The sequence below is a fragment of the Citrobacter sp. Ce104 genome (assembly GCF_030334595.1).
Lineage (GTDB): Bacteria > Pseudomonadota > Gammaproteobacteria > Enterobacterales > Enterobacteriaceae > Citrobacter > Citrobacter europaeus.
Genome location: NZ_JAOWDP010000058.1, coordinates 57672 through 173014, shown reverse-complemented (window position 1 = coordinate 173014; position 115343 = coordinate 57672). Strand labels below are relative to the sequence as shown.

At 53.0% G+C, this 115343-nt stretch carries 106 protein-coding genes, 3 tRNA genes and 1 other annotated feature (2 of these 110 cut by a window edge); of the genes, 45 read left to right on the top strand and 64 right to left on the bottom strand.

Going from position 1 to position 115343, the window contains the following annotated elements; genetic code table 11:
• Positions 1-346 carry the 5' portion of a DUF4751 family protein gene (locus OGW16_RS07400; RefSeq protein WP_043018405.1) on the bottom strand. Its footprint begins 38 nt before the window's first position, so the window shows 346 of its 384 coding nt (coding positions 1-346); its start codon is at positions 344-346; the stop codon falls past the left edge of the window.
• A gap of 600 nt (positions 347-946) precedes the next feature.
• Between OGW16_RS07400 and polB the strand changes: the two genes are divergently transcribed.
• The 3 genes from polB to rluA all read left to right on the top strand — a co-directional run bounded on the left by polB (position 947) and on the right by rluA (position 7053).
• Positions 947-3298 (top strand): DNA polymerase II, encoded by a 2352-nt coding sequence (gene polB, locus OGW16_RS07395; RefSeq protein ID WP_043018403.1) that lies wholly within the window; start codon positions 947-949, stop codon positions 3296-3298.
• Positions 3299-3475: 177 nt separating this feature from the next.
• Positions 3476-6382 (top strand): RNA polymerase-associated protein RapA, encoded by a 2907-nt coding sequence (rapA, locus tag OGW16_RS07390; RefSeq protein ID WP_200008009.1) that lies wholly within the window; start codon positions 3476-3478, stop codon positions 6380-6382.
• An 11-nt stretch (positions 6383-6393) separates the two neighbouring features.
• On the top strand, positions 6394-7053 hold the full coding sequence (gene rluA, locus OGW16_RS07385) for a bifunctional tRNA pseudouridine(32) synthase/23S rRNA pseudouridine(746) synthase RluA (RefSeq protein ID WP_043018401.1): 660 nt from the start codon (positions 6394-6396) through the stop codon (positions 7051-7053).
• 95 nt (positions 7054-7148) lie between these two features.
• On the opposite strand, the gene djlA is transcribed toward rluA, so the two are convergent.
• The gene (gene djlA, locus OGW16_RS07380) at positions 7149-7964 is read right to left on the bottom strand and encodes a co-chaperone DjlA (RefSeq protein ID WP_043018400.1); all 816 of its coding nucleotides are present in this window, start codon (positions 7962-7964) and stop codon (positions 7149-7151) included.
• A 379-nt stretch (positions 7965-8343) separates the two neighbouring features.
• On the opposite strand from djlA, the gene lptD reads away from it, so the two are divergent.
• From lptD to apaH, 6 genes are read left to right on the top strand one after another with little or no spacing between them, the layout of a single operon-like run.
• Positions 8344-10704: an LPS assembly protein LptD gene (gene lptD / locus OGW16_RS07375; RefSeq protein ID WP_080625733.1), complete on the top strand. Its 2361-nt coding sequence runs from the start codon at positions 8344-8346 to the stop codon at positions 10702-10704.
• Between the two features lie 53 nt (positions 10705-10757).
• A complete protein-coding gene (gene surA / locus OGW16_RS07370; RefSeq protein WP_003829603.1) occupies positions 10758-12044 on the top strand; it encodes a peptidylprolyl isomerase SurA in 1287 nt (428 codons plus the stop codon).
• Positions 12044-13036: a 4-hydroxythreonine-4-phosphate dehydrogenase PdxA gene (gene pdxA, locus OGW16_RS07365; protein ID WP_080625734.1), complete on the top strand. Its 993-nt coding sequence runs from the start codon at positions 12044-12046 to the stop codon at positions 13034-13036. The genes surA and pdxA overlap by 1 nt, the downstream gene beginning before the upstream one ends.
• Positions 13029-13850 (top strand): 16S rRNA (adenine(1518)-N(6)/adenine(1519)-N(6))-dimethyltransferase RsmA, encoded by an 822-nt coding sequence (gene rsmA / locus OGW16_RS07360; protein WP_005124503.1) that lies wholly within the window; start codon positions 13029-13031, stop codon positions 13848-13850. Before pdxA ends, rsmA begins: the two co-directional genes overlap by 8 nt.
• Before the next feature lie 2 nt (positions 13851-13852).
• Positions 13853-14230 carry a Co2+/Mg2+ efflux facilitator ApaG/CorD gene (gene apaG / locus OGW16_RS07355; RefSeq protein WP_003018867.1) on the top strand — a complete coding sequence of 126 codons (378 nt, stop codon included), beginning with the start codon at positions 13853-13855 and terminating at the stop codon, positions 14228-14230.
• A gap of 10 nt (positions 14231-14240) precedes the next feature.
• Positions 14241-15089 (top strand): bis(5'-nucleosyl)-tetraphosphatase (symmetrical) ApaH, encoded by an 849-nt coding sequence (gene apaH / locus OGW16_RS07350; RefSeq protein WP_286518204.1) that lies wholly within the window; start codon positions 14241-14243, stop codon positions 15087-15089.
• A 66-nt stretch (positions 15090-15155) separates the two neighbouring features.
• Here the strand turns inward: apaH and folA are convergent, their stop codons facing one another.
• From folA to OGW16_RS07305, 9 genes are all read right to left on the bottom strand, one after another.
• On the bottom strand, positions 15156-15635 hold the full coding sequence (gene folA / locus OGW16_RS07345) for a type 3 dihydrofolate reductase (RefSeq protein WP_003018873.1): 480 nt from the start codon (positions 15633-15635) through the stop codon (positions 15156-15158).
• Between the two features lie 198 nt (positions 15636-15833).
• Positions 15834-17696 carry a glutathione-regulated potassium-efflux system protein KefC gene (gene kefC, locus OGW16_RS07340; RefSeq protein WP_043018396.1) on the bottom strand — a complete coding sequence of 621 codons (1863 nt, stop codon included), beginning with the start codon at positions 17694-17696 and terminating at the stop codon, positions 15834-15836.
• Complete coding sequence (gene kefF / locus OGW16_RS07335) at positions 17689-18219, bottom strand: glutathione-regulated potassium-efflux system oxidoreductase KefF (protein ID WP_043018395.1); 531 nt, start codon at positions 18217-18219, stop codon at positions 17689-17691. The genes kefC and kefF overlap by 8 nt, the downstream gene beginning before the upstream one ends.
• Before the next feature lie 103 nt (positions 18220-18322).
• Positions 18323-18556: a YgdI/YgdR family lipoprotein gene (locus tag OGW16_RS07330; protein WP_003018880.1), complete on the bottom strand. Its 234-nt coding sequence runs from the start codon at positions 18554-18556 to the stop codon at positions 18323-18325.
• A gap of 91 nt (positions 18557-18647) precedes the next feature.
• The gene (locus OGW16_RS07325) at positions 18648-19991 is read right to left on the bottom strand and encodes an MFS transporter (protein WP_043018394.1); all 1344 of its coding nucleotides are present in this window, start codon (positions 19989-19991) and stop codon (positions 18648-18650) included.
• A 147-nt stretch (positions 19992-20138) separates the two neighbouring features.
• Complete coding sequence (gene fixX, locus OGW16_RS07320; RefSeq protein ID WP_047406270.1) at positions 20139-20426, bottom strand: ferredoxin-like protein FixX; 288 nt, start codon at positions 20424-20426, stop codon at positions 20139-20141.
• Complete coding sequence (locus OGW16_RS07315) at positions 20423-21709, bottom strand: FAD-dependent oxidoreductase (RefSeq protein WP_043018393.1); 1287 nt, start codon at positions 21707-21709, stop codon at positions 20423-20425. The genes fixX and OGW16_RS07315 overlap by 4 nt, the downstream gene beginning before the upstream one ends.
• A 48-nt stretch (positions 21710-21757) precedes the next feature.
• Positions 21758-22699 (bottom strand): electron transfer flavoprotein subunit alpha/FixB family protein, encoded by a 942-nt coding sequence (locus OGW16_RS07310; protein ID WP_043018392.1) that lies wholly within the window; start codon positions 22697-22699, stop codon positions 21758-21760.
• 15 nt (positions 22700-22714) lie between these two features.
• Positions 22715-23485: an electron transfer flavoprotein FixA gene (locus tag OGW16_RS07305; RefSeq protein ID WP_286518203.1), complete on the bottom strand. Its 771-nt coding sequence runs from the start codon at positions 23483-23485 to the stop codon at positions 22715-22717.
• Between the two features lie 481 nt (positions 23486-23966).
• Between OGW16_RS07305 and caiT the strand changes: the two genes are divergently transcribed.
• The 6 genes from caiT to caiE all read left to right on the top strand — a co-directional run bounded on the left by caiT (position 23967) and on the right by caiE (position 31110).
• Positions 23967-25484 carry an L-carnitine/gamma-butyrobetaine antiporter gene (gene caiT, locus OGW16_RS07300; RefSeq protein ID WP_043018390.1) on the top strand — a complete coding sequence of 506 codons (1518 nt, stop codon included), beginning with the start codon at positions 23967-23969 and terminating at the stop codon, positions 25482-25484.
• A gap of 34 nt (positions 25485-25518) precedes the next feature.
• Positions 25519-26661, top strand: a complete 1143-nt coding sequence (caiA, locus tag OGW16_RS07295) for a crotonobetainyl-CoA dehydrogenase (RefSeq protein WP_003018898.1) — start codon at positions 25519-25521, stop codon at positions 26659-26661.
• A 123-nt stretch (positions 26662-26784) separates the two neighbouring features.
• Positions 26785-28002 (top strand): L-carnitine CoA-transferase, encoded by a 1218-nt coding sequence (gene caiB / locus OGW16_RS07290; protein WP_047406283.1) that lies wholly within the window; start codon positions 26785-26787, stop codon positions 28000-28002.
• 62 nt (positions 28003-28064) lie between these two features.
• Positions 28065-29618 carry a crotonobetaine/carnitine-CoA ligase gene (gene caiC / locus OGW16_RS07285; RefSeq protein WP_075145221.1) on the top strand — a complete coding sequence of 518 codons (1554 nt, stop codon included), beginning with the start codon at positions 28065-28067 and terminating at the stop codon, positions 29616-29618.
• 54 nt (positions 29619-29672) lie between these two features.
• Positions 29673-30458 (top strand): crotonobetainyl-CoA hydratase, encoded by a 786-nt coding sequence (gene caiD, locus OGW16_RS07280; protein ID WP_043018387.1) that lies wholly within the window; start codon positions 29673-29675, stop codon positions 30456-30458.
• A gap of 55 nt (positions 30459-30513) precedes the next feature.
• Positions 30514-31110 (top strand): carnitine operon protein CaiE, encoded by a 597-nt coding sequence (gene caiE / locus OGW16_RS07275; RefSeq protein WP_286518200.1) that lies wholly within the window; start codon positions 30514-30516, stop codon positions 31108-31110.
• A 76-nt stretch (positions 31111-31186) separates the two neighbouring features.
• On the opposite strand, the gene caiF is transcribed toward caiE, so the two are convergent.
• The 5 genes from caiF to OGW16_RS07250 all read right to left on the bottom strand — a co-directional run bounded on the left by caiF (position 31187) and on the right by OGW16_RS07250 (position 38669).
• Positions 31187-31582, bottom strand: coding sequence for a carnitine metabolism transcriptional regulator CaiF (gene caiF, locus OGW16_RS07270; protein ID WP_043018385.1), 396 nt, complete (start codon positions 31580-31582; stop codon positions 31187-31189).
• Positions 31583-31855: 273 nt separating this feature from the next.
• The gene (carB, locus tag OGW16_RS07265; RefSeq protein ID WP_047406289.1) at positions 31856-35083 is read right to left on the bottom strand and encodes a carbamoyl-phosphate synthase large subunit; all 3228 of its coding nucleotides are present in this window, start codon (positions 35081-35083) and stop codon (positions 31856-31858) included.
• Between the two features lie 18 nt (positions 35084-35101).
• A complete protein-coding gene (gene carA, locus OGW16_RS07260) occupies positions 35102-36250 on the bottom strand; it encodes a glutamine-hydrolyzing carbamoyl-phosphate synthase small subunit (protein WP_043018383.1) in 1149 nt (382 codons plus the stop codon).
• Between the two features lie 456 nt (positions 36251-36706).
• Positions 36707-37528 carry a 4-hydroxy-tetrahydrodipicolinate reductase gene (gene dapB / locus OGW16_RS07255; RefSeq protein ID WP_200008005.1) on the bottom strand — a complete coding sequence of 274 codons (822 nt, stop codon included), beginning with the start codon at positions 37526-37528 and terminating at the stop codon, positions 36707-36709.
• A gap of 133 nt (positions 37529-37661) precedes the next feature.
• Positions 37662-38669 (bottom strand): LacI family DNA-binding transcriptional regulator, encoded by a 1008-nt coding sequence (locus tag OGW16_RS07250; protein WP_047406294.1) that lies wholly within the window; start codon positions 38667-38669, stop codon positions 37662-37664.
• Positions 38670-38857: 188 nt separating this feature from the next.
• On the opposite strand from OGW16_RS07250, the gene OGW16_RS07245 reads away from it, so the two are divergent.
• Genes OGW16_RS07245 through OGW16_RS07225 form a run of 5 tightly spaced genes read left to right on the top strand, consistent with a single transcriptional unit; the run spans position 38858 to position 43171 of the window.
• The gene (locus tag OGW16_RS07245; protein ID WP_043018380.1) at positions 38858-40603 is read left to right on the top strand and encodes a class I mannose-6-phosphate isomerase; all 1746 of its coding nucleotides are present in this window, start codon (positions 38858-38860) and stop codon (positions 40601-40603) included.
• A 4-nt stretch (positions 40604-40607) separates the two neighbouring features.
• Positions 40608-41036 (top strand): PTS sugar transporter subunit IIA, encoded by a 429-nt coding sequence (locus OGW16_RS07240; RefSeq protein WP_075145223.1) that lies wholly within the window; start codon positions 40608-40610, stop codon positions 41034-41036.
• An 11-nt stretch (positions 41037-41047) separates the two neighbouring features.
• The gene (locus tag OGW16_RS07235) at positions 41048-41542 is read left to right on the top strand and encodes a PTS sugar transporter subunit IIB (protein ID WP_043018378.1); all 495 of its coding nucleotides are present in this window, start codon (positions 41048-41050) and stop codon (positions 41540-41542) included.
• Positions 41543-41552: 10 nt separating this feature from the next.
• Positions 41553-42353, top strand: coding sequence for a PTS mannose/fructose/sorbose/N-acetylgalactosamine transporter subunit IIC (locus tag OGW16_RS07230; protein WP_286518195.1), 801 nt, complete (start codon positions 41553-41555; stop codon positions 42351-42353).
• Positions 42353-43171 carry a PTS system mannose/fructose/sorbose family transporter subunit IID gene (locus OGW16_RS07225; protein WP_043018376.1) on the top strand — a complete coding sequence of 273 codons (819 nt, stop codon included), beginning with the start codon at positions 42353-42355 and terminating at the stop codon, positions 43169-43171. Before OGW16_RS07230 ends, OGW16_RS07225 begins: the two co-directional genes overlap by 1 nt.
• An 82-nt stretch (positions 43172-43253) precedes the next feature.
• On the opposite strand, the gene OGW16_RS07220 is transcribed toward OGW16_RS07225, so the two are convergent.
• The 9 genes from OGW16_RS07220 to OGW16_RS07180 form a co-directional block, all read right to left on the bottom strand.
• The gene (locus tag OGW16_RS07220) at positions 43254-44036 is read right to left on the bottom strand and encodes a glucose-6-phosphate isomerase family protein (protein ID WP_213731778.1); all 783 of its coding nucleotides are present in this window, start codon (positions 44034-44036) and stop codon (positions 43254-43256) included.
• On the bottom strand, positions 44029-44592 hold the full coding sequence (locus OGW16_RS07215; RefSeq protein WP_220771653.1) for a glucose-6-phosphate isomerase family protein: 564 nt from the start codon (positions 44590-44592) through the stop codon (positions 44029-44031). The genes OGW16_RS07220 and OGW16_RS07215 overlap by 8 nt, the downstream gene beginning before the upstream one ends.
• A gap of 97 nt (positions 44593-44689) precedes the next feature.
• Positions 44690-45604 (bottom strand): ribonucleoside hydrolase RihC, encoded by a 915-nt coding sequence (gene rihC / locus OGW16_RS07210; RefSeq protein WP_047406313.1) that lies wholly within the window; start codon positions 45602-45604, stop codon positions 44690-44692.
• Positions 45605-45670: 66 nt separating this feature from the next.
• Positions 45671-46621: a 4-hydroxy-3-methylbut-2-enyl diphosphate reductase gene (gene ispH, locus OGW16_RS07205; protein WP_043018372.1), complete on the bottom strand. Its 951-nt coding sequence runs from the start codon at positions 46619-46621 to the stop codon at positions 45671-45673.
• 1 nt (position 46622) lies between these two features.
• On the bottom strand, positions 46623-47072 hold the full coding sequence (gene fkpB / locus OGW16_RS07200) for an FKBP-type peptidyl-prolyl cis-trans isomerase (RefSeq protein WP_003018929.1): 450 nt from the start codon (positions 47070-47072) through the stop codon (positions 46623-46625).
• Positions 47073-47189: 117 nt separating this feature from the next.
• Positions 47190-47687 carry a signal peptidase II gene (gene lspA, locus OGW16_RS07195; RefSeq protein ID WP_003018932.1) on the bottom strand — a complete coding sequence of 166 codons (498 nt, stop codon included), beginning with the start codon at positions 47685-47687 and terminating at the stop codon, positions 47190-47192.
• The gene (gene ileS / locus OGW16_RS07190; protein ID WP_043018371.1) at positions 47687-50503 is read right to left on the bottom strand and encodes an isoleucine--tRNA ligase; all 2817 of its coding nucleotides are present in this window, start codon (positions 50501-50503) and stop codon (positions 47687-47689) included. The genes lspA and ileS overlap by 1 nt, the downstream gene beginning before the upstream one ends.
• Positions 50504-50540: 37 nt before the next feature.
• Positions 50541-51479, bottom strand: coding sequence for a bifunctional riboflavin kinase/FAD synthetase (ribF, locus tag OGW16_RS07185; protein WP_003829725.1), 939 nt, complete (start codon positions 51477-51479; stop codon positions 50541-50543).
• A 7-nt stretch (positions 51480-51486) separates the two neighbouring features.
• Positions 51487-51702: a DUF2575 family protein gene (locus tag OGW16_RS07180; RefSeq protein ID WP_080625742.1), complete on the bottom strand. Its 216-nt coding sequence runs from the start codon at positions 51700-51702 to the stop codon at positions 51487-51489.
• Between the two features lie 105 nt (positions 51703-51807).
• On the opposite strand from OGW16_RS07180, the gene rpsT reads away from it, so the two are divergent.
• From rpsT to OGW16_RS07165, 3 genes are all read left to right on the top strand, one after another.
• The gene (rpsT, locus tag OGW16_RS07175; protein WP_003018940.1) at positions 51808-52071 is read left to right on the top strand and encodes a 30S ribosomal protein S20; all 264 of its coding nucleotides are present in this window, start codon (positions 51808-51810) and stop codon (positions 52069-52071) included.
• Between the two features lie 448 nt (positions 52072-52519).
• The gene (locus OGW16_RS07170) at positions 52520-53893 is read left to right on the top strand and encodes an MFS transporter (protein WP_286518191.1); all 1374 of its coding nucleotides are present in this window, start codon (positions 52520-52522) and stop codon (positions 53891-53893) included.
• A 35-nt stretch (positions 53894-53928) separates the two neighbouring features.
• Positions 53929-55968 (top strand): glycoside hydrolase family 31 protein, encoded by a 2040-nt coding sequence (locus OGW16_RS07165; protein ID WP_080625743.1) that lies wholly within the window; start codon positions 53929-53931, stop codon positions 55966-55968.
• Between the two features lie 54 nt (positions 55969-56022).
• On the opposite strand, the gene nhaR is transcribed toward OGW16_RS07165, so the two are convergent.
• Together nhaR and nhaA are read right to left on the bottom strand one after the other, a co-directional pair.
• Positions 56023-56916 carry a transcriptional activator NhaR gene (gene nhaR, locus OGW16_RS07160; RefSeq protein WP_043018367.1) on the bottom strand — a complete coding sequence of 298 codons (894 nt, stop codon included), beginning with the start codon at positions 56914-56916 and terminating at the stop codon, positions 56023-56025.
• 38 nt (positions 56917-56954) lie between these two features.
• Positions 56955-58121, bottom strand: a complete 1167-nt coding sequence (gene nhaA / locus OGW16_RS07155) for a Na+/H+ antiporter NhaA (RefSeq protein WP_043018366.1) — start codon at positions 58119-58121, stop codon at positions 56955-56957.
• 510 nt (positions 58122-58631) lie between these two features.
• Here nhaA and OGW16_RS07150 point away from each other — a divergent pair.
• Positions 58632-59078, top strand: coding sequence for a winged helix-turn-helix domain-containing protein (locus OGW16_RS07150; RefSeq protein ID WP_309295032.1), 447 nt, complete (start codon positions 58632-58634; stop codon positions 59076-59078).
• A 58-nt stretch (positions 59079-59136) separates the two neighbouring features.
• On the opposite strand, the gene OGW16_RS07145 is transcribed toward OGW16_RS07150, so the two are convergent.
• A complete protein-coding gene (locus tag OGW16_RS07145) occupies positions 59137-60093 on the bottom strand; it encodes a LysR family transcriptional regulator (RefSeq protein ID WP_080625744.1) in 957 nt (318 codons plus the stop codon).
• Positions 60094-60471: 378 nt separating this feature from the next.
• On the opposite strand from OGW16_RS07145, the gene OGW16_RS07140 reads away from it, so the two are divergent.
• Positions 60472-60915: a winged helix-turn-helix domain-containing protein gene (locus OGW16_RS07140; RefSeq protein WP_286518187.1), complete on the top strand. Its 444-nt coding sequence runs from the start codon at positions 60472-60474 to the stop codon at positions 60913-60915.
• A gap of 21 nt (positions 60916-60936) precedes the next feature.
• Positions 60937-61470, top strand: a complete 534-nt coding sequence (locus OGW16_RS07135) for a glycoside hydrolase family 108 protein (RefSeq protein WP_043018364.1) — start codon at positions 60937-60939, stop codon at positions 61468-61470.
• Positions 61471-61531: 61 nt separating this feature from the next.
• Here OGW16_RS07135 and OGW16_RS07130 read toward each other — a convergent pair whose 3' ends face one another.
• From OGW16_RS07130 to dnaK, 3 genes are all read right to left on the bottom strand, one after another.
• On the bottom strand, positions 61532-61873 hold the full coding sequence (locus OGW16_RS07130) for a phage holin family protein (RefSeq protein WP_043018363.1): 342 nt from the start codon (positions 61871-61873) through the stop codon (positions 61532-61534).
• 233 nt (positions 61874-62106) lie between these two features.
• A complete protein-coding gene (dnaJ, locus tag OGW16_RS07125; RefSeq protein ID WP_008786151.1) occupies positions 62107-63240 on the bottom strand; it encodes a molecular chaperone DnaJ in 1134 nt (377 codons plus the stop codon).
• 85 nt (positions 63241-63325) lie between these two features.
• Entirely contained in the window at positions 63326-65248 is a 1923-nt protein-coding gene (gene dnaK, locus OGW16_RS07120) for a molecular chaperone DnaK (protein ID WP_047406333.1), read from the bottom strand.
• Between the two features lie 382 nt (positions 65249-65630).
• On the opposite strand from dnaK, the gene OGW16_RS07115 reads away from it, so the two are divergent.
• From OGW16_RS07115 to satP, 3 genes are all read left to right on the top strand, one after another.
• Positions 65631-66035: a DUF2541 family protein gene (locus OGW16_RS07115; protein WP_043018362.1), complete on the top strand. Its 405-nt coding sequence runs from the start codon at positions 65631-65633 to the stop codon at positions 66033-66035.
• A 34-nt stretch (positions 66036-66069) separates the two neighbouring features.
• Positions 66070-66783 (top strand): acidic protein MsyB, encoded by a 714-nt coding sequence (gene msyB / locus OGW16_RS07110; protein WP_043018361.1) that lies wholly within the window; start codon positions 66070-66072, stop codon positions 66781-66783.
• 148 nt (positions 66784-66931) lie between these two features.
• Entirely contained in the window at positions 66932-67498 is a 567-nt protein-coding gene (gene satP / locus OGW16_RS07105) for an acetate uptake transporter (protein WP_006686623.1), read from the top strand.
• A 34-nt stretch (positions 67499-67532) separates the two neighbouring features.
• Here the strand turns inward: satP and OGW16_RS07100 are convergent, their stop codons facing one another.
• The 3 genes from OGW16_RS07100 to tal all read right to left on the bottom strand — a co-directional run bounded on the left by OGW16_RS07100 (position 67533) and on the right by tal (position 70616).
• Positions 67533-68840 (bottom strand): MFS transporter, encoded by a 1308-nt coding sequence (locus OGW16_RS07100; RefSeq protein ID WP_286518184.1) that lies wholly within the window; start codon positions 68838-68840, stop codon positions 67533-67535.
• A 124-nt stretch (positions 68841-68964) separates the two neighbouring features.
• Entirely contained in the window at positions 68965-69552 is a 588-nt protein-coding gene (gene mog, locus OGW16_RS07095; RefSeq protein ID WP_043018359.1) for a molybdopterin adenylyltransferase, read from the bottom strand.
• Between the two features lie 110 nt (positions 69553-69662).
• Complete coding sequence (gene tal / locus OGW16_RS07090) at positions 69663-70616, bottom strand: transaldolase (RefSeq protein WP_016151631.1); 954 nt, start codon at positions 70614-70616, stop codon at positions 69663-69665.
• Positions 70617-70889: 273 nt separating this feature from the next.
• Between tal and OGW16_RS07085 the strand changes: the two genes are divergently transcribed.
• Both OGW16_RS07085 and yaaA read left to right on the top strand, forming a co-directional pair.
• Positions 70890-72320, top strand: a complete 1431-nt coding sequence (locus OGW16_RS07085; RefSeq protein WP_047406338.1) for an alanine/glycine:cation symporter family protein — start codon at positions 70890-70892, stop codon at positions 72318-72320.
• Between the two features lie 77 nt (positions 72321-72397).
• Entirely contained in the window at positions 72398-73171 is a 774-nt protein-coding gene (gene yaaA, locus OGW16_RS07080; protein WP_286518179.1) for a peroxide stress protein YaaA, read from the top strand.
• Between the two features lie 53 nt (positions 73172-73224).
• On the opposite strand, the gene thrC is transcribed toward yaaA, so the two are convergent.
• The 6 genes from thrC to yjjY form a co-directional block, all read right to left on the bottom strand.
• Entirely contained in the window at positions 73225-74511 is a 1287-nt protein-coding gene (thrC, locus tag OGW16_RS07075; protein WP_047406341.1) for a threonine synthase, read from the bottom strand.
• A 3-nt stretch (positions 74512-74514) separates the two neighbouring features.
• Positions 74515-75444, bottom strand: a complete 930-nt coding sequence (thrB, locus tag OGW16_RS07070; RefSeq protein WP_016155645.1) for a homoserine kinase — start codon at positions 75442-75444, stop codon at positions 74515-74517.
• Position 75445: 1 nt separating this feature from the next.
• A complete protein-coding gene (gene thrA / locus OGW16_RS07065; protein ID WP_043018355.1) occupies positions 75446-77908 on the bottom strand; it encodes a bifunctional aspartate kinase/homoserine dehydrogenase I in 2463 nt (820 codons plus the stop codon).
• A 23-nt stretch (positions 77909-77931) separates the two neighbouring features.
• Positions 77932-78058: a sequence feature (Thr leader region), on the bottom strand.
• The gene (thrL, locus tag OGW16_RS07060; protein WP_032337689.1) at positions 77988-78053 is read right to left on the bottom strand and encodes a thr operon leader peptide; all 66 of its coding nucleotides are present in this window, start codon (positions 78051-78053) and stop codon (positions 77988-77990) included. Its footprint overlaps the feature before it by 66 nt.
• A gap of 206 nt (positions 78059-78264) precedes the next feature.
• A complete protein-coding gene (locus OGW16_RS07055) occupies positions 78265-78951 on the bottom strand; it encodes a tRNA/rRNA methyltransferase (protein ID WP_043018354.1) in 687 nt (228 codons plus the stop codon).
• Between the two features lie 399 nt (positions 78952-79350).
• Positions 79351-79491 (bottom strand): YjjY family protein, encoded by a 141-nt coding sequence (yjjY, locus tag OGW16_RS07050; RefSeq protein ID WP_042998021.1) that lies wholly within the window; start codon positions 79489-79491, stop codon positions 79351-79353.
• A 95-nt stretch (positions 79492-79586) separates the two neighbouring features.
• Here yjjY and arcA point away from each other — a divergent pair, with 95 nt between their 5' ends.
• The gene (gene arcA / locus OGW16_RS07045; RefSeq protein WP_001194359.1) at positions 79587-80303 is read left to right on the top strand and encodes a two-component system response regulator ArcA; all 717 of its coding nucleotides are present in this window, start codon (positions 79587-79589) and stop codon (positions 80301-80303) included.
• 61 nt (positions 80304-80364) lie between these two features.
• Here the strand turns inward: arcA and creD are convergent, their stop codons facing one another.
• From creD to creA, 4 genes are read right to left on the bottom strand one after another with little or no spacing between them, the layout of a single operon-like run.
• The gene (creD, locus tag OGW16_RS07040) at positions 80365-81726 is read right to left on the bottom strand and encodes a cell envelope integrity protein CreD (protein WP_286518176.1); all 1362 of its coding nucleotides are present in this window, start codon (positions 81724-81726) and stop codon (positions 80365-80367) included.
• Positions 81727-81783: 57 nt separating this feature from the next.
• Positions 81784-83208 carry a two-component system sensor histidine kinase CreC gene (gene creC / locus OGW16_RS07035; RefSeq protein WP_286518174.1) on the bottom strand — a complete coding sequence of 475 codons (1425 nt, stop codon included), beginning with the start codon at positions 83206-83208 and terminating at the stop codon, positions 81784-81786.
• Positions 83208-83897, bottom strand: a complete 690-nt coding sequence (creB, locus tag OGW16_RS07030; protein WP_043018351.1) for a two-component system response regulator CreB — start codon at positions 83895-83897, stop codon at positions 83208-83210. The genes creC and creB overlap by 1 nt, the downstream gene beginning before the upstream one ends.
• A gap of 12 nt (positions 83898-83909) precedes the next feature.
• The gene (gene creA, locus OGW16_RS07025) at positions 83910-84383 is read right to left on the bottom strand and encodes a protein CreA (protein WP_043018350.1); all 474 of its coding nucleotides are present in this window, start codon (positions 84381-84383) and stop codon (positions 83910-83912) included.
• 211 nt (positions 84384-84594) lie between these two features.
• Here creA and robA point away from each other — a divergent pair, with 211 nt between their 5' ends.
• Positions 84595-85464, top strand: a complete 870-nt coding sequence (gene robA / locus OGW16_RS07020; protein ID WP_043018349.1) for an MDR efflux pump AcrAB transcriptional activator RobA — start codon at positions 84595-84597, stop codon at positions 85462-85464.
• Here robA and gpmB read toward each other — a convergent pair.
• On the bottom strand, positions 85461-86108 hold the full coding sequence (gene gpmB, locus OGW16_RS07015; protein WP_005123948.1) for a 2,3-diphosphoglycerate-dependent phosphoglycerate mutase GpmB: 648 nt from the start codon (positions 86106-86108) through the stop codon (positions 85461-85463). The two genes, robA and gpmB, sit on opposite strands and share 4 nt — an antisense overlap.
• 71 nt (positions 86109-86179) lie before the next feature.
• Here gpmB and yjjX point away from each other — a divergent pair, with 71 nt between their 5' ends.
• Positions 86180-86695, top strand: coding sequence for an inosine/xanthosine triphosphatase (gene yjjX / locus OGW16_RS07010; protein WP_047406353.1), 516 nt, complete (start codon positions 86180-86182; stop codon positions 86693-86695).
• A gap of 55 nt (positions 86696-86750) precedes the next feature.
• Here yjjX and trpR read toward each other — a convergent pair whose 3' ends face one another.
• Positions 86751-87077, bottom strand: a complete 327-nt coding sequence (gene trpR / locus OGW16_RS07005) for a trp operon repressor (RefSeq protein ID WP_005123945.1) — start codon at positions 87075-87077, stop codon at positions 86751-86753.
• A 90-nt stretch (positions 87078-87167) separates the two neighbouring features.
• Positions 87168-89105: a murein transglycosylase gene (gene sltY, locus OGW16_RS07000; RefSeq protein WP_047406357.1), complete on the bottom strand. Its 1938-nt coding sequence runs from the start codon at positions 89103-89105 to the stop codon at positions 87168-87170.
• A gap of 207 nt (positions 89106-89312) precedes the next feature.
• Between sltY and ettA the strand changes: the two genes are divergently transcribed.
• Positions 89313-90980 carry an energy-dependent translational throttle protein EttA gene (gene ettA, locus OGW16_RS06995; protein WP_043018346.1) on the top strand — a complete coding sequence of 556 codons (1668 nt, stop codon included), beginning with the start codon at positions 89313-89315 and terminating at the stop codon, positions 90978-90980.
• Positions 90981-91077: 97 nt separating this feature from the next.
• Here the strand turns inward: ettA and nadR are convergent, their stop codons facing one another.
• The 3 genes from nadR to serB all read right to left on the bottom strand — a co-directional run bounded on the left by nadR (position 91078) and on the right by serB (position 94813).
• Entirely contained in the window at positions 91078-92310 is a 1233-nt protein-coding gene (gene nadR / locus OGW16_RS06990) for a multifunctional transcriptional regulator/nicotinamide-nucleotide adenylyltransferase/ribosylnicotinamide kinase NadR (RefSeq protein ID WP_043018345.1), read from the bottom strand.
• 140 nt (positions 92311-92450) lie between these two features.
• Positions 92451-93833, bottom strand: coding sequence for a DNA repair protein RadA (gene radA, locus OGW16_RS06985; RefSeq protein ID WP_043018344.1), 1383 nt, complete (start codon positions 93831-93833; stop codon positions 92451-92453).
• Between the two features lie 11 nt (positions 93834-93844).
• Positions 93845-94813, bottom strand: coding sequence for a phosphoserine phosphatase (gene serB / locus OGW16_RS06980; RefSeq protein WP_043018343.1), 969 nt, complete (start codon positions 94811-94813; stop codon positions 93845-93847).
• A gap of 115 nt (positions 94814-94928) precedes the next feature.
• Here serB and OGW16_RS06975 point away from each other — a divergent pair, with 115 nt between their 5' ends.
• Positions 94929-95570 carry a YtjB family periplasmic protein gene (locus tag OGW16_RS06975; RefSeq protein ID WP_043018342.1) on the top strand — a complete coding sequence of 214 codons (642 nt, stop codon included), beginning with the start codon at positions 94929-94931 and terminating at the stop codon, positions 95568-95570.
• A 27-nt stretch (positions 95571-95597) separates the two neighbouring features.
• Entirely contained in the window at positions 95598-96614 is a 1017-nt protein-coding gene (lplA, locus tag OGW16_RS06970; protein ID WP_043018341.1) for a lipoate--protein ligase, read from the top strand.
• Between the two features lie 97 nt (positions 96615-96711).
• On the opposite strand, the gene deoD is transcribed toward lplA, so the two are convergent.
• The 4 genes from deoD to deoC all read right to left on the bottom strand — a co-directional run bounded on the left by deoD (position 96712) and on the right by deoC (position 101173).
• Positions 96712-97431 (bottom strand): purine-nucleoside phosphorylase, encoded by a 720-nt coding sequence (gene deoD, locus OGW16_RS06965; RefSeq protein ID WP_000224864.1) that lies wholly within the window; start codon positions 97429-97431, stop codon positions 96712-96714.
• Positions 97432-97626: 195 nt separating this feature from the next.
• The gene (deoB, locus tag OGW16_RS06960) at positions 97627-98850 is read right to left on the bottom strand and encodes a phosphopentomutase (protein ID WP_043018340.1); all 1224 of its coding nucleotides are present in this window, start codon (positions 98848-98850) and stop codon (positions 97627-97629) included.
• Positions 98851-98902: 52 nt separating this feature from the next.
• A complete protein-coding gene (gene deoA, locus OGW16_RS06955) occupies positions 98903-100225 on the bottom strand; it encodes a thymidine phosphorylase (protein WP_043018339.1) in 1323 nt (440 codons plus the stop codon).
• A gap of 168 nt (positions 100226-100393) precedes the next feature.
• Positions 100394-101173, bottom strand: a complete 780-nt coding sequence (deoC, locus tag OGW16_RS06950) for a deoxyribose-phosphate aldolase (protein WP_042312514.1) — start codon at positions 101171-101173, stop codon at positions 100394-100396.
• Positions 101174-101434: 261 nt separating this feature from the next.
• Between deoC and OGW16_RS06945 the strand changes: the two genes are divergently transcribed.
• Positions 101435-102985, top strand: coding sequence for a YjjI family glycine radical enzyme (locus tag OGW16_RS06945; RefSeq protein WP_181230797.1), 1551 nt, complete (start codon positions 101435-101437; stop codon positions 102983-102985).
• Positions 102957-103820 (top strand): YjjW family glycine radical enzyme activase, encoded by an 864-nt coding sequence (locus tag OGW16_RS06940; RefSeq protein WP_181230798.1) that lies wholly within the window; start codon positions 102957-102959, stop codon positions 103818-103820. Before OGW16_RS06945 ends, OGW16_RS06940 begins: the two co-directional genes overlap by 29 nt.
• 95 nt (positions 103821-103915) lie before the next feature.
• Here the strand turns inward: OGW16_RS06940 and OGW16_RS06935 are convergent, their stop codons facing one another.
• The 8 genes from OGW16_RS06935 to holD form a co-directional block, all read right to left on the bottom strand.
• A complete protein-coding gene (locus tag OGW16_RS06935; protein ID WP_075145241.1) occupies positions 103916-104692 on the bottom strand; it encodes a metal-dependent hydrolase in 777 nt (258 codons plus the stop codon).
• Positions 104689-105762 (bottom strand): patatin-like phospholipase family protein, encoded by a 1074-nt coding sequence (locus OGW16_RS06930; protein WP_043018334.1) that lies wholly within the window; start codon positions 105760-105762, stop codon positions 104689-104691. Before OGW16_RS06930 ends, OGW16_RS06935 begins: the two co-directional genes overlap by 4 nt.
• A 121-nt stretch (positions 105763-105883) precedes the next feature.
• Positions 105884-106045 carry a DUF1328 domain-containing protein gene (locus OGW16_RS06925; RefSeq protein WP_003019081.1) on the bottom strand — a complete coding sequence of 54 codons (162 nt, stop codon included), beginning with the start codon at positions 106043-106045 and terminating at the stop codon, positions 105884-105886.
• A 127-nt stretch (positions 106046-106172) separates the two neighbouring features.
• Entirely contained in the window at positions 106173-106790 is a 618-nt protein-coding gene (gene osmY, locus OGW16_RS06920) for a molecular chaperone OsmY (protein WP_043018333.1), read from the bottom strand.
• Between the two features lie 307 nt (positions 106791-107097).
• The gene (gene prfC, locus OGW16_RS06915; protein WP_016151601.1) at positions 107098-108687 is read right to left on the bottom strand and encodes a peptide chain release factor 3; all 1590 of its coding nucleotides are present in this window, start codon (positions 108685-108687) and stop codon (positions 107098-107100) included.
• 92 nt (positions 108688-108779) lie between these two features.
• Positions 108780-109460, bottom strand: a complete 681-nt coding sequence (gene yjjG / locus OGW16_RS06910) for a pyrimidine 5'-nucleotidase (protein WP_043018332.1) — start codon at positions 109458-109460, stop codon at positions 108780-108782.
• A 14-nt stretch (positions 109461-109474) separates the two neighbouring features.
• Positions 109475-109921, bottom strand: a complete 447-nt coding sequence (gene rimI, locus OGW16_RS06905; RefSeq protein ID WP_043018331.1) for a ribosomal protein S18-alanine N-acetyltransferase — start codon at positions 109919-109921, stop codon at positions 109475-109477.
• Positions 109890-110303, bottom strand: coding sequence for a DNA polymerase III subunit psi (gene holD, locus OGW16_RS06900; protein ID WP_047406371.1), 414 nt, complete (start codon positions 110301-110303; stop codon positions 109890-109892). Before holD ends, rimI begins: the two co-directional genes overlap by 32 nt.
• 102 nt (positions 110304-110405) lie before the next feature.
• Here holD and rsmC point away from each other — a divergent pair, with 102 nt between their 5' ends.
• From rsmC to OGW16_RS06880, 4 genes are all read left to right on the top strand, one after another.
• Positions 110406-111437 (top strand): 16S rRNA (guanine(1207)-N(2))-methyltransferase RsmC, encoded by a 1032-nt coding sequence (gene rsmC / locus OGW16_RS06895; protein ID WP_286518169.1) that lies wholly within the window; start codon positions 110406-110408, stop codon positions 111435-111437.
• A 223-nt stretch (positions 111438-111660) separates the two neighbouring features.
• Positions 111661-111747: transfer RNA gene (locus OGW16_RS06890), tRNA-Leu, on the top strand.
• A gap of 28 nt (positions 111748-111775) precedes the next feature.
• Positions 111776-111861, top strand: a tRNA-Leu gene (locus tag OGW16_RS06885).
• A gap of 32 nt (positions 111862-111893) precedes the next feature.
• Positions 111894-111979: transfer RNA gene (locus OGW16_RS06880), tRNA-Leu, on the top strand.
• 39 nt (positions 111980-112018) lie between these two features.
• Here the strand turns inward: OGW16_RS06880 and OGW16_RS06875 are convergent.
• Positions 112019-112294: a DUF1435 domain-containing protein gene (locus OGW16_RS06875; RefSeq protein ID WP_043018328.1), complete on the bottom strand. Its 276-nt coding sequence runs from the start codon at positions 112292-112294 to the stop codon at positions 112019-112021.
• Between the two features lie 216 nt (positions 112295-112510).
• Here OGW16_RS06875 and OGW16_RS06870 point away from each other — a divergent pair, with 216 nt between their 5' ends.
• Together OGW16_RS06870 and fhuF are read left to right on the top strand one after the other, a co-directional pair.
• The gene (locus tag OGW16_RS06870) at positions 112511-113587 is read left to right on the top strand and encodes a GGDEF domain-containing protein (protein ID WP_043018327.1); all 1077 of its coding nucleotides are present in this window, start codon (positions 112511-112513) and stop codon (positions 113585-113587) included.
• Positions 113588-113695: 108 nt separating this feature from the next.
• Positions 113696-114484: a siderophore-iron reductase FhuF gene (gene fhuF, locus OGW16_RS06865; RefSeq protein WP_047406377.1), complete on the top strand. Its 789-nt coding sequence runs from the start codon at positions 113696-113698 to the stop codon at positions 114482-114484.
• Between the two features lie 29 nt (positions 114485-114513).
• On the opposite strand, the gene OGW16_RS06860 is transcribed toward fhuF, so the two are convergent.
• On the bottom strand, positions 114514-115343 hold the 3' portion of the coding sequence (locus OGW16_RS06860) for a PTS sugar transporter subunit IIC (protein WP_043018325.1). It continues 514 nt past the right edge of the window; only the last 830 of its 1344 coding nucleotides appear in the window; the start codon falls outside the window, past its right edge; it ends in the stop codon at positions 114514-114516.

The window sequence follows — 115343 nt, the reverse complement described above, 5'->3', positions numbered from 1 at the left end:
TACAATTATTAGCACAAACGTATTTAATCACGTTATCATAATGTCCCAGAGTATCCTCCCCATCCAGTGAATGAAAGAAAATATAATCTGCAATTGTTGATTGCCAGCGTTGTCCGTTCAATAAGTAATTAATAACCGTATCACGATGCCCATTTATTCTGTCATGTCCTTGCCAGTGAAAAAAAGCATTCCCTCGTTCAATAACCTCAGTACGCCAGATTTGCCCTGACCACGTTCTATACTCAATGTATCGACTTACCGACTTAATTGTAGGATTAGATAACTGAGTATTCACGAAGAGATAGTGATCATATCCTACCTGTAACGCCTGAGTATAAACATTCATAATACCTCTCCATCATACAACACACCCAAGCTATTGATATAAAACACTCGAGCTATCAGATGAATAAAATTATATTAAGCGATAAAAATCAAATTATACAGAGAGATATTCCCGACGAAATCGAACTGAAAATCCGTTTTTATCCAGACAATAGCAAGCCATATAAATATATTATATTCAACCTGACAACCCGAATGTTTCGATTAAAATAGTTACACTAACCATGAATAAAAACAAATAAAAATAGGGACAATTTTCTCTGAACCGAGGGATAAGTAACAAAACTGGATGAGCACAATTCCGAAAATGACACAAAAATCCTGATGCGGACTTCCAACTTATGAAAAATACATAACCACAAAGAAATAGTAAATACAAATAGCCATGACAGGCCAATAAAATAATTCAAAGGAAAATATTCAAGAGCGGCATTCATTTATTCAATACCAAACCCGACCCTGTAACACTTTACTGCAGAGGGAGTTTTGCCTTTACTGTTGCGGCAACTTCCTGCAACGTTCATTTTTAACTGTACAAAATAACAGTACAATCATGTAAACCAGGCTATAATAATGCCTGGTTTTTTAATGGATACGCAGCGTGGCGCAGGCAGGCTTTATTTTAACCCGGCACTGGCGGGACACCCCGCAGGGAACTGAGGTCTCATTCTGGCTGGCTACAGACGACGGGCCGCTGCAAGTCACGCTCGCGCCTCAGGAGTCGGTGGCGTTTATTCCTGGCAGTCAGGTTCCTCGCGTAACATCATTATTACGCACTGAAAACGGCTATCGCCTGACGCCGCTTCAGTTGCAAGACTTCCACCGCCAGTCCGTTTCCGGCCTGTATTGCCGCTCACATCGCCAGCTTATGCGCCTGGAAAAACTGCTGCGCGAAAACGCGGTTACTGTCTATGAGGCTGACGTGCGCCCGCCGGAGCGGTATCTGATGGAGCGCTTTATCACGTCCCCTGTTTGGGTTGAAGGCGACAGACATAATGGCACGCTGGTTAATGCCCGGCTGAAGCCGAACCCGGATTATCGACCGCCGCTGAAATGGGTATCGCTGGATATCGAAACCACGCGCCACGGCGAACTCTACTGTATCGGTCTTGAAGGCTGTGGGCAGCGTATTGTCTACATGCTCGGCCCGGAAAACGGCGACGCCTCAGCGCTGGATTTTGAACTCGAGTACGTCGCAAGCCGCCCGCTGTTGCTGGAAAAACTTAACGACTGGATTGCCCGTCACGATCCCGATGTGATAATCGGCTGGAACGTCGTGCAATTCGATTTACGCGTCCTGCAAAAGCATGCCGAACGTTACCGTATTCCTCTGCGTTTTGGTCGTGATCATAGCGAGCTGGAGTGGCGCGAGCATGGCTTCAAAAACGGCGTGTTCTTCGCACAGGCTAAAGGTCGCCTGATTATCGACGGCATCGAGGCGCTCAAATCCGCATTCTGGAATTTCTCGTCATTTTCGCTGGAGACGGTGTCGCAGGAGCTGCTGGGCGAAGGGAAGTCAATTGATAATCCCTGGGACAGGATGGACGAAATCGATCGCCGGTTTGCCCAGGATAAGCCCGCGCTCGCCACCTACAACCTCAAAGACTGTGAGCTGGTCACGCGTATTTTTCATAAAACCGAGATCATGCCATTTCTACTGGAACGATCGACGGTCAATGGCCTGCCGGTCGACCGGCATGGCGGCTCCGTTGCCGCCTTCGGCCATCTCTACCTGCCGCGAATGCACCGGGCGGGTTACGTGGCGCCAAATCTGGGGGAGGTTCCCGCACACGCCAGCCCCGGCGGCTACGTAATGGACTCACGCCCGGGTTTGTACGACTCCGTGCTGGTACTGGATTACAAAAGTCTGTACCCGTCAATTATCCGTACATTTTTGATCGATCCGGTGGGACTTATTGAAGGGATGGCACATCCGGATCCGGAGCACAGCACCGAAGGATTCCTTGACGCCTGGTTCTCACGCGAAAAACATTGCCTGCCGGAAATCGTTACCCAGATCTGGCATGGGCGCGATGAAGCCAAACGCCATGGCAATAAGCCGCTCTCGCAGGCGCTGAAAATCATCATGAACGCATTTTACGGCGTGCTTGGCACCACCGCCTGCCGTTTTTTCGACCCGAGGCTGGCTTCGTCTATCACCATGCGCGGTCACGCGATCATGCGTCAGACCAAAGCGCTGATTGAAGCTCAGGGTTACGACGTTATCTATGGCGATACCGACTCGACCTTTGTCTGGCTTAAAAAGGCGCACTCAGAAGAGGATGCCGCCCGGATTGGCCGTGAGCTGGTGAGCTATGTCAACGACTGGTGGGCGCAGTCGCTAAAGCAACAAAACCTGACCAGCGCGCTGGAACTGGAATTTGAAACCCACTTTTGTCGCTTTCTGATGCCAACCATTCGCGGTGCAGATACCGGCAGCAAAAAACGCTACGCCGGGATGATTCAGGCGGGCGCTGAGCAGCGCATGGTGTTTAAGGGGCTGGAAACGGTACGAACCGACTGGACACCGCTGGCCCAGCAGTTTCAGCAGGAGTTGTACCTGCGAATTTTTCGTAACCAGCCCTATCAGGAGTTCGTTCGCGAGACTATCGACCGTCTGATGGCGGGTGAACTGGATGAACAACTGGTGTACCGTAAGCGTCTGCGCCGCCCGTTGAGCGAATACCAGCGCAATGTTCCGCCACACGTGCGCGCTGCGCGGCTAGCCGATGAGCAGAATGTCAAACTGGGGCGTCCACCGCAGTATCAGAATCGCGGTACGATTAAATATGTCTGGACGATTAATGGTCCAGAACCTGTTGATTATCAGCAGTCTGCTCTCGATTATGAGCATTATCTGACCCGTCAGATCCAGCCGGTCGCCGAGGGAATTCTTCCCTTTATTGACGATAATTTTGCTACACTACTCACAGGACAACTGGGGTTATTTTGACGCGTGACGAAACCGCCGCCATCCAGTACCATAGCGCCCTTTCCATTCCTGGACCCATTTAACACCACTACCACTGATTTATTAGCCTGGTAGCGGGGTCGTATGCTCTCAATAACGGGGATTAGCCCGGAAAATGACGAGTATTGCCTGCAATTAAAGATATAGAGCCGAACATATATGCCTTTTACACTTGGTCAACGCTGGATCAGCGATACAGAAAGCGAATTGGGACTTGGTACTGTTGTCGCCATGGATGCGCGAACCGTCACTTTACTTTTCTCATCGACGGGCGAAAACCGTCTGTATGCGCGCAGTGATTCCCCCGTGACCCGCGTGATGTTCAATCCTGGTGATACGATAACGAGCCATGAAGGCTGGCAACTGCATGTCGATGAAGTAAAAGAAGAAAACGGCCTGCTTGCCTATATCGGAACCCGCCTTGATACAGAAGAAACCGGTGTAACGCTGCGTGAAGTGCTGCTCGACAGCAAACTGGTATTCAGCAAACCACAGGATCGCCTGTTTGCCGGTCAGATTGACCGTATGGACCGCTTTGCGCTGCGCTATCGCGCGCGTAAATTTCAGAGCGAGCAGTACCGTATGCCATGGAGTGGTTTGCGTGGTCAACGTACCAGCCTGATCCCCCACCAGCTCAACATTGCCCATGATGTTGGCCGCCGCCATGCTCCTCGCGTTCTGCTGGCTGATGAAGTTGGTTTAGGTAAAACCATTGAAGCCGGGATGATATTGCATCAACAGCTACTTTCCGGCGCTGCAGAACGCGTGCTAATCATCGTCCCGGAGACGCTACAGCACCAGTGGCTGGTCGAAATGCTGCGCCGTTTCAACCTGCGCTTTGCGCTGTTCGATGATGAGCGTTATGCAGAGGCGCTGCACGACGCCTACAACCCGTTTGAAACCGAACAGTTGGTTATCTGCTCGCTGGACTTTGCCCGTCGCAGTAAACAGCGTCTGGAGCACCTCTGTGACGCCGAATGGGATCTGCTGATCGTTGATGAAGCCCACCACCTGGTGTGGAGCGAAGACGCGCCCAGCCGTGAATATATGGCCGTTGAACAACTGGCAGAGCGCGTGCCGGGTATCCTGTTGCTGACCGCAACGCCTGAACAGCTGGGCCTGGAAAGCCACTTTGCGCGCCTGCGCCTGCTGGATCCAAACCGTTTCCACGATTTCGCCCAGTTTGTTGAAGAACAGAAAAACTACCGTCCGGTCGCCGACGCCGTCGCCATGCTGCTGGCTGGCAACAAGCTGAGCAACAATGAGCTGAACATGTTAGGCGACATGATTGGCGAACAGGATATTGAGCCGTTATTGCAGGCGGCAAACAGCGACAGCGAAGACGCCCAGAGCGCACGTCAGGAGCTGGTTTCGATGCTGATGGACCGCCACGGCACCAGCCGCGTGCTGTTCCGTAATACCCGTAACGGTGTGAAAGGCTTTCCGAAACGCGAACTGCATACCATCAAATTACCGTTGCCAACCCAATACCAGACGGCGATTAAAGTCTCCGGCATTATGGGCGCGCGTAAGAGTGCGGAAGACCGGGCGCGCGACATGCTCTACCCGGAACAGATTTATCAGGAGTTCGAAGGCGACACCGGCACCTGGTGGAACTTTGACCCACGCGTGGAATGGCTGATGGGCTACCTGACCAGCCACCGCTCGCAAAAAGTACTGGTCATCTGCGCGAAAGCCACCACCGCGCTTCAACTGGAGCAGGTACTGCGCGAGCGTGAAGGTATCCGCGCCGCCGTGTTCCATGAAGGGATGTCGATCATTGAACGTGACCGCGCGGCGGCCTGGTTTAGCGAAGAAGATAGTGGCGCCCAGGTGATGCTGTGCTCTGAAATCGGCTCCGAGGGGCGTAACTTCCAGTTCGCCAGCAATCTGGTGATGTTTGATCTGCCGTTCAACCCGGACCTGCTGGAACAGCGTATTGGTCGTCTGGACCGTATTGGTCAGGCGCATGATATCCAGATCCACGTTCCATACCTGGAAAAAACCGCGCAATCCGTGCTGGTGCGCTGGTACCACGAAGGTCTGGATGCGTTCGAACACACCTGTCCGACCGGACGCACCATCTATGACACAGTCTATAACAATCTGATCGGCTACCTGGCTGAGCCAGAAAACACCGATGGCTTTGACGATCTGATCAAGACCTGCCGCGAACAGCATGACGCGCTGAAAGCACAGCTGGAGCAAGGGCGCGATCGCCTGCTGGAGATCCATTCGAACGGCGGCGAAAAAGCTCAGCGGCTTGCTGAAAGTATTGAAGAGCAGGACGACGATACCAGTCTGATCGCCTTCGCGATGAACCTGTTTGATATCGTTGGTATTAATCAGGATGACCGTGGCGACAATTTGATCGTGCTGACACCGTCCGATCATATGCTGGTGCCAGATTTCCCTGGACTGCCGGAAGATGGCTGCACCATTACGTTTGAGCGCGATGTCGCCCTGTCACGTGAAGACGCACAGTTTATTACCTGGGAGCATCCGCTGATCCGCAATGGTCTGGATCTGATCCTCTCCGGCGACACCGGTAGCAGCACCATTTCGTTGTTGAAAAACAAAGCGTTACCGGTCGGTACTCTGCTGGTTGAACTGGTCTACGTTGTGGAAGCGCAAGCGCCGAAACAGCTGCAGTTAAACCGTTTCCTGCCGCCAACGCCGGTACGTATGCTGCTGGACAAAAACGGCAATAACCTTGCCGCGCAGGTTGAATTCGAAACCTTTAACCGTCAACTCAGCGCCGTTAACCGCCATACCGGCAGTAAACTGGTCAACGCCGTCCAGCAGGATGTTCATGCCATTCTGCAACTCGGCGAAGCGCAGGTGGAAAAATCGGCCCGCGCGTTGATCGACGCGGCGCGTAAAGAAGCGGACGAGAAGCTGACGGCAGAACTCTCCCGTCTGGAAGCGCTGCGCGCCGTTAACCCGAATATCCGTGATGACGAACTCAGCGCAATTGAAAGCAACCGTCAACAGGTGATGGAAAGCCTGGATCAGGCAGGCTGGCGTCTGGATGCCCTGCGCCTGATCGTCGTGACGCATCAGTAACGGAGCCATACATGGGGATGGAAAACTATAATCCGCCGCAGGAACCCTGGCTGGTTATCCTGTATCAGGATGAGCACATTATGGTGGTCAACAAACCGAGCGGCTTGTTGTCCGTGCCGGGCCGTCTGGATGAGCACAAAGACAGCGTGATGACGCGCATTCAGCGCGATTATCCGCAGGCTGAATCCGTACATCGTCTGGATATGGCCACCAGCGGCGTGATTGTAGTGGCGCTAACGAAAGCGGCAGAGCGCGAACTAAAGCGCCAGTTTCGCGAACGTGAGCCGAAGAAACAGTATGTTGCGCGCGTGTGGGGGCATCCCGCTCCTGCCGAGGGACTGGTTGATTTACCGCTGATTTGCGACTGGCCGAACCGGCCAAAGCAGAAAGTGTGTTATGAGACCGGAAAATCGGCGCAGACCGAGTATGAGGTGGTGGAGTTCGCGGCGGATAATACCGCCCGGGTTGTGCTCAAACCCATTACCGGACGCTCCCACCAGCTGCGTGTGCATATGCTGGCATTAGGGCATCCGATCCTGGGCGACCGCTTCTACGCCCCGCCACAAGCCCTGGCGTTAGCACCGCGCCTGCTGCTGCACGCAGAGATGTTAACCATCACCCATCCCCAATACGGCAACAGTATGACGTTTAAAGTCCCGGCGGATTTTTAAATTCTGAGCCAATTTATGCCGGGGGCGCTTCGCTTGCCCGGCCTACATTCATTAACGTAGGTCGGATAAGGCGCTAGCCGCATCCGGCAATTCAATCACTTGAATCCTTTTTGATCCTTAATCAGCTCGTAAGCTTTTTGAATTTCCTGCGCTTTTTGCTTCGCCATTTCCATCATTTCTGGCGGCAGGCCTTTCGCCACCAGTTTGTCCGGATGGTGCTCGCTCATCAGCTTACGGTATGCGCGCTTAATGGTGGTCGCATCATCGGTCGCTTTCACTCCCAGTACATTACAGGCATCTTCCAGCGTCGGGCCGCGTTGCGCCTGCTGCCAGCCACCGCCGCCGGACTGCTGTTGATACCCGCCGCCAAACTGCGCGCCGCCCTGCATCATACGCAGGAACTGATCAAATTGGGTACGTGAGATCCCCAACTCTTCAGCAATCACATACAGCACTTCACGCTCGTTAGGATGCAACGACCCATCGGCAAATGCCGCCTGGATCTGAATCTCCAGAAACATGCGGATCAGATCGAATCGACCAAAACAGACGCTGCGAAACTGACGCATCTTTTCACGTAATGGGTAATTATCCGATTTTCCCACCCGGAAGGCGTGTTGCGCGGCGGTGCGCGAATCACCGTGCAAATTCATCCGATCCATCAATTGGCTGGCGATATGAATATCGGCTTCCGTGACGCGACCTTTGGATTTGGTCAGATGCCCCATCACCTCAAAAGTGGTGGCAAAAAACAGCGCCTGGCGTTCACGTTGGTTGGCAAACCACGCCATTTTGCGCATGCGGGCTTTGTCGAACATGTGGCCAACTAACAGGCCCAGAACCACACCCCAGAAGCCGCCGCCCATCATTAAGGCCACGGCTACACCAATTATCTTTCCCCAATACTGCATAGACTCCCCAAACCTTTATGCTCTCAGCCAGGCTATGTCCCACAATATAAGGTGCTTTTACCGATTTGCGGCTGCGGTCAATTGTGGGACATCGCCTATAATTTGCATTATCATACCTGTCATTCAATGCCGTGCCTAACACCACAAACGCTATACCCGTTGGATTTCGAGTTGCAGCAAGGCGGCAACGTAGTGAGTCCCCTGGAGCTTACCCATGTAAGTGACTGGGGTGAACGAGGAAGACAACGACGATGCAGCTTGAAAGGTGGCGGGTATAAAATGGGCAGGATTAATACTAGCGAAGTGAAGATGAGATAAGTTAGGCTGTGACCGTTTGTCACGCGCGACGCTACTGATGATGGAACAATAAATACAACGTATGAAAAAACGTATTCCCACTCTTCTGGCCACCATGATTGCCAGCGCCCTCTATAGCCATCAGGGCCTGGCAGCCGATCTCGCCTCACAGTGTATGCTGGGCGTGCCAAGCTATGACCGTCCTCTGGTACAGGGCGAGACCAATGAATTACCCGTCACCATCAATGCCGACAACGCCAAAGGGAATTACCCGGATGACGCGGTGTTTACCGGCAACGTGGACATCGCACAGGGTAATAGCCGCCTGCAGGCAGACGAAGTGCAGCTTCACCAGAAGCAAGCCGATGGCCAGCCGGAGCCAGTACGTACCGTCGATGCGCTGGGCAATGTCCATTATGATGATAATCAGGTTATTCTGAAGGGGCCGAAGGGCTGGTCTAACCTGAATACCAAAGATACCAACATCTGGGAAGGTGATTACCAGATGGTAGGCCGTCAGGGGCGCGGAAAAGCCGACCTGATGAAGCAGCGTGGGGAAAACCGCTATACCATTCTGGAAAACGGTAGCTTCACCTCCTGTCTGCCAGGTTCCGATACCTGGAGCGTTGTCGGTAGCGAAGTCATTCATGACCGTGAAGAACAGGTCGCGGAGATCTGGAACGCCCGCTTTAAACTGGGTCCGGTTCCGATCTTTTACAGTCCTTATTTACAGTTGCCCGTTGGTGATAAGCGCCGTTCCGGTTTCCTGATCCCGAACGCAAAATATTCTACCAAGAACTATTTTGAGTTCTACCTGCCGTACTACTGGAACATTGCGCCCAATATGGACGCCACTATCACGCCGCATTATATGCACCGTCGTGGCGGGATCATGTGGGAGAACGAATTCCGCTACCTCACTCAGGCTGGTGCGGGCCTGATGGAGTTCGATTATCTGAACTCCGATAAAGTGTTCGAGGATGAAAATCCGAGAGATGACAATTCACGTCGCTGGCTGTTCTACTGGCAGCACTCTGGCGTGATGGACCAGGTGTGGCGTTTCAACGTCGACTACACCAAAGTCAGCGACTCCAGCTACTTTAACGACTTCGATAATAAATATGGTTCCAGTACCGACGGCTACGCCACGCAAAAATTCAGCGTTGGCTACGCGGTACAGAACTTTGACGCCACGGTATCGACCAAGCAGTTCCAGGTCTTCGCTGATCAGAACAACAGTAGCTACTCCGCTGAGCCGCAGTTAGATGTCAACTTCTACCAAAATGACGTTGGTCCGTTTGATACCCGCATTTATGGCCAGGCGGTGCATTTCGTTAACACCAAGGACTACATGCCGGAAGCAACCCGCGTTCACCTTGAACCGACGATTAACCTGCCGTTGTCGAATAACTGGGGGAGTATCAATACCGAAGCGAAGCTGCTGGCGACACACTATCAGCAGACCAATCTGGATTGGTACAACAATAACCCGAGTAACGTTAACAAGCTCGACGAGTCAGCCAACCGCGTCATGCCGCAGTTTAAAGTTGACGGCAAGATGGTATTTGAGCGTGACATGCAAATGCTAGCGCCGGGCTATACCCAGACGCTGGAGCCGCGCGCGCAGTACCTGTACGTACCGTATCGCAACCAAAGTCATATCAATAACTATGACTCATCCCTGCTGCAAGCTGACTATAGCGGCCTGTTCCGTGACCGCACTTATAGTGGTCTGGACCGTATCGCTTCCGCCAATCAGGTGACGACCGGGGTCACATCTCGCGTTTATGATGACGCAGCCGTTGAACGTTTTAATATTTCTGTGGGTCAAATCTACTATTTCACCGAGTCTCGCACCGGCGATGACCATACAGAATGGGAGAATGACGACAAAACGGGCTCACTGGTATGGGCGGGCGATACCTACTGGCGCATCTCCGATCGCTGGGGTTTACGCAGTGGGATCCAGTACGACACGCGTCTGGATAGCATCGCAACCAGCAATAGCAGTATCGAATACCGCCGCGACGAAAACCGTATGCTGCAGCTGAACTACCGTTATGCCAGCCCAGAGTACATTAAGGCCGCTGTACCTTCACGTGATGTAACTAACGCCCAGTATGAAAACGGGATTTCGCAGGTGGGCGCAGTGGCAAGCTTCCCGATCGCCGATCGCTGGTCGATTGTCGGAGCTTACTACTTCGACACCAACGTGAACAAAGAAGCGGACTCCATGCTGGGCCTACAGTACAACTCCTGCTGTTACGCCATTCGCTTCGGCTACGAACGTAAGCTGAACGGTTGGGATGACACTCAGAAACATGCAGTTTATGACAACACGATCGGCTTTAATATCGAACTGCGCGGCCTGAGCTCCAACTACGGTCTCGGCACCAACCAAATGTTGCGTTCGAACATTTTGCCGTATCAAAGCTCTTTATGATCTGATTGATTTACAACGTAATCCGCATTGCGGTTAATTGAAATGGAAAAAGTATGAAGAACTGGAAAACGCTGCTTCTCGGTATCGCCATGATCGCGAATACCAGTTTCGCTGCCCCACAGGTAGTCGATAAAGTCGCAGCCGTCGTCAATAACGGCGTCGTTCTGGAAAGCGACGTCGATGGCTTAATGCAGTCAGTAAAACTTAATGCAGGTCAGGCTGGTCAGCAGTTACCGGACGATGCCACGCTGCGTCATCAGATCCTGGAACGTTTGATCATGGATCAAATCCTCCTGCAGATGGGTCAGAAGATGGGTGTGAAAATCTCTGACGAGCAGTTGGATCAGGCTATCGCCAATATCGCCAAGCAGAACAACATGACGCTGGATCAGATGCGCAGCCGTCTGGCACAGGATGGCTTAAGTTATTCGACCTATCGTAGCCAGATCCGCAAAGAGATGACCATCTCTGAAGTGCGTAATAACGAAGTTCGCCGTCGCGTCACTATCCTGCCTCAGGAAGTGGATGCCCTGGCACAGCAGGTCGGCAACCAGAACGATGCCAGCACCGAGCTGAACCTGAGCCACATTCTGATCCCATTACCGGAAAACCCAACTTCCGACCAGGTCAACGCGGCTGAAAGCCAGGCGCGCTCGGTTGTTGATGAAGCGCGTAACGGTAGCGATTTCGGCAAACTGGCCATCACTTATTCAGCCGACCAACAGGCGCTGAAAGGCGGCCAGATGGGTTGGGGACGTATTCAGGAGCTGCCGGGTATCTTCGCCCAGGCGTTAAGTACCGCGAAAAAAGGCGATATCATCGGCCCAATTCGTTCAGGTGTCGGCTTCCACATCCTGAAAGTGAACGACATGCGTGGCCAAAGCCAGAGCATCTCCGTGACTGAAGTCCACGCCCGCCACATTCTTCTTAAGCCGTCGCCGATCATGACCGATCAACAGGCGCGTCTGAAGCTGGAACAAATCGCGGCAGATATTAAGAGCGGTAAAACTACCTTCGCGGCAGCGGCTAAAGAGTTTTCTCAGGATCCCGGTTCTGCTAACCAGGGCGGCGATCTGGGCTGGGCTGCAGCGGACATTTTCGACCCTGCTTTCCGCGATGCGCTGACCAAACTTAATAAAGGCCAGATGAGCGCCCCGGTGCACTCCTCTTTCGGTTGGCATTTGATCGAACTGCTGGACACGCGTAACGTTGATAAAACTGACGCGGCGCAGAAAGACAGAGCTTACCGTATGCTGATGAACCGTAAATTCTCGGAAGAAGCAGCAACCTGGATGCAGGAACAGCGCGCCAGCGCCTACGTTAAAGTTCTGAGCAACTAATGACTCGTACTCAACGCGTTGTTATCACTCCCGGCGAACCCGCCGGGATTGGCCCGGACCTGGTGGTTCAGCTCGCCCAGCGCAAGTGGCCTGTAGAACTCGTTGTCTGTGCGGATGCAGCACTCCTCAGTGACCGGGCAGCGATGCTCGGTTTACCGCTTTCACTCCTCCCATACTCTCCAGATATCCCAGCCAAACCGCAATCAGCAGGCACATTGACGCTGTTACCGATTGCGCTGCGGGCACCTGTTGTCGCGGGTCAGTTGGCGGTAGAGAACGGGCAATATGTAGTGGATACGCTGGCTCGCGCCTGCGATGGTTGTCTGCAAGGTGAGTTTGCGGCGCTGATCACCGGTCCGGTTCACAAGGGTGTAATCAATGACGCAGGCGTCCCGTTTACCGGGCATACCGAGTTTTTTGAAGAGCGCTCACAGGCAAAGAAAGTCGTCATGATGCTGGCGACGGAAGAGCTGCGCGTTGCCCTGGCAACCACGCATTTGCCGCTCAGAGCCGTTGCCGATGCTATTACGCCCGGCCTGCTTCAGGAAGTGATCGGCATTTTGCATCATGATTTGCGCACCAAGTTCGGCATTGCCGATCCGCATATCCTGGTGTGCGGTTTAAACCCGCATGCTGGTGAAGGCGGTCATATGGGAACGGAAGAGATAGACACCCTCATTCCGGTACTCGATGAACTGCGTGCGCAAGGGATGAAATTAAACGGTCCGCTGCCCGCAGATACGCTGTTTCAGCCCAAATATCTCGACCACGCGGATGCCGTGCTGGCAATGTACCACGATCAGGGTCTCCCCGTGCTAAAATACCAGGGATTTGGTCGCGGTGTGAATATCACGCTGGGCCTGCCCTTTATTCGCACATCCGTCGATCACGGCACCGCACTTGAACTTGCGGGTCGTGGGCAAGCAGATGTCGGCAGTTTTATTACGGCGCTTAATCTCGCCATCAAAATGATTGTTAATACTAATGAATAATCGAGTCCATCAGGGCCACTTAGCCCGTAAACGTTTCGGGCAAAACTTCCTCAACGATCAATTTGTGATCGAAAGTATTGTCTCTGCTATCAACCCGCAGAAAGGTCAGGCTATGGTCGAAATCGGCCCGGGCCTGGCAGCATTGACCGAACCCGTTGGCGAACGCCTGGACAAGCTCACGGTCATTGAGCTGGACCGCGATCTCGCCGCACGCCTGCAAACACACCCGTTTTTAGGGCCAAAGCTGACGATTTATCAGCAAGATGCCATGACCATGAACTTTGGCGAACTGGCACAAACGATGGGTCAGCCGCTGCGCGTATTCGGCAACCTGCCGTACAACATCTCCACGCCGCTGATGTTCCATCTTTTTACCTATACTGATGCCATTGCCGACATGCATTTCATGTTGCAAAAAGAGGTGGTCAATCGTCTGGTTGCAGGGCCAAACAGTAAAGCGTATGGTCGATTAAGCGTCATGGCGCAGTATTACTGCAATGTGATCCCGGTACTTGAAGTGCCGCCATCTGCATTTACGCCTGCGCCTAAAGTCGATTCCGCCGTCGTGCGTCTGGTCCCTCACGCGACAATGCCGTACCCGGTTAAAGATGTCCGTGTGCTGAGCCGTATTACCACCGAAGCGTTTAATCAGCGCCGTAAAACGGTGCGTAACAGCCTCGGTAACCTGTTTAGCGTTGAAGTACTGACAGAGCTGGGCATTGATCCGGCGATGCGAGCGGAAAATATCTCTGTCGCGCAATACTGCCGGATGGCTAACTATCTGTCAGAAAACGCGCCATCGAAGGAGAGTTAAACATGATCAATTCGCCCCGAGTGTGCATTCAGGTACAAAGCGTCTACATTGAGGCGCAATCCTCACCTGATGATGAACGTTACGTTTTTGCTTATACCGTGACTATCCGCAATTTGGGGCGAGCGCCTGTGCAGCTGTTGGGGCGTTATTGGCTGATCACCAATGGTCATGGTCGCGAAACCGAAGTTCAGGGCGAAGGTGTGGTTGGCGTTCAGCCCCACATCGAACCTGGCGAAGAGTACCAGTACACCAGCGGTGCAGTGATTGAAACGCCGCTGGGCACCATGCAGGGTCATTACGAAATGATTGATGAGCAAGGAATCGCCTTTACCATCGACATTCCCGTGTTCCGACTCGCCGTTCCTACACTCATTCATTAAAACAATAGCTATGGCAACATACCTCATTGGCGACGTTCACGGTTGTTACGATGAACTGGTAGCCTTGCTGCACCAGGTAGACTTTAATCCAGAACAAGACACCTTATGGCTCACCGGCGATCTGGTCGCCCGTGGGCCAGGGTCGTTAGACGTTTTACGCTACGTTAAATCGCTGGGCGACAGCGTACGGTTAGTCCTCGGCAATCACGATTTACACCTGCTGGCCGTGTTTGCCGGCATCAGTCGGAATAAACCAAAAGATCGGCTTACGCCGCTGCTTGAAGCACCGGATGCTGATGCATTGCTTAACTGGCTCCGCCGCCAGCCGCTGTTGCAGGTAGATGAAGAGAAGAAACTGGTGATGGCGCACGCAGGGATTACCCCACAGTGGGACCTGCAGACGGCGAAGGACTGTGCTCGCGATGTTGAAGCCGTATTGTCGAGCGATTCGTATCCCTTCTTCCTGGATGCGATGTATGGCGACATGCCAAACAACTGGACCCCGGAACTGACCGGTCTGGCCCGCCTGCGTTTTATTACCAATGCGTTTACCCGCATGCGTTACTGCTTTCCCAATGGTCAGTTGGATATGTACAGCAAAGAGTCGCCAGAAGATGCGCCAGCCCCGCTGAAGCCGTGGTTTGCCATTCCAGGCCCAGTCAGTGAAGCCTATAGCATTGCTTTCGGGCACTGGGCATCGCTGGAGGGCAAAGGCACGCCAGCAGGTATTTACGCGCTGGATACGGGGTGTTGCTGGGGAGGCGATCTCACCTGTCTGCGTTGGGAAGACAAACAGTACTTCGTGCAGCCATCAAATCGCCATTTGAATCTGGATCCCGGCGAGGCGGTCAACGCCTGATAGTCGTCTGCCGGATGCGGTGCTCGCACCTTATCCGGCCTACGAATCTGCCATCAGGCACCCAAATTAACGACGCTCCAGAATCTCGAAGCAATAGCTGTGGGAGTTTTGCGCGTCGGCATCGTGGAATTCACTGAACACCGATTCCCAGTCATCCGGTTCGTAGTCCGGGAAATGCGTATCCCCTTCAACTTCCGCATCGATGTGCGTCAGATACAGTTTCTGCGCTTTCGGCAGGAACTGCTCATACACACGTCCACCGCCAATCACCATAATTTCAGGTTCATCGCCGCAGGCCGCAATCGCTTCATCAACAGACTTCACCCACTGCACGCGATCGTCGGTGCCTGGCTTGCTGCTGATGACGATATTTTTACGCCCAGGCAACGGTCGCCCGATGGATTCCCAGGTGTGGCGTCCCATGACAACCGGCTTATTTAAGGTATTACGTTTAAACCAGGCGAGATCGGCAGGTAGGTTCCACGGCATGGCGTTTTCCATACCGATGACGCGATCTACCGCTAACGCCGCAATCAGACTGATCATTGAATGTTTCCCGGATACAAAAAAATTGTCGCCACTATACGGAAAGCGCAATCTTTCGTCGACTGGCGGAAAGAGGATGAGCATGAAAATTTTCCGTTCTGCTGGCGAACCGACCTATTTAAGGTGGTACGCCAGCATTACAGTAGTTCAAAAACAGCCAATTAGCAGTAAAGTTTGCAGAACATCACATTTTTTACCCTATGCTGACGGTTTCACTTCCGGCTCATCGGCGACGTCGCCCGTATGCTTACCTTCATCCGTGCCTTGCCAGCCATGGCGTTGAATCAACGATAAGTGCTGACGATCTTCCGCAATAATTTCACTCAGCATTGCGCTGGTGCGTTTATAAACCGCCGCGCGGGAAGTCGCGTCATTTTCCCCTTTCACCATCTCCTCAACCATCAGCGTATTGAAGCGGCGGAATACGTCGGCCCGCTCTCGCGCTTCATAGCGGCCAAGCCCGAGCCCTTCCAGTGCCAGGCGTCCGGTCTTCAGTGCGCCTTCAAAGGTTTCACGTTCCGGCATATCCACGCCCGCCTGGCGCAGCCGGATGTAATGATCCACGTCGCGCGCACGGGCAATAATTTGCAGATGCGGGAAATGCTCCTTCACCATTTCGGTCAGTTGCAGGCTGGTTTGCGGATCGTCAATAGCGTTAATAATGACTTCGGCTTTAGCCGCCCCGGCAGACTCGAGCAGATCCATCCGGGTCGCATCGCCATAGAATACCTTCATGCCGAATTTACGCAGCGTTTCGATATGGTCCGGGTCATGGTCAAGAACCACCATTTTGACCCCACTCGACAGCAACAGACGACCGGTTATCTGGCCAAAACGCCCGAACCCGGCGATGATCACCCGCGGCTGTTCCTCGTCAATTTCATCGGCCTCCCGCTCTTCACCGGTCGCCGATTTTTCCAGACGCGTCAAAATCACCAGTAAAATCGGCGTGGCCGCCATCGACAGCGCCACCGCCAGCGTCAGAGATTTCGCCCAGTCAGGGTCAAGCACGTTTGCCATTTGCGCCGCGCCAAACACCACGAAGGCAAATTCACTGCCCTGCCCTAATAATACGGCAAACCAGCGACGTTGCTTATTCGGCACCTGCAACGGTTTCGCTATCAGCCACAGCATGACGGTTTTGATAACCAGGAAACCGACCAGCAGGATGATAATACGCAAGGGATTATCAATCAGCGTACCAAAGTCGATAGACATCCCCACGCCGATAAAGAACAGTCCCAGCAACAACCCTTTAAACGGCTCAATATCGCTTTCCAGCGCGTGGCGATACTCAGAGCTCGCCAGCAGCACACCGGCCAGGAATGCCCCCATCGCCATCGACAGTCCAACCTCTTCCAACAGCAGACCGAAGCCAAACACGAGGAACAGCGCAACGGCACTGAACACTTCCCGCAGGCCCGAGCGGGCGACAAAACGTAAGGCCGGACGTGTCACATAACGCCCCAACACCACCACCAATACCAGCGCGCCCGCCACCTTAAGGGCAGACAATGCAAACGCCCCAAGCGTTGTTGATGCGCCGCTCGCCGCCAGTAATGGGATCATCGCGACCAGTGGAATAGCGGCGATATCCTGGAACAGCAGCACGGCAAATGCGCTACGCCCCAGTTGCGACACCATCAGGTTACGTTCATTCATCGCCTGCATAGCGATGGCCGTGGAGGAAAGCGCCAGCGTCATGCCGATCAGTTCCGCTACCTGCCAGCGCAGGCCAAGGAACATACAGAACAAACCAATCAGACCACCGCAAACCACCATCTGCAGCGCGCCGCCGCCGAACACCGAGGCTCTCAGTTTCCACAAACGTTGCGGATCCAGCTCCAGGCCGATAACAAACAGCATCAGCACCACGCCGATCTCCGCAAAATGCAGGATTGATTCGGCGTCCGTCACCAGCCTCAGACCCCAGGGTCCGATAATACATCCGGCGATAAGATACCCCAGCACCGACCCCAGCCCCAGCCGCACGGCGATGGGGACAATCAGTGCCGCCGAGCCGAGATAAATCAGCGCCTGTATCAGCGTATGGCTATCCATGATGAACCTCCTGCCACTCCAGCAGACGTTGTTTGTAATGACGCGCCTGCGCCTGCAGGGTTTCATCATCGCAGATAAACGTACAGTGCATCGCAAACGGCGGCAGCCATTTGAGGCCACAATAAAGCGCCGTTGCCTGTAAGGGCTGGGAGAGCACATCAAATCCAGGATGGGAGCCAATATCAAAGTGGTTTTCACCGCCGCCGGTGGTCACTGCCCATAGCAAATGCTTGCCGTGGAGCGCAGTTCCACCGTGACCGTACGCCCAACCGTGCGAAAGGACCTTATCCATCCACAGCTTGAGTAACGGAGGTGTGCTATACCACTGCATCGGATGCTGCCAGATGATCAAATCAGCGCGCGACAGCGCATCCTGTTCAGCGGCAATATCGATATTGAAGTCGGGGTAGAGCTGGTAGAGCGAGCGGATCTCCACGCCCTCCAGCGTCCTTGCCTGTTCAAGCATCCGCTTATTCGCATGCGAGTGCTGCGGATAGGGATGCGCATAAATGATGAGGATCATGATTAGCCTGTTTCACTGCATTATTGTAATAACAGTGAGTTTAGTCAGTTAATCCACAGGCTAACAGTCAATATTATTGAGTAGATAAATGGAAAAATCTGAGTTAGTTGTCCAGCTCGCTCATATCTTTAACCTGGTCGCGGTTAATCTGCTCCGTCTTACCCGTTTGCGCATTTTTGTACGATACCAGGCCGGTATCATCATCGACTTGCGGTTTGCCGTCAGTGACGATTGTTTTGCCATCGGTGGTTTTCACCGCCTGGTTTGAGGAACAACCGGCTACGGTAAACAGTGCTGCTGCGGTAAAAATAGACGTGATCAGGATATGTTTTTGCATGGTGTTCTCCCTGCTTTTCAGTTGTTTTCAGTAAAATACCCAATTAACTGTAGGCTAACTGACTGAGTTGCAGGAAAAATACAGAACACTCCTAATAGCCTGTCCTGGTCACGGGCTTACTGCGAATCGTCATTTGACTGGTTTGCGCCAGCGTCAGCCCCCGCGTTTCCGGCGCGAAAGCAATCGACACCAGCAGGCCAATCAGCGAAATTCCCGCCCCCATCAGCATGACATTACTGATGCCGTATTTGCTAATGAATACCGGCAGGGCCCAGGTTGAAACAATAGTGCCGATGCGGCTTAACGACATTATCACCCCGACGGCAGACGCGCGAATATCGGTAGGAAACAGTTCGTTCGGGTATAGCCACTGCAGGTTTCCTGGTCCCCCCGAGAAAAACGCGTATACGGCAAACGCCAGCACCACCAGCCACGCCCCCATATCAGGGATTAACCCCAGCACGGCCAGCGCCAGCGTCATCATAATAAAGCTGCCAATCAACAGCGGTCGGCGGCCCGCGCTATTGAGCCAGAACATGGGAGGAATGCACCCCAGCATAAAGCACAGGCTTATCACCACATTGCCCAACGCGGCGCTTTTCCCGGCACCAAGCCCCAGCAACCCAACAATCTGCGGACCGAAGGTATAGATGGCGAACATCGGGATCACCTGACAGGTCCAGATAACGGCGACAAACAGAACAAACGGGAAATGACGGCGATTAAACAGCTGTAAGAAGCGCGTCTCCTGCGGCGCTTCTTCGTCGAACACCACCGGTTCGCCGAACAGTTTGATCATCATCTCCTCGCACTCTTTCACCCGCCCTTTACGCAGCAGCCAGCGCGGGGATTCAGGAAGATCGAAACGTCCAATCAGAATCAAAATGCAAGGGATCACCGCGCTGCCCAACATCCAGCGCCATCCACCCTCAACATCATACAAACAGTAACCGACCAGGTCGGCACAGGTGGCGCCGACATACCACATCGCGGCGATAAAACCGATGGAAAAAGCGCGCTGGCGGGTATTGGAGAACTCGGTAATCATCGAGGTAGCGATCGGGTAATCAGCACCAATCACAATGCCGATTAGCACGCGCATCACCAACAGCTCAACGGGCGAGGAGACAAACATGGTTGCCGCCGATATCACGCCAATGGCGATAATATCGATGATGAACATTTTGCGCCGCCCGACCTTATCGGAAATGTAGCCAAACAGCGACGTCCCCACAAACAGACCGGCGAGCGTGCCAGCGCCTAGCAGACCAATCCACTGTGCGTCCAGTTTCAATGCTGGCGTGAGCTGTTCCAGCGCCACGCCAATCATCACCAGCACATAACCATCCAGAAACGGCCCACCGCTTCCCCACAGCATTATCCGGCGGTGAATAGAGGTAAATTTGATGTCATCAAAGTTCCTGGGCTGCTGCATAGCGACTTCCTGTTTCAACACGGGCAAAGCGTCATCTGTAGGCCGGATAAGGCGTTTACGCCGCCATCCGGCATTGGCGCCACATGATTGCCGGATGGCGATGCTACCGCATCTTATCCGGCCTACGGGGGCACAACCTCGTACTTATTAGCCGTAGCGAAATTCCACGCCAAAGGTTCCGCGCGGGTATTCCCACTTTTCCAGCGCGGTATCAAGTCCGAGAATGCGGCACGTTCCGCACTCCAGGCACCCGGCGTAATCAAAACGCACACTGCCGTCGTCCTGCTTTTTATACAGTCCAGCCGGACAGGCCTTAATCAGCACTTCCAGCGCCTGTTTATCAGGTTCGGTTTTGAGAATGATATGCGGGCTGTCTTCATCCACATTGAACTTATTGACGCCCAGTTTGACGTCCACATTGACGGGAGATGTCATAATACGGTCACTCCTTTCAGGCCATCTTTCATCAGGTTGATGAAGCCCACTTTCTTCGCATGGCGCAGGATTTTTTTGCGCATTGGCACCGGAGCGGAACCATCCACGGTGAACAGGTCGCGCGCGATACTGACCGCCATTTCAGGATAGGCGGTAAACATGCGTGGGTTATCAAGGAAAGCGGGAAGCTTCTGATACATGCGCATATCGCGCATCGGACCCTCGTCGAGATGCTGACGATATTCGCCCAACGACTGCTTGCTAAAATCATCGCGCTTCATTGCGGAGAGCACCGTTTTCGCCGCCGCTTCGCCTGCGGATATGGCGAGATCCATACCGCGGATGGTAAAGCCGAGGTTCATACACATTCCGGCAGCATCACCGGCAATCAGGACGCCGTCACCCACCAGTTCTGGCTGCATATTGATACCGGCTTCCGGAACAACATGCGCGGCATATTCCACCAGCTTGCCACCGGCGATCAGCGGGGCTACTGCCGGATGCTGTTTGAAATCTTCCAGCATTTGCGGGACCGATTTTTTCGCGTCTTTCAGATGATGAAGGCCGCAGACCAGTCCCAGAGAAAGGGTCGTTTCATTCGTATAAAGAAAGCCACCGCCCATCAATCCATCGGTTGGCGAACCGGCAAACAGGCAGGCTGCGCCTTCGTTCCCCTGTAACTGGAAACGATCTTCAATTACCGATTTTGGCAGTTCGATCAGCTCTTTTACGCCGACGGCAACATGCGATGCCTCCACGCGCTTTGCCATACCCAGCTTTTCAGCCAGCAGAGAATTCACCCCGTCGGCGAGGATCACCACTTTAGCTTCCAGAATATCGCCGTCGGCTTCCACGCCCACGACTTTACCCTCGCGCTGCACAACGTTATCCACGCGAATACCGGTGATGAGCTGAGCGCCCGCCTCTTCGGCCTGCTCCATCAGCCAGGCGTCAAATTTACTGCGTAAGACGGAATAAGAAACCTGCGACGATGCGGCCTCTTCACCATTGCAGTAATCGATGGTCATCGCCCCTTTGTCGGTCATAAAGGCGAGTTTTTCGTGGGTGATGATGCGTTCAATGGGAGCTTGCTCAGCAAAACCGGGAATGATGCGCTCCAGGCTATGCGCATACATGCGCCCACCGGTGACATTCTTCGCGCCAGCAGAATTGCCGCGCTCGATAACCAGCACCTGTGCGCCTTCCCGAGCCAGCACCAGCGCCGCAACCGAACCCGCCAGACCTGCACCCACGATGATGGCATCAAAGATATCTTCGGACATACGTACTCCTGTCAGCGGCAGGATACCTTCGCATCCTGCCCGAATGGTTTAACGCGCTAAGGCAGCCGTCAGCGCAGGCAGGATCTTCAGCGCATCGCCAACGATGCCATAATCTGCATACTGGAAAATCGGCGCATTTTTGTCTTTGTTGATGGCGAAAATCGTCTGTGCGCCGTTGGCGCCGACCATATGTTGGATCTGCCCGGAGATCCCCACGGCCAGATACAGTTCAGGCTTAAGCATCAGGTTGGAGATGCCGACGTAGCGTTCATGCTCCATCCACTTCTCGTTTTCCGCCACCGGGCGGGAACATGCCAGCTCAGCGCCAATCGTCTGGCACAGCGCTTCTGCCAGCGAGATATTTTCTTTACTGCCGATACCGCGCCCCACGCTGACCACCAGACGGGCTTTATCGAGATCGACGCTGTTGCTCTGACGCGCCTGAGTGGCTGTACGCGTCACGGCAATGGCCGGAGCCTGCCACTGCACGGTGTGCACCTCGCCGCTGCGGGCGGTATCCGGTTGCTGCGCATCAAATGTTCCGCTGCTGAGCGTGATCACGGCAAACGGTGAGGCGATTGTTTCTGCTCCCATCGCCAGGCCGCCGTAGACCATATGTTTGACCGCCGCTTTTCCGTCCTGCACTGCAACTGCGCTGGCGTCATTTGAGACCGCAGCCGACAAGCGAAAGCCCAGCTTTGCCGCTAGCAGCTTGCCCCGACGCGTATTCGGCAGCAGCACCGCGCCGTCCTCGCTGTGCTGACGAATGGTCTCGGCCATCACATCGGCGTAGTCTTCAACCATACGGTCTTCGGGTTTGCCGCTGAGCAGCCAGACATGTTCCGCGCCTAAATGGCATGCCGTCGCGCCGTCCTCATCGCTGAGCACAAACGTGTTAACTTTTTCACCTAAAGCCTGCGCACCATTCATCAGTTCCGGCAGACGAGAAGGGGTATCGCTGAATACCCAGATACTGGAAAATTTGTTCATAACATCCCCTGATAATTAAATGATTTTGCGAAGATTCTCGACAAACGCGGCAATCTGTTCTTCACCGTCGCCTTCAATGACAACGCGCTGACGCTCGCGCTGCTTCGGCGCAGCAACCTGTTGTTCGGAATACGCCTGCGCGCTGTTCAACCCAATGTCTGCAGGCGACCAGACCTGAACCGGTTTTTTCGCTGCGCCAAGGATGGCTTTCATAGAAGGGATTTGTGGGGTGTTGATATCCGTAGAAACTGCGATCACCGCCGGGAGCGGGATGCTTAGCGTTTCAACTTCATCTTCCAGTTCACGCTCTACCGTCAACGTGCTGTCGGTAAGAGAGAGGATTTTACTCACGCCGTTAATCGCCGGAACGTTCAGCGCTTCGCCCACCAGCAGACCAACCTGCTGAGCATAAAGATCGGAAGAACCGTCACCGCAAATAAGCAGATCGAAACCTGACTTTTTCGCGGCGGCAGCCAGCGCGCTGGCCGTTTGTTGCGGCAGCGCCTGCTCGAATTGAGCGTCGATAACAACAATCAGTTCATCCGGGCCACGGGAGAGCACATCTTTGCGCCCTTTTGCATTAGTCAGCGCTTTGCCGCCAACGCTCATGGCGACAACCTGGGCCTCTCCTGCCTGTTGTTTCAACTGACAGGCCGTTTCGATCGCATTCAGATCGTATTGGCTGATTTTGCCATCTGCTTTGCTGAAATCGAGAGAACCATCAGCATTATTAATCACAATATCCTGTTCATCAGGTACGCATTTGTAGCAAGTAATTATCTTCATTGCATCTCCAGAAATCATGAAGGAAACGTATTTATATCGGCGGTGTTAAATACAGATATCACGCTCTTTAATTCGGAAATAAAACATTAATCACCAATATTGAAAATGTCACACATTGAAATTCGTAACTTTCAATAGTGTTACATGCCTCACCAATATTGAAAGAATCATGTCAAACACGAAAATTTTCAATATTGTTTACTGGTTCAACAATATTGAACGCCGGTCACTTAAAAAAGTTAAAAAATCAACACTAAGCATATAATTAATAAAGAAAAAACAAGAAAACACCAACAAAATAGCCAGCATAAAAAAGTGTGACCGTGATAACGGAATAGCCGGAAATGAATACCCATTATGAGTTACTCACTGAGGCGCTCCCAGAGGTTAAAAAGTTATCAACAAATCATTAATAATAAATAAACAAACGATCATGCACGGGCACGCTAAATAAATTTCGTTTTCACACTGGAATTCACTTATGAAAAATGAAAAGAGAAAATCGGGAATTGAACCGAAGGTTTTTTTTCCGCCATTAATAATAGTCGGAATACTTTGTTGGCTAACAGTAAGAGATCTGGACGCGGCTAACGTCGTTATTAATGCGGTATTCAGTTATGTCACCAACGTCTGGGGTTGGGCATTTGAATGGTATATGGTCGTCATGCTCTTCGGCTGGTTCTGGTTGGTCTTTGGCCCGTATTCGAAAAAGAAATTAGGCGACGAAAAACCCGAGTTTAGTACCGCCAGCTGGATTTTTATGATGTTCGCTTCCTGTACATCCGCCGCGGTGCTGTTCTGGGGTTCCATCGAGATCTACTACTACATCTCCACCCCGCCGTTTGCCCTCGCCCCTAACTCCACGGGCGCAAAGGAACTGGGCCTGGCGTACAGCCTGTTCCACTGGGGACCTCTGCCGTGGGCAACCTATAGCTTCCTCTCCGTAGCCTTCGCCTACTTCTTCTTTGTGCGCAAGATGGACGTCATCCGCCCCAGCTCCACGCTGGTGCCGCTGGTGGGCGAAAAGCATGCGAAAGGGCTGTTCGGTACGATCGTCGATAACTTCTACCTGGTGGCGCTGATCTTTGCGATGGGTACCAGCCTCGGTCTGGCGACGCCGCTGGTCACCGAGTGTATGCAATGGCTGTTCGGTATTCCGCATACGCTGCAACTCGACGCCATCATCATTACCTGCTGGATCATATTGAACGCTATTTGCGTGGCCTGTGGCCTGCAAAAGGGAGTCAAAATCGCCAGCGACGTGCGTAGCTACCTGAGCTTCCTGATGCTGGGCTGGGTGTTTATCGTCAGCGGCGCCAGCTTCATCATGAACTACTTCACCGACTCGGTCGGCATGCTGCTGATGTATCTGCCGCGCATGCTGTTCTACACCGATGCCATCGGCAAAGGCGGCTTCCCGCAGGGCTGGACCGTCTTCTACTGGGCGTGGTGGGTCATCTACGCCATCCAGATGAGTATCTTCCTGGCGCGTATTTCTCGCGGTCGTACCGTACGTGAACTGTGCTTCGGGATGGTACTGGGCCTGACTGCTTCGACCTGGATCCTGTGGACTGTCCTTGGCAGCAACACGCTGCTGCTGATGGATAAAAACATTCTCAACATCCCGCAGCTGATTGAACAACACGGCGTGGCGCGCGCCATTATCGAAACCTGGGCAGCTTTACCGCTTAGCACCGCCACCATGTGGGGCTTCTTCATCCTCTGCTTCATTGCCACCGTAACGCTGATTAACGCCTGCTCTTACACCCTGGCGATGTCCACCTGTCGCGAAGTTCGCGACGGCGAAGAACCGCCGCTGTTAGTGCGTATCGGCTGGTCCATTCTGGTCGGCATCATCGGTATCGTTCTGTTGGCGCTGGGCGGGCTGAAGCCGATACAGACCGCGATTATCGCCGGAGGATGTCCGCTGTTCTTCGTCAACATCATGGTGACGCTGTCCTTTATTAAAGACGCCAAAGTGCACTGGAAAGACAAGTAATTCTTATTAACCCAATTGATCAAGAGGCTGAAAGATGGATTTCAACTTAAATGACGAGCAGGAACTGTTTGTCGCTGGTATTCGTGAACTGATGGCCAGTGAGAACTGGGAAGCTTATTTTGCCGAGTGCGATCGCGACAGCGTCTACCCTGAGCGTTTTGTAAAAGCGCTGGCGGATATGGGCATTGATAGCCTGTTGATTCCGGAAGAACACGGTGGACTGGAAGCGGGTTTTGTCACCGTCGCCGCCGTCTGGATGGAGCTCGGACGCCTGGGCGCGCCAACCTATGTGCTGTACCAGTTGCCGGGCGGTTTTAACACGTTCCTGCGTGAAGGGACTCAGGAGCAAATCGATAAAATCATGGCGTTCCAGGGAACGGGTAAGCAGATGTGGAACTCTGCCATCACCGAACCGGGAGCGGGATCGGATGTTGGTAGCCTGAAAACCACTTATACACGTAAAAATGGTAAGGTTTATCTTAATGGCAGTAAGTGCTTTATCACCAGCAGCGCCTATACCCCGTACATCGTGGTGATGGCGAGGGATGGCGCATCGCCGGATAAACCTGTTTACACCGAGTGGTTCGTTGACATGAGCAAAGCGGGTATCAAGGTCAACAAGCTGGAGAAACTCGGTCTGCGCATGGACAGCTGCTGTGAAATCACCTTTGACGACGTTGAACTGGACGAGAAAGACATGTTCGGTCGGGAAGGTAATGGCTTCAACCGCGTGAAAGAAGAGTTTGACCATGAACGCTTCCTCGTCGCGCTGACCAACTACGGTACGGCAATGTGCGCTTTTGAAGATGCGGCGCGCTACGCCAATCAGCGCGTACAGTTTGGCGAAACTATCGGCCGTTTCCAGCTGATTCAGGAGAAGTTCGCGCACATGGCGATCAAACTGAATTCCATGAAAAACATGCTGCTGGAAGCCGCATGGAAAGCGGATAACGGCACCATTACTTCAGGCGACGCGGCAATGTGCAAATACTTCTGCGCCAATGCCGCGTTTGAAGTGGTCGATACCGCCATGCAGGTGTTGGGCGGAGTAGGTATCGCGGGCAACCATCGCATCACGCGCTTCTGGCGCGACCTGCGCGTTGACCGTGTTTCTGGTGGTTCTGACGAAATGCAGATCCTGACGTTGGGTCGTGCGGTACTCAAGCAATACCGCTAGAACGACGCAACCTGTAGGCCTGATAAGACGCTTTAGCGTCGCCATCAGGCAATCAATGCCGGATGGCGGCGCGAGCGCCTTATCCGGCCTACATGGACACCCATAAATGCCAGGAGAAAAATTATGCATCATTTACCCATGCCAGCCTTTGGCCCACTTGCCGGGGTACGCGTCGTTTTTTCAGGGATCGAAATTGCCGGTCCGTTCGCCGGACAAATGTTCGCCGAATGGGGCGCTGAGGTTATCTGGATTGAAAACGTCGCATGGGCAGATACTATCCGCGTACAGCCTAACTATCCGCAGCTCTCACGCCGTAACCTGCACGCCCTGTCGCTGAATATTTTCAAAGATGAAGGCCGGGAAGCGTTTCTGAAGCTCATGGAAACCACCGATATTTTCATTGAAGCCAGTAAAGGCCCGGCCTTTGCCCGCCGCGGTATTACCGATGAAGTGCTGTGGGAACATAACCCGAAGCTGGTTATCGCCCACCTTTCCGGCTTTGGCCAGTATGGTACCGAGGAGTACACCAATCTTCCGGCGTATAACACCATCGCGCAGGCGTTTAGCGGCTATCTGATTCAAAACGGCGACGTTGATCAGCCAATGCCCGCCTTCCCGTACACCGCCGATTACTTCTCCGGGATGACCGCAACGACCGCAGCGCTGGCGGCCCTGCACAAAGTACGCGAAACGGGTAAAGGCGAAAGCATTGATATCGCCATGTACGAAGTAATGCTGCGCATGGGGCAATACTTCATGATGGACTACTTCAACGGCGGCGAAATTTGCCCACGCATGACCAAAGGCAAAGACCCGTATTACGCTGGCTGCGGCCTGTATAAATGCGCCGATGGCTATATCGTCATGGAACTGGTCGGCATCACGCAAATCAACGAGTGCTTCAAGGATATTGGCCTCGCCCACATTCTTGGTACACCAGAAGTCCCGGAAGGTACCCAGCTTATTCATCGCGTGGAATGCCCATACGGCCCGCTCGTGGAAGAGAAACTGGACGCCTGGCTGGCAGCGCACACCATCGCCGAAGTCCAGGCGCGCTTTGCTGAGCTGAACATCGCCTGCGCGAAAGTGCTGACCATTCCGGAACTGGAAGGCAACCCGCAGTACGTTGCCCGTGAATCCATTACTCAGTGGCAGACGATGGACGGTCGCACCTGCAAAGGGCCGAACATCATGCCGAAATTTAAAAACAACCCGGGGAAAATCTGGCGTGGCATGCCATCACACGGCATGGATACCGCCGCCATTCTGAAAAACATCGGTTATAGCGAAGCAGACATAAATGAGCTGGTCGGCAAAGGCCTGGCCAGAGTTGAGGAATAAACGCGACGCGCTGACCCGCTCGTTGGTTGGCGCTCACGCCTGATTTCAGTGGATAAAGCAATATGGATATCGTTGGCGGACAAAACTTACGTCAGATGTGGGACGACCTGGCCGGGGTGTACGGAAATAAAACGGCGTTAATTTTCGAATCCTGCGAAGGAATCGTTCGGCAGTTTAGCTATGCCTCGCTCAATGAAGAGATTAACCGCACGGCAAACCTTTTCCATTCCTTAGGGATCCGCAAGGGCGATAAGGTCGCATTGCATCTGGATAACTGTCCGGAATTCATCTTTTGCTGGTTTGGGCTGGCAAAAATTGGCGCCATTATGGTGCCGATTAATGCCCGCTTACTGGGCGAAGAAAGCGCCTGGATCCTGCAAAACAGCCAGGTGAGCATGCTGGTCACCAGCGCCCAGTTTTATCCTATGTACCGCCAGATACGGCTGGAAAATACCACTCCGCTGAATCATATCTGTCTGATTGGCGAGCAGCTTCCGGTTGACGACGGCGTGAGCCACTTTACCCAACTGCAGGCCAGCCAGTCGACCACGCTGTGCTATACGCCCGCGTTATCCACTGACGATACGGCGGAAATTCTGTTTACCTCAGGCACCACCTCGCGGCCTAAAGGGGTGGTGATTACCCACTACAACCTGCGTTTTGCAGGCTACTACACTTCCTGGCAAATCGCTCTGCGCGATGATGACGTCTATATGACGGTGATGCCCGCTTTTCATATCGACTGCCAGTGTACGGCGGCTATGGCGGCATTCTCCGCAGGCAGCACCTTTGTGCTGTTGGAGAAGTACAGCGCCAGAGCGTTCTGGGATCAGGTGCGTAGATATCAGGCGACGGTCACCGAATGCATTCCGATGATGATCAGAACGCTGATGGTACAACCTGCCGCACCAACCGACAGACAGCATCACCTGCGCGAAGTCATGTTCTATCTCAATTTATCTGCGCAGGAAAAAGACGCCTTTACCGAACGCTTTGGCGTCAGGCTGCTGACCTCCTACGGCATGACTGAAACCATCGTCGGTATTATTGGCGACCGTCCCGGAGACAAGCGGCGCTGGCCCTCTATTGGTCGCGTAGGTTTTAGCTATGAAGCCGAAATCCGTGACGATCACAACCGTCCCCTGCCCGCCGGAGAAATTGGCGAAATCTGCATTAAAGGCGTGCCGGGCAAAACAATCTTCAAAGAGTACTACGCCCAGCCGGAGGCTACCGCCAAAGCGCTGGAACCTGAGGGCTGGTTACATACCGGAGATTCAGGTTACCAGGATGCAGACGGCTTTTTTTATTTCGTCGACAGGCGCTGCAACATGATTAAACGCGGCGGGGAAAATGTCTCCTGCGTCGAACTGGAAAATATTATTTCTGCGCATCCGAAAATTCAGGACATTGTGGTGGTTGGTATTAAAGACTCGATCCGTGATGAAGCCATCAAAGCGTTTATCGTCCTTAATGAAGGTGAAACATTAAGCGAAGCTGAGTTCTTCAGCTTCTGTGAAAACAATATGGCGAAATTCAAGGTTCCCTCTTTTATGGAGATCAGAGCCGACCTGCCGCGTAATTGTTCAGGAAAAATAATCAAAAAAAATCTGAAATAAGCCTTCCGGCCGGAATTCCTCCTGCCGGGAAACCTATTTATCTGGAGATGAACTATGAGTGAATCATTACATCTGACCCGTAACGGCTCGATCCTGGAAATTACCCTCGACCGGCCTAAAGCCAATGCCATCGACGCGAAAACCAGCTTTGCCATGGGGGAAGCTTTTCTTAATTTTCGTGACGACCCGGAATTACGCGTAGCGATTATCACCGGCGGTGGTGAGAAATTCTTTTCTGCAGGCTGGGATTTAAAAGCGGCGGCTGAAGGTGAAGCGCCGGATGCCGATTTTGGCCCAGGCGGCTTCGCCGGTTTAACCGAAATTTTCGACCTCGATAAACCAGTCATCGCCGCGGTAAACGGTTATGCGTTTGGCGGTGGTTTTGAGCTGGCGCTGGCGGCGGATTTTATCGTCTGTGCGGAAAACGCCAGCTTCGCGCTGCCGGAAGCCAAGCTCGGGATCGTGCCTGACAGCGGCGGCGTACTGCGTCTGCCTAAACTGTTGCCACCGGCTATTGTCAACGAAATGGTGATGACCGGCAGGCGAATGAGCGCCGAAGAAGCGCTGCGTTGGGGTATCGTCAACCGCGTTGTCAGCCAGAGCGAACTGATGGATAGCGCACGCGAACTGGCGCAGCAGCTGGTAAATAGCGCCCCGCTCGCTATTGCCGCACTGAAAGAGATTTACCGTGCGACCAGCGAAATGCCGGTGGAAGAAGGCTACCGTTACATCCGCAGCGGCGTGCTAAAGCACTATCCGTCGGTGCTGCACTCGGAAGATGCGCTCGAAGGACCGCAGGCGTTTGCCGAAAAACGCGATCCGGTATGGAAAGGTCGTTAATGTGCCAATGCCGGATAGCGCTTCGCTTATCCGGCCATAAAACCGAGATAAAACGATGAGCTACTACGCCTTTGAGGGTTTGATTCCGGTGGTACATCCGGATGCTTTTGTCCATCCCAGCGCCGTGCTGATTGGCGATGTCATTGTGGGGGCTGGAGTTTATATTGGTCCGCACGCGTCATTGCGCGGAGACTATGGACGCTTGATCCTGGAGGCAGGCGCTAATCTGCAGGATGGCTGCATCATGCATGGCTACTGCGACACAGATACCGTCGTGCATGAAAATGGACACATCGGCCATGGCGCGATCCTGCACGGTTGCGTGGTGGGCAGAGATGCGCTGATCGGTATGAACAGCGTCATTATGGACGGCGCGGTGATTGGCGAAGAGAGCATTGTCGCCGCCATGAGCTTTGTCAAAGCCGGATTTCAGGGGGAGGCAAGGCAGATGCTGGTTGGCTCACCGGTTCGCGTTCTACGCGAAGTCACGGACCAGGAACTTCACTGGAAACGGCTGAACACGAAAGAGTATCAGGACCTTGCTATCCGCTGCCAGACAGGCCTACACGAAACGCAGCCTTTAACGCGGGTCGAAAAAAACCGGCCGCGCCTGAAAGGCACGACGGACGTGAAACCAAAATCAGCACAATAATTGATGCCGGATGCGCTCACGCTTATCCGGCCTGTGAGTCAATCACCGTTTATGCCGCCATCAGGCAAACTGACAATTAGCGACGCATACTCTTGGAGAGCATCATCTGCCATTTCTGCTCACGGTTGAGCTCTGTTGGAGGAACCGCTGACAGGCGCGGCGTTTTCGCCATGCTCACCTTTTTTTCCTGCAAATTGTGATTCAATCGTCTGTAGAGGTGAGAATCAATACTGATGACTTTCACCAGACGCTGGCACTGGCAACCACGGCCCGCAATCTGATTAGGGATCATCTTAACTTCACAAACAATTTCTCCCACTTCCGACAGAATATAAGAGAGCGTATTAATTGCTTTGCAGTGTTCAATATCAAAATGGCGGGAAATTTCCTTTGCGGTGATCCAACGATCCTCAGCCATCATCCAGTCAGCGATTAACAAATAAAGCGGTCTTTCAACATATTTTTCACACATAAGCACACCATTTCACAAATTAAAAATCTGGCTACGGCCTGTCCAAATTAATAAAAACTAAGCCATATTAAAATTGTGGATATAAAAGATAGTATGCGACTTGAATGTTGATTAGTGTGAGCAACATCGTGCTTATTACATTGAAAATGTGGTTATGAAAGCGCATTTGGCCAGGAATGACCTTACACGAGATTAAAAAAGGGTTTCTTTACAGAAACCCTTTCAAAATTATATTGCTGGTCCGGTTAACGCAATTATCACCGGACCCTTTTTTTATGCCTTTTTGATCTGCGCGTGCATTTCCTGAACCGAGGTCACCTTCTCGGTAGCGTCAGCATTTAGCGCCATCGCCGTCGCGAAACCACCGTTCAGGGTAGTGTCATAATGCACCTTATACTGCAGTGCGCTACGGCGAATCAGCTTGGAGTCTTCAATCGCCTGACGACCTTCGGTGGTGTTGATGATGTAAGTATATTCGCCATTCTTGATACGGTCCTGAATGTGCGGACGGCCTTCATGCACCTTGTTCACCAGACGTGGATTGATACCCGCTTCGCCCAGCACAATCGCGGTCCCGTGCGTCGCATCAAGTTCGAAGCCAAACTTCAGCAGCTTCGCCGCCAGGTCAACCACGCGCTCTTTATCGCCTTCGCGAACGGAGAGCAGCGCACGACCCTGCTTTTTCATGGTGGAGCTACTGCCCAGTTGTGCCTTGGCGAACGCTTCCGCGAAGGTGCGGCCCACGCCCATCACTTCCCCGGTAGAGCGCATTTCTGGCCCTAACAGCGGGTCAACGCCTGGGAATTTGTTGAACGGCAGCACCACTTCTTTCACCGAGTAGTAAGGCGGGATAACTTCTTTAGTTACGCCCTGCTGTGCCAGCGTTTTCCCGGCCATCACGCGCGCCGCGACTTTTGCCAGCGGTACGCCAGTTGCCTTGGAGACGAACGGAACGGTACGCGCCGCACGCGGGTTCACTTCAATCAGATAAACTTCGTTATTCTTCACGGCAAACTGGACGTTCATCAGACCGCGAACCTGCAGCTCGAAGGCCAGTTTCTGCACCTGCTGGCGCATCACATCCTGAATTTCCTGGCTCAGGGTGTACGCTGGCAGAGAACATGCGGAGTCGCCAGAGTGCACGCCCGCCTGTTCGATGTGCTCCATGATGCCGCCAATCAGCACCATTTCGCCGTCGCAGATAGCATCCACGTCCACTTCAACCGCATCATCAAGGAAACGGTCCAGCAGCACCGGCGCATCGTTAGAAACGCTGACCGCAGTCTGGAAGTAGCGACGCAGGTCGGCTTCGTCGTAGACGATTTCCATCGCGCGGCCGCCAAGTACGTAGGACGGGCGCACCACCAACGGGTAACCAATCTCTTTCGCCTTCTCAACGGCCATCTCAATGGCGGTTACGGTAGCGTTCGCCGGTTGTTTCAGCTTCAAACGGTCAACCGCCTGCTGGAAACGCTCGCGGTCTTCCGCGCGGTCGATGGCATCTGGGCTGGTGCCGATAACCGGTACGCCCGCCGCTTCCAGCGCGCGCGCCAGCTTCAGCGGGGTCTGGCCGCCGTATTGCACGATGACGCCTTTTGGCTTCTCGATGCGCACGATTTCCAGTACGTCTTCAAGCGTGACCGGCTCGAAGTACAGGCGGTCAGAGGTGTCGTAATCGGTAGAAACCGTTTCCGGGTTACAGTTGACCATAATGGTCTCGTAACCGTCTTCACGCAGCGCCAGCGAGGCGTGTACGCAGCAGTAATCGAACTCAATACCCTGGCCGATACGGTTTGGACCACCGCCCAGTACCATAATCTTGTCGCGGTCGACGGACGGATTCGCTTCACACTCATCTTCATAAGTGGAGTACATGTAGGCGGTATCGGTGGCAAATTCTGCCGCACAGGTATCCACACGCTTGTAGACCGGGTGCAGATTAAATTGGTCACGCAGCTTGCGGATTTCCGCTTCGCGTACGCCGGCCAGTTTCGCCAGACGCGCATCAGCGAAGCCTTTACGCTTCAGTACGCGCAGGAAGTCAGCGTCGAGGCCGTTGATGCCAAGGTCGGTGACTTTTTCTTCCAGACGCACCAGCTCTTCAATCTGCACCAGGAACCAGCGGTCGATGTTGGTCAGGTTGAACACGCCATCGATGGACAGGCCCGCACGGAAGGCATCGGCGATGTACCAGATACGCTCAGCGCCCGCGTCTTTCAGCTCGCGGCGGATTTTGGTCAATGCTTCCGGATCGTCGAGGCTTACTTTCGGGTCGAAGCCGGTCGCGCCCACTTCCAGACCGCGCAGGGCTTTCTGCAGCGATTCCTGCTGGGTGCGGCCAATCGCCATCACTTCACCGACAGATTTCATCTGCGTGGTCAGACGGTCGTTAGCGCCAACGAATTTCTCGAAGTTGAAGCGTGGAATTTTGGTCACAACGTAGTCGATGGACGGCTCAAATGAAGCCGGAGTACGGCCGCCGGTGATGTCGTTCATCAGTTCGTCGAGGGTATAGCCCACCGCCAGCTTGGCGGCGACTTTCGCAATCGGGAAACCGGTGGCTTTAGATGCCAGCGCAGAAGAACGGGATACACGCGGGTTCATCTCGATGACAATCAGGCGGCCGTTTTTCGGGTTTACCGCAAACTGGACGTTAGAACCGCCGGTTTCCACGCCGATTTCACGCAGTACCGCCATCGAGGCGTTACGCATGATTTGATATTCTTTGTCGGTCAGCGTCTGGGCAGGTGCTACGGTGATGGAGTCACCGGTATGGATACCCATTGCGTCAAAGTTTTCGATGGAGCAGACGATGATGCAGTTGTCGTTTTTATCACGCACCACTTCCATCTCGTACTCTTTCCAGCCAATCAGCGATTCATCAATCAGCAGCTCGTTGGTTGGGGAAAGATCCAGACCACGTTCGCAGATTTCTTCGAACTCTTCGCGGTTGTAGGCGATACCGCCGCCGGTGCCGCCCATGGTGAAGCTAGGGCGGATAATGCACGGGAAGCCAACGTCAGCGGCAACCGCCAGCGCTTCTTCCATGGTGTGGGCGATGCCTGAACGCGCGGTATCAAGACCAATTTTTTTCATCGCGATGTCGAAGCGACGACGGTCTTCCGCTTTATCAATGGCATCTGCCGTCGCGCCAATCATGGTCACGCCGAACTCAGCCAGTACGCCCTGACGTTCCAGTTCCAGCGCGCAGTTTAGCGCCGTCTGACCGCCCATGGTTGGCAGCACCGCGTCCGGGCGCTCTTTTTCGATGATTTTACGCACCACTTCCCAGTGAATCGGCTCGATGTAGGTGGCATCGGCCATTTCCGGGTCGGTCATGATGGTTGCCGGGTTGGAGTTCACCAGAATAACGCGGTAACCCTCTTCACGCAGCGCTTTACACGCCTGCGCGCCGGAGTAGTCAAACTCACACGCCTGACCGATAACAATCGGACCCGCGCCGAGGATCAGGATGCTTTTTATGTCTGTACGTTTTGGCATTGTCTTCTCAGCTCCTGATTATTTAGCGGTCTTACGGTATTGCTCTACAAGTTCGATGAAGTGATCGAACAGCGGTGCGGCATCGTGCGGGCCAGGGCTCGCTTCAGGGTGACCCTGGAAGCTGAACGCCGGTTTGTCGGTACGATGAATCCCCTGCAGGGTGCCGTCGAACAGTGACTTATGGGTCACGCGCAGGTTGGCAGGCATGGAAGCCTCATCGACCGCAAAACCGTGGTTCTGCGCGGTGATCATCACGGTGTTGTTATCAATATCTTTTACCGGATGGTTGCCGCCGTGGTGGCCAAACTTCATCTTAATGGTCTTCGCACCGCTCGCCAGCGCCAGCAGCTGATGGCCGAGGCAGATGCCAAATACCGGAATATCGGTTTCGAGGAATTTCTGAATCGCGGTAATCGCGTAGTCGCACGGCGCCGGGTCGCCAGGGCCGTTGGACAGGAAAATGCCGTCTGGATTCATCGCCAGCACGTCTTCTGCGGAGGTCTTCGCCGGAACCACCGTCAGGCGGCAGCCGCGGTCCGCTAACATACGCAGAATGTTACGTTTGGCGCCGAAATCGTAAGCCACAACGTGGAACGGCAGTTCATCGGCGGATTTAGCTTCCGGCAGGTCACCGGCCAGCGTCCAGCTCCCCTGCGTCCAGCTATAAGGCTCCGCGGTGGTCACTTCTTTCGCCAGATCCATACCGTTCAGACCCGGGAAGGCTTTCGCTTTTTCCAGTGCCAGCGCCGCATCCGGGTTATCGCCCGCGATGATGCAGCCGTTTTGTGCGCCCTTTTCACGCAGCAAACGCGTCAGCTTACGGGTATCGATATCGGCAATCGCCACAATGTTATGGCGTTTGAGGTAAGAAGAGAGGTCTTCAGTATCGCGGAAGTTGCTGGCAATCAGCGGCAGGTCGCGGATGACCAGGCCTTGCGCATGTACCTGAGAAGATTCTGCATCGGCTTCGTTGGTGCCGACATTACCGATATGAGGATAAGTAAGAGTGACGATTTGGCGGGAATAGGAAGGATCAGTGAGGATTTCTTGATAACCGGTCATTGAAGTATTGAAAACGACTTCCCCAACCGCCGAACCTGTTGCCCCTATGGCCCGACCGTGAAACTGGGTTCCGTCTTCCAGAACCAATAGCGCTGACTTAATCAAAACACCCTCCAGAGAATATTCACTCACTTTATTTGCATATTAATTCATTAACACCTCATGAATCAATGCAAATTTGCTTACCTATGGATTTCTGGCAAACGGCGGCATTCTAGAGATAGCCCACGTAAAAGTCTACCCAAAAGGGCATTTTTTATTATTATTTTACGCCACTGGGATAAATCACACGATTTAACAGGCAAAAAGATCAGCTAACTCGGGGTGGAAAACGCTTGCGGCAGGCAAAGAGTGTAAAAACATGAAGTATGATAGAAAAAAGTGGACCATTTGGTCAAAATTTACATTGAGATAACAGAATAACTCAACAAAACACAGACAAATGCCAGATTAAAAGAAAAAATACACTTAAAAGCAAAAAAATAAAAGGGCAATAAAATATTGCCCTATGTAATCAAATAATTATGATTACAATAACCACATCACGAAGGGTAATAAAAGCTATAAATTGCGTAAATCAAGCACATCTTTCATATCAAAAAGACCATTTGACTTTGATTTCAGCCAAATCGCCGATCGCACTGCGCCATTGGCAAAGGTCATACGGCTGGACGCTTTATGCGTGATCTCAATACGCTCGCCAATATCGGCAAACATCGCGGTATGCTCACCGACGATATCCCCCGCCCGCACTGTGGCAAAACCGATCGTGCCCGGTACGCGCTCACCGGTGTAACCTTCACGCGAATAGACCGCGCACTCTTTTAAATCTTTATCCAGCGCCCCGGCAATCGCCTCGCCCATCGCCAGCGCAGTGCCTGACGGCGCATCCACTTTATGGCGGTGGTGGGCTTCAATAATCTCAATATCGGTGTAATCACCCATCACTTTCGCCGCCTTCTCCAGCAGCTTAAGCATGACATTGACGCCAACGCTAAAGTTCGCGGCGAAAACGATAGCAATCTCCTGCGCGGCATCGCGAATAGCCTGTTTACCTGCGTCATCAAAGCCGGTGGTGCCAATCACCATCCCTTTACCGTGCTGGCGGCAAAACGCCAGATGCGCCAGCGTGCCTTCCGGGCGGGTAAAATCGATGCAAACATCGAAATCATCTTTCACCGCTTCAAGGCTACTTTGTACGGTAACGCCCGTTTTCCCGGCTCCCGCTAACTCTCCAGCATCGCTTCCCAGTAAGGAAGATCCTTCGCGCTCCAGCGCCGCGCCGAGCTGTACGCCATCCATGCCGAGAGTGGCCTGAATCAACTGACGCCCCATGCGTCCTCCGGCTCCCGCGATGGCAACGCGGATTTGTGCATCATGCATAGCTATTCTCTTTTGTTAATTTTACGTAAATCGTTTTCAGATTAACCAGCGCAACGCTGCGCCGCCAGCCGAAAACGTCGATAATTAGAATTTAATGATAAACAGGCAGAGATATCAGTAAAAGGCATGACGATCAGCTAAAACCACATGATTCTCTGACCACCAGCGCAGGCGGCAGAATAATACGTTTCGGTGGTTCGTCATTTCCCTGAATGCGACTGTAAAGTAGCTCTCCAGCCTTGCGACCTATCTCTTTTGCCGCCACCGACACGGTGGTGAGCGCAGGTTGTACCAGCGCCGCTTCGGTGATGTCATCGAACCCCACCAGCGCAAAATCGCGTCCTGGTTCACGCCCCATCTTACGCAATGCCTGCATGACCCCAAGCGCCACGATATCCTGATAGCAAACGGCGGCGGTAATTTGCGGGAAACGCAGAAGAAGAGACTCCGCCACTTTTGCGCCGTCAATTTGGCTGGCCTGCGTCGCCACAATCCATTGCGGATTCGGCGATATTCCATGCTCCAGCAATGTGCTGGTGAATCCGCCGATACGCTGCGCCCGGCTGCCGGAACTTGGGCTTCCGCCAATAAACGCAATATTCTTGTGCCCCATTTTGACTAAATGGGTGGTCGCCATTTGCGTACCGAGAAAGTTATCGGTGCCCACAAAATCAAAATCAGGATCGCTAAGGGGACGGACCACCATGATGGCGGGAATATTGCGCCTTTTCAGCGCTTCAAAGAAGGATGTCGGCGTTTCGCGCGCCGCACAGAGCACCATGCCGCAGGCATTATTGCGCATCAACGAATCAACAAATTTTTGCTGCCGCTCTCCTGACTCTTCGCTGTTTGCCAGAAACAACAGCAGGTCATGCCGTTCCATCTCGTGGCTTAGCCCTGCCGTCATCTCACCGTAAAAAGGGTTAGTGATATCGTGTAACAACAATCCGACCTGATTACTGCTCCGGTTACGCAGGTTGGCGGCAGTTTGGTTATAAACGTACCCAGCATCATCCAGCGCTTTGAGCACCCGGTCACGCGTGCCCTGAGAAATGCGCCCCCGGTTACGCAACACCATTGAAACGGTTGCCGTGGAGACTCCCGCGCGTTCAGCTACCTGCGCCAACGTGACTGTTGTCATGACTTCTCCTGATTTATTACGAAGGTTAATCGAATAACCGAAATCTTGTCTTTTTACCTGTGATTCACATCACGCTAACGCGTATTTCACCGCACTGGATTCTGATTATGGCGGGTTAATCGCGTTAACCACACTATGAAAACAAGGTTAATCGATTAATCTTAAATAAGCCAACACGGAGAAAGAAAATGCGTACAACCTATAATAAATACCCTGAGGTTAACGTTCAGGGCTATGACAACCACGCCTGGCAGGGTTGGTCGTCAATCCATTCTGTGCTTAACACCAGGGTTTCTGGCGCAGCCAAAACCGTATTGATCGTGGATTGCTATCCGGGCGTGCGGCTTGACGAGCTGGAGCAACAGCTTATCAGGACGTTTGATACCGCTCTGGTACTGAATATTGAATCCGCTCGTCGCGATGAGCAGGCCCTGCATGATTTACTGGCACGTAACCTGACCGACGATCGCGTATTCGGCGTGCTTTCCTGTCATCACCTGGATGAATTTTTTGATAGCGACAAACTCAGCCAGCTCCGCCAACAGATTGATGCCGTTAGTGAAGGACTGGTCGTGGTATACGGCTCTGGCGCTGCATTGGCGCACCCGGGTGACGTGCTGGTTTATGCTGACCTTCCGCGCTGGGAAATTCAGCAACGCATGCGCCATAACGGGCTGGGTAACTGGGGGGCAGAAAACCAGGATGAAGATATTCTTCGTCGTTACAAACGTGCTTTTTTCATTGAATGGCGGGTCTTCGACAAACACAAAACGCCGTTACTCAAACGCGCCGATTATTTGCTCGATACCACGGTAGAAAATAGTCCTGCGATGGTCAGCGGCGACGCGCTACGCGCCGGTCTGCAACAAACCACCCAACAACCGTTTCGCGTTGCCCCTTTCTTTGACCCCGGCGTCTGGGGCGGGCAATGGATGAAACAACGCTTCGATCTCGATCCCTCAGCCCCCAATTACGCGTGGTGTTTTGATTGCGTGCCCGAGGAAAACAGCCTATTACTGCGTTTTGGCAACGTGCGGATCGAGATCCCCTCTCAGGATCTGGTGCTGACCTGTCCCCGCCCCCTGTTAGGCGAAAAAGTCCATGCGCGCTTTGGCGCGGAATTCCCTATCCGTTTTGACTTTCTTGACACCATTGGCGGTCAGAATTTGAGCTTTCAGGTTCATCCGCTCACCGAATACATTCAGCAGCAGTTTGGCATGCACTATACCCAGGATGAGAGCTATTACATTCTCGAAGCCGAGCCGGACGCCGTGGTGTATCTCGGCACCAAAACCGGGATCGCGCCGCAGGATATGCTCGACGATCTGCGTGCCGCGGGTCGTGGTGAAAAAACGTTTGATGATGAACGATTCGTGAATCAGATCCCTGCGCATAAACACGATCACTTCCTGATCCCCGCCGGAACCGTTCACTGTTCGGGAGCAGGCACCATGGTGCTGGAGATCAGCGCAACGCCGTATATTTTCACTTTCAAACTGTGGGACTGGGGTCGCTTAGGGTTAGACGGCTTACCGCGCCCGGTACATCTGGATCACGGTCAGCAGGTTATTGACTGGCAGCGTGACACGCAATGGGTACACGACAACCTGGTCAACCGTATTGAACCCCTCGCTGAAGGAGAAGGTTGGCGAGAAGAAAGAACCGGAATGCACGAACGCGAATTTATCGAAACGCGCCGCCACTGGTTTACGGCACCGGTCACTCACCATACCCATGGCGGCGTAAACGTCCTGAACCTGGTCGAAGGCGCGCAGGCCGTTGTCGAAAGCCCGAGCGGCGCGTTTGCCCCGTTTGTCGTCAACTATGCAGAGACCTTTATCATCCCAGCCGCCGTTGGAGAGTATCGCATTTCGCCGTTTGGCAAAGGCATCGGACAACAGCTAGCCACGATTAAGGCCTGGGTCAGAGGATAAGCGCATGATTAACGTTATTGTTGCCACCCATGGTCCCCTGGCGGACGCGCTTCTCGCCAGCGGTCGTATGGTTTACGGAGAATTACCACATGTTTATCCCGTCACGCTGAGCGAACAGGCAGGTATCGAAGGGTTTAAACAGACGTTCTCTCAGGTTCTCGCAAGTGCCGGGAAAGACGCTGACGGCGTTCTGGTGCTGTGTGACATGCAAAGCGGTACGCCGTGGAATGTCGCCTGCCATCATGCGTTTTCTGCACAAACGGTTCCTCCCGTTGCCGTGGTAGCGGGAGTTAATTTCCCGATGCTGTTACAAAGCGAGGAGATCTGCCATTTAACGGACGTTCACGCCGCAGCCGTCGAGCTGTTGGCGTTGACGGTACCCACGCTGATTAAAGCCGCCCCGGTTTTATCCGTTCAGTCCGACGATTTTTAAAGGAAACCACTATGAGTATTTCTTTTGTACGTATCGATGACCGCGTAATCCATGGGCAGCTCGTGACACGTTGGGCCAAAGAGCTGCCCTGTGACGGAATTGTCGCGATAGACGACGCCGTCGCGGCCGACCCTCTGCTCTCTTCGGTGATGAAAGGCGCCGTGCAGGACACCAAAGTCTGGTTGTTTGATACGGCCACCGCGATTGAAAAACTGCCGAAAGTCATTGCCAGCGAGAAGCGTTATTTCGTCATTGGCAAATCCCCCATGACGCTCAAACGCATTGAAGAAGCCGGTATCAGCCTGAAAAATGCCAACGGCAAGATTAATGTGGGTCCAATGAGTGCCCGTGCTGATACCACCACCATCGGCCCGAATCAGTCGGTCAACGGGGATGAAATTGCCGCCTTTGACTGGCTGACGCAGCATGGGCACCTGGTTGAGTTTCGCCTGGTTCCTGATGCCAGTTGCTACAGCTGGCAGGACGCACGTCAGAAGCTGAAATAAGGAGCGCACGATGATTATCGAAGCTACGTTGATTGGCATACTTTGCTATCTCGGCGCCCTCAGCAGCCCCTGGCTGCTGGGACTGACCGGCGGCTGGTACCTGATCACCCGCCCGCTGATTTCCGGAATGCTGGTCGGGATTATCCTCGGCGACATTAAAACCGGGATCATGATTGGCGTTGCGGTTCAGGCGGTGTATATCGCGATGGTTACACCCGGCGGTTCGATGCCCGCCGACCTCAACTTTGTGGCTTATCCGGCAATTGCTTTAGGGATCCTTTCCGGAAAAGGCCCCGAGGTCGCGGTTGCGCTGGCAGCCACCATCGGTATCGCCGGAACCATTTTGTTTAACGCGATGATGGTACTGAACTCCTTCTGGAATCACCGGGCAGATGTGGCGCTGGAACGGGGCGACGAACGCGGCATTTACCTGAACAGCGCCATCTGGCCACAGGTGACAAACTTTGTCCTGCGCTTTGTACCGACCTTTATTGCAGTCTACTTCGGGGCACAATACATCAGCGGTTTTATGGACAGTTTACCGAAAATTGTTCTGTCGACGATGAACGTACTGGGCGGCATTTTACCCGCCGTCGGGATCGCGATTTTGCTCAAGCAGATCATCAAAAACTACACCATGCTGATCTACTTCCTCGTCGGTTTTGTCTGCATCGTCTTTATAAAACTCAACATGGTCGCGCTGGTGATCGTCGGTTCGCTGCTGGCGTTGATCCATTACAACTACAAACCGGAACCGCCGCAGGCCGCGAATGCAAAGTCGGTAGCCGATGATGATGAGGATGAATTCTGATGGAAGAACGTACACTTACACGTAAAGATCTTCGCCGCTGCTGGCGCGCATGGATGATGCACAACTTGTCATCGATGAGCTTTGAACGTCTGGAATCTTTTGGCTTTTGCCTGAGTATGCTCCCGGTGGCGAAAAAGCTCTATCCCGACGCAGCCCAGCGTACTGAGATGCTGCGCCGCCACGCCTCGTTCTATAATACGGAACCCCAGATAGGCGCGATCGTAAATGGCATGGTGCTGGGGCTGGAAGAGAAAAAAGCGAACGGTGAGCCGATCGATGGGGAGACCATCAATACCCTGAAGGTTGGTCTGATGGGGCCTATTGCCGGGATCGGCGATTCAATGATCCCTGGCATGTTGATCCCTATCCTGCTCAGCATCGGTATGGCCCTGGCGGCCGGCGGTAACATTCTGGGGCCGCTGTTTTATACTGTTGCCTGGCTGGCTATCATCATTCCCGGTTCGTGGTTCCTGTTCCTGAAAGGCTACAAGATGGGTTCCGGCTCGGTGGAAATGCTGGTGAGCAGCAAGTCTGCCCGTCTGCGAGAAGCGTTATCGCTGCTGGGCGTGTTTGTTATGGGAGGCGTGGCGGCAAGCTACGTTAAACTGGGTACCGGGCTGGAATTTATTACCAAAGATGGGGTGAATATCCACGTTCAACAAATGCTGGACGGTATCTTCCCGCAGTTACTGCCGCTGATTGTGGTGCTTGGCACCTGGTATCTGATGGCCAAACGTGGTGTGTCGCCAGTGAAAGCGATGATTTTACTGTTGATACTGGCCGCCATCGGCGTCGCCACGGGCCTGTTTGCAGGGTAGCCTCTCACATGTGCCTGTCATTTGCCGGATGGCGCATCCGCTTATCCGGCAAAATCAGTACCGGGGCTATACCCCGGTTATTTTATGGATGAAAGTTTTGCCACAACTCAGGGTGCTTGTCCGGGCGCGAGATAAATTGAAAACGCGCCGGGTCCTCGATGAATTGCTGGTAAACAGGTGCGGAAGTAATCGAAAGCTCGGTATATTGTCGGGGCGTTACGGCCTGCAGTCGTCCAGGAGTGTAACGCGGATTATGCTGCCAGATAACGTTGTTTCCCTGCAGTAACGGATACCACGCCAACCCTTTATGCGCACGAACGGCCTCGTACTCAAAACCATATTCACGATCGCACCACGCGCCAAAAGTTAACGGTACATTCGGGTCTGCGGATATGGTCGCATGTCCCCAACCGGGTGGTACCAGCACTTTCTCACCGGGTTCAGCGATCACAGCGAAACAGCGGCCCGGGTCGTCCTCAACATACTCCTGCATATAGATTATCGCTTTTCCCTGCCAGATTTCGTAAAGCTCCGGCGGGGACCAGCCGCTGTGCTGACTGATACGATGAATATGTCCCTGACTACGCACCGGCTCCTCCCCCAGCCGTCCCGCCGCATAGGTCACCACGCCAAACAACAGCATCCGCTTTTTCAACTCTTCACGATCCTGCATTCGCGCCACATCCATCGCAATGGCATACACCTCTTGCGGCCCTTCACAGTATGGATCGCGCAGCGAGGCGCGGATGTCATCGAGTTGACGAATTTCCGGCATCGGCCCGGTAACCTCATCCCCATAGCTAAAACCAAGCGGGCAATGATGAACCGTCATATCGAGGCCGTAAGAATGCGCTAAGTCAGCCATTCTGTACCTCCTTCGCCTGAACCCTCTTATTTTCTTCAAAGACTCTTATTCTGAAGCCCCTGGCAAGCGCCGCATAATCATGTCCCGCAATCCCCGGCCATACGGCGAGCGCCGACAGCACCTCCTCCCCGGTGTTGATTAACCGATGTGCGGTAAAGCCAGGGATAATATGGACGGATCCGGCGAATACCTTTTCCAGCCTCGTGTCGCCCTGTTCGGTTTGCAACAGCAGCAAACCGGTGCCACGCAAGCCAAAATAGACTTCCCCCTGTTCGCGGCGCGCATGGAAATGCCCGCGGGTCATAAAATATTCGCAGCCGACCCGGCCAGGATAAAGATGAGTAACGCCGGTGTAGAGTTCACCATCTGCGGGAGATGTATCCAGCATCTCAACGTCATACACGACCTGCTCGCCAGCCAGTTGCTGACGGGCGCTTTCATCGGCAAAAACGTGAGTAAGATCCTGAATACGGGTGGATTTGCGCAATAACGGGCCATCGGCCAAAGCGCCGCTTGCCCACGCCACCTGCGGTGGCTGGATAAAAGAAAGGTTCATATGTGTCTCCGGCCCGAGGAGAACAACAGGGTAAGATTAGCAGATTAATCGATTAACCTGCTAATTCTGTTTGCATATTGCGGGCCGGATCACAGCCTCATGGCGCCAGCGCCAGCACCTCTGCCACCCACTGCTGGAACCCCTCAACGTCAAGGCCCAGCGCGACCTGGGCATTTGCCGAATGACCCAAACGCCCTTCAATATCCACCACCGTCGTACCCGAGGTATATTCGCCCTGGGTTTCAACCGCCACGAAGCACGGCTGCAGGGTAAACAGTTCTGGGCGCACCAGCCAGGCAATAGCGCACAGGTCGTGCATTCGCAGCCCCGTATTCATGCTGCCGCTACGGTAATGGCTAAACAGCGCGTGCAGCATTTTTCCCGTCTGGTTAAGCTGAGGCAACGTCGCCAGATAGTCTGGGGCGAGCATGGCCTGATTAGTGACATCCAACCCACACATCACAATCTCCAGCCCGCTCTGGAAAACTTTCGCGGCAGCCTCGGGATCGATAGCAATATTAAACTCGGCGTTTGGCGTGAAGTTCCCGCGCCCGGCTGACCCCCCCATAATCACCAGACGCTGAATGTTGAATACGCATTCAGGATAATGGGTCAGCAGCAGCGCAATGTTGGTCAGCGGGCCAATCGCCACCAGCGTCACGGGCTGCGGGGCATGCATCAGTGCATCGCGAATCGCCTGGAAGGCGGGTTTTGCCATCACCTGGCGATCGTGCTCGACAAACTCATACCCTTCCATACCGGACTCGCCGTGTACGGAAGCGGCATCACGCAGCGGTCGCACCAGCGGCATCGATGCTCCCTGCGCCAGCGGAACATCCGCATTCCAGAAGTGCAGCAGTTGCAACGCATTACGGGTGGTTTTTTCCACCGACACATTGCCTGCTACCGTGGTCATTAGTTGCAGATCCAGCTCAGGGGCAAACAGCGCGGCGGCAATAGCGGCGGCATCATCAATGCCGGGATCGGTATCAAGAATGATCGGTAAGCGCATGGTTTCTCCATAAAAAAATGCCAGACGTTAAGTCTGGCATCTTCTCATAATCGTAACCGGAAAGACTTACTCTACTTCACGAACATCCACACGCAGCTCTTTCGGTACTTCGAAAACAATGTTTTCTTCACGGCCTTCCAGCGGAATAGCTTCTCCACCGCCAAGCTCTTGCAGGCGAGCAATCACGTTTTGCACCAGGATATCCGGCGCCGAGGCTCCGGCCGTCACGCCTACGCACGTAGCTTCTTTCACCCACGCTTCCTGGATGTCGGTCGCATCGTCAATCAAATACGCTGCTTTCCCCATTCGCTGGGCCAGTTCAGCCAGACGGTTGGAGTTAGAGGAGTTTTTCGAGCCGACCACCAGCACAACATCAGCCTGTTCCGCCAGCGCGCGAACCGCTTCCTGACGGTTGGTGGTGGCATAACAGATATCGTCTTTGCGCGGCCCGACAATTTTCGGGAAGCGTTGGCGCAGCGCGTCAATGACGTCAGAGGTGTCGTCGACGGAGAGCGTGGTCTGCGTCATGAAGGATAATTTGCCTTCATTTTTGACGTCCAGTTTCAGCACATCTTCCGGTGATTCAACCAGATACATTCCCCCTTGCGGGTTGCTGTACTGGCCCATTGTGCCTTCGACTTCCGGGTGACCAGCGTGGCCGATAAGAATCGACTCTTCACCGCGACGGCTGGCGCGGGCAACTTCCATATGCACTTTCGTTACCAGCGGGCAGGTCGCATCAAAAACCGTGAGGTCACGGCCTTTGGCCTCGTTACGTACCGCCTGAGATACGCCATGAGCGGAGAAAATCAGGATCGCGCCATCCGGCACTTCGCTGATTTGCTCGATAAAAATAGCACCGCGCTCGCGCAGGCTATCCACCACATAGCGGTTATGCACCACTTCATGACGGACATAAATCGGCGCGCCGTAAATAGCCAGCGCGTTTTCCACAATGCTGATAGCGCGGTCTACACCAGCGCAAAAACCGCGCGGGTTGGCCAACAGGATCTGCATTTTACGCCTCCAGTGCCGGTTCGACTTCCAGCACTTCAATATCAAAATGAACGGTATGCCCGGCCAGCGGATGGTTGAAATCAACCGTGATCGAGTCACCGTTAATTTCGCGGATCACGCCAGGCATCTCACTGCCGTCCATTGCGGTAAAGAGCATGATAGCGCCAATTTCTGGCTCACCCGCGTCCATAAATTCCCGACGCGAGAAATACTGAATTAAGTCCGGGCTTGACACGCCAAAGGCGGCATCCGGTTCCAGAGCAAAAGTGGTTTTATCACCTTCTTTTAACCCCAGCAGGTGTTGTTCCAGTCCTTCAGACAGAGAACCGTCGCCCAGGCGAAACAGCGCAGGCTTGCCGTTATTGCGGGTTGACTCTGCGGTGGAGCCATCGTCGAGCTTAAGGGTGAAGTGCACCAGCACCGCACTGTTACTCTGTACTGATTTAGACATGCAGGTTGCTCTTTAAAATTGCTGCCGCCTGTTTGCCCGGTGGCGCTACGCTTACCGGGCCTACAAGGATCGCAGTATATTGTAAGCCGGATTAGCATAGCGCCATCCGGCATTTTTTTATGCGGCTTTTTTCTCTTTCGACGGCAGGAAGCCTTCGAGAACAATCAATGCCGCCCCGATACAGATAGCTGTATCGGCCAGATTGAATGTCGCGAAATGCCAGTCGCCGACGTAAAAGTCAATCATATCAACCACGAAGCCGTGCCACAGGCGGTCGAACAGGTTGCCCAGCGCACCGCCAATGATTAATGCATACGCGATGTTGTTTAGCTTCTGCGTTGCCTTCGAGCGATACATCATCACCATCAGGATAACGCAGATACCAATAGCGATACCGGCAAAGAACCAACGTTGCCAGCCGCCGCTGTCAGCTAAGAAGCTAAACGCCGCACCATAGTTACGCGCGTAGTGCAGATTAAGCGACGGAAACAGCGACACCGTATCCCCCAGAGCAAAGTTCTGGAGGATCAGGTATTTGCTGCCTAAATCGATAATCAGCACGACTACCACCAGCCACAGCCAGCGTAGTCCTGTTGAACAAAGAGGCTTACTCATCAGGCAAACTTACGTTGTTCGCCATCACCGGCGATGTTGCTGACACAGCGTCCGCAGATTTCTGCGTGTTCCGCCACCTGGCCGACGTCGGTAGTGTAATGCCAGCAGCGCGGGCATTTCTCACCTTCGGCTTTGCCGAGAACGATTTTCAGACCTTTGAGCAGTTCGCTCTGCTGAGCATCAGCAGGAGCCGCTGCATAATCCGCAACCGTCGCACCGGAGGTCAGCAGAACAAAACGCAACTCTTCGCCCAGCGCGGTCAGTTTCGCCGCCAGTTCTGGTTCAGCGTACAGGGTCACTGCCGCCTCCAGAGAACCACCGACTTTCTTATCCGCACGCGCCTGCTCGATGACCTTGTTCACTTCGCCGCGCACTTTCAGCAGCTCGTCCCAGTAGGCGTCATTCATCGCTTCGGTTTCGCCTAAACCAAACAGACCTTCGTACCATTCCCCGGTAAAGACGTACTTCTCACGATCGCCCGGCAGGTAGCCCCAGATTTCATCGGCGGTGAAGGACATGATCGGCGCCATCCAGCGAACCAGCGCTTCTGCAATATGGAACAGCGCAGTCTGGCAGCTACGACGCGCTACACTGTCCGCTTTCGCGGTGTACTGACGGTCTTTGATGATGTCGAGGTAGAACGAACCCATTTCTACAGAGCAGAAGCGCATCAGACGCTGTACCACTTCGTGGAAATCATAGGCTTCGTAAGCTTTCAGGATCTCTTCCTGCGCCGCTTGCGCACAACCTACCGCCCACCTGTCCAGTACCACCATCTCTTCCGGTTTCACCATATCTTTTACCGGATCGAACCCGTTCAGGTTCGCCAGCAGGAAGCGCGCGGTGTTACGGATACGACGATAGCTGTCGGCAGCACGTTTCAGGATTTCGTCAGAAACGGCCATTTCACCGGTATAGTCGGTTGAAGCGACCCACAGACGCAAAATATCCGCGCCCAGTTTGTTCATCACATCCTGCGGAGAAACGGTGTTACCGATAGACTTGGACATCTTACGGCCCTGACCATCAACGGTGAAACCGTGGGTCAGTACCTGGCGATAAGGTGCTTTGCCTTTCATGGCGGTGGAGATCATCAGAGAGGACATGAACCAGCCGCGGTGCTGGTCAGAGCCTTCCAGATACATATCGGCCGCATGGCCTGCAAACTCAGGGCGCACGTCCACGACGGATGAGTGGGTTGAACCAGAGTCGAACCACACGTCCAGCGTATCCGGGACTTTGACATACTGGTCAGCTTCGTCGCCGAGGATATCTTTCGGATCGAGATCCCACCACGCCTGAATGCCATCAACTTCAACGCGTTTGGCGACTTCTTCCATCAGTTCGACAGCGCGCGGATGCAGCTCTTCAGTGTCTTTGTGAACAAACAGAGACATCGGCACACCCCACGTACGCTGACGGGAGATACACCAGTCAGGACGGTTGGCAACCATCGATTCAATACGCGCCTGACCCCAGTCAGGGATCCACTGCACGCCTTTGATCTCTTTCAGCGACTGCGCACGCAGACCTTTCTGATCCATGCTGACGAACCACTGCGGCGTCGCGCGGAAGATGATCGGCGACTTGTGGCGCCAGCAGCACGGATAGCTATGCTGCATCTTCTCAACGTGCAGTAGCGCGCCTTTTTCACTCAGCAGCGCAACAATTTTGTCGTTAGCTTTAAAGACGTTCACACCGTCCAGTTCCGGATAGGTACCCGCCAGGTATGCGCCGTCCGGGCCAACCGGGTTAGCGATTTCCAGACCGTATTTCTGGCTGATGACGTAGTCATCCGGACCGTGACCGCCAGCGGTATGGACCGCACCGGTACCCGCATCCAGCGTAACGTGATCGCCAAGAATTGCCGGCACGTCAAAGCCCATAAACGGATGGGTAAAGCGCAGCAGTTCCAGTTCAGCGCCTTTCACCGTGCCAAGAACAGTGTATTCAGCCGCGCCAATACGCTGCATGACGCTTTCAACCAGATCCTTCGCCAGAATCACGGCCTGCCCGTCAATCTGCACCAGCGCATAGTCAAAATCAGGCGCCAGAGAAATTGCGCGGTTCGCGGGTAACGTCCACGGGGTGGTGGTCCAGATAACCAGTGAGATCGGGCCGTTGACGTCAGAAACACCAAATTTCGCTTTCACCGCGTCCTGATCGGCAGCGTGGAACGCCACGTCGATGGACGGGGAGGTTTTGTCATAATACTCAACTTCCGCTTCCGCCAGCGCGGAACGGCAGTCAACGCACCAGTGCACCGGCTTCGCACCTTTGTGCAGGTGACCGTTGCCGATGATTTTACCCAGCGCGCGAATGATGTTGGCTTCAGTTTTGAAGTCCATGGTCAGGTACGGATGTGACCAGTCGCCCAGCACGCCAAGACGGATAAAGTCTTTACGCTGACCGTCAACCTGCGTAGCAGCGTATTCACGGCATTTGGCGCGGAACTCCGCGGCGGTGAACTTCTCGCCCGGTTTGCCGTATTCCTGCTCTACTTTCAGCTCGATTGGCAGACCGTGGCAGTCCCAGCCCGGAACGTAGGGCGAGTCATAGCCCGTGAGTCCTTTGGACTTCACGATAATGTCTTTCAGAATCTTGTTAACCGAGTGACCAATATGAATGCTGCCATTCGCATAAGGAGGGCCATCATGCAGAATGAAGGTTTTTTTGCCTTTTTTGGCCGCACGAATGATGCCGTACAGGTCATCATCAGTCCAACGCGCCAGCATTCCCGGTTCACGCTTGGCGAGATCGCCGCGCATCGGGAACCCTGTTTCCGGCAAATTCAGGGTTGATTTATAGTCACTCATCAGATTCTCGGTTCCGTATTTAAAACTCGTATAGGCATTAAGCCGGTTTTGTAAGCCCAAAAAATTCGCGGGCAGTCAACTCATCACGCGCAATCTGCGCTTTTAGTTCATCCAGCGAGGCAAATCGCTGTTCGCTGCGTATTTTTTTACGCAGCACTACATCTATATGGCGACCATACAGGTCCATTACAACGTCCAATAGATGCACTTCCAACTGTTGGCGTACCCCTGCTACCGTCGGGCGGGTGCCAATATTGGCGACGCCGGGCAACGGTTTGTCACCCAGTCCCATCACTTCAACCGCATAAACCCCTTTCACCGGAGAAACCTGGCGACGAAGCGGTAAATTTGCCGTCGGAAAACCGATGGTGCGCCCTAACTCATCACCGTGAACGACGCGTCCTGAGATAGTAAAAGGATGCCCAAGCAGGCTTTCGGCCAGTTGCAGGTTATCTTCTGCCAGCGCCTGACGTACCGCGGTGCTGCTAATGCGCACACCGCCTTCACAGAAGGTTTGGGTGCTGGTGATATCAAAACCATACTCAGCGCCCGCTTCCTGTAATAACAAGAAATCGCCCGCACGGCTAGCGCCAAAGCGGAAATCATCGCCAACGGCAAGAAATTGTACACCAAGGCGCTTAACCAGCAGATCGCTGATGAAGGTCTGCGCCGTTAATGCCGCGAAACGCCTGTCAAAACGCACGCACAGCACGTAATCAACGCCGCACTCTGCCAGATAACGCAGTTTTTCCCGCAGGCGGGTGAGGCGCGCAGGTGACTTGTCCGTCGCAAACAGCTCAAGCGGCTGCGGCTCGAAAATCATCACCATCACCGGTAAATTGCGTTTGCGTCCTTCTTCCCGTAAGCCCTGCAGCAACGCGCGGTGGCCACGGTGCACGCCGTCGAAATTACCAATAGTCAGCACACACCCATGCGGGGCCTGACTGAGATTATGTATGCCTCGTATCAGCTTCATGTCTGGCTCAAAACAGTGAAAATCGTGAAAGTATACCCTGTACCGCGGTCAACGTTAACCGGCGATTGTTTCTACGAAACAGAAAGAGGATTGTTTTCATTGTTATGAAACAAATTGCAGACCTTCTGCGGCACGCTAATACAATTTTTCTCGTGGAAAAGCTGTATTCACGCCACGCAAGCTGGTAGAATCCTGCGCCATCACTACGCAACGAGTGCTGCAATTTAAACGGCGCTTATTTGCACAAATCCATTGACAAAAGAAGGCTAAAAGGGCATATTCCTCGGCCTTTGAATTGTCCATATAGAACACATTTGGGAGTTGGACCTTGGCTAATATCAAATCAGCTAAGAAGCGCGCCGTTCAGTCTGAAAAGGCCCGCAAGCACAACGCTAGCCGTCGCTCTATGATGCGTACTTTCATCAAGAAAGTATACGCAGCTATCGAAGCTGGCGACAAAGCTACTGCACTGAAAGCATTTAACGAAATGCAACCAATCGTGGACCGTCAGGCTGCTAAAGGTCTGATCCACAAAAACAAAGCTGCACGTCATAAAGCAAACCTGACTGCACAGATCAACAAACTGGCTTAATCGCCTGCTTGTTGTCGCTTTGTGAAAAAACCCGCGCAAGCGGGTTTTTTTATGTCTGTCGTTTGCAGCCCGCTTCGACAGCCCCCTCATTTGCTGAACTTGTTCATCCCCACTCCTGCCCGTTTCTCCTGTCAGCCAACCGTCCCACCAGATACATGAAAGTTATTTTCTTTCACTGTTTAACTTTTTTAATTTCATTGTAGGGGAAATTGTGACCACCATAACAAATGACATAATAACTTAGCCAAAAACGAATAAACGCAATCCTGAAGTAAGATTTGATAATTGATCGCGATGCCTGGGTTAACTATTTTTCACAAAACCAATTAACCACTATTTCAATCCAAAGGTGAACGTTTCCTGGCAACAAAAAATAAAAAACACCCTACTGCTTAGAAAGTAAAAGCTGTTTTTCTGGGCGTATCGCACCAATATCGGAGTTATCATTATGAGTTCTGTTATTGAGGATACCCAGTCTTGCGGGTCAGCATCATTATCTTTACTGCAGCGTATTAGCTACGGCTCTTTGGATGTAGCGGGTAATCTGCTGTACTGTTTCGGTTCAACCTACATCTTATATTTCTACACCGATGTTGCGGGTATCAGCCTAGCCGTAGCCGGGGTTATCCTACTGTTGGCGCGTATTGTAGACGGCATAGACGCCCCCATCTGGGGGATCATCATCGATAAAACGCGTTCGCGTTACGGTAAATGCCGCCCCTGGTTTTTATGGTTACCGCTGCCTTTTGGTGTATTTAGCGCGCTGTCATTTTGGTCTCCTGATATCAGTATGACAGGAAAAGCCATCTATGCAGCAATATCCTACATGATCGCCAGTATTCTATTTACCGGACTTAATACACCTCTCAGCGCAATATTACCCTTGATGACCCTGCCCCCTAAGGAGCGTCTGGTATTAAATTCCTGGAGAATGACCGGCGGGCAAATTGGGGTGTTATTAATGAATGCCACTGCGTTGCCCCTGGTTGCATTTTTAGGTAATGGAAACGACCATGCAGGTTTTATTTATACGGCAATTTTGTTTGCCGTCATATCCTGTTCGTTAACGCTTTTCGCCTTTAAAAATATCCGCGAAATGGATGCGGATAAAATTCAGCAAGAACCCAGATTGCCGATGAAAAAAAGCTTCGCGGCGATGAAAGGTAACTGGCCATGGATCTTAATGGTGCTGGCAAATTTGATCTTCTGGATTGCCCTACAACAGCGCTCCACGACCATTGTCTACTATCTGACCTACAACCTCGACCGCAAAGATCTGGTTCCGCTGACTAACAGCCTGGCGACAATTCAGATCCTGTTTATTATCGCCATTCCATTCTTTAGCAAATACCTCGCTAAAACCTGGATATGGGTAGGTGGTCTGCTGGTTGCCACGCTTGGCGGCGTCATGATGTGGCTGGCTGCGGACAACATTCCTTTCCTCATCGCCGCCTGGGTACTTGGCAATATAGGCAGCGGTATCGCCTGTTCAATGCCGTTTGCCATGCTGGGCTTCGCCGTCGACTTCGGCGCATGGAAGACGGGTATCAAGGCTACCGGCATTCTTATCGCCTTCGGCAGTACTTTTTGCATCAAGATGGGCAGTGGTTTGGGTACTGCATTCGCCGCCTGGATCATGAACAGTTTTGGCTATGTTCCGAACCACGCCCAGAATGCTGCAGGTCTGGAGGGAATTACCTGGGCCTTTATCTGGGCGCCCGCCCTGCTCTTCGCACTCGCGGCGATCCCGCTGCTTTTCTTCCGTAAATACGAAGCGATGGAAGAGAAGATTCGCCACGATCTGGAAACTATAAACCAATAACTTACCTTCACCCTCGAAATACGGGAGGCACCACCATGCCATTTGTGCAACATGAGCCGCGTCGTCTGGTCTGGCAGCAAAACGATCGTTATTTGTGGATTGAACCCTGGGGCGAGAACAGTCTGCGCGTACGCAGCGGTCGTCATCTCGCGGTAATGAGAAATGAAGACTGGGCATTGAATGAGCCCGTCGCAGAAAGCCTCTGCCACATAGTTTATGAGCACCACCAGGCTACGCTGACCAACGGTAAAATCACCGCTATCGTCAATCAAAAAGGGCAGGTCTCCTTTTACCGCCATCCGCATAAGCCTCTGTTACAGGAGTTCTGGCGTCTGCGGGGTGAAATCGGCGAGGACGAGTCTTCACACGGGCAGTACGTCAGCGCGCTAAACCTGGAGGGGCGCGAGTTCCGCCCTATTCCGGGAGGAAAATATTCGATTAAAGCCCGCTTCGAAGCCGCCGAAGGGGAAAAAATCTATGGCATGGGCCAGTATCAGCAGGCCAATCTGGATCTCAAAGGATGCGTTCTGGAACTGGCACAGCGTAACTCCCAGGCCTCTGTACCGTTTATGCTCTCAAGCCTGGGCTACGGATTTTTATGGAACAACCCGGCAGTGGGTCGCGTAACGTTCGCTCACAACGTAACCGAATGGGAAGCTCAGGTCAGCGAACAACTGGACTACTGGATCACCGCTGGCGATACCCCCGCGGAAATCAGCCAGGCTTACGCGCTCGCTACCGGCACACCGCCGATGATGCCGGATTACGCCATGGGTTTCTGGCAGTGTAAACTCCGCTATCGAACCCAGGAAGAGCTGCTGGCGGTCGCCCGCGAATATAAACAACGCAACCTGCCCATCTCGGTTATCGTTATTGATTTCTTCCACTGGCCTAACCAGGGTGACTGGATGTTTGACCCGCGCGACTGGCCCAATCCCGACGCCATGATCGCCGAACTAAAATCACTGGGTATTGAGCTGATGGTCTCCGTCTGGCCGACGGTGGATAATCGCACCGAGAGCTATCGGGAGATGCGCGAAAACGGCTGGCTGGTGCAAACGGAACGCGGATTGCCGATCAATATGGATTTCCTCGGCAACACGACGTTTTTTGACGCCACCCATCCTGGTGCGCGCGATTACGTCTGGGGTAAAGCTAAGCGCAACTATTACGATAAAGGCGTAACGCTCTTCTGGCTAGATGAAGCCGAACCTGAATTCAGCGTTTACGATTACGACAACTATCGCTATCACGCCGGGCCGGTACTGGAAGTGGGTAATATCTACCCACGAATGTACGCCAAAACTTTTTTTGATGGTATGAAAGCCGATGGCGAAGACCAGGTTATCAACCTGCTGCGCTGCGCCTGGGCCGGCAGCCAGAAATATGGCGCGCTGGTCTGGTCCGGTGATATTCACTCTTCGTTTCGATCGCTACGCAATCAGTTTGCCGCCGGACTCAATATGGGGATCGCGGGAATACCGTGGTGGACAACGGATATCGGTGGTTTTCATGGCGGTAATATTCACGACCCCAAATTCCATGAGTTGCTGATTCGCTGGTTCCAGTGGGGCGTCTTTAGCCCGGTGATGCGCCTGCACGGCAACCGCGATCCGCAGATTTTACCAGAACATCCTTACCGTGATGGTATTGCCCAGTGTCCGACCGGTGCGGCAAACGAAGTGTGGAGCTATGGTGAAGAGGTGTGCGAAGTGTTGACCGGCTGTCTGACGTTGCGTGAAAAGTTAAAGCCGTACATCAAAGCGGTAATGGCGGAAACGCACGAACGCAATGCGCCGGTAATGCGCACCCTGTTTTTTGAATTCCCAGAACAGACAACAAGTTGGGAGATTACCGATCAATACTGTTTTGGCCCCGACCTGCTGATTGCGCCGGTCATGCATGAAGGTATGCGCGAGCGTGACGTTTGGCTACCAGAAGGGGAAACATGGACGGATCTTGCGACCGGCGAGAGTTATTCTGGAGGGCAAACGCTGCGCTATGCCGCACCACTGAACAGAATACCGGTATTTGTCCGCGAAGATGGTCAGTACCGGGGTTTGTTAAGGCTGTAGAATGATTCCGGCTGCGGGCAACCACCGCAGCCGGAAGGATTATGACGTTCTGGCTTACTGCAGCTTAAATAATGCCGAGTAGTCCGCATTGCAAATACGCTGCACCGCCGGATGCTGGATCATTCTTTCCGCAAATATGGCGTGATACTCCTCCATCACATTCTCTACGCGTCCAATTTCAACAATAGAATCATCGGCATAGAAATTGTGCGAATAGAGCGTAGGCGCAACAAATATAGCGTTGTGCGTTGCGCCAAACGCTTTCATCAGCGCGGCGTCGTCAAACTCGCCGAGGATTTCAACGTTCAGTCCTTGTGAGTTAATCCAGTTCAGCAGCTTACGCCCGAGCATCGAACGACGCCCGGGGATTAACAATCGACGCTCTTCCAGACAAGCCGGGAATGGTTTCTCAGGCAGCGGCTGGGTGCACCAAAAACTCACGCTGCATTCGCCAATCCGCACAGAGAATAACCCTTCCTGCTGCGTTGAATCGATCGGGCAGTCGGAGATGATCATATCCAGCTTATGTTGGCTGAGCTGATCAAGCAGCATCTCGTGCGTTGATTCAAAACAGCGCAAATGGATTTGTTCATCTTCAACAACTGCGGCATCCAGCACGCTGCTGACCAGCTGTTTGGACAACGCATCTGCCACACCGACATCGAACAGTAAATTCGACTCTTTGCGGTAGTTCACGATATCCAGCATTTCCTGGCTTAACGTGAACATCTTATCCGCATAACGAAAAACTAATTCGCCTAATTCGCTTGGCTCCAGCCCACGCCCCTTGCGCTTGAACAGCTTTCCCTGCAAACGTTCCTCAAGCGCTTTAATCTGTCCGGTAATGGTTTGCGGCGTCAGATAAAGCGCTTCTGCAGCGCCAACCACCGAACCTTCTTTATAGACATGCCAAAAGTAGTACAGGTGGTTGTAGTTTATATGAGACATACTCACTCCCTGAAAATTGTCACAAAAGGGTTATCCCGTCAGGCTGACGCGTTCAACCGGGTGCGTAACCAGCAGAAACCTATTACCGCCGACAGCAAGGAACCGATCAGGATCCCCAGTTTCGCCCAGTTAATCAGCTCAGGATCGACGTTCCCAAACGCCAGGCTGGCGATGAAAATTGACATCGTAAAGCCAATGCCGCACAGAATGCCGACCGCCATAATTTGCTGGAAGTTCGTTCCCTCCGGCAATTGCGCCACCTTAAGGCGTAACGCCAGCCAGCAAAACAGGCTGATACCCAGCGGTTTGCCGATCAACAGGCCGGCAATGATCCCCAGCGGTAACACCGAGGTCAGTCCATCAACAGTAACGCCCTGCAATGAAACGCCCGCGTTAGCGAAGGCAAACAGCGGCAGGATCAGGTATGCCACCCACGGGTGCAGAACATGCTCCAGTCGCTTCGCCGGTGAACGCCCGTGTTTTTCCTTCAACGGAATGAAGAAGCCGACGATCACGCCCGCCAGCGTCGCATGCACGCCTGACTTCAGTACGGCCGTCCACAACACTACGCCAACCAGAATATAAATACCGGTGCGTCTTACACCGCACAGATTCAATGCCGCCAGAACGAGGATCGCGCACGCGGCTACGCCCAGCGACAACAGCGAGAGATCGCTGGTATAGAACAGCGCGATGATGACGATAGCGCCGAGGTCATCGATAATCGCCAGCGCCATCAGGAAAATTTTCAACGCCAGTGGAACACGACTGCCCAACAGCGCCAGCACGCCTAATGCAAAAGCGATATCCGTTGCCGCCGGGATAGCCCACCCCTCACGGGTGACAGGGTCGGCATAGTTGAATGCCAGATACAGCAGCGCCGGGACAATCATGCCCCCGATTGCGGCAATGATCGGAAACGCCGCCTGACGCAGGCTGGCCAGTGAACCTTGCATCAACTCGCGCTTCACTTCCAGACCAATCAACAGGAAAAACACCGCCATCAACGCGTCGTTGATCCACAGCAGCATATTTTTGTTGATCTCAAGCGCGCCAACCCTTAGTTGAACGGGCGTTTCCAGAAAGGCGTGGTACCATCCACTGGTCACCCCGATATTTGCCATCAGCATAGCGACCACGGCAGCGATGATCAGAATGATGCCCCCCGAGGCGTCACTACTAAAAAAACGATGCAGATGTTTCACTTTTATTCTCTCTATTGGGTGAATACTTCGTAAATACTATCTTACACCCTCAAAAAGCTCGTTAAAATTAGATTATCCATGATGAATAGATCGGTTTTTACGATGATATCTTCATTGCTCAGGCAACGTGCCTGGCAGGACAATGCGCGAGCTCATGCTTCAAATCTCACCTGGCCTTGGCCATGAGTTTGTGAAGCTCTGCGTCGTTTCAACAGAACATCAACCTATTCTTGTATCGACTATTTATTAAAAATATTTCATATCGGTCATTTGCCATAGACATTTGCCATAGAGAGTATAGGCAAGTTGGCACAATCAATAACGACAACTAAAAGCACAGCAATTGCTTTTTATAACAACTTCCACTAAAAACAGAATATTAGCTACGCTCAACTCCCGCCATAAACCGTGATTAAACGCTCTATATTAAAATAATTCATAGTGCAGACAATTCTCATCTATTGAAGAATACAAAATCTCCGCCTACGATGCAGAACCCACAGGAAACCAATGGTAAATAGAATCATGACCATATATACAATCAACAATCAATGTACTTATGATGATAAAACTCATGAAATCAAAAATCTGAAAAGCTCAGATAGATTAATAATGACAAGTATGAGGGTAAGATGTCTAAGATATATGATCCAAAATTCACACGAGGAAGTTATTCACAAGAAACAGCTTGCGCAGGCTCTATGGGGAGAACGCTGCCAGTTTGTGAACGACGCAAACCTGACTCAGCTATTATATTTATTGCGTAGAGATCTCAGAGAATGTGGTCTGCATGATTTTTTCTCTACCATCCCGAGGCTAGGTGTAAAAGTTAATGCTGACATCATTATCAATAAACCGGTGAAGAAATTATGGCTTCATCAGCGGTTGTGTAAAAACATACTATTTATTACTGTGTTAATTATTTTCTCCGTTCTGGCATTCATATTCATTCATTAATCACTGGGTCAATCATTAGAACCTATAACAGGCATCTCATAATGGACATAGGGATATGTCATGACATTTTATTTTTATCAAGAATAGATTGCAGTAATAGAATAAAATCTTTTGCTACTTGATAACGCTCACTTTTAACAGATATGCAGGCATAGACAGGCAATTTTTTAAATGAAAACTCACTGGGTGGTCGCATAATTTTCACTTTGTAATTTCTGACATCACGAAAATACAAAGCATAATTTAAAGGTACCAGCGCAATCATATCGCTTCGTTCCACAACATTAAAAACCCCAACTAATGAATCACTATGATAACCCGCATTCCTGCGTCCTTTGCAAAAAACTGTGTTCTCATACAAATCAACCACGTCCGCCGCTGCTGGGGTAAAGATATCCGTATGATACATTGCATGTTTACTGGCATAGAAATTATGCAGCGACAGTGCATCTAACTCATACAGTAAATTATGACTACCACATATGCACACATAGTCTTCAATACAATCAATAAGATGAACATCTACCAAATGATGTTCAATGGCTGTGAGACCAAAAGAAATATCGATACGTCCCTTTATCAGCATCGTACTTAACGCGTTTTTTTCATTTTTCCTGGCTGAGTAGTGGTTAATAATATAATTACTGAATAAATCGCAATCATTAAATACAGAAAAGTAGTAACTCTCAATAATATCACCCCCTAAAATAATGATCTCATTATCTTCTTTGGCGTGATGTTGGCTATTGAGGGTTGCATCGATAGCAGAAATAACTTGCCGAAACACCTGGTGCAAATCTTTTCCTGCCACAGTTGGCACCAGACCATCTCGGGTTCTGATAAAGAGATCTTCGTCATAGATGGTGTGCAGCCTGACAAGAGCATGAGAAACCGCCGCTGGCGTCACCTCCAATTTTTGAGCTGCCCGGGTTGCATTTCCCTCCGTGATAACAGCATCAAATACTTTAATCAGGTTGAAATCAAGATTTTGGTAATGTTTCTTTCCAACAACCATTCACGTATCCCTGTATCAATATGAAAATTTTATCGCGGCAACAGATTACCTTCGGGGATAATTTATTACAATAAAATTACCAGATAACAAGTTATAAATAAACAATACTATTGTAATTACCTACTTTATAAGTATCAGACTCGCCATCAAGATTCATAGCGTAAATGCATGTACAAAAAACGCACATCAACCGTAATAAAAAAGATAAAAACATTATCACAATTGTTGTTTATCTAAATTAACAATAAATGATTCCTCTACACTCAGGACTTAATCTAGCCTACAGTCTGATATTAACCAACGAGTGGATTTACAGGCGGTATATTAAATACTGATAACCTGTATTTTCTTATTATGTTAGTGAGGCGCAATAAATTAATGAAACAGTATAAAATCAACGATACGATTATTTATAATGAGTCATTACGAGAAATTACATCATTACAAGATAAAACGATAATAAAAATGACGCATATGCGGGCACAATGCTTAAGCTTTTTGCTTCGCAATGCAAAGCGAGATCTGATTACGCGCGAGATGGTAACAGAAGCCGTCTGGGGGCAAAAAGGGAAATTTATCAGTGACGCCAGCCTGACCCAACTGCTTTATCTGTTACGTCATGATTTAAAACAAATTGGTTTGGACGAATTGTTCACGACGTTGCCACGCCAAGGATTAAAAATTAATGATGATATTAATATCACTTTCAATGATACCCCAACCAGCTATACCTCCCCAGCAATAAAAAATAAAACATTACAGGCAATATTTCTAATCACTTTATTGCTCACAATTTCATTCGCACTTGTCAGATATATGTAGGCCAATTGGGGAAAACGCATCATGAATAAGACTCTGGAGAACATTTTGATACTGGAAGGGGGTTATGTTGATAACCCGAAAGACAAAGGTGGTGCAACCAACTGGGGAATTACTGAGGCAACCGCCCGTAAACATGGGTTCTTGAATGATATGCGAGATTTAACTCGCAGCGAAGCCTACGCTATCCTCGAAGAGGATTACTGGATTAAACCAGGGTTTAAAGATGTTGCAAACCTATCCGAATCTATTGCATTTGAGCTATGTGATGCGGCAGTCAACATTGGACAACATCATCCTGTTTTATGGTTACAGCGCTGGTTAAATGTTCTCAACCGAGAAGAGAGAAGCTATCAGGATATTGTCGTGGACGGAAAAATCGGCCCATACACCATGGCAACGCTGCAATATTACCTGACCGTACGTGGCAAAGAAGGTGAGGAGGTATTGGTGAAAGCGCTAAATTGTAGCCAGGGGGCCTGGTATCTGAGTCTCGCCGAGAAAAACCAACAAAATGAAGAATTTATTTATGGCTGGATGAAAAATCGAGTCTCATAACATACTCAATTATGTTATCCCCCGGCTCATGGAGGAGCCTGCTTAAAGAATAAAAGAATATTTAAGCTTTCGCATTATCAAGCATACGTTTTATCTTATCTCCAAGAACCTTCAGAATGGGTCCAGCAAAGACACCACCAAGGCCAGCGGCCAATAACACCATATTAAAGCTGAGCTCTTTTTCAATCGCCAGAGCACTCAACAGGAAGCTGGTAAAACACGAAATAACCATCTGTGTTAAGCAATACCTGATTTTATCGAAAATACTTCGTTTTTCTCTATTTTCTTTTCTCAGCAGAAAGCTGACTACACCTCCCCAGGCGCCAATTGCAATTACCGTCAATAACACTTCCAGTTCCAGCAGCACAACTTCAGACGTAGCTAAATGATTTGAAATAGCCATGATTAACGCTCCAGTTTATAGGTGAAATAGTGTTTACAGCTGGAGTTTATGCGCATTAACAAGATGAGAAAAATCACAGTGCATCATCTGTCAGCACAGCGTATCAAAGAAGAGAAATGATATTTCTCATGCACGGCATTAAGGCATGAAAATCGATAGCGAATTAGGCATTACGTTGAGGATAAAAAAACCTGGGCTATTTGCCCAGGTTCAGAGGAGTTCAACACTGAAGCTTAGCGCGTCAGATCGTCGAAGAACTTCTTCACACCATCGAAGAAGCTTTTAGAGCGCGGACTGTTTTGCTCGCCGGTCGGGCCGCCAAAGCTGTCCTGCAGATCTTTGAGCAGTTGCTTCTGCTTGTCGTTCAGGCCCACTGGGGTTTCAACCACCACGCGGCACAGCAGATCGCCCTGAGCGCCACCGCGTACAGACTTGACGCCCTTTCCACGCATGCGGAAAAGTTTGCCAGTTTGCGTTTCGCCCGGAATTTTTAACTTCACGCGACCGTCCAACGTCGGGACTTCAATTTCGCCGCCCAGCGCTGCCATCGCAAAGTTAATCGGTACTTCGCAGTACAGGTTATTGCCTTCACGTTCGAAAATTGGGTGCTGTTTCACCTGCACCTGAACATACAAATCACCCGCTGGCGCACCATGTTCACCGGCTTCACCTTCACCCGCTAAACGAATACGGTCGCCGGTATCAACCCCTGCCGGGATCTTAACGGACAGCGTTTTGCTTTTCTCAACGCGACCATGACCGTGGCATTTGTTGCACGGATCTTTGATCAGCGTACCGCGACCCTGACAGTGTGGACAGGTCTGCTGTACGGCAAAAAAGCCCTGACGCATCTGTACCTGACCGGAACCGTGACAGGTTGGACAGGTCTGCGGCTGAGTCCCTGCCTTCGCACCGCTGCCGTGGCAGACATCACACTCTTCCAGCGTCGGAATACGGATCTCTTTGGTGACGCCACGCACGGCTTCTTCCAGAGTGAGATCCATGTTGTAACGTAAATCAGCACCACGTGAGGCGCGCTGACGACCACGACCGCCGCCAAAGATATCGCCAAACACGTCACCAAAGATATCGCTGAAGTCAGCCCCGCCGCCAAAACCGCCGCCGCCGCCCATGCCGCCTTGCTCAAACGCTGCATGGCCGTACTGATCGTAAGCCGCACGTTTTTGCGCATCGGTCAGGATCTCGTACGCTTCTTTGATCTCTTTAAACTTGGCTTCGGCCTCTTTATCACCCTGGTTGCGGTCCGGGTGATATTTCATGGCCAGGCGCTTGTAGGCCTTTTTGATTTCACGCTCTTCCGCTGATTTGGAAACGCCTAAAATCTCGTAATAGTCTTGCTTAGCCATCTCTTTTTATCTGCCCCTAACATGCGTGCACGGGCGGAGAGGAAACCTCTTCGCCCGTGCCAGTAATTACCCGTTCAAAGGGCGATTATTTTTTGTCTTTCACTTCTTCAAACTCGGCGTCGACAACGTCGTCATCTTTCGCGTTGTTTGCAGAAGCATCAGCGCCTGCTGCGCCAGCCTGCTGCTGTGCGTGCTGCTGCTGAGCGATTTCCATCAGTTTCTGGGAAACCTGTGCCAGCGCCTGCATTTTCGCTTCGATATCTGCTTTGTCTTCGCCTTTCAGAGAAGTTTCCAGCGCGGACAGTGCAGACTCAATGGCAGTTTTGTCATCAGCCGGCAGTTGGTCGCCTGCTTCTTCAACCTGCTTACGAGTGCTGTGCAGCAGATGGTCACCCTGGTTACGGGTCTGAACCAGCTCTTCAAACTTACGGTCAGATTCTGCGTTCGCTTCTGCTTCGCGAACCATTTTCTGAATTTCTTCTTCGTTCAGACCAGAAGAAGCCTTGATGGTGATCTTCTGCTCTTTACCGCTGTTTTTGTCTTTCGCGGAAACGTGCAGGATACCGTCGGCATCGATGTCAAAAGTCACTTCGATCTGCGGCATACCGCGCGGAGCCGGGCTGATACCATCCAGGTTAAATTGACCCAGATCTTTGTTATCAGCGGCACGTTTACGTTCACCCTGCAGCACGTGGATGGTTACCGCAGACTGGTTGTCTTCAGCGGTAGAGAACACCTGGCTGTGCTTGGTCGGGATAGTGGTGTTTTTCGCGATCAGTGGAGTCATTACGCCACCCATGGTTTCGATACCCAGAGACAGCGGGGTAACGTCCAGCAGCAGCACGTCTTTCACATCACCGGTCAATACACCACCCTGAACGGCAGCACCGATTGCCACTGCTTCGTCCGGGTTAACGTCTTTACGCGGCTCTTTACCGAAGAATTCAGCAACTTTCTTCTGTACCATCGGCATACGAGTCTGACCACCGACCAGGATAACGTCCTGAACGTCGGAAACAGACAGACCAGCGTCCTGCAGAGCGACTTTCAGCGGCTCGATAGAACGGTTAACCAGGTCTTCAACCAGGCTTTCCAGTTTCGCACGGGTCACTTTAATGTTCATGTGTTTCGGACCGGTCGCGTCTGCAGTGATGTACGGCAGGTTCACGTCGGTCTGCTGAGCGGAAGACAGTTCGATCTTCGCTTTCTCAGCGGCTTCTTTCAGACGCTGCATCGCCAGCGGGTCGTTACGCAGGTCGATACCCTGATCTTTCTTAAATTCGTCAACCAGGTAGTTGATCATACGGCTGTCGAAGTCTTCACCGCCCAGGTGGGTATCACCGTTGGTTGCCAGAACTTCGAAGGTTTTTTCGCCGTCAACTTCGTCGATTTCGATAATAGAGATATCGAAAGTACCACCACCGAGGTCATAAACCGCGATAGTACGGTTGCCGACTTCTTTATCCAGACCGTAAGCCAGCGCGGCTGCGGTCGGTTCGTTGATGATACGTTTTACTTCCAGACCTGCGATACGACCGGCGTCTTTGGTTGCCTGACGCTGAGCATCGTTAAAGTATGCAGGTACGGTGATAACCGCTTCAGTTACCGGTTCACCCAGGTAATCTTCAGCCGTTTTCTTCATTTTTTTCAGCACTTCAGCAGAAATCTGCGGCGGTGCCATTTTCTGACCTTTTACGTCAATCCATGCATCACCGTTGTCAGCACCGATGATTTTGTACGGCATGATGGCTTCATCACGCTGTACTTCTTCGTCCTGGAAGCGGCGGCCAATCAGGCGTTTAATCGCAAACAGGGTGTTTTGCGGGTTTGTCACTGCCTGACGTTTAGCCGGCTGACCAACCAGAGTTTCACCATCCTGGGTATAAGCAATGATAGAAGGCGTGGTGCGATCGCCCTCGGCGTTCTCCAGCACACGTGCAGTAGTGCCATCCATAATCGCTACACAAGAGTTGGTAGTACCCAGGTCGATACCAATAATTTTACCCATCTAAACGTCTCCACTAAAAATTCGGTCATCATGTGGTTGTGAATCTGTAATAAGGGCGAAACGTGCGGTTTCAACTACCCTGAATCGTTTTTTTTCAGACTCACCACTGCGGTTGTCTACAAGATGGGGTCGTAACCCACTTCATCAAGGGGGGAATGAAAATTTTTTTTAGCCTTGTGGCAATAAAATCACAGAAAAAAGGCTAAAAGATAAAAAATGAATAGTTGCCAACCAGAATTAATTCACACCAGCAATTAAATAAATAAAGCCATTCACATAAAAATTGTAATAAAAAGAAAAGATTACGAGCATGAATCATTTTTCCGACGGCGGTAAGATGGTCTGAAGTCACGCACTTTTGCAGCCGTCAAAGAGAAATCCCATGAAATCCTCGTTAACCCTTTCCGCCAGCCTGTTTATGGGCCTGCTGCTGAGCAGCGCCGCGCACGCTAACGATCATAAAGTTTTGGGTATGATTGCCATGCCCCGTAACGAAACCAACGATCTGACCCTAAAACTTCCCGTTTGTCGCGTGGTGAAACGCATTCAACTCACGGCCGATCATGGTGATTTACAGCTCAGTGGCGCATCTGTTTATTTCAAGGCTGCCCGCATGTCCAGCCAAAGTCTGAATGTGCCTTCCTCTATCAAAGAAGGGCAAACGACCAACTGGATCAACATTAATAGTGACAACGACAATAAGCGCTGCGTCAAAAAAATCACCTTCTCCGGCCATACGGTGAACTCCTCTGATATGGCAACGCTGAAAATCATCGGCGACGACTAATTCCGCACACTTTTATTCAGAAGCCATAGAAAACATGAATGTCACGTATTTGAATGACGACGACCTCGACTTTCTTCAGCATTGTAGTGAGGAGCAACTCGCCAATATTACCCGCCTGCTCACGCATAATGAAAAAGGGAAAGCCCGTCTGTCGAGCGTACTAAACCACAACGATTTATTTAAATCGATGGAAGGACACCCGGAACAACATCGTCGCAACTGGCAGCTGATTGCCGGCGAGCTTCAGCATTATGGCGGCGACAGCATTGCCAATAAACTCCGCGGCCATGGAAAACTGTATCGGGCTATTTTGCTGGATGTTTCGAAGCGTCTGAAGCTGAAAACCGACAAAGAGATGTCCACATTCGAAATTGAACAATATCTGCTGGAACACTTTTTACGTAATGCCTGGCAAAAAATGGATGCGGAACACAAGCGGACCTTTTTACAGGCCGTTGATGCAAAAGTCTCTGAACTGGAAGAACTTTTGCCACTATTAATGAAGGACCGTCATCTGGCGACAGGTGTATCTCACCTGCTCTCCAGCCAGCTTAGCAAGATCCTAAGAACACACGCCGCCGTCAGCGTCATCGGACACGGATTACTGCGTGGAGCCGGACTTGGCGGCCCGGTCGGCGCCGCATTAAACGGAGTTAAAGCGGTGAGCGGCAGCGCCTATCGCGTGACGATTCCGGCGGTACTTCAAATCGCCTGCCTGCGCAGAATGATCGCCCACGCGCAAGCGTGATGCCCATCACAGGGAAAATAATTCATTTTCCCTTCGTTAGATCATAGACAGTGCCCTCTCCCCTGATTATCATGCCGCGCCCCGAAGACTGCGATCGTTATTCGGGGAAACTATTTCACCATTCAATCAATGATGATTTTGAGGAATTATGGGCAACACTAAGTTGGCTAATCCGGCACCGCTGGGCCTGATGGGCTTTGGCATGACCACCATTCTGCTTAACCTGCACAACGCGGGTTTCTTCGCCTTTGACGTTATTATTCTGGCGATGGGCATTTTCTACGGCGGTATCGCGCAAATTTTTGCCGGTCTGCTGGAATATAAAAAAGGCAACACCTTCGGTTTAACCGCCTTTACCTCCTACGGTTCGTTCTGGCTGACGCTGGTTGCGATCCTGATCATGCCGAAAATGGGCCTGGCGGATGCAACCAATGGTCAGTTCCTGGGCGTGTATCTGGGTCTGTGGGGCGTCTTCACTCTGTTCATGTTCTTCGGCACGCTGAAAGCGGCTCGTGCGTTGCAGTTTGTCTTCCTGAGCCTGACGGTGCTGTTCGCGCTGCTGGCCGTTGGCAACATTGCTGGTAACGAAGCGATCATTCACGTTGCTGGCTGGGTTGGCTTAGTGTGTGGCGCAAGCGCCATTTACCTGGCGATGGGTGAAGTGCTGAACGAACAGTTTGGCCGTACCATCCTGCCGATTGGTGAAGCGCACTAATCTGACGTTATCCCCCCTGACGGGGGGATATTCCTTACAAGCGCTGTAACTCTGCCTGCACGTTCGAATCGCGATGATAAATATCCTGTCGCAGCCAAATTCCCAGACCTAACCCCACCAGCGATAGCGCCAGCACATACCAGGCCGGAGCCATTGGCGACACGCGCATTAACATCGTCACGGCGATTGGCGTCAGACCACCAAAAATGGCGTACGACACGTTGTAAGAGAAGGATATTCCGGTAAAGCGGACTTCCGCCGGAAACGCTCGAACCATGACATAAGGCACAGCCCCCACCACGCCAACGCACAACCCCACCAGCCCATACAACAGGAACAAGTGCTGAGGATGGCTGCCGGTCAGGTGATAGAAAAACCAGCTTGAACAGGCCAACAGCAGGCTGCCGACAATAAAGGTTTTGCTGGCGCCGACCCGGTCGACAATAAACCCGGCCAGCAGACAACCCACGCACAGCATAATAGTCGCGACACTGTTGGCTTGTAACGTCAACGCTGGCGCAAAGCCATACTGTTTCTGCAACCAGACTGGCGACATCAGGATCACCACCACAATCCCGGCCGACAACAACCAGGTCAGCAGCATGGAAATGACCACCGCTTTTTTATGTTTGCTCACCACCGACTTCACCGGTAGCTCTTGCGCCAGCGCTTTACGTTGCTGCATTTCGAGGAATATAGGCGTCTCCTGCAGCCAGCGGCGCAGGTACATTGCCACCAGCCCAAACACGCCCCCCAGCAGGAATGGAATACGCCAGCCGTAGTCATGCACCGCCTGCTGCGTCAGGCTGGTGTTCACCAGCGTCGCAACTACCGACCCCAGCAGAATTCCCACCGTCAGCCCGGCGGTTAGCGTGCCACAGGCAATGCCGATGCGGCGCTCCGGTACGTGCTCCGCCACGAACACCCACGCGCCCGGCACTTCTCCGCCGATGGCAGCGCCTTGCAAAATGCGCATCAGCAGTAACAGCAGCGGCGCGAGGATCCCCATTGAGGCGTAAGTAGGCAATAGCCCAATCGCCAGCGTTGGTATCGCCATCAGCAAAATGCTAAGGGTAAACATTTTCTTGCGCCCGACCAGATCGCCAAAGTGCGCCATGATAATGCCACCCAGCGGACGCGCCAGATATCCGGCCGCAAAAATGCCGAAGGTTTGCACCTGGCGTAGCCATTCAGGGATGTCTGCCGGAAAGAAGAGTTCGCCAACAACAGCGGCAAAGAAGACGAAGATAATGAAATCATAAAACTCAAGCGCACCGCCGAGGGCAGCAAGCGTAAGGGTTTTATAATCCTGGCGATTCAGCGGTCGAGTGTGTTGTGACATAGCAAACCATGAGTCAGTGGAGTAATTGAATCTGTCTGTCGATATATGTAAAGCAAAAATTACTATATCGTAAACAATTCAATACTCCACTGTCATTGGCACTTATGTCACGATCGCGCTACTTTCAGGGGTTTGTATCGCGAATTGCGCTTTTAGGGCGAAAAGATGCTACAACAGCCGGTGCGGTTTCCACATACGGCCCATCCAACAACTGTATACAATACGGTACACTTGCAAAAATACCCGGTACGATAACTTTACCGTCGGCATCTTTCACACCTTCCAGCGTTTCTTTGATCGACTTCGGCTGTCCAGGCAGATTCAGGATCAGCGCCTGCTTGCGAATCACGCCAACCTGGCGGGAGAGAATAGCCGTTGGCACAAAATGCAGGCTTATCTGGCGCATCTGCTCGCCAAAGCCCGGCATCTGGCGGTCGGCTACGGCCAGCGTGGCATCAGGCGTCACGTCGCGACGGGCCGGACCCGTTCCGCCGGTAGTCAGTACCAGATGACAGCTCATTTCATCCACCAGCTCGCATAAGGTCTGTTCGATGATCGCCTGTTCATCCGGGATCAACCGCGTTTGCAGCTCAAAAGGGGTGGTAAGGGCAGACGCCAGCCACTCTTCAAGGGCTGGGATACCTTTATCCTGGTAAACGCCGCTGGAAGCACGGTCAGAAATGGAAACCAGGCCAATGCGTAAAGTATTCATGATTATTCCGTTTAAACAGTCTCGTTAAACAGAATGATACACTGCGAAGGGAAGGACAGACAGGTTTCAGAAGAGGTAGCGTGACCCATATCAGGGCCACGCGCTAATGATTACAGCAGATCGCCGATCATTTTTTCCAGTTTACCCTGGTCTACAGCAAACTTACGGATACCGTCCGCCAGTTTGTCTACAGCCATCGGATCCTGGTTGTGCTGCCACAGGAACTCAGCTTCAGTGATGCGTGCAGGGCGCGCTTTCACTTCGCCGGAGAAGGACAGTTTACGTTCGATAGCGCCTTCGCTTTCCGCCAGCTCTTTCAGCAGTGCCGGTGCAATCGTCAGACGATCGCAGCCTGCCAGCTCAATGATTTCGCCAATGTTACGGAAGCTCGCACCCATCACCACAGTTTCGTAACCGTGTTGTTTGTAGTACTCGTAGATTTCCGTTACGGAAACCACACCCGGATCTTCTGCCGGTGCATACTCTTTTTTGTCGGTGTTGGCTTTATACCAGTCAAGAATACGGCCAACGAACGGAGAAATCAGGTATACGCCAGCTTCTGCACATGCACGCGCCTGCGCGAAGGAGAACAGCAGAGTCAGGTTACAGTTGATGCCTTCTTTTTCCAACTGCTCAGCGGCACGGATGCCCTGCCAGGTTGAAGCCAGTTTGATCAGAATGCGATCGTTGCTGATGCCAGCATCGTTGTACATTTTGATCAGGCGTTTTGCTTTTGCGATAGACGCGTCGGTGTCGTAGGACAGACGAGCGTCAACTTCAGTGGAGATACGACCCGGGACCAGTTTCAGGATCTCCAGACCGATATTTACTGCCAGTTTGTCGGTCGCGTCGACGACCTGCTGCGCACGGTCGTTGCTCTGCTGCTTTGCCCAGGCTACAGCGTCATCAATCAGCTTGCGGTATTCCGGGATCTGCGCTGCGTTAAGAATGAGAGAAGGGTTAGTTGTGGCATCCTGAGGCTGATACAGCTTCATTGCCGCGATGTCTCCGGTGTCGGCCACTACTGTGGTGAACTGACGAAGGGAGGTCAATTTGTCCGTCATGATAGCGATTCTCTTTAAACAGCTTGTTAGGGGGATGTAACCGATCTTCCCTGATGATAGCACGACGCACTCTCAGCGCAACCGCCTGGATTCTCCGACCAGCCGCTCAGCCCTGATTACGCATCTCAAAGCCCGAGATGCGCAATTAAGGATATAACGATTGTTATGATAAACTCCCGCAATCAATCACCTTTCAAGGTATATACTGGTCGATTATTGGTAGCGCTTACACGGAAATCCTCGCGCTAACCGGCATCAACAAGAGGGATGTTAATGCCTGATTTTTTCTCATTTATTAATGAAATACTCTGGGGATCGGTGATGATCTACCTCCTGCTTGGCGCAGGATGTTGGTTCACCTGGCGTACAGGGTTCGTTCAGTTTCGCTACATTCGCCAGTTTGGCAAAAGTCTTAAAAATAGCATCAGTCCGCAGCCGGGCGGTTTAACTTCCTTTCAGGCTTTATGCACCAGTCTTGCCGCACGAATCGGTAGCGGCAATCTGGCAGGCGTGGCGTTGGCGATTGCCGCCGGCGGCGCGGGAGCCGTTTTCTGGATGTGGGTTTCGGCGGTTATTGGCATGGCAACGTCATTTGCCGAGTGCTCGCTTGCCCAACTGTACAAAGAACGCGACAGCAAGGGACAGTTTCGCGGCGGTCCTGCGTGGTATATGGCGCGTGGGCTGGGCATGCGCTGGATGGGCGTGCTTTTTGCCATCTTTTTACTCATTGCCTACGGGCTGATTTTTAACAGCGTTCAGGCAAATTCGGTCTCTCGTGCGCTAACCTTTGCGTTTGATATCCCTCCCCTCTTCTCCGGAATCACCCTGGCAATCGTGTCATTGCTGGCAATCGTCGGCGGCATTAAAGGCGTTGCCCGCCTGATGCAATGGTTCGTTCCGATGATGGCTCTGCTGTGGGTCGGTTGCAGTATCATCATCTGCCTTTGGCATTTCGGGCAGCTTCCCGGCATTATCATGACCATTGTAAAAAGCGCTTTCGGCTGGCAGGAGGCCGCGGCCGGTGCCGCCGGGTATACGCTAAGCCAGGCCATTGCCAGCGGCTTTCAACGCGGTATGTTTTCTAATGAGGCCGGAATGGGATCAACCCCGAATGCCGCCGCCTCGGCAGCGTCCTGGCCCCCGCATCCGGCGGCACAAGGCATTGTGCAAATGATCGGAGTATTAGTTGATACGCTGATTCTCTGTACCGCCAGCGCGATGATCGTTCTGTTGGCAGGCAATGGCACCAGCTATGTGCCAATGGAAGGCATCCAACTGCTTCAGAAAGCGATGGTAACGCTCACGGGGGAATGGGGAGCCGGATTTGTGGCTTTCATTGTGATTCTGTTTGCCTTTAGCTCTATCGTCGCCAACTACATCTACGCGGAAAATAACCTGGTTTTTCTGAAGATGGACAACATGCGCGTCATCTGGCTATTACGGATCGCCACCGTTAGCACGGTGGTCGGCGGAACGTTAATCAGTGTCCCGCTGGTCTGGCAATTGGCCGACATCATTATGGCCTGTATGGCCATCACTAACCTGACGGCGATTTTGCTGCTTTCTCCAGTTGTACATACCATCGCCAGCGACTATCTGCGCCAGCGTAAACTCGGGGTGCGCCCGCAATTCGATCCGCGCCGTTATCCTGATATCAGACAACAGCTTGCGCCCGAAAGCTGGGATGAAACGCCGCGCGAATAGCGCGGCAATCGCAACCATCGATCAATTCAGTCGTTTTTTTTGCTAAAGTCGCAGTAAATTTCCTGCAAGGACTGGATATGCTGATTCTGATTTCACCTGCAAAAACGCTCGACTACCAAAGTCCGCTGGCAACGACACGTCATACGTTGCCCGAACTGCTGGATCACTCCCAGCAGCTTATTCACGTGGCGCGCCAGCTCTCTGCCCCGCAGATTGGCAAGCTGATGGGGATTAGCGACAAGCTGGCGGATCTGAATGCCACGCGTTTCCACGACTGGCAGCCTGACTTCACACCGGAAAACGCGCGCCAGGCCCTTCTGGCGTTTAAAGGCGACGTGTATACCGGGCTGCAGGCTGAAACCTTCAGCGAGGCGGATTTCGACTTCGCTCAGCAGCATTTACGGATGTTGTCCGGGCTTTACGGCGTTTTGCGTCCGCTGGATTTGATGCAGCCTTACCGTCTGGAAATGGGCATTCGCCTGGCCAATGCGAAGGGTAAAGATCTCTACCAGTTCTGGGGAGATATCATCACCGATAAACTTAATGAAGCACTTGAAGCGCAAGGCGACAGCGTGGTGATTAACCTCGCCTCGGATGAGTATTTTAAATCCGTGAAGCCGAAAAAGCTCAACGCAGAGCTTATCAAACCGGTCTTCCTTGATGAGAAGAACGGCAAGTTCAAAGTCATCAGCTTCTATGCCAAAAAAGCGCGCGGCCTGATGAGTCGCTACATTATTGAGAATCGCTTAACGCAGCCAGAACAACTGGCCGCTTTTAACAGCGAAGGTTATTTCTTTGATGAAGAAGCGTCAGGGAATGGCGAACTGGTGTTTAAACGCCACGAGCAGTAGCGTACATGCCGGATAGCGGGGCCCGCTAAGCAAAGCGCCAGCGGGCACCACCGTTAACCGCGAGTCATCATCAGCTTACGCAGCGCAGCAAAATCAGCAGGCAGGTGATGAGAAAGCAGCGGCAGGTCCGCGCGCTCCGCCAGCTCTTTTGGCAGAGCCAGCTTCAGGTCAAGAATCTCTTCAACGCTTTCTTTAAACTTCGCCGGATGCGCAGTACCGAGGAACAGGCCGTACTCGCCAGGGTTCAACTGGTCGCGCAGCGCACGGTACGCCACCGCCGCATGCGGTTCTGAGGTGTACCCCATCTCATGCAGCTCACGCATCGTATCCTGCGTCGTAGCATCGTCAACGGCGGCATAACCCAGCTCATTCAGGCGCCAGATTTTACGGCGGAACAGTTCTTCCACGCGCGGCCAGTTGTTCGGCTGGCTGACATCCATCGCATTCGACAACGTCGCCTGAGTCGCTTTCGGCGCCCACTCACCTTGTGCAAGGAAACGCGGAACCGTATCGTTGACGTTGGTCGCCGCAATAAAACGTTTCACCGGCAAGCCCAGCGATTTCGCCAACAGCCCGGCGGTTAAATCGCCAAAGTTACCGCTGGGAACGGAGATTACCAGTTGATTACGCGCCTCTTGCGGCAGTTGGGCCACGGCCTCAAAGTAATAACAGATTTGCGCCAGCAGACGGCTGATGTTGATCGAGTTAGCCGAGTTCAGCCCCAGAGCCGTCTTCAGTTCTTCGTCATCAAACGCCTGTTTCACCAGCGCCTGGCAGGCATCAAAATCGCCATCAATTGCTACGGTTTCAATATTGCCGCCCAGCGTACAGAACAGTTTTTCCTGTAATGGGCTGATCTTGCCGTTGGGGTAGAGGATTACCACGCGCACATTTTTCAGGCCATAAAAGGCATGTGCGACCGCCGCCCCAGTGTCTCCGGAGGTCGCCGTCAGAATGGTGACCGGTTTGTCGCCGCTGATATGCGTCAGCATCTGCGCCATAAAGCGACCGCCAAAGTCTTTAAATGCAAGCGTTGGGCCGTGGAACAGTTCCAAACAGCCGACATCCGCAGCAACCTGGGCCACCGGCGCCGGGAAGGCAAACGCCGCGCGCACGCGCTCTTCCAGAATTTCCTGAGGGATCTCATCCCCGATAAATGCGGAAAGGATCTTCGCGCTGCGGCTAACGAAATCCAGGTCCAGCATCTCATCAACTTCAGTCAGATTGAATTCCGGCAAATCGTGCGGAAAAAACAATCCCTGATTCTTGCCAAGCCCTTGCGTGACGGCCTGCGCAAAGCTGACCTGTTCGTTGTGATCTTTCAGATTATACAGTTTCATTGATTATCCCAGTACCCGTGCGCCCGCCGTGTCCAACCGGCAAATATGAACAAAGCCTTCCTGATTTTGCAGATAATTTTTCCCCAGCCAATCTGCTACGCGCTGCGCTGTATCCGGCTTATCGCACAAGGCAAACAGCGTCGGCCCCGACCCGGAGATACCGCTGGCCAGCGCGCCGATTTCCGCTACCGCCTGACGCGCCTGGCTAAAGCCTGGCAGCAAGCGGGTACGGTACGGCTCAGCAATGACATCTTTCATCAGCTTCGCAGCAAGCCCAGGCTGACGGGAATAGCAGGCATGAATAAATCCAGCCAGATGTCGCCCGTGGGCGATACAGTCCTGACGGCGATACTGCGCAGGTAAAATCGCCCGTGCTTCTGCCGTTGACACTTTAATCCCCGGATACGCCAGTACCCACAGCCACTCATCAAAGCCTGGCACCTGCTGGCTGATAATGCCGTTTTCTTCGATCATTAACTGCATGCCGCCCAAAAAGCACGGAGCGACGTTATCGTAATGAATACTGCCGGAGATACGCCCTTCCAGCTCGCCCATTATCGCTAACAGGCGCGTATCGTTGAGCGGCTTACCGCAGTGTTCGTTCATAGCGACTAACGCCGCCACGACGGAACAGGCGCTGGAGCCTAACCCGGAGCCAATTGGCATATTTTTTTCCAGCGTCATTGCCACCGGAACGCTTTTACCTAGCTCCTGACAGAATCGCTCCCAGCACTGGTAGACAATATTTTCTCGCGGCTCAGGCGGCAGTTTGTTGGCAAAGCGCCCGAGGTTGTTAAGGCTGAAATGGTCGGCCGCTTCAACGGACACCACATCTCCCAACAGCGAACCGTCCACCGGGGTTACCGCCGCGCCGAGCACATCAAACCCGACGCTCATATTGGCACTGGAAGCCGGGGCATAAACTCTCACCATGTCAGACTCCTAACTTCCATGAAAGGGTGCGTAGCAGGTCGGCAAAGACGCCCGCAGCCGTCACATCGTTACCCGCGCCGTATCCGCGCAGAACCAACGGTAACGGCTGATAGTAGTGGCTATAGAATGCCAGCGCGTTTTCACCGTTTTTCACTTTGAACAGCGGATCGTTGCCGTCCACTGCATCAATTTTCACGCGACAAACGCCGTCCTCTTCGATATTGCCAACATAGCGCAATACTTTCCCCTCATCACGGGCTTTCGCCACGCGCGCGGCAAAGGCGTCGTCCAGTTGCGACAATTTCGCCATAAACGCGGAAACATCACCAGAATCATCAAACTCTTTTGGCAGGACCGGCTCAATGACAATGTCAGAAAGCTCCAGCTCACGACCGGTTTCACGGGCCAGGATCAGCAGCTTACGCGCCACGTCCGTACCGGAAAGATCGTCACGCGGATCGGGTTCGGTATAGCCCAGTTCACGCGCCATTGTGGTGGCCTGGGAGAAGCTCATGCCTTCATCCAGCTTGCCGAAAATAAACGACAGCGAACCGGAAAGAATGCCTGAGAATCGTTGCAGTTCATCGCCCGCGCTGAGCAGATTTTGCAGGTTTTCAATAACCGGCAAGCCCGCGCCCACGTTGGTGTCGTACAGGAATTTACGACGCGACTTCGCCGCGGCAAAACGCAACTGATGGTAGTAATCCATCGACGACGTGTTGGCCTTTTTGTTCGGCGTGACCACATGGAAGCCTTCGCGCAGGAAGTCAGCATACTGATCCGCCACCGCCTGGCTTGAGGTACAGTCGACAATCACCGGGTTGAGCAGATGATATTCTTTCACCAGACGAATGAGGCGCCCAAGGTTGAATGGCTCTTTCGCGCTTTCCAGCTCCGTCTGCCAGTTTTCCAGATTCAAACCGTGGACGTTGGTCAGCAGAGCCTTCGAGTTCGCCACCCCGCACACGCGCAGATCGATATGCTTCTTTTTGAGCCAGGTCTGCTGACGTTTAAGTTGTTCCAGCAGCGCACCGCCCACTCCGCCTACGCCAATCACAAACACTTCAATCACCTGGTCGGTGTTGAACAGCATCTGATGGGTAACGCGTACGCCGGTGGTCGCGTCATCGTTGTTCACTACCACCGAAATAGAACGCTCGGACGACCCCTGGGCGATCGCCACGATGTTGATGTTCGCACGAGCCAGCGCGGCAAAGAATTTCGCCGAGATGCCGCGCAGCGTGCGCATACCATCGCCAACGACGGAGATGATAGCCAGTCGCTCAGTCACCGCCAGCGGCTCCAGCAGGCCTTCTTTCAGTTCGAGATAGAATTCATCCTGCATGGCGCGCTGCGCACGCGCGCAGTCGCCCTGTGGGACGCAGAAACTGATGCTGTATTCAGAAGAGGATTGGGTGATCAGCACTACCGAGATGCCCGCACGCGACATCGCGGCGAAAACGCGCGCTGCCATACCCACCATGCCTTTCATCCCAGGGCCGGAGACGCTAAACATCGCCATATTATTGAGGTTAGAAATGCCTTTTACCGGCAAATCGTCGTCATCACTGCTGGCACCGATCAACGTACCGGGCGCTTGCGGATTACCGGTATTTTTAATCAGGCACGGGATCTGGAACTGAGCAATAGGGGTAATGGTGCGCGGGTGCAGAACTTTGGCGCCGAAGTAAGAAAGCTCCATCGCTTCCTGATAAGACATCGACTTCAGCAGCCGGGCGTCGGGTACCTGACGCGGATCGCAGGTATATACGCCGTCAACATCGGTCCAGATCTCACAACAATCAGCGCGCAAACAGGCGGCCAGTACGGCGGCAGAGTAGTCAGAGCCATTACGCCCCAGCACCACTAATTCACCTTTCTCATTTCCGGCAGTAAATCCGGCCATCAGAATCATATGGTCAGCAGGAATACGGCTGGCGGCAATGCGGCGCGTAGATTCGGCGATATCAACGGTAGATTCGAGGTAATGGCCTACTGCCAGCAATTTCTCCACCGGGTCAATGACCGTCACGTTGTGCCCGCGCGCTTCCAGCAGGCCTGCCATGATGGCGATCGACATTTTTTCACCACGGCAGATAAGCGCGGCATTGATACTGTCCGGGCACTGTCCCAGCAGGCTGATACCGTGCAGGACGTGCTTAATCTGGGCAAATTCTTGTTCAACAAAGGCTTTGAGCGGAGCCAGCGGGAAACCCGGCTGTGCAGCGGCCAGACCCACCAGCAGTTCAGAGAAAATGCGTTCGGCGTCGCTGATGTTGGCTAAAGCATCCTGACCACCGATGGTCTTTTCAATCATCGCCACCAGATGGTTGGTAATTTTTGCGGGGGCAGAGAGTACGGTCGCGACCTGCCCCTGTCTGGCATTGCTTTCCAAAATATCGGCAACCCGCAGAAAGCGCTCTGCATTTGCCACTGATGTACCGCCGAACTTCAACACTCGCATGGTTTACCTCATTGCCTTTGGTCGAAAAAAAAGCCCGCACTGTTTAGGTGCGGGCTTTTTCTTGTGTTTCCTGTACGCGTCAGCCCGCACCGTTACCTGTGGTAATGGTGATGGTTGTGGTAATAGTGATGCTGATGCGTTTCATGATGTTGTGTGCTCTGTAATTATTATCTGTCTGTGCTGTATTCTTTTAGGGTTAAAGTATCTGCTGACCTAAGTCAATAAATTTTTAAATTGATCACATTCCGAAACTTGTTCACGAGCGACTGCTTGTCCTTTTACTTTCAACCAAAACAGCATGTTTCCCCCACTTGAAGTCAGAATAAAAAACCACGTAACAAAAACTGCTCGAAATTTTATTTTGTGATGTTTTTTTCTATATCATGTAAAAAACGGTGCAACATTGCCGTGTCTCGCTGCCCTAACAGACCCATTCGCTGTTGCAGCCAGTCCGTCAGCTTGATGTCGTCAGAAACGTTCAGCGTGGCTAATAAACGTAAAACGCGCGCACGCAATGCCTGTAGCTGAAGCTCATCCGTCACCTCACTATTTTTAGCCGGTTGTTGTATTAAACCTGCTAATTGATAGCAATACACCATCACCGCCTGTCCCAAATTGAGTGAGGGATAGTCAGCCACCATAGGTACACCGGTGAGCACATCCGCCAGAGCCAATTCTTCGTTGGTCAGCCCCGAATCCTCGCGACCAAAAACCAGTGCGGCGTGTTCCATCCACGTTGATTTTTCCTGCAACAGGGGAACCAGTTCGACCGGCGTGGCGTAATAATGAAACTTCGCCCGGCTGCGCGCGGTGGTCGCGACGGTAAAATCCACGTCGTGGAGCGCCTCCGCTAACGTTGGAAAAACGTTAATATTATCAATAATATCGCCCGAACCATGCGCAACCCATCGCGTAGCGGGTTCCAGGTGGGCTTCGCTGTCAACGATCCGTAATTGGGTGAACCCCATAGTCTTCATAGCGCGGGCAGCCGCGCCGATATTTTCCGCTCTGGCGGGGGCAACCAGAATAATTGTTAAACGCATTTCGATACTCTTTTTGGCCAGTCTGCAAGGGATTATGTGACGTAGGTCAACATATTACGCTGCGCGAATTTACATATTTTTAACAGAAATCACTGAAAAAGCATTCCGCATACGTTAAAAAATGCTAAACTATTTCCAGGCTGTACTATTGCTTTTTATGTTAACAAAAGTTGCATATCCCTCTGTTTATCCATGATAATTTAATTTAAAATGGATCGCACTGGTTGGATTCATTACATTTATTAATTTGCTCGTGCAACTAGTTGTAATATTGCAATTTTGTGATGAAAGCAAACATTTGGATACGTTGATTTCATCAAACTGTTAACGTGCTACAATTGAACTTGATATATGTCAACGAAGCGTAGTTTTATTGGGTGTCCGGCATGTCTTAGCCTGTTATGTTGCTGTTAAAATGGTTAGGATGACAGCCGTTTTTGACACTGTCGGGTCCAGAGGGAAACTACCCACGACCAAGCTAATGATGTTGTTGACGTTGATGGAAAGTGCATCAAGAACGCAATTACGTACTTTAGTCATGTTACGCCGATCATGTTAATTTACGGCATGCATCAGGCAGGTCAGGGACTTTTGTACTTCCTGTTTCGATTTAGTTGGCAATTTAGGTAGCAAACATGCAGACCCCGCACATTCTTATCGTTGAAGACGAGTTAGTAACACGCAACACGTTGAAAAGCATTTTCGAAGCAGAAGGCTATGATGTATTCGAAGCGACAGATGGCGCGGAAATGCATCAGATTCTCTCTGAATATGACATCAACCTTGTGATTATGGATATCAATCTGCCTGGGAAAAATGGCCTGCTGTTAGCGCGCGAACTCCGCGAACAAGCTAACGTTGCGCTGATGTTCCTGACGGGCCGTGATAACGAAGTCGATAAAATTCTCGGCCTCGAAATCGGCGCAGACGATTACATCACCAAGCCGTTTAACCCACGCGAACTGACTATCCGTGCTCGTAACCTGCTGTCCCGTACCATGAACCTTGGTACTGTCAGCGAAGAACGCCGTAGCGTCGAAAGCTACAAGTTCAATGGCTGGGAGCTGGACATCAACAGCCGCTCTCTGATTGGTCCTGACGGCGAGCAGTATAAACTGCCGCGCAGCGAATTCCGTGCCATGCTTCACTTCTGTGAGAATCCGGGCAAAATCCAGTCTCGCGCAGAACTGCTGAAAAAAATGACCGGTCGCGAACTGAAGCCGCATGACCGTACCGTTGACGTGACGATCCGCCGCATTCGTAAACATTTCGAATCAACGCCGGATACGCCAGAAATCATCGCCACCATTCACGGTGAAGGCTACCGTTTCTGCGGCGACCTGCAGGATTAATTCAATTCTGATGGGTAAAAAAAACGGCGCTTTATGCGCCGTTTTTCATTTCTCTACGGGTCTATTTCCATAAGCGAAACGCGTCACTCTGCTCAGGCTGAGATGCCGGAAGTTCTGACGGTTTTGGTTTTGGCTGCGCCAGCGAGTGCCAGTCAAGATGACGCGTCAGGAACATCACCCCACACAGCGCAAACAACAGCACGCCGGTACCCAGCAGTAAAGAGCTGTCCTGTGAACGCAGCAGCACCCACATCACGCCATCCAGCGCCAGCAGCGCCACGGTGAACAAAATACTGTTCCGCCAGCCCTGCAATATCGCCTGCAGATACACCCCGTTCATTAACGCGCCAACCAGGCTTGCCGTTATCCACGCCGCCGTAAAACCAATGTGTTCTGACAGCGCCAGCAGAAGCAGATAAAACATCACCAGCGATAACCCCACCAGCAGATACTGCATCGGGTGCAGACGCAGACTGGTCATGCATTCAAGCACGAAGAAAGACATAAAGGTCAGCACAATCAGCAGGATGGCATATTTTGTTGCCCTGTCCGTTAACTGATACTGATCTGCTGGCGTGGCGACGGCGACGCTAAACGCAGGCATGCCCTCCCAGCCAATTTTTTCGCCATCAAAGCGCTCGCCGAGGTTATTGGCAAACCAGCTGCTTTGCCACTGGGCCTTGAATCCTGATTCACTGATTTCGCGCTTAGCCGGAAGAAAGTCCCCAAGAAAGTTGGGATGCGGCCAGTTGCTGGTTAAGGTCATTTCACTGTTACGCCCAACCGGTACGACGGAGAAATCGCCGGTACCGCTCAAATTGAGCGGCAACACCAGGCTCAGATGTTGCTCCGCCCAGCTCGCGTCAGGTAGCGGAATGTGAATTCCCTGCGCACGTCCATCCAACCCCGTCCCCGGCTCAACGACCAGCGACGTGCCATTGACCTGTGGCGCTTTTACCACGCCAATCCCGCGCGCATCACCCACACCAACTACAATAAACGGTTTGCCGACGCTGACGTTGGGATGGTTTAAATCGCTCAAGCGCTCGGCGTTAAACTCGGCCTTCACCGAAACATCGTTGTGCCAGACCTGGCCTTCATAAATACCGATTTTACGCGCTTCTACGTTCTGATTCCCCTCAACGACCAACGACTCCGGCAGCCAGAAATGGATATAGCTGCGTTTACGCTGGACCTCTTTGCCATCCTCCAGCGAGGTATAAAGTTCTGTCACCGGAACGGCAATCAGCGGCCCTACCATCTTTTGCGGCCCGCTGGTGCTCTGACGGATAGCATCTTCGACGTCATCACGATAATCCGATCGCTCAACGATTATCTGCCTGACCATCGTCAGCGGAATTAACAGCAGCAGTATTGCGCCACCTAAGGTGACGATTTTCCAAAACAGGGGGGATTTAAACATAGCGTTCTCCTTTGCAATATCAGCAAGGTAGAACAGCTATGTGCGGAGAATTTGAAGTTATGTGAAGTGACGGTGAAGCGTAAACAGAGCCTGTACGCCCCCTTCCGGTCGGTTAGACAATGTCACCGTACCTGCGTGAAGTCGCGCAACTTCGCTGACAAACGCCAGCCCCAAACCGCTGCTCTTATGCCCATTCTCACGGGGCAGCGAGTAAAAGCGCTCAAAAATACGCGGTAACGCAAAGTCGGGGATCCCGCTGCCACTGTCGATGACCTGCAACGTGAACCGCTCCTCCTGCTGATGCGAACTCAGCGTAATCGTCCCGTCCTGCGGCGTGAAGTCGATCGCGTTGTCGAGCAAATTCCCCAATGCCTGCTCCAGTAACGCAGGGTCGGCGGCGACGCTAAGCGATGAAGGTATAATGGTCAGCGTGATGTTTTTTGCCGCCAGTTGCACGCTGCGTGCCTCTTTAAGCTGAGCAAACAGCGCGTCTACTGCCACCGCCATCAACGTTATGTCCTGTCGATTCTCCAGTCGCGCCTGACGTAGCAGAGTTTCGACCAACGCCTGCATGCGCGCATTTTGCGTCAGAATATTATCGGTGAAGCGCGCAACCACGTTCGGCGGCGGACCTTCGCGCAAAATTTCAGCGGCGCCACGGATGGCCGCCAGTGGACTTTTCAGCTCGTGCGTTAACGCGTAGACATATTGCTCAATGTAGTTTTTGCCCTCAAGCTTCAGACGCATACTTTCCAGCGCCTGCGCCAGTTTACGTAGCTCGCTGCTGCCTAAATCAGGCAGTGGGACGGGGCGATTCTCAGTAACGGAGTCGGCATAGCGCGCCAGCCGGGCAATAGAGCGGTTTATCCACCATACCATCCCGACGCCAATCACCAAGGCAATGCCCAGTAATACGGCGCTGGCCCACAGCATCCGCCGTTCACTGCGTTTAATCACCGGCGCCATCGCCGCATTCGGTTTACCGACGCTAAGCACGCCGATAATACGCCCGCCGTCAACGATCGGCGCGGCAACGTACATCACCGAACTTTCCGGATCGTTCGGGTTTTGCGGCGTACTGCGGGCGCCATATTGCCCACGCAGGGTTAACCACACGTCGTTCCAGCGGGAATAGTCCTGACCGACGGCCTGGTTGGCGGAATCAAACAATACCTTGCCCTGCGCGTCGGTCATGTAGACATGGTATTCGTTACGAACTTTGTTAATGCCGCTGATATTGGCACTGAATGGACGGTTATGCAGTTGCGAAAATGCCTGCGCCAGCTTGCCGTTGGCGGGAGAGTCAGAGAGCAAGTCATCGCGCGCCAGCGCGGCCAGCAGCGTGGCGGTATCAATCAAGGTGCCTTCGGTAGCCCGGCGAACACCTGGCTTAATTTCCTGCACAAAGATCGACAAAACGAACCAGGCGGCGACGGCAACAATCAGAAAATAGCCGAGCAGCAAACGCATGCCAATGCGCATCAGACGCTCCTCAGGCTGTATCCCATACCGCGATGCGTATTGATAGGGGAAAACTCGGGGTTGATAGCCCGCAGCTTGGCGCGCAGCGTTTTGATGTGGGTATCGACCGTTCTGTCGAAGGTATCCTGCGCATCGGCCCAGACTAAATCCATCAACTGCTGGCGAGAGTAAATACGCCCCGGCGACATCAGCAGCGTTTTCAGCAACAGAAACTCATAGCGCGTCAGGTTTAACGGCCTGCCAAACCAGGTTATCTGCGCGGCCAGTTCATTAAGCTCAAACTCCCCACAGCGCGTCATTGATGAAGGAGCGGAGAATTTCTGCACCCGCCGCAGGAGCGTACGCACGCGGGCGCACACCTCGCGTGGAGAGAAAGGCTTGGCAACATAGTCATCCGCGCCGATTTCCAGCCCCAGCAGGCGATCCACCTCATCGCTGCGCGCGGTCAAAAACAGGATCGGCAACGCCGGATGACGCTCCAGCAGACGTCGGCATAGTTCAAAGCCGCTGATATCGGGTAGACCGACATCCAGAACGATCGCATCAGGACAGCGCTGGCGAGATTTTTCCAGCACCGGTAACCCGCGCTCAAACGCTTCCACGCTAAAACCTTCCTGCGACAGCATGTAGATAAGCGTATCGGCGATGCCCTGCTCATCCTCAACTAACCAGATCAACGGCTGTTGCATTTTGCTTCCTTGTTATTGCCGCCACGGCATGATGGGCACCGCGCTGATGGCATTTTTGGGCGATCCATCGACCACTTTATCTGAATAGGCCAGATAGGCCAGCGCATTACGTTTCGCGTCGTAAAAACGCACGACCTGTAAGGATTTAAACACCAGCGAGGTACGTTTTTTAAACACCACTTCGCCCTGCGCTTTGCCGTTCTTGATTCTGTCGCTCAGTTCTACCGGCCCTACCTGCTGGCAGGAGATGGCGGCATCGGAGGTATCTTCCGCCAGCCCCAGTCCACCTTTGATGCCGCCGGTCTTCGCCCGGCTCACGTAGCACGTCACGTTGGTCACATCCGGATCGTCAAACGCTTCGACCACAATTTTATGATCCGGCCCAAACATTTTGAAAACCGTATCGACAGATCCAATCTGCTCCGCGTGGGCGACCTGCGCCAACATCAGCAGAATTGAGGAAATGATTAAGCTCTTATATTTCATATTGTTACCATTCTTAAAAGTTACTCTGTGTAATTATTCGACATTCTAAGATAAAACGTATACAGATCACAGGATTACAATAATCACGCTTTCGTATGTCCGAAAAAAGCATTTATGAGCAAAAAAAACACTGAATGCTAAAACAGCAAAAAATGCTATTATCCACATACCTGACGTCAGGTACTCGTTGTTGAAAGGATGAGGATATTTTATGGATCAGGCTGGCATTATTCGCGACCTATTAATCTGGCTGGAAGGTCATCTGGATCAGCCTTTGTCGCTTGACAATGTGGCGGCAAAAGCAGGCTATTCCAAGTGGCACCTGCAGAGAATGTTTAAGGACGTGACGGGCCATGCTATTGGCGCCTACATCCGCGCCCGTCGTTTATCAAAATCTGCAGTGGCGCTGCGCCTGACTGCGCGCCCAATTTTGGATATTGCGCTGCAATATCGCTTTGACTCTCAACAAACCTTTACCCGCGCGTTCAAGAAACAGTTTTCCCAGACGCCTGCGCTGTATCGCCGCTCCCCGGAATGGAGCGCGTTCGGTATTCGCCCGCCAATGCGACTGGGTGAATTTACGATGCCTGCGCACGAGTTCGTTACGCTGGAAGATACGCAACTGCTTGGCACCACGCAAAGCTATTCCTGCTCGCTGGAACAGATTTCAGATTTCCGGCATGAAATGCGTATTCAGTTCTGGCGCGACTTCCTTGCTCATGCTCCTTCAATCCCGCCGGTGCTGTACGGGCTGAACGAAACGCGTCCGAGCATTGAAAAAGATGACGAGCAGGAAGTGTTTTACACCACGGCACTGACGCCGGAACAAGCCAATGGCTATGTGCCGTCGGCGCAGCCTATCCTGTTACAGGGCGGCGAGTACGTGATGTTTACCTATGAAGGGCTGGGTACCGGCGTGCAGGAGTTTATCCTGACAGTCTACGGCACATGCATGCCGATGCTGAACCTGACGCGCCGTAAAGGGCAAGATATCGAGCGATACTACCCGGCAGAAGATGCCAAAGCAGGAGATCGCCCGATCAACCTGCGCTGCGAATTCCTGATTCCGATTCGCCGCTAGCGCTGCAGTTCATCCAACGCAGGGGCATCCAGATGAGAAATGTCCCCTGCCGTTTCAACCACCCATCCCGGCGCCAGCCATAAGCTTTCCTGGTAATCGACGCGAGAAATAGAACAGTTGCGCAGACGCAGGCGACGTTCAGCCCAGGCCGGTAACCCCAAAATCGTACTCACCAGGCAACCCAGCGCGATACCGTGGCTGACCAGCAGTGGACGACTTCCCGGCGGCAGCTCCAGACAGGATGCCAGCGCCGCGTTGACGCGATCGCTCAACTCCTGCATCGATTCCCCTTCCGGAATACGACCATCCACCGTACCGTTCACCAACTGGCGACGCCAGCCCTCTTCCTCCGGCGTCAGCGTATCGATATGACGCTGCTCCAGCACGCCCATATTCAGCTCACGCAGACGAGAATCATAGGTGATATCACAGCCACAGGCCTGGGCGATGATTTCTGCGGTGCGTCGTGTACGACCTAAATCGCTACTGATGACATGCGTAATTCCAAACGAGCGGGCGCGTTCTCCCACCTGCATGGCTTGCTGTTCACCTTTAGCGGTCAGTGGGCTGTCTGACTGGCCTTGAATACGTCGCTCGGCGTTCCACTGCGTTTCGCCATGGCGAACAAGGTATACCTGTAACATGCTTTTTTTCCGTTATATACTCGTCATACTTTGAGTAGACTCTGCGATGAATTTTCAAACTGAGCTTAATTATGCACAAGGTTATCTCTGCGACCACCAATCCTGCCAAAATTCAGGCAATTCTGCGGGCATTTGAAGAGATTTTCGGGGAAGGATCCTGCCATATTGAACCCGTCGCCGTCGAGAGTGGCGTGCCGGAACAACCTTTCGGAAGCCAGGAAACGCGCACTGGCGCACGAAATCGCGTTGATAACGCGCGCCGCCTGCACCCGCAGGCTGATTTCTGGGTCGCTATTGAAGCGGGTATTGACGATGACGCCACCTTCAGTTGGGTGGTGATTGATAACAGCATCCAGCGTGGAGAAGCCCGTTCAGCCACACTGCCATTGCCAGCTGTCATTCTCGACAGAGTCCGCCAGGGTGAAGCGCTCGGCCCGGTGATGTCGGACTATACGGGTATTGATGAGATTGGCCGTAAAGAGGGCGCAATCGGCGTCTTTACCGCGGGCAAGCTGACGCGCTCGAGCGTCTACCACCAGGCAGTGATTCTGGCGCTCAGCCCATTTCATAACGCGGTGTATTTATAGCATTGTGCCGGATGTTCAATCGTAGGCCGGATAAGGCAAAGCCGCATCCGGCGGATCAATTTTTCCCGAGCAGTACCTGCTCCAGCCAGTGACGCAGATCCACCGGTGCGGATTTGAGGCTGTTCGACCCCCGCGTAATGGTGGCGATCCCCGCTCCAAGCTCGTTTTTAAGCTCGCGCTGGCTCATCTCGCCACGCAGCAGCTCTTCAATGATACGCACACGCGTGCCTAACGCTTCGCGCTCATCCGGCGTTAACATCAAATTGAGCAGGGGCAGGTGTAAATCTTGTTCATAGGCGTGTTTAAGCAGATCGACAAAACGTAACCACTCCTGGTGACGCTGTTCTGCCATCTCTGCTGAATAGGGTGATTGCTGAGTCATAAGTTATCGCCATCGTTGCGGGGGGAAGCGTGCGTGCTTCCCCCTTTTGTACTCTTTAACGAGTACGATAGCATAACACAACCGACGCGATCAGTAACGACGTTGCCATTCTGCGTCGCTCATCAACTCCGGTTTATCACCGAGGAAATAGCGGTAGTACGCATCGTAAGCCAGCACGTTCTTCACGTAACCACGCGTCTCTGAGAATGGAATGCTCTCAACAAACGCGACGGCATCAATCCGGCCCGCGCTATTGCCAAGCCAGGTGCGAACGCGCCCCGGTCCGGCGTTATAGGCCGCCGACGCAAAAATGCGGTTATTACCGAATTGCTGGTATACATACTGCAAATAGCTGGTACCAATGTTGATGTTGGTATCAGGATCCAGTAGCTGGCTCGGGCTGCTGTAACCCGGAATCGAGAACATTTTCACCGTATGCGTCGCCGTGCCCGGCATAATCTGCATCAACCCGCTGGCGCCGACCGGCGATTTCACTTTCGGGTTCCAGGCGCTTTCCTGACGCGCTATCGCCATCGCATAGCTCGGCTGTATATCCTTGCCGCTGGTGTAGCGGGTAAACAGATCCTTGTAGGCCAGTGGGAAGCGCTCTTCCAGATGATCCCACAGCTTACCGGCGATCGTCGCCTGCACGCTCAGATCCCACCAGTGATTATTGAACGCGTAACGCGCCAGTTGAGCCTGCTCAGACTTGGTGCGGCTGGTAACCAGATTCGCCCATTCACTGCGCGCGGTATTATCCATGTTCCAGTACATCAGCTCGCGTACGCGCGCCATTTCCGGGCCCTGAGTTAACGCAGAGTCAACGTTGGCTGGGGCTTTATCCACTTTCAACTCATACTCTTCGCCCAGACGCTGTGCCGCCACCATCGGATAGAATCCGCGCTGCTGCATGAGCTGATGCAGGATCTCTTTGGCTTCCGCTTCACGTCCGCGCTCCAGCAGCAGATCCGCCTGCCAGTAGCGCCACTCATCTTTTTCTTTTGCTTCCATTGGCAGACGCGCCAGCCAGGTATTCAGGCCACGACGATCGCCGGTTCCCAGCGCCATGCGCACGCGACGCTCCACAAGCGAGGTGGAATTCGAACGCATAATGGCGTCATCGCGCCATTTGGCCTGCTCGTCGGTGACGTCGTTGCCCATCAGACGCCAGGCAACAATGTCGCGTAGCTCCTGAGTTTGCTCGTCATTCAACTGCTGCGCTTGTGTCAGAGACGGGATCATCAGGCGGGCATTCTCCACATCCTGACGCGCCACGCTGGCAAAGGCCACCGCTGCCATCTGTCGGGTGAAATCCGTGGCGCCAGTGGTGCGAGCAAAGGTCATCACCGAATTTGGATCGTTGGCCAGCGCAATGATCGCCGAAGCGATTGTTTGATATTGCGCGGGCATCTGTCCGGCCAACGCGGTGACCAGTCCGGTATTCCCGGCTTTCATCGCCAGACGAATACGTTCCAGATACGCCAGCGGATCCTGGGTGCCAGAGGCGCGCCATACGCCGAATAATTTGTCACAAGCGTTCGGCTGGCTTTTCCCGGTCAACCACAGTTCTTTCGCGCCCTGCCAGGCTTCTTCGGTTTGCCCGGTGCTCCATTTCGCAAAGTAATAGTTACATTGCGCTTCCGTGGTACCCGGTTTTTCCGGACTGAATGCCAGCAGTCCACGCCAGTCTTCCCGTCGCGCCAGTTCATTCACGAAACGTGATTGCAGAGTACGCGCTGGGGGCAGCGTCGGGTTGGCGCGCACAAAATTGGTGACGGTAATGGTCGGCTGATTCATCAGATCGTCCGTAATCTGACGATATTCCAGATAAGGATACAGAGGATAGCTCTTCAGGCCGGGCATCATCTGCTCGACGACATCCATCTGTCGGTTATCCCAGGCCTGCTTAATTTGCGCATAGCGATTGCGCTGCTCATCCAGGGAATCGGCTCGCGCCACTTGACTGACCGTCAGCAGACATACGCTGGCCGCCAGCAGGCGCCAGGTAAATTGATTGGCTTTGTCCACAAGCTCTTCCTCTTCTCATGTTACGTCTGTGCAGCATCATGCCGCTTAATTCATTCATGCTAACCAGACATTGCAGAATGCGCCACGTCACGGACACTTTTTTACTTTTGTTGCGAGTGAGATCTGCTGGCTGGGATTGAGCAATGAAAAAGGCTACACTTCGCCTTTGAAAACTCTATTCATCACTATAAAAGAGGCGAAGTCCACGTGGCTCAATTCGTTTATACCATGCATCGTGTCGGCAAAGTCGTTCCGCCGAAACGTCATATTCTTAAAAACATCTCACTGAGCTTCTTCCCTGGCGCCAAAATCGGTGTACTCGGTCTGAACGGCGCGGGTAAATCTACCCTGCTGCGCATCATGGCCGGCATTGATACCGATATCGAAGGTGAAGCTCGCCCACAGCCTGGCATTAAAATCGGTTACCTGCCGCAGGAGCCGAAACTGAACCCGGAACATACCGTTCGCGAATCCGTTGAAGAAGCGGTTGCAGAAGTGGTTAACGCGCTGAAAGGCCTGGATGAAGTGTACGCGAAGTACGCCGAGCCGGACGCTGACTTCGACAAACTGGCCGCGCAACAGGGCAAGTTTGAAGAGATTATTCAGGCCCATGACGGTCATAACCTGAACGTGCAGCTTGAGCGTGCCGCCGACGCCCTGCGTCTGCCGGACTGGGACGCTAAAATTGAGAATCTCTCCGGTGGTGAACGCCGCCGCGTCGCGCTGTGCCGCCTGCTGCTGGAAAAACCAGACATGCTGCTGCTCGACGAACCGACCAACCACCTGGATGCGGAATCCGTGGCATGGCTGGAACGCTTCCTGCACGATTTCGAAGGCACCGTAGTGGCGATCACCCACGACCGTTACTTCCTCGACAACGTAGCGGGTTGGATTCTGGAGCTTGACCGTGGTGAAGGTATTCCGTGGGAAGGCAACTACTCCTCCTGGCTGGAGCAGAAAGATCAGCGTCTGGCCCAGGAAGCCTCTCAGGAAGCGGCTCGCCGTAAATCCATTGAGAAAGAGCTGGAGTGGGTACGTCAGGGCGCTAAAGGCCGTCAGTCTAAGGGCAAAGCCCGTCTGGCGCGCTTTGAAGAGCTGAACAACACCGAATATCAGAAGCGTAACGAAACCAACGAACTGTTTATCCCACCTGGAGCTCGTCTGGGCGATAAAGTCGTTGAAGTCACCAATCTGCGTAAATCCTACGGCGATCGTGTGCTGATTGACGACCTGAGCTTTTCGGTACCGAAAGGCGCCATTGTCGGCATCATCGGTCCGAACGGCGCGGGTAAATCAACCCTGTTCCGTATGATGTCCGGTCAGGAACAACCTGACAGCGGCACCATCACGCTGGGTGAAACCGTCAAACTGGCCTCCGTTGACCAGTTCCGTGATGCGATGGACAACAGCAAAACCGTATGGGAAGAAGTTTCCGGCGGGCTGGATATCATGCGTATCGGCAATACCGAAATGCCAAGCCGCGCCTACGTGGGCCGCTTCAACTTCAAAGGTGTGGATCAGGGCAAACGCGTCGGCGAGCTGTCCGGCGGTGAGCGTGGTCGTCTGCATCTGGCGAAGCTGCTGCAGGTTGGCGGCAACATGCTGCTGCTCGATGAACCAACCAACGACCTGGATATTGAAACCCTGCGTGCGCTGGAAAACGCCCTGCTGGAATTCCCGGGCTGCGCGATGGTTATCTCGCACGACCGTTGGTTCCTTGACCGTATCGCGACTCACATTCTGGATTACCAGGATGAAGGTAAGGTTGAGTTCTTCGAAGGTAACTTTACCGAATACGAAGAGTACAAGAAACGCACGCTTGGCGCGGATGCGCTGGAGCCGAAGCGTATTAAGTACAAGCGTATTTCTAAGTAATTACCGTTAAGCGCCGGATGGCGGCGTTACGCCTTATCCGGCCTACGAGGTTAGTGCGACTTGTAGGCCGAATAAGCACCGCCATCCGGCATTTAAACTATCTCTGCTCGCCCATGAGCTCTTTCACCAACTCCACGCAGCGCAGGAAGCGACCGTCGTAGTCCGGCTCCTGAACGTGCACAAAATTGATATTGTTTTCCTGCAGCATCTCAACCAGCAGCGTCTGAAACGCTTTTCTGTCAACCGAACTACCAAGGCTGCGCAAACCATCCGCCACCCACGGGGTGTTGTTTTCCAGTAGGATCACCAGATCAAAGCGATACTCGTCAATCAGCGCCTGCACAAACGGGTGTTCACGCCCTTCGTACTTTTTACAGAAAGCCTGAGTGGTCACGAAATCGGTGTCGATGAACGCCACTTTATTGGCATACTTAACTGCAAAATCAATGTATTGCGCTTGTCCCAGGGCGATCTTATCGTAGTCGGAATACTGCAACGCCATCTCATCGCCGCCCAAATGGGAGAAAACGTAATCACGCCCATATTCCCACGCACTGGTGGTGTTAAAGATGTTGGCGAGCTTGTTCACCAGCGTCGATTTGCCGCTCGACTCCCCGCCGAGGATCGCCACGGTACGTACGAAAAACGGCTTCACTTCGGTCGGTATATACTCCCAGTAGCGAAACGGGTTCTCACGAATTTGCCCGCCACTGATGCTCATAAACGTTCGCTTGGGATCCACCAGCACGGTTTCGATCCCCAGATGTTCCAGATACTGCGGGGCATCTGATTCTTCAGAAGTGTAGATCCAGTTTGGCTGGATCCCTTTCTCCTGCATAAACGTTTTGATCCCGTTGCTCCACACGTCCCAACCGTGCGGATACGGCTCCATGCCCTCTTCGTTGAAGGCATGAATACGGATATTTTTCTGATACTTAAAGGTTTGCAGCAGCCAACGTAGACGATCGGGTACCGTAGGCTGCTGCGACATGGCGCTGTCTTCAAACAGGCTGCGATCGCGCGTGTCGTCATAGCCCATGATGATATGCAGTTCATCAACCTGACTACATGCACGCTGGATAAGATAGATATGACCGGTGTGCAGCGGATAAAACTTACCGAATACCACACCAATATTTTTCTGCTGGCGTGGAAACTCCAGCCCAAGAAAGCGGTGCAATGCCTCCAGCTTTTGCGCACTGGGGCTTTTGATTTTGGCATTCAGCAGTTGGCTTAGGTATCCCTTGGTCATGCCACTGGCATCCGCCACCTGTTGCAGGGTACAGCCTTTTTGCTTTATGGCGGTTTTGAGATAGTCGAACGATGACACAAGAGCCTCCTGCTGGAAAAATCGCGTAACACTGCCTGATGGCGCTTCGCTTATCAGGCCTACAACATCAATCCGTAGGCCGGATAAGACGCATTGCGTCGCCATCCGGCAAATTATACAACATCACTGCATACAGAGGATTATAGGTCGTCAAACACGCCTAACGCATCCGCAAGCTTTTTAACGCCAAAGACCTGCATCCCTTCCGGTACTTTTTTCGGCACGTTGGCGGCGGGAACTATCGCCCGACGAAAGCCGTGCTTCGCCGCTTCCGAAATACGCTCCTGGCCGCTGGGTACCGGACGGATTTCGCCTGCCAGTCCTACTTCGCCAAAGACCACTAAGTCCTGCGGCAACGGCCTGTCGCGCAGGCTGGAAACCATTGCCAGCAACAGCGCCAGGTCGGCGCTGGTTTCGGTGACTTTTACGCCGCCGACCACGTTGACGAACACGTCCTGATCCGCCATCTGCAAGCCGCCGTGACGATGCAGCACCGCCAGCAGAATCGCCAGGCGGTTCTGTTCCAGACCGACCGCCACGCGACGTGGGTTCGCCATCATTGAGTGATCGACCAATGCCTGAATCTCTACCAGCAGCGGACGCGTGCCTTCCCAGACCACCATCACTGAACTGCCGGAGGTGACTTCATCGCCACGGCTTAAGAAGATAGCGGAAGGGTTACTGACTTCACGCAGCCCCTGTTCCGTCATGGCGAAGACGCCCAGCTCATTCACCGCGCCAAAGCGGTTTTTATGGCTACGCAGTGTACGGAAGCGGGAATCGGCATCACCGTCGAGCAGCACCGAGCAGTCGATACAGTGCTCCAGCACCTTCGGCCCGGCCAGCGATCCGTCTTTGGTGACATGACCAACCATCACAATCGCCACGCCGCGCGTTTTGGCAAAACGCGTCAGGTAGGCCGCCGTTTCGCGCACCTGCGCCACGCTGCCCGGCGAAGACTGAATATCCGCCATGTGCATCACCTGAATGGAGTCGATCACCATCAGTTTCGGTTGTTCTTCTTCGGCAATCAGGCAAATTTGTTCGATACTGGTTTCTGACAGCATGTTCAGATTCGCCGTCGGCAGGCCAAGCCGGTGCGCGCGCATCGCTACCTGTTGCAGCGACTCTTCACCGGTGACGTACAGGGTTTTCATCTGCTCAGCAAGCTTGCACAGCGTTTGCAGCAGCAGCGTTGATTTCCCCGCGCCGGGGTTACCGCCAATCAGAATGGCGCTGCCGGGTACCACCCCGCCGCCCAGCACGCGGTCAAACTCTTTAAATCCGGTGGAAAAACGCGGCAGTTCCTCAAGGCTGATGTCAGACAACTTCTGCACTTTTGCGACGCCCGCATTCCCGGCATAGCCACTGAGCCGCTCGTTACGCGCCACCGTCGGCGACGCGGCAAGGCGTACCTCGGTAATGGTGTTCCAGGCCTGGCAGGCGCTGCATTGCCCCTGCCAGCGCGGGTAATCGGCCCCGCATTCATTACAAACAAAGGCGCGTTTTGGAGCTTTTGCCACGTTTTACCTCGTTATTTCTGGTTCATGCTGCCGGAGAGAATGCAGAACACGCCCATCAGGTCAGCATGACGGATAGTAATTTCCGTCTTTTCATTCACTTTCGGTTTGGCATGATACGCAATACCCAATCCGGCCGTTTTGATCATCGGCAGATCGTTGGCGCCGTCGCCGATGGCTACCGTCTGCGCGATCGGGATCTCATACTCCTGCGCCAGTCGGGTCAATGTATTGGCTTTGTACTGCGCATCGACGATATCACCGATCACATTGCCGGTGAATTTACCGTCCATGATCTCCAGCTCGTTTGCCACAGCCGCCGTCAGACGCAGTTTGTTACGCAGATAATCGGCAAAGAAGGTAAAGCCGCCAGAGGCGATTGCCACTTTCCAACCGAGCGTTTCCAGTTTTAACACCAGTTGAGTCAGGCCAGGCATCAGCGGAAGTGTTTCGCGCACCTGGTGCAAAATATTGGCATCAGCGCCCTTCAGCGTCGCCACGCGGCTGCGCAGGCTGGCGGTAAAGTCCAGTTCGCCACGCATCGCGCGTTCGGTGACTTCGGCAACCATTTCGCCGGTTCCGGCCAGTTTAGCAATTTCATCAATACACTCGATCTGGATGGCCGTCGAGTCCATGTCCATCACCAGTAAACCCGGCGTGCGCAGATGTGGAATTTTACCCAGCGGTGCAACATCCAGTCTGGCGTCATGCGCCAGTTTTGCCGCGCGTGGCGTTAATGAGCCCGCCAGACGAATCACCTGATAATCTTCAACGCACCACGCCGCCACGATCACCATCGCTGCGCCCAGTTTACTCTGGTATTGCGTTAACCGTTGCTTATCCAGCCCACGACCGTACAGCAGCCAGCCACTGCGGCCCGCGTGGTAATCCAGCGGCATCACTTCATCACCGCTTAAAGAGAGGGGCAGACCTGGCCACAGAGAGACATCTTCAGGTAGATCGCACCAGGTAATGTTAGGCATTAAAGCTCCTGTAAAATCGTTCGGGTCGGAATCATCAGGGGAAAATAACGCATGAGGCTACCCTGTAACCAGCGCTTCTGGCAACATTAAGTCTCAAATTTTCAGCAGGTGGAATATGGCTCGCACAAAACTGAAATTCCGACTTCATCGTGCAGTGATTGTATTGTCCTGCCTTGCGCTGCTCGTCGCTCTGATGCAGGGGGCTTCCTGGTTTAGTCAAAGCCACCAGCAGCAGCGTAATCCTCAGCTCGAAGAGCTGGCGCGCACGCTGGCTCGCCAGGTCGCGTTAAACGTCGCCCCATTGATGCGTACCGAAACGCCGGATGAAAAGCGCATTAAGGCGGTGCTCACGCAACTGACGGAGAGTAGCCGTATTCTGGACGCTGGCGTGTACGACGAACAGGGAGACCTGATTACGCGCACCGGTGAGAGCGTCAATGTTCGTGACCGGCTGGCGCTCGACGGCAAAAAAGCCGGGGGATATTTTAACCAGCAGATTGTCGAACCCATCCAGGGGAAAAATGGTCCGCTGGGCTATCTACGCCTGACGCTGGATACCCACACGCTCGCGACCGAAGCCAAGCAGGTGGATAACACCACCAACATCTTACGCCTGATGCTGCTTCTGTCGCTGGCAATCGGCGTGGTGCTGACCCGTACCTTATTGCAAGGTAAGCGTACCCGCTGGCAGCAATCCCCTTTCCTGCTGACCGCCAACAAACCGGTGCAGGAAGAAGATAACGAGAAAAAAGAGTAAAAACAGTAAAATAAAGGGAAATCAACCATGACCACACTACGCCTGCTTATCTCAGACTCTTACGATCCGTGGTTTAACCTCGCGGTCGAAGAGTGCATTTTTCGCCAGATGCCCGCCACGCAGCGCGTCTTGTTCTTATGGCGTAACGCCGATACGGTGGTGATTGGCCGGGCGCAAAACCCGTGGAAAGAGTGTAATACCCGGCGTATGGAGGAAGACAACGTGCGGCTCGCCCGTCGCAGTAGCGGCGGCGGCGCGGTATTCCATGATTTAGGCAATACCTGCTTTACCTTTATGGCCGGTAAGCCAGAGTACGACAAAACCATCTCCACCGCGATTGTCCTCAATGCTCTGAACGCATTGGGCGTAGAGGCCGACGCCTCCGGGCGTAACGATCTGGTGGTCAAAACGCCGGACGGCGATCGCAAGGTTTCCGGCTCTGCTTATCGGGAAACGAAAGATCGCGGATTCCACCACGGCACGCTGCTGTTGAACGCGGATTTAAGCCGCCTGGCAAACTATCTCAATCCCGATAAAAAGAAACTTGCCGCCAAAGGCATCACCTCGGTTCGCTCGCGGGTGGCGAATTTAACGGAGCTGTTGCCGGGCATTACCCATCAACAGGTCTGTCAGGCCATTACGGAAGCCTTTTTTACTCACTACGGCGAACGTGTCGAAGCGGAAATTATCTCGCCGGATAAAACGCCGGATCTGCCGAACTTTGCCGACACCTTTGCCCGCCAGAGCAGTTGGGAGTGGAATTTTGGTCAGGCACCTGCATTCTCGCACCTGCTTGACGAGCGTTTCACCTGGGGCGGCGTTGAGCTGCATTTCGACGTGGAGAAAGGTCATATCACACGTACGCAGGTGTTTACCGACAGCCTCAATCCCGCGCCGTTAGAAGCGCTGGCGGGTCGTCTGCAAGGATGCTTGTACCGTGCGGATATGCTGCAACAGGAGTGTGAGGCGCTGCTGGTTGATTTCCCGGAGCAAGAAAAAGAGTTACGCGAGCTGTCGGCATGGATTGCCGGAGCGGTGCGTTAAGCACTGGCCTGAAAATGCCGGATGGCGGCGACGCCTTATCCGGCCTACGAGAAGAATGGTAAGCCCGGTCAGCTCAGAGCCACCGGGCAAACAACGCTTACTCTTTATCGCCCAGCAGAACGGATTCCAGTGCGATTTTGATCATGTCGTTGAAGGTCGTCTGACGTTCAGCCGCAGTGGTTTGCTCGTGAGTACGGATATGGTCGGATACGGTGCAGATGGTCAGCGCTTTCGCACCAAACTCAGCCGCGACGCCGTAAATGCCCGCCGCTTCCATTTCCACGCCCAGCACGCCGTATTTTTCCATCACGTCGAACATTTCGCCGTCCGGAGAGTAGAACAGGTCAGCGGAGAACAGGTTGCCCACGCGCGCGTCTACGCCCAGCGCTTTTGCCGCATCAACCGCGTTACGCACCATGTCGAAATCAGCGATAGCGGCGAAGTCATGATCTTTAAAACGGATACGGTTAACTTTGGAGTCGGTGCAGGCGCCCATACCGATAACCACGTCACGCAGTTTAACGTCCATACGCACAGCGCCGCAGGAACCTACGCGAATGATTTTCTTCACGCCGAAATCGGTGATCAACTCTTTGGTGTAGATAGAGCAGGACGGGATACCCATACCGTGGCCCATTACGGAGATCTTACGGCCTTTATAAGTACCGGTGAAACCTAACATGCCGCGCACGTTGTTCACTTCACGAACATCTTCGAGGAAAGTTTCAGCAATATGCTTTGCACGCAGCGGGTCGCCCGGCATCAATACGACGTCAGCGAAATCACCCATTTCTGCATTAATATGTGGAGTTGCCATTTTTTATCCTTATTTCGTTGTTATTGCCTGATGGCGACTACGCCTTATCAGGCCTACAAAACGTATCCAAATACCCTAAGGATTTCGCGTTGTAGGAAGGCGACGAATTCGTGTATCCCCGGGAGCATAGATTCACTATGTGACCGGGGTGAGCGAATGAAGTCAACGCATCTACAGCGCGAAAGACAACGGGTATTACAGCATGTTTTTACCGTAGTCCATCGGCGACGTACCAAAGTAGCTCGCCAGCGTCTGACCGATATCCGCAAAGGTTTCACGGTGACCTAAAGAGCCAGGTTTAACTTTCGGGCCGTAGACCAGTACCGGAATGTGCTCACGGGTGTGGTCAGTGCCGGTCCAGCTCGGGTCGCAGCCGTGGTCGGCGGTCAGGATCAGAATGTCATCTTCTCCTACCAGCTCCATCAGCTCTGGCAGACGGCGGTCAAACAGTTCCAGACCCGCGGCGTAACCGGCGATATCGCGACGATGTCCCCATGAAGAGTCGAAATCAACGAAGTTGGTGAAGACGATGGTCTTATCACCGGCTTCTTTCATCTCTTTGATGGTGGCGTCGAACAGCGCGTCCAGACCGGTGGCTTTCACTTTTTTAGTGATGCCGCAGTTAGCGTAGATATCCGCGATTTTACCGACGGAAACCACGTGACCGTCTTTCTCGTCGACCAGTTTCTGCAGCACGGTCGGTGCTGGCGGCTCAACGGCCAGATCGTGACGGTTACCGGTACGCTGGAAGTTACCGGCTTTATCACCGATAAACGGACGTGCGATAACACGACCGATGTTGTAACCACCTTCGGTCAGTTCCTCACGGGCGATTTCGCACAGCTCGTAGAGTTTATCCAGGCCAAAAGTCTCTTCGTGGCAGGCAATCTGGAACACGGAGTCAGCGGAGGTATAGAAAATCGGCTTGCCGGTTTTCATATGCTCTTCACCCAGTTGATCCAAAATCACGGTACCGGAAGAGTGGCAGTTGCCGAGGTAGCCCGGCAGGTTGGCACGTTTTACCAGCTTATCCAGCAGTTCCTGCGGGAAGCTGTTTTCATGATCGGAGAAATAACCCCAGTCAAACAGAACCGGAACACCGGCGATTTCCCAGTGACCAGACGGTGTATCTTTCCCGGAAGAGAGTTCATGCGCCCATGCATAGGCGCCAATGACTTCCGCGTTACCGTCCATGCCAGCAGCAATTTTACCGGTAGAACCTTCGTGAGCTTTCACCAGGCCCAGACGGGTCAGGTTAGGCAGAGTCAGTGGGCCTTTGCGACCATTGTCAGCTTCACCTTTCGCACAGGCTTCTGCAATGTGTCCCATAGTGTCTGAGCCTACGTCGCCAAAGCGATCCGCATCTTCAGTCGCACCAATACCAAAGGAGTCCAGCACCATAATAAATGCACGTTTCATATTAATCTCCGTACCTTTTGCGCCGCAAAAAAGCGATCAGATCAGTATACAGTTATTCGGTTATACGACGATAGACTGTCGGTGTAATTTCTGGCGCTTTATCGTCAAGGCTGATTGCCGCTTTGACCGCTTTCGCCGCTTCCTGCCAGCTGGCTTCATCTTTCGCGTGGATCACCGCCAGCGGACGCTGTCCATCTACACTGTCGCCCAAACGCGCCATGTCGCTAAAGCCAACGCTGTAATCAATGGTGTCCGAAGCCTGACGACGACCGCCGCCCATGGAAACGACCGCCATTCCCAGCGCACGAGTATCCATGGCGCTAACAAAGCCTTCGGTATCAGCATATACCGCTTTGCTGAGCATTGCCGTCGGCAGGTACTTCGCATAATTTTCGACGAAATCGGTCGGTCCTTTCTGCGCCGCAACCATGCGACCAAAAATCTCTGCCGCTTTACCGTTATCCAACACCGCCTGCAATTTCGCACGGGCTTCAGCGTCATCTTTCGCCAGTTTGCCGGAGATCAGCATTTCCACGCACAGCGCCATGGTGACGTCTAACAGACGTGGATTGCGGTATTCACCGGTCAGGAACTGCACCGCTTCGCGGACTTCTACCGCGTTACCAGCGCTCGAGGCCAGTACCTGGTTCATATCGGTTAACAGCGCGGTGGTACGTACACCCGCCCCGTTCGCCACGCCGACAATCGCTTCGGCAAGGGCTTCAGAAAGCTCGTAGGTCGGCATAAAGGCGCCGCTGCCTACTTTCACATCCATCACCAACGCATCCAGCCCTTCCGCCAGCTTTTTCGCCAGGATGGAGCCGGTAATCAGCGGAATGGAATCCACGGTCGCGGTAATATCGCGGGTGGCATAAAAACGTTTATCCGCCGGTGCGAGCGAGCTGGTTTGCCCAATAATCGCCACACCCACGTCTTTAATAATTTCACGGAAACGCGCGTCGTCCGGGAAGATATCAAACCCAGGAATCGCTTCCAGTTTATCGAGCGTACCGCCGGTGTGCCCCAGGCCACGCCCGGAGATCATCGGAATATAGCCGCCACAGGCAGCAACCATCGGGCCTAACATCAGTGACGTTACGTCACCCACGCCGCCGGTAGAGTGTTTATCCACAATCGGGCCGTTCAGCTGCAGGCTTTTCCAGTCCAGCACGGTTCCTGAATCACGCATTGCCATGGTCAGCGAAACTCGCTCAGGCATTGTCATATCGTGGAAGAAAATGGTCATCGCCAGGGCGGCGATTTGTCCTTCAGAGATGGTGTTGTCGCGAATACCATTGATAAAGAAACGAATTTCTTCATCGCTCAGCGCATGACCATCACGTTTTTTACGAATAATTTCTTGTGCGAGAAACACGGTAACCCCCGATTAATCAGGTTAAATGCTGCGGAAAACCCACTGCAATGAATGATTACTCTTAATAATCCAAGCCGTTGTAGGCCGGGTAAGCAACGCGCACCCGGCAGTCGTACTGATGCCGGATGGCGGCTGCGCCTTATCCGGCCTACGATGGGCAATTCAAACTTAGTAGCTGCTTGCGCTCTTACCGTCGCCATGACCCAGCGCTTTCAGCAGGCTCGCCAGCAGGCTGGATGCGCCAAAACGATAGTGACGAGAATCAGCCCAGTCAGCGCCAAACAGTTCGTCGGCAATCGCCAGGAACTGCTGTGCATCTTCTGCAGTACGCACGCCGCCAGCCGGTTTGAAACCTACGGTTTTAGAAACACCCATGTCGCGGATCACTTCCATCATGATGCGAGCGCTTTCAGGGGTCGCATTGACCGGCACTTTACCGGTAGAGGTTTTGATGAAATCAGCACCGGCTTTGATGGAGATTTCAGACGCTTTGCGAATCAGGGCTTCTTCTTTCAGTTCACCGGTTTCGATGATCACTTTCAGCAGCACGTTTGCCGCCGCGCACGCGTCTTTACAGGCTTTAACCAGATCAAAACCAACCTGCTCGTTACCCGCGATCAGCGCACGATACGGGAACACCACGTCAACTTCATCTGCACCGTAGGCTATCGCCGCGCGGGTTTCAGCCAGCGCAATCTCGATGTCGTCGTTGCCGTGCGGGAAGTTGGTGACGGTGGCAATACGGATGTCCGGCGTGCCCTGCTCTTTCAGAGTCTTACGCGCAACAGGAATGAAACGTGGATAGATGCAAATTGCTGCCGTGTTGCCAACCGGGGTCTTCGCCTGATGACACAGCGCGATCACTTTTTCATTGGTGTCGTCATCATTCAGGGTGGTCAGGTCCATCAGTTTCAGTGCACGCAGGCTGCTTGCTGTTAAATCGGTCATAACATTCTCCAACGGCATCGCCGTATAAAATTTCACCTTGCGAGTTTGTTAGTATTCTAACATCCGCTCGCTATTACACTTCGATATACATCACAGTTAATGAAAACCACATACAGATTTGCATTACTCTAATGAGATCTACTTCAAATAAATAACCTTTCCTGAGGGGATGCGGTGGCATCAGGCGCATCCGGATCAAAGGTTGTGGTGGCGTTGCTTTCTACAATGGCGTTACACCTTCGGGATAAAAAGGAATCAACGATGCCCACTTCAAGCGAACTCGCGCTGCAACAGCGTTGCCAACAAATCGTGACCAGTCCGGTGCTCAGCCCTGAGCAGAAACGCCATTTTCTGGCGCTGGAGGCTGAAAACGCGCTGCCTTATCCGCAACTGCCTGCTGAGGCACGCCAGGCGCTGGATGACGGGGTGATCTGCGATATGTACGAAGGTCACGCCCCGTTCAAACCGCGCTATGTCTTACCCGACTATGCGCGTTTTCTGGCCAACGGTTCATCGTGGCTGGAGCTGGAAGGCGCCAGCGATCTTGATGATGCGTTGTCCTTGCTCACCATCCTGTACCACCACGTTCCGTCAGTGACCTCAATGCCGGTCTATCTCGGTCAGCTCGACGCCCTGCTGCAACCATATGTTAGAATTCTAACACAAGAAGAGATCGATATTCGAATAAAACGTTTCTGGCGTTATCTCGACAGAACCCTGCCAGACGCGTTTATGCATGCCAACATCGGCCCCGCCGATACGCCAGTCACCCGAGCAATTTTACGCGCAGATGCAGAGCTAAAGCAGGTTTCACCTAATCTGACATTTATTTATGATCCGCAAATTACCCCTGACGAACTGCTGCTCAACGTGGCGCAAAATATCTGCGAGTGCAGTAAGCCGCACATTTCCAACGGTCCTGAAAATGATAAAATTTTCACAAAAGGTCAGTATGGCGTCGTCAGCTGTTACAACTCGTTGCCGCTCGCCGGAGGCGGAAGCACGCTGGTCAGGCTTAATCTGAAAGCCATTGCAGAGCGCAGTACCTCTGTCGATGACTTCTTTACGCGCACCCTACCGCACTATTGCCAACAGCAAATCGCCATCATTGATTCACGATGTGAATTCCTTTATGAAAAATCACATTTCTTTGAGAATAGCTTCCTCGTGCAGGAAGGGTTGATTGATCCCGAACGTTTTGTGCCTATGTTCGGCATGTATGGCCTGGCGGAGGCGGTGAACCTGCTGTGCGATAAGGCGGGGGAGAACGCGCGCTACGGCAAAGATGCGTTCGCCAATCAGCTCGGCTATCGTATCAGCGCCCAACTGGCGGAGTTTGTCGAAAGCACCCCGGTGAAATATGGCTGGAATCAGCGTGCGATGCTGCATGCACAGTCAGGGATCAGTTCTGACATCGGCACCACGCCGGGCGCGCGTCTGCCCTACGGCGATGAGCCGGACCCGATCACCCATCTGCAAACCGTCGCGCCGCATCACGCGTTTTATCACGCCGGGATCAGCGACATTCTCACGCTGGATGAAACCATCAAACGTAATCCTCAGGCGCTGGTGCAACTGTGCCTCGGGGCGTTTAAAGCCGGAATGCGCGAGTTTACCGCCAACGTGAGCGGCAACGATCTGGTCCGCGTCACCGGCTATATGGTCCGCCTGTCGGATCTGGAAAAATATCGTGCCGCAGGTTCACGCACCAACACCACCTGGCTTGGCGAAGAAGCCGCGCGCAATACGCGCATTCTGGAACGACAACCTCGCGTGATTAGCCATGAACAGCAGATGCGCTTCAGTAAGTAGGCTGATTCCTTTCTCCTGCGTCGACGGGCCGGGCAGTCGCCTGGCTCTGTTTCTGCAAGGATGTAATCTGCGCTGTAAAAATTGCCACAACCCGTGGACGATGGGGCGCTGCAACGACTGCGGGGAGTGTGTACTGCATTGCCCGCATGAAGCGCTGAGCCTGAGCGCGGGGAAAGTATGGTGGCAGTCCGACGTGTGTCAGCAGTGCGATACCTGCCTGCACATGTGCCCCCAGCAGGCCACGCCGATGGCGCAGAACATGAGCGTTGATGAGGTGCTGGAGCATATTCGCAAGGTAGTGCTGTTTATTGAGGGAATTACGGTCAGCGGCGGCGAAGCAACCACCCAGTTGCCGTTTATCGTGGCGCTGTTTAGCGCGATCAAAACCGATCCACTGTTGCAACACCTGACCTGCATGGTAGACAGCAACGGCATGTTAAGCGAAACCGGCTGGCAAAAATTGTTGCCGGTGTGCGACGGCGTGATGCTTGATTTAAAAGCCTGGGACAGCGTGTGCCATCGACAGCTAACTGGCCGCGATAACACGCTGATTAAACAGAGCATTACCTTTTTGTCCGGGCAGGGAAAACTGGCGGAGCTGCGCCTGCTGGTGATTCCTGGTCAGGTGGATTATCTGCAGCATATCGATGCGCTGGCGGCGTTTATCAAGCGTTCAGGTGATGTACCGGTACGGCTGAATGCCTTTCATGCGCACGGGGTGTATGGCGAAGCGAAAGACTGGCCGAGTGCAACGCCGGAGGATGTCGAGCAACTGGCGCAAGGGCTACGCGAACGCGGTGTGAATAATATGATCTTCCCAGCGCTGTACCTGTGAAATGCCGGATGGCGGCTATGCCTTATCCGGCCTACACATGAGGTCAGTCCGTAGGCCGGATAAGACGCTTTTGCGTCGCATCCGGCACGCAACAATCACACAGTAAACAACGCGGTCGTATTGCGATACAGCGCGTCAGCGATCACATCTGCAGGTTCCGGGCGCAGCTCGCATAAGACGTCAAACACTCTGACTACCTGCTCAGGGCGGTTGGGCTGTCCCTGAAAGCCGTTGAGCGGCATATCCGGCGCGTCGGTTTCCAGCAGCAGCGAGTCCAGCGGCAGTTGCGCCATTACCTCGCGGGTTTTACTGGCCCGCGGATAAGTAATGGTGCCGCCCACGCCAATTTTGTACCCCAGTTGCACAAAGCGTTCGGCCTGCTGCACGCTTCCGGAAAACCCATGCACCACGCCTGTTCGTGGCAAAGCATGGCGTTTAAGGTGCATCGCCAGCTTGTCATGAGTGCGCCGCGAATGCAGGATCACCGGCAATTCGTAACGCTTCGCCAGCTTAAGCTGCGCTTCCAGCAGTCGCTCTTGCTTGTCGAATTGCGGATCGTCCCGATACAGATCCAGCCCAATTTCGCCTACTGCCACCAGCTTTTTGGGACGCTTATCCAGCGCCTGCTGCAACTGTTCCAGGCAATCATCACCATGCTGTTCAATGACAATCGGGTGCAGCCCCAGGGCAGCAAACAATGAAGGATAATGTTCCGCTAACGCCAGTACGCGGGGAAAATTCGCCGCCTGGGTAGCCGGAACGATAATGCTTTGCACGCCGACGTCAGCCGCGCGCTGAATGCTGGCAGATTCATCGCCGGTAAACGGTGGGAAATCAAAATGACAATGCGTATCGATAAAACGATAACTCACGCCAAATCCTCATTATCAAACGTCGTGTCGTTCGCCTGAGGCGCATTGGCTACCACAGGCGCGTGGGCGTCGTTGGCCACCGGCGCGGGAGGAACCACCACCGGCCCCGGCACCACAATCTTCGGCGTCTGACGAGGCAGCGGCGCATTTTTCGCCAGCAGTTTGCCGACTGTCGCCAGGAAGTAACGACCACACAGGCGTCCTGTCTTGTAATCTTCCCGCAGCGCCGGAATACGGCTTCCCAACGCCATACTATGGAGCGGCTTGGGTGGATAGATCTCAAAGATGCGCAGTTTACCCGGCGGTTTCTCAATAAAACTTTGGATCGCGCGATAGCTGTCTTCATGGTGCTGGACCAGATTCAATAACGGTTGCAGACTGCTTTCGCCCAGCCAGCGTTCCATACGTTTGAACCACTGTGGCGTATAGTACATTTGCGAGGGTACTGTGCGGATAACCACCAGCGTTTTTGCTCCGTGCTTCGCCGCCTCTTGCACCGGTATGGCGTCGCTGACGCCACCATCAAGATAGTTCACGCCATCGAGCGCAACTCCTGTGCGGTAGAATCCGGGAATCGCGCTGGAAGCACGGATAAGATCGAGCCAATTTTGCCGATTCGGCGAAAAATAGCCCGGCGTGTAGTCATCGCCCCGACAGGCGCACATATAAAACGCTTTCCCAGCGGCAAACAGGCGCTCGGCGTTATCCATTGCCAGCGGCATCTGGGAGGCGGTCGAATCCACCAGCCAGTCGAGATCGATTAAGTTTCCCCCGCGCACAAAGCGCACCGGGTCAAAAAACTCACGTCGGGTAGTGTAACGCATGATGACTTTACGACCGTAACCAGGCTGGTTACAGAGATAAGCTGAAAGGTTTTGCGCGCCAGCGGATGTCCCGTAGAAGAGATCAAAGGGATTGAACTGCGCCCGCATGAATTCATCCAGTACGCCAGCGGTGAAAATGCCTCTTTGTCCCCCGCCTTCGCACACCAGCGCCATACTGCCTGGTTGAAACGGACGTAACGATAACGGCGCGATATTACCGAGCGTGACGGGTATTCTCTGCCCCACCTCTGCCTTCCTGTTGTTTTTGTAATAGGAGAACAAAGTAACGCAAAATGCCTGCCGCTAAAACCGTAAAAGCCAGTCCGCTGGACTGGCTGAGTAGCAAGATATCTTTACGGTTTACTTACTAGGGTCGTTTACGCCCGGTAAACAGGCTGACCAGAAACAGAATGATCCCCACCACAAAAACAATTTTCGCTGCGCCTGCAGCGGTACCCGCCAGTCCACCAAAACCCAGTGCAGCGGCAATTAACGCGATAACCAGAAATATGATGCCCCATCGAAACATGTGCTTCTCCTTTACCATAGTTAATGTCACCGCTTGATATGAGCACTCAGGCTGCCCATCGGCGATATTTTCAGTGTGGTGCACAACACGCCTCCCGACAAACGTCAGGAGGACGAATTAAGTCTAATTAGTGAGTTTTAAGATCGTTTTTGACGCTTTTCACGCCATCAATTGCTTTGGCGATGCTCTCAGCGCGATCGCTTTGAGCCTGTGATTCAACGGTTCCTGAAAGCTGTACCACGCCATCGGTGGTTTCAACCTTCACTTTGCGGGAAGGGACAATATCATCGGCCAGCAGTTTGGCTTTTACCTCACTGGTGATTGCCGTATCGCCCGCATAGCCTTTTACAGAAGTATCTTTGCTATCACGCACGTGTAATTTGTCGCTGACGGAGGTCACGCCCTCTACGCCTTTCGCCACTTTCACCGCCTCTTCGGCTTGTGCCTGGCTTTCAACAAACCCGCTTAGCGTCACCACCTTCTGATCGGTTTTGACGGAAATATCGGTGCTCTTAATGCTATCGTGGTCCACCAGCGCGGCTTTCACTTTCGCGGTGATGGTGCTGTCATCCATGAAATTACCGACTTTGTTCATAGAGCTATCGACTTTCTGCCCCGCACTTTCGACGCCGGATTGCGCTTTATCCGTCGTGGAGTTTTCTGCAAAAGCAGAACCCGTTGCAACAGCGGAAGTCAGCATCACGGCCAGCAGCGTTTTAGAAATCTTAAGTCCTGTCATTGTCATCGATGTATTCCTGTATGTTTGCTAAAAGCTATGCTCTGCCGTTATAGGGCTTGAGCCAGCAACTAATCTTGTAAGTGGAATAAATATCAGCAATAGAAGCTGCAACAGGCAGCCTAAAAAGCATTTAACGCCGACATTTATGTCATCACATTGTTAAATATAGTTCAGGATTTCGTGATCGCAGTCCAGATTGACTAAAAAACAGGCAAACAAAAGAAAAACGAGAGGTTTTAAGAACATTCCGCAAGGGATTTAAAAGACAGGGAAAGTTGCAGGGCACGGCGGATACCGTGCCCTGGAGGGTCGATTAGTGTTCGCGCGTTTTGCGGAACTGAACGTCAGGGTAACGTTCCTGGGTGAGATTCAGGTTAACCATGGTCGGCGCAATATAGGTGAGGTTATCGCCGCCATCCAGCGCCAGCTGAATTTCATTTTTACGCTTGAATTCTTCGAATTTCTTCACGTCAGAACACTCTACCCAGCGCGCAGTCGCCACGTTGACCGACTCATAAATCGCTTCAACGTTGTATTCGCTCTTCAGGCGTGAAACCACCACGTCGAACTGCAGCACACCGACGGCGCCCACGATCAAATCGTTATTGGCGATCGGACGGAAAACCTGCACTGCACCCTCTTCTGACAGCTGAACCAGCCCTTTCAGCAGCTGTTTCTGCTTCAGCGGATCCTTCAGGCGAATACGACGGAACAGCTCCGGCGCGAAGTTCGGAATACCGGTGAACTTCATCATTTCGCCCTGGGTGAAGGTATCACCAATCTGGATAGTGCCGTGGTTGTGCAGACCAAGAATATCGCCCGGATACGCTTCTTCCACGTGAGAACGGTCACCGGCCATAAAGGTCAGCGCATCGGAGATAACCACGTCTTTACCAATGCGCACCTGGCGCATTTTCATGCCTTTCTCGTACTTACCGGACACCACGCGCATGAACGCCACGCGGTCACGGTGTTTCGGGTCCATGTTGGCCTGAATTTTAAACACGAAGCCGGTGAACTTCTCTTCGGAAGCCTCAACGACGCGGGTGTCGGTTTTACGCGGCATCGGCGCAGGTGCCCACTCCACTAAACCGTCCAGCATATGGTCAACGCCGAAGTTACCCAGCGCGGTACCGAAGAAGACCGGGGTGATTTCGCCTGCGAGGAACAGCTCATGGTCGAATTCGTTAGACGCGCCCTGCACCAGCTCCAGTTCGTCACGCAACTGCTGCGCCAGGTCTTCGCCCACGGCAGCATCAAGTTCCGGGTTGTTCAGACCTTTAACAATGCGGACTTCCTGAATGGTATGGCCTTTACCCGTCTGGTACAGGTAAGTTTCGTCTTTATATAAGTGATAGACGCCTTTGAACAACTTACCGCAGCCAATCGGCCAGGTGATCGGCGCACAGCCGATTTTCAGTTCGTTCTCGACTTCATCCAGCAGCTCCATCGGATCGCGGATGTCACGGTCGAGTTTGTTCATAAAGGTCAGGATTGGCGTATCGCGCAGACGGGTAACTTCCATCAGCTTACGGGTCCTGTCCTCAACGCCTTTTGCGGCGTCAATAACCATCAGGCAGCAGTCCACCGCCGTCAGGGTACGGTAAGTATCTTCGGAGAAGTCTTCGTGCCCCGGGGTATCCAGCAGGTTGACCAGGCAGTCATGGTACGGGAACTGCATTACGGAGGTGGTAATCGAGATACCACGCTGCTTTTCCATTTCCATCCAGTCAGATTTGGCATGCTGGCTGGAGCCACGGCCTTTTACCGTACCGGCGGTCTGAATCGCCTGTCCGAATAACAGTACCTTTTCAGTAATTGTCGTTTTACCGGCATCCGGGTGAGAAATAATGGCAAAAGTGCGGCGTTTGGCCACCTCTTGCAAATAAGGAGACAACGTCATAGTCAAATCTTCTTAGGTAAGCACGGCAACGGGCCGTGCAAGTTGAATACGAAAAATTGCGGCTATTTTACCCATCAACGGGGGGGAGGCAATCAGTGTTTACACAGGAGTTGCTCCAGTTCGCTTAATGACGCTACGGTCCAGGTGGGCTGAATGCCCGCTGGCTGCTCGCGGTGGTGCGTATTTAGCCAGCAGGTGGATAGCCCAGCGTTAATGCCGCCAAGAATATCGGACTCTGCGGTGTCACCCACCATCAGCACACGGGAACGGTCAGGATTGCCCGCCTGCTCCAGCGCATGGTCAAAAATACGGGGATCGGGTTTTGCCACGCCAACCTGCTCAGAAATCACCAGCAGGTCGAAATAGTCGCGCAGCCCCGTCCGCTCAAGGCGGATTTGTTGCAACGCCGTAAAGCCGTTAGTAATGATGCCGATTTTCGCTTTACCACGAATCGCATTGAGCAGAGAAACCGCCCCTGGCAACGGCGAGCAGATTTCCGCCATCGCATTGATGAATGCGTCGTTAAGCTGGCCTGGCTCGACCTTCAGGCGTTCAGCCCAGCTCTGGAAACGGGCATGCTGCAGTTGTAATGAGGTAATCGCGCCGTTTTGATAATCCACCCACAGCGGTTTATTTACAGCCTGGTAGTCCTGAAAATCTTCAGCGGTAAAAGTAATGCTATAGTCGAGAAACATCCGCTGTAAGCCGGTAAACGAGTCAAACGTAAACAGCGTTTCGTCGGCATCAAAGAAAATCCAGTCCCACTTCTTCATCATTACACCTTGTCTTACATGCTGATTGGTAATGCCATGATAATGGCATCTTCATGACCATCGGCCGTCGGATAGTAATTGCGCCGGATCGTTGCCTCATTAAAGCCCAGGCTTTCATATAGCGCGATAGCGGCAGCATTTGAGGCGCGCACCTCAAGCCACAGGGTCAAAATGCCACGCTTTTCCAGCTCATCGATCAGGTGCTCCAGCAGCTCACGCCCCAGGCCCCGGCGCTGAAAGTCAGGATCAACGGCGATATTGAACAGCGTAGCTTCATCCAGCACGACCTGCGTAATCGCAAAGGCGGCCATCACGTCGCCAACCCTCAACTGAAAATTGAGGTAGCGATCGCCCTGGTTGCTGGCAAATGTTTTTTCACTCCACGGAAAAGCGTGGGCGCGTTTTTCAATCTGAAATGCTGCAGGTAAATCAGTCGGCTCGAGGGAAGAAATCGTGTTCATATGCGCAGATTTGTTGCCATAACGCGGCGCGGGCCGCTGGGTTTTCCCGTAATTCATTAAACGCAGGACTCGCGACCTGAGCGCCCTCCAGCAGCAGCGGCTCATCGGTTCCCAGCCGCCAGCTATTACAGCGGCTGCCCTGCGGCAGCATGGCGACACGGTCAGGCGTCAGTTGTAAAACCTGATCCGGGCTGACGGTTAATGCGCGTAAAATATCGCTCATCAACGGTTCGGTTAGCGCGGGTAACTGTGCAGCAACCATCACCAAACGGACATGCGCAGGAATTGAAATCGCGATCTCGCCCTGCAGTGCGCCAGGACGACGCAACGACCACTGCGTAATGCCCAGTTGCTGTAACTGCCAGTCTCGTCGGGATGTCATAGCGAAACACTCCTGTAATCAGGGGCGCAAATATAGCAAATTTGTCGAATCCGCGCCATCAAACAACTATAATCCCCCGCTGTACAATTTAAGGAGCACTCCATGTCTGCTTTTACCCCGGCAAGTGAAGTCTTGCTGCGCCACAGTGATGATTTCGAACAAAGCCGTATTCTGTTTGCCGGTGATTTGCAGGATGACCTGCCTGCCCATTTTGAAAGCGCCGCCAGCCGTGCGCACACTCAGCAGCTTCACCACTGGCAGGTGCTTAACCGCCAGATGGGCGACAACGTTCGCTTCAGCCTCGTCGCGCAGGCCGATGACGTCGGCGATAGCGATACGTTAATCTACTACTGGCCGAAGAATAAGCCGGAAGCCCAGTTCCAGTTGATGAACCTTCTTTCGCTGTTACCGGTAGGTACTGATATTTTTATGGTGGGTGAGAACCGCAGCGGCGTACGTAGCGCAGAGCAGATGCTGGCCGAATACGCGCCGCTGAACAAAGTCGACAGCGCGCGTCGCTGTGGCCTGTACCATGGTCGTCTGGAAAAACAGCCGGTCTTTGATGCCGAAAAATACTGGGATGAATACCAGACCGAAAATCTGACCATCAAAACGCTGCCGGGCGTATTCAGCCGCGACGGCCTGGATGTTGGCAGCCAACTGCTGCTCTCCACGCTGACGCCACACACCAAAGGCAAAGTTCTGGATGTCGGCTGTGGCGCGGGCGTACTCTCCGTCGCGTTAGCCAGCCACTCGCCAAAAGTGCGCTTAACCCTGTGCGATGTTAGCGCCGTCGCGGTTGAAGCCAGCCGCGCAACGCTTGCCGCCAACGGGATTGAAGGTGACGTCATCGCCAGTAACGTCTTTTCTGACGTGACGGGTCGCTTTGATATGATCATCTCCAACCCACCGTTCCACGATGGGATGCAGACCAGCCTCGATGCCGCGCAGACGCTGATTCGCGGCGCAGTGCGCCACCTCAACAGCGGCGGTGAGCTGCGTATCGTGGCGAACGCCTTCCTGCCTTATCCGAAGGTACTGGATGAAGTGTTTGGCTTCCACGAAGTTATCGCGCAGACCGGGCGCTTTAAGGTCTATCGCACCGTTATGACGCGCCAGGCGAAAAAAGCCTGACCGATCCAGGCCGGATAAGGCGTTTACACCGCCATCCGACGTGACACCGATCAACGCCGGATAGCGCTAGCGCTTATCCGGCCTGGATAAAACGCCAAACCCCGAAGAAACGCCTTTTTTTTTCGGCAATCACGTTAAGTTCGATAATTAACTGTTGACGCCCTGCATAAAATCTCTAGAATTCGCCCCCGTGGTAACGATACTTTTTGAGTGTCGATGGTATGCGAAGGTGGCGGAATTGGTAGACGCGCTAGCTTCAGGTGTTAGTGTCCTTTCGGACGTGGGGGTTCAAGTCCCCCCCCTCGCACCATAATCCACGTTGATATTGCTCGCACTGGGCGAAGGTGGCGGAATTGGTAGACGCGCTAGCTTCAGGTGTTAGTGTCCTTAGGATGTGGGGGTTCGAGTCCCCCCCCTCGCACCAACGAGGCGATATCAAAAAAATAAGATGACTGTGCGAAGGTGGCGGAATTGGTAGACGCGCTAGCTTCAGGTGTTAGTGTCCTTAGGATGTGGGGGTTCGAGTCCCCCCCCTCGCACCAATTATCTTATTCCCCTCTCGGTTTTCTTCCCTGTTTTGTTCATCCCTGATTCCAGTTCATCATTATCAGAACAATGCCGCCGATCAGCGCCGCGCAAGAAGGCAACAACACAAAGTGCCGTAAACGCTTGTGGTACAACATGAGCGAAGTCAGAAGTAATCCTAATACAATCATCGCCTTCCATACGTAGACCGACAGGTCACTAAATGCCATCCCGGCAATAAGTATTCCCGGCAGCAGAACCCCCCATCCACTGCCCAGCGTACGTTGCAACATGGTATCACCTATGAAATTGATAATGATAACCAATATCATATGATAAATTTTCTCATTTGTCAGCTATGGGGCACTATCAATTATATGAGTTTTACTTAACGATTGATGACATAAATAATTTAAGGTGATAAATTGCTCGCCGGTTAGCTTTTCAACTAAAAACAATAAAAACCTCAGCGAATGTTACCCCGTTCGTTATTTGTTTTATTTACCAACACACCTTCGTACATTGCAGATAACTAACAATATTTACCTATGACAGTACAATCCTGGCGAACTCTGCGTACCAAAAAATACCAACTCTCTTTACGACTGTTTCTGCTGCTCAATGCAATCTCTGCACTGTTTACGCTTTTTTTCCCACTGTTTGCGGTGAAAGCTCTGTCTGTACCGGCACTGCTGATGCTCGTAATGAGTACATTGTTGCTGGCATGGCATGGGAAATATGCGGACAAAAGAATTAATCTCCCTTTTATTTCAATCGTTTTTGGCTTGCTATGGGCGTTACATATTTTCCTGAAATATAACGCGCTAGGTCATAATGATTATTATTTTCTATTGATCGCCCTTCTCAGCGTGCTGTTTATTGGATCTATCGCTTTTGCCAATAATATCATCGCGTTTACGCTTCACTCATTGCCATCCGTCGCCGTCTGTTTATGGCTGAACGGCAGCGAGCATGGTTTGCGAATTTTCTATTTTATGGCGCTGCCCATGGCCGGGATTGCCATCCAGCATGTTATACAAAAGCGCTACGATGGCTTCGCCCAACAGCTGATGTATAAACTGCTGGAAGAACGGGAAACCCTGAACGGACTCAGCATGCTCGACCCGCTGACCGGTTTGTACAATCGCCGGGGGCTGCAACACAGACTTGATACGCTGCTGGCCCTGAGTAATTCGAAGCACTACGTCCTGCTGCTGGATATCGACCATTTCAAAGCCTATAACGATCACTACGGGCATATGATGGGCGACCAGGCACTGATCCGGGTTTCTGCCGCGATTCGTGACTCCGTGCGTTCCCGGGACGTGGTGGCGCGCTTTGGCGGCGAAGAGTTTATGGTTCTGCTGACCGCAGTCGATCCCCAACAGGCCCAGGCAGCCGCCGAGCGCATTCGCCAGAAAGTGTACGACCTTAAAATTCCCCACATGTTTAATGAGAGCGTGGCAACTAACGTAACCGTTAGTATCGGCATTGCGCCTCTTGTTGAGCAGGATATTGAGGCCGCTATTGCCCGAGCGGATAAAGCCCTTTATGAGGCCAAGAACCTTGGGCGCAACAGCACGCTGGTCAGCGATGAACTACGGGTAAACTGCCCTTCTGCCTGAGCTATCTGTGCGGTGTCGCCCGAGATGGCGACAAAGATCTTGCCATCGCTCAACGCCAATTATAGGATTAGCAATCATTATCATTAAGATTAACATCCTTATATCGACATGGCTTATCGTTCCGCACCGATCGTTGAAGATGTCATCTGGCGTAGCCATCTCCCGGCAAAGATCCCCTCGCTGGCTGCTGCCGTACGCGCAACGATAGCCAAAACCCGTGAGCACCTGCTGGACTTCATTCGTCTGGACGAAACACCTGTGCCAGGTGCGATGACGCTGCATGAATGGACGCAACCCACGACGTTAAGTTCATTGCTGGCGGTTTATTCAGACCATATTTATCGCAATCAGCCCACGCTGACACGCGAAAATAAGCCGCTGATTTCTCTCTGGGCCCAGTGGTATATCGGCCTGATGATGCCTCCGCTCATGGTAGCTCTGCTGACGCAAAAAGAGGCTATCGATGTCTCTCCTGAACACATGCACGTAGAATTCCACGAAACGGGCCGTGCAGCCTGTTTCTGGATCGATGTGCATCAGGATCACCAGGCCACGGTCCTGTCTCCTCAACAACGTATGGAAACGCTGATTCTCACAGCGCTGACGCCGGTTGTGCAGGCGCTGGAAGCGACAGGCGAGATCAACGCGAAGCTTATCTGGAGTAATACGGGATACTTAATTCACTGGTACTTAACGGAAATGAAACCGTTGTTAGGTGAAGAACTGTTGAACACGTTGCGCCAGACCTGCTTTTTTGAGAAACAACTCTCCTGCGGCCAGGATAACCCCCTGTGGCGTACCGTTGTTCCACGCGAGGGACTACTGGTGCGCAGAACCTGCTGCCAGCGCTATCGCCTGCCCGATGTTCAACAGTGCGGTGACTGCACGCTGAAGTAAGCGAGGAGCCGTAGCCCCCCGCCAACACTTTATGCAACCTGCTGACTTTCCTCTTCTATACGCTGCGCTTCTTCTTTTTCCTGCGCTAATAGCTGCTTTTCGTAAACCTTAAAGAATGGAAAGTAGATAACAGCAGACACCAGCGCCAGCAGAACAACCAGAATGGCCGCACGATAATCCCAGCCTAACGCCCATGCCGCGCCAACCGGCGCCGGGGCCGTCCAGGGAACGACTGAAATCACTCGCCCAATTAAATCCAGTTTCATCGCCGCCCACGCCAGTACCGCATTCACCATCGGGGCCAGCAAGAAAGGGATAAAGAACACAGGGTTCATGACTATCGGCGTACCGAAAATCACCGGTTCGTTAATGTTAAAAATGCTGGGGACCACGCTCAAACGTCCGATCGAGCGTAGATGGGCCGAGCGACTCCGCAGATAGCAAATCACCAACCCCATCGTCGCGCCGGAACCACCAACCACAATGAAGAACGTCCAGAATGCTTCCATAAAGATATGCGGTAAAGGCGCCCCCTGCGCCAGCGCCGACTGGTTCATCCCGAGATTGGTGAGCCAGAACATTTGCAGCATTCCCGACACAATTGCCGCGCCATGAATGCCGGCAAACCACAGCAGATGGCCGATCAGTACTGCCAAAAGTATCGCCGGGAGAGAATCTGCCGCCGACACCAGTGGTTTAAAGATGGCCATGATGGCCTGCGGGATCAGCATGTCAAACTGCGACTGAATCACCAGGCTCAACGGGTACAGCGTCAGCACCACCACCAGCACCGGGATCAGCAGATCGAAGGAGTTTTTGATCATCGGCGGCACTTGATCGGGTAAACGAATGCCGATGT

Coding starts and splice junctions, on each gene's coding strand:
- rapA (WP_200008009.1), top strand. CDS start 3,476: ATGCCTTTTACACTTGGTCAACGCTGGATCAGCGATACAGAAAGCGAA.
- rluA (WP_043018401.1), top strand. CDS start 6,394: ATGGGGATGGAAAACTATAATCCGCCGCAGGAACCCTGGCTGGTTATC.
- djlA (WP_043018400.1), bottom strand. CDS start 7,964: ATGCAGTATTGGGGAAAGATAATTGGTGTAGCCGTGGCCTTAATGATG.
- lptD (WP_080625733.1), top strand. CDS start 8,344: ATGAAAAAACGTATTCCCACTCTTCTGGCCACCATGATTGCCAGCGCC.
- surA (WP_003829603.1), top strand. CDS start 10,758: ATGAAGAACTGGAAAACGCTGCTTCTCGGTATCGCCATGATCGCGAAT.
- pdxA (WP_080625734.1), top strand. CDS start 12,044: ATGACTCGTACTCAACGCGTTGTTATCACTCCCGGCGAACCCGCCGGG.
- rsmA (WP_005124503.1), top strand. CDS start 13,029: ATGAATAATCGAGTCCATCAGGGCCACTTAGCCCGTAAACGTTTCGGG.
- apaG (WP_003018867.1), top strand. CDS start 13,853: ATGATCAATTCGCCCCGAGTGTGCATTCAGGTACAAAGCGTCTACATT.
- apaH (WP_286518204.1), top strand. CDS start 14,241: ATGGCAACATACCTCATTGGCGACGTTCACGGTTGTTACGATGAACTG.
- folA (WP_003018873.1), bottom strand. CDS start 15,635: ATGATCAGTCTGATTGCGGCGTTAGCGGTAGATCGCGTCATCGGTATG.
- kefC (WP_043018396.1), bottom strand. CDS start 17,696: ATGGATAGCCATACGCTGATACAGGCGCTGATTTATCTCGGCTCGGCG.
- kefF (WP_043018395.1), bottom strand. CDS start 18,219: ATGATCCTCATCATTTATGCGCATCCCTATCCGCAGCACTCGCATGCG.
- OGW16_RS07330 (WP_003018880.1), bottom strand. CDS start 18,556: ATGCAAAAACATATCCTGATCACGTCTATTTTTACCGCAGCAGCACTG.
- OGW16_RS07325 (WP_043018394.1), bottom strand. CDS start 19,991: ATGCAGCAGCCCAGGAACTTTGATGACATCAAATTTACCTCTATTCAC.
- fixX (WP_047406270.1), bottom strand. CDS start 20,426: ATGACATCTCCCGTCAATGTGGACGTCAAACTGGGCGTCAATAAGTTC.
- OGW16_RS07315 (WP_043018393.1), bottom strand. CDS start 21,709: ATGTCCGAAGATATCTTTGATGCCATCATCGTGGGTGCAGGTCTGGCG.
- OGW16_RS07310 (WP_043018392.1), bottom strand. CDS start 22,699: ATGAACAAATTTTCCAGTATCTGGGTATTCAGCGATACCCCTTCTCGT.
- OGW16_RS07305 (WP_286518203.1), bottom strand. CDS start 23,485: ATGAAGATAATTACTTGCTACAAATGCGTACCTGATGAACAGGATATT.
- caiT (WP_043018390.1), top strand. CDS start 23,967: ATGAAAAATGAAAAGAGAAAATCGGGAATTGAACCGAAGGTTTTTTTT.
- caiA (WP_003018898.1), top strand. CDS start 25,519: ATGGATTTCAACTTAAATGACGAGCAGGAACTGTTTGTCGCTGGTATT.
- caiB (WP_047406283.1), top strand. CDS start 26,785: ATGCATCATTTACCCATGCCAGCCTTTGGCCCACTTGCCGGGGTACGC.
- caiC (WP_075145221.1), top strand. CDS start 28,065: ATGGATATCGTTGGCGGACAAAACTTACGTCAGATGTGGGACGACCTG.
- caiD (WP_043018387.1), top strand. CDS start 29,673: ATGAGTGAATCATTACATCTGACCCGTAACGGCTCGATCCTGGAAATT.
- caiE (WP_286518200.1), top strand. CDS start 30,514: ATGAGCTACTACGCCTTTGAGGGTTTGATTCCGGTGGTACATCCGGAT.
- caiF (WP_043018385.1), bottom strand. CDS start 31,582: ATGTGTGAAAAATATGTTGAAAGACCGCTTTATTTGTTAATCGCTGAC.
- carB (WP_047406289.1), bottom strand. CDS start 35,083: ATGCCAAAACGTACAGACATAAAAAGCATCCTGATCCTCGGCGCGGGT.
- dapB (WP_200008005.1), bottom strand. CDS start 37,528: ATGCATGATGCACAAATCCGCGTTGCCATCGCGGGAGCCGGAGGACGC.
- OGW16_RS07250 (WP_047406294.1), bottom strand. CDS start 38,669: ATGACAACAGTCACGTTGGCGCAGGTAGCTGAACGCGCGGGAGTCTCC.
- OGW16_RS07245 (WP_043018380.1), top strand. CDS start 38,858: ATGCGTACAACCTATAATAAATACCCTGAGGTTAACGTTCAGGGCTAT.
- OGW16_RS07240 (WP_075145223.1), top strand. CDS start 40,608: ATGATTAACGTTATTGTTGCCACCCATGGTCCCCTGGCGGACGCGCTT.
- OGW16_RS07235 (WP_043018378.1), top strand. CDS start 41,048: ATGAGTATTTCTTTTGTACGTATCGATGACCGCGTAATCCATGGGCAG.
- OGW16_RS07230 (WP_286518195.1), top strand. CDS start 41,553: ATGATTATCGAAGCTACGTTGATTGGCATACTTTGCTATCTCGGCGCC.
- OGW16_RS07225 (WP_043018376.1), top strand. CDS start 42,353: ATGGAAGAACGTACACTTACACGTAAAGATCTTCGCCGCTGCTGGCGC.
- OGW16_RS07220 (WP_213731778.1), bottom strand. CDS start 44,036: ATGGCTGACTTAGCGCATTCTTACGGCCTCGATATGACGGTTCATCAT.
- OGW16_RS07215 (WP_220771653.1), bottom strand. CDS start 44,592: ATGAACCTTTCTTTTATCCAGCCACCGCAGGTGGCGTGGGCAAGCGGC.
- rihC (WP_047406313.1), bottom strand. CDS start 45,604: ATGCGCTTACCGATCATTCTTGATACCGATCCCGGCATTGATGATGCC.
- ispH (WP_043018372.1), bottom strand. CDS start 46,621: ATGCAGATCCTGTTGGCCAACCCGCGCGGTTTTTGCGCTGGTGTAGAC.
- fkpB (WP_003018929.1), bottom strand. CDS start 47,072: ATGTCTAAATCAGTACAGAGTAACAGTGCGGTGCTGGTGCACTTCACC.
- lspA (WP_003018932.1), bottom strand. CDS start 47,687: ATGAGTAAGCCTCTTTGTTCAACAGGACTACGCTGGCTGTGGCTGGTG.
- ileS (WP_043018371.1), bottom strand. CDS start 50,503: ATGAGTGACTATAAATCAACCCTGAATTTGCCGGAAACAGGGTTCCCG.
- ribF (WP_003829725.1), bottom strand. CDS start 51,479: ATGAAGCTGATACGAGGCATACATAATCTCAGTCAGGCCCCGCATGGG.
- OGW16_RS07170 (WP_286518191.1), top strand. CDS start 52,520: ATGAGTTCTGTTATTGAGGATACCCAGTCTTGCGGGTCAGCATCATTA.
- OGW16_RS07165 (WP_080625743.1), top strand. CDS start 53,929: ATGCCATTTGTGCAACATGAGCCGCGTCGTCTGGTCTGGCAGCAAAAC.
- nhaR (WP_043018367.1), bottom strand. CDS start 56,916: ATGTCTCATATAAACTACAACCACCTGTACTACTTTTGGCATGTCTAT.
- OGW16_RS07150 (WP_309295032.1), top strand. CDS start 58,632: ATGGTAAATAGAATCATGACCATATATACAATCAACAATCAATGTACT.
- OGW16_RS07145 (WP_080625744.1), bottom strand. CDS start 60,093: ATGGTTGTTGGAAAGAAACATTACCAAAATCTTGATTTCAACCTGATT.
- OGW16_RS07140 (WP_286518187.1), top strand. CDS start 60,472: ATGAAACAGTATAAAATCAACGATACGATTATTTATAATGAGTCATTA.
- OGW16_RS07135 (WP_043018364.1), top strand. CDS start 60,937: ATGAATAAGACTCTGGAGAACATTTTGATACTGGAAGGGGGTTATGTT.
- OGW16_RS07130 (WP_043018363.1), bottom strand. CDS start 61,873: ATGGCTATTTCAAATCATTTAGCTACGTCTGAAGTTGTGCTGCTGGAA.
- dnaJ (WP_008786151.1), bottom strand. CDS start 63,240: ATGGCTAAGCAAGACTATTACGAGATTTTAGGCGTTTCCAAATCAGCG.
- dnaK (WP_047406333.1), bottom strand. CDS start 65,248: ATGGGTAAAATTATTGGTATCGACCTGGGTACTACCAACTCTTGTGTA.
- OGW16_RS07115 (WP_043018362.1), top strand. CDS start 65,631: ATGAAATCCTCGTTAACCCTTTCCGCCAGCCTGTTTATGGGCCTGCTG.
- msyB (WP_043018361.1), top strand. CDS start 66,070: ATGAATGTCACGTATTTGAATGACGACGACCTCGACTTTCTTCAGCAT.
- satP (WP_006686623.1), top strand. CDS start 66,932: ATGGGCAACACTAAGTTGGCTAATCCGGCACCGCTGGGCCTGATGGGC.
- OGW16_RS07100 (WP_286518184.1), bottom strand. CDS start 68,840: ATGTCACAACACACTCGACCGCTGAATCGCCAGGATTATAAAACCCTT.
- mog (WP_043018359.1), bottom strand. CDS start 69,552: ATGAATACTTTACGCATTGGCCTGGTTTCCATTTCTGACCGTGCTTCC.
- tal (WP_016151631.1), bottom strand. CDS start 70,616: ATGACGGACAAATTGACCTCCCTTCGTCAGTTCACCACAGTAGTGGCC.
- OGW16_RS07085 (WP_047406338.1), top strand. CDS start 70,890: ATGCCTGATTTTTTCTCATTTATTAATGAAATACTCTGGGGATCGGTG.
- yaaA (WP_286518179.1), top strand. CDS start 72,398: ATGCTGATTCTGATTTCACCTGCAAAAACGCTCGACTACCAAAGTCCG.
- thrC (WP_047406341.1), bottom strand. CDS start 74,511: ATGAAACTGTATAATCTGAAAGATCACAACGAACAGGTCAGCTTTGCG.
- thrB (WP_016155645.1), bottom strand. CDS start 75,444: ATGGTGAGAGTTTATGCCCCGGCTTCCAGTGCCAATATGAGCGTCGGG.
- thrA (WP_043018355.1), bottom strand. CDS start 77,908: ATGCGAGTGTTGAAGTTCGGCGGTACATCAGTGGCAAATGCAGAGCGC.
- OGW16_RS07055 (WP_043018354.1), bottom strand. CDS start 78,951: ATGCGTTTAACAATTATTCTGGTTGCCCCCGCCAGAGCGGAAAATATC.
- yjjY (WP_042998021.1), bottom strand. CDS start 79,491: ATGACTAAAGTACGTAATTGCGTTCTTGATGCACTTTCCATCAACGTC.
- arcA (WP_001194359.1), top strand. CDS start 79,587: ATGCAGACCCCGCACATTCTTATCGTTGAAGACGAGTTAGTAACACGC.
- creD (WP_286518176.1), bottom strand. CDS start 81,726: ATGTTTAAATCCCCCCTGTTTTGGAAAATCGTCACCTTAGGTGGCGCA.
- creC (WP_286518174.1), bottom strand. CDS start 83,208: ATGCGCATTGGCATGCGTTTGCTGCTCGGCTATTTTCTGATTGTTGCC.
- creB (WP_043018351.1), bottom strand. CDS start 83,897: ATGCAACAGCCGTTGATCTGGTTAGTTGAGGATGAGCAGGGCATCGCC.
- creA (WP_043018350.1), bottom strand. CDS start 84,383: ATGAAATATAAGAGCTTAATCATTTCCTCAATTCTGCTGATGTTGGCG.
- robA (WP_043018349.1), top strand. CDS start 84,595: ATGGATCAGGCTGGCATTATTCGCGACCTATTAATCTGGCTGGAAGGT.
- gpmB (WP_005123948.1), bottom strand. CDS start 86,108: ATGTTACAGGTATACCTTGTTCGCCATGGCGAAACGCAGTGGAACGCC.
- yjjX (WP_047406353.1), top strand. CDS start 86,180: ATGCACAAGGTTATCTCTGCGACCACCAATCCTGCCAAAATTCAGGCA.
- trpR (WP_005123945.1), bottom strand. CDS start 87,077: ATGACTCAGCAATCACCCTATTCAGCAGAGATGGCAGAACAGCGTCAC.
- serB (WP_043018343.1), bottom strand. CDS start 94,813: ATGCCTAACATTACCTGGTGCGATCTACCTGAAGATGTCTCTCTGTGG.
- OGW16_RS06975 (WP_043018342.1), top strand. CDS start 94,929: ATGGCTCGCACAAAACTGAAATTCCGACTTCATCGTGCAGTGATTGTA.
- lplA (WP_043018341.1), top strand. CDS start 95,598: ATGACCACACTACGCCTGCTTATCTCAGACTCTTACGATCCGTGGTTT.
- deoD (WP_000224864.1), bottom strand. CDS start 97,431: ATGGCAACTCCACATATTAATGCAGAAATGGGTGATTTCGCTGACGTC.
- deoB (WP_043018340.1), bottom strand. CDS start 98,850: ATGAAACGTGCATTTATTATGGTGCTGGACTCCTTTGGTATTGGTGCG.
- deoC (WP_042312514.1), bottom strand. CDS start 101,173: ATGACCGATTTAACAGCAAGCAGCCTGCGTGCACTGAAACTGATGGAC.
- OGW16_RS06945 (WP_181230797.1), top strand. CDS start 101,435: ATGCCCACTTCAAGCGAACTCGCGCTGCAACAGCGTTGCCAACAAATC.
- OGW16_RS06940 (WP_181230798.1), top strand. CDS start 102,957: ATGAACAGCAGATGCGCTTCAGTAAGTAGGCTGATTCCTTTCTCCTGC.
- OGW16_RS06925 (WP_003019081.1), bottom strand. CDS start 106,045: ATGTTTCGATGGGGCATCATATTTCTGGTTATCGCGTTAATTGCCGCT.
- osmY (WP_043018333.1), bottom strand. CDS start 106,790: ATGACAATGACAGGACTTAAGATTTCTAAAACGCTGCTGGCCGTGATG.
- prfC (WP_016151601.1), bottom strand. CDS start 108,687: ATGACGTTGTCTCCTTATTTGCAAGAGGTGGCCAAACGCCGCACTTTT.
- yjjG (WP_043018332.1), bottom strand. CDS start 109,460: ATGAAGAAGTGGGACTGGATTTTCTTTGATGCCGACGAAACGCTGTTT.
- rimI (WP_043018331.1), bottom strand. CDS start 109,921: ATGAACACGATTTCTTCCCTCGAGCCGACTGATTTACCTGCAGCATTT.
- holD (WP_047406371.1), bottom strand. CDS start 110,303: ATGACATCCCGACGAGACTGGCAGTTACAGCAACTGGGCATTACGCAG.
- rsmC (WP_286518169.1), top strand. CDS start 110,406: ATGTCTGCTTTTACCCCGGCAAGTGAAGTCTTGCTGCGCCACAGTGAT.
- OGW16_RS06875 (WP_043018328.1), bottom strand. CDS start 112,294: ATGATATTGGTTATCATTATCAATTTCATAGGTGATACCATGTTGCAA.
- OGW16_RS06870 (WP_043018327.1), top strand. CDS start 112,511: ATGACAGTACAATCCTGGCGAACTCTGCGTACCAAAAAATACCAACTC.
- fhuF (WP_047406377.1), top strand. CDS start 113,696: ATGGCTTATCGTTCCGCACCGATCGTTGAAGATGTCATCTGGCGTAGC.